Consider the following 85,337-nt stretch of genomic DNA (forward strand, 5'->3'; position numbering starts at 1 on the left):
GTTTTAAATTACTTAAGTTCATATTGTAATTTCGTTTTATTATTCAACAAATAATTACTTAACAATGGCAACCAAGTGTTTTACTTTATCTACCATCCCAAGAATTGAAGGAGTGCTTTCGTGTTCAACCACACGGTTCAGTTTACGAAGTCCCAGTGCATCAAGAGTTCTTTTCTGATCAGCTGGAGCACCAATTCTACTTTTAACTTGTTTAATCTTTATAGTTGACATATCTCCTCCTTATCCTCTAAATACTTTTTCAACACTAATACCTCTGTTCTGAGCAACCATTCTTGCATCACGCATTTCACTCAAAGCTTCGATTGTAGCTTTAACAAGGTTGTGCGGATTGGAAGAACCTTTAGATTTAGCCAAAACATCAGTAACACCAACACTTTCCAAAACAGCACGCATAGCACCACCAGCTACAACACCAGTTCCGTGAGATGCAGGTTTGATGAATACTTCAGCACCACCAAATCTAGCTGATTGTTCATGAGGAACAGTACCTTTCAAAATAGGCACTTTCACCAAGTTCTTTTTAGCTGATTCAACACCTTTAGCGATAGCAGCTGTTACTTCACCTGCTTTACCAAGTCCCCAACCAATGATACCTTCTTCGTTACCTACAACAACGATTGCAGAGAAACTAAAAGTTCTACCACCTTTGGTAACTTTAGTAACACGATTAATAGCAACCAATCTATCTTTCAGTTCTATATCGTTAGTAATCTTAACTCTATTATTAACTCCTGCCATAATGATTAAAATTTAAGTCCACCGTTACGAGCAGCATCAGCTACTTCTTTTACTCTCCCATGATACAAGTAACCATTACGGTCGAAAACAACAGTAGTTATACCTGCTTCCTGAGCCTTTTTAGCAATCATTTCACCCACTTTAGCAGCTTGTTCTTTTTTAGCAACTTTATCAGTCAAACCTAAAGAAGAAGCGGCAGCCAGTGTCTTACCAGAAAGATCATCGATAATCTGGACATAAATTTGCTTGTTACTTCTAAATACACTCATACGCGGACATTCAGTAGTACCTGAAATTTTGTTGCGTACTCTATATTTGATCTTAACTCGTCTTTCTATTTTTGTTGTCATAATAATCTAATTTTATATGAATTACTTAGCGCCGGCTGATTTACCAGACTTTCTACGAATTACTTCGCCAACAAACTTAATACCTTTACCCTTGTATGGTTCAGGCTTACGGAAAGAACGTATTTTAGAGCAAACTTGACCAAGCAATTGTTTGTCACACGATTCCAATATAATAAGAGGATTCTTATTTCTTTCAGACTTAGTTTCAACTTTTACCTCAGCAGGTAATTGAATGAAAATATTGTGTGTATAACCTAAAGCAAGCTCAATGATGTTACCTTGGTTAGAAGCACGATAACCTACACCTACAAGTTCCAGTTCCTTCTTGTATCCTTCAGATACGCCCACAACCATGTTGTGAACCAAAGAGCGATACAAACCGTGGAAAGCATGTTTTTGCTTCGGGTTATCAAGCATTTCTTTATCGTTTTCTGTTAAAGTTACGTGTCCGTCTTCAATGGCAACATTGATAGCAGGATTCACATATTGGCTCATTTCGCCTTTGGGTCCCTTTACGGTAACCACATTATCCTTCAGAGTGACTGTCACTCCAGCAGGGATACTAATGGGTAATTTTCCTATTCTTGACATTCTAATTCCTCCTAATTAATATACATAACACAAGACTTCACCACCGATCTTCAGTTCTGCAGCCTCTTTGTTAGTCATTACACCTTTGGAAGTAGATATTATAGCAATACCCAGCCCATTAATAACACGCGGCATATCTTTGTAACCAGTATACTTACGCATACCCGGAGAAGATATTCTTTCTAACTTTTTGATTGCGTTAACTTTGTTAACAGAATCATACTTCAAGGCAACCTTAATAGTTCCTTGAGGACCATCTTCTACAAACTTATAATTAAGAATGTAGCCTTTTTCAAAAAGAATCTTAGTGATTTCTTTTTTCAAGTTCGAAGCGGGAACTTCAACAACTCTGTGCTTTGCACCAATCGCGTTCCGCAACCTCGTTAAATAATCTGCTATTGGATCAGTCATATAAAAATAAATTAAATTAATCAGGACTACCCTGACAATATTTAAACAATAATTACCAGCTTGCTTTTTTTACGCCTGGGATCAGTCCGTTAGATGCCATCTCACGGAACTGAATTCTCGAAATTCCGAATTGACGAATATAACCTTTAGGACGTCCAGTCAGTTTGCAACGGTTGTGCATACGAATCGGATTAGAATTCTTTGGCAACTCTTGCAACTTCTGTGCAGCTTCAAAAGCATCAGCAGGATCACCTGTTCTTACGATTTGCTTCAAAGCAGCTCTTCTTTCGGCGTATTTGGCTACTAATTTAGCACGTTTTACTTCACGTGCTTTCATTGATTCCTTTGCCATATCTATTAGTCTTTTTTAGCGTTTTTAAAAGGTAAACCGAATTCCTTCAGCAAAGCATAACCTTCTTCATCTGTTTCCGCAGAGGTTACAAAGGTAATATTCATTCCGAGAATTCTTGTAATACTATCGATATTTATTTCAGGGAAAATGATTTGTTCCTGAATACCAAGGGTATAGTTACCTTTACCATCAAACTTACTTTCGATACCTTTAAAGTCACGAATACGAGGAAGAGCTACACGAACCAATTTTTCAAGGAATTCGTACATTCTTTCACGACGCAAAGTTACCATAACACCAATCGGCATTTTTTTACGCAACTTAAAGTTTGCAATATCTTTACGAGAAATGGTAGCTACAGCTTTCTGACCTGTGATAGCTGTCATTTCATTGATTGCAACTTCGATAATCTTCTTATCAGCAACAGCCATACCTAACCCTTGATTGATAACAATCTTCTTAAGTACGGGTACCTGCATTGTAGAAGAATACTGGAACTGTGATTTCAATGCAGGTGCTATACGCTCTGCATATTCTTTCTTAAGACTAGCAGTATTACTCATTACTTAATCTCCTCTCCTGATTTTTTAGAATAACGCACTAAAGTTCCTTCCGAACTCTTTTTTCTCCCAATACGCGTTGCTTTACCAGTTTTTGGATCAACCGGATTCAAGTTTGAAATGTGGATAGAAGCTTCCTGCTTCACGATACCACCTTGCGGATTCTTAGCATTCGGTTTTGTGCTTTTAGATACCATATTGATACCTTCTACAAATGCACGTCCTTCTTTAACAAGAACCTTCAATACACGACCAGTTTTGCCCTTATCTTCGCCAGCATTTACGTAAACTGTATCGCCTTTTTTAATATGTAATTTACTCATTACTTAAATCTTTTACAAATTAAAGTACCTCAGGCGCAAGTGACACAACTTTCATGTTTGTAGCACGAAGCTCTCTTGCTACAGGACCGAAAATACGACTACCTCTAATTTCACCTGCATTATTCAACAACACGCAAGCATTATCATCAAAACGTATATAAGAACCATCAGGACGACGGATTTCTTTCTTTGTACGTACAATCAAAGCCTTTGATACTGCACCTTTTTTAACATCACTAGAAGGGATAACACTCTTCACTGAAACTACAATGACATCCCCCACTGAAGCATAACGACGGCCTGTACCACCCAAAACGCGGATACACAACGCCTCTTTCGCTCCACTGTTATCACATACTGTAAGTCTGGATTCTACTTGTATCATAATTACTTAGCTCTTTCAATTATTTCTACTAATCTCCATCTTTTAGTCTTGCTCAAAGGACGAGTTTCCATGATGCTTACAGTATCACCGATATTGCATTCATTCTTTTCATCGTGAGCATGGTACTTCTTCGTTTTACTAACGAACTTACCATATATAGGGTGTTTTTCCTTAAATTTGGCAGCAACTGTGATGGTCTTATCCATCTTATTGCTCAACACAACCCCTGTTCTTTCTTTTCTTAAATTTCTTGCTTCCATCAAGCTGATCATTTATTGTTAAGTTCTCTTTCGCGCAATTCTGTTTTCATACGCGCAATAGTCCTGCGTAATTGTTTGATTTGAGCAGGATTTTCCAAAGGAGAAATAGAATGATTGATAACCATTTGGTTATAATTAGCTGTTTCCGCCTCTACTCTTTCTACTAAATCATTAGTAGTCATTTCTTTTATTTCTGCAATTTTCATAACACTTACGCATTTTGATTTTGAATATCATAATCACGTCTTACGACAAACTTCGTTGTAATAGGAAGCTTTTGAGCAGCTAAGCGCAATGCTTCTTTCGCGATTTCGTAAGATACTCCTTCAGCTTCAATAATGATTCTACCTGGAGTCACAGGAGCCACAAATCCCTCTGGAGCACCTTTACCTTTACCCATACGTACATCGGCAGGTTTTCTAGTGATCGGTTTATCCGGGAATATACGGATCCAGATCTGTCCTTGACGTTGCATATATCTTGTTACTGCAATACGAGCAGCTTCGATCTGACGGCCTGTAATCCACTTAGTCTCCAAAGCCTTTATGCCAAAAGAACCAAAGGCCAGCTGGTTGCCTCTCTGGGCATTACCTTTCTGACGGCCTTTTTGTTGTCTTCTGAATTTTGTCTTTTTCGGTTGTAACATAGTTTCCTAAAATTCAAATTCGTTTAGCGATTATTTTTCTTTCTTTTGAAGTTCTTTCCGCCGTTGTTTCCACTATTGTTTCCACGACCACTTTCTTTGCTTTGTGTAAAGTTCGGAGCCAATTCTTTCTTACCAAACACTTCACCTCTACAAATCCAAACTTTGATACCTAAAAGACCTACTTTAGTCAATGCTTCTGCATGACAGTAGTCGATATCAGCTCTGAAAGTGTGCAACGGAGTTCTTCCTTCTTTATACATTTCAGAACGTGCCATTTCAGCTCCATTCAAACGTCCTGAAATCTGAATTTTGATACCTTCAGCACCCATACGCATTGTGTTTGCGATAGCCATTTTGATGGCACGGCGATAGGCAATTTTACCTTCAACCTGGCGAGCGATGTTGTTAGCAACAATCACGGCATCCAGTTCCGGTCTCTTCACTTCAAAGATATTGATTTGAATATCTTTGTCGGTAACCTTCTTCAACTCCTCTTTTAACTTATCAACTTCTTGGCCACCTTTACCGATAATAATACCCGGGCGAGCAGTGCAAACAGTAATAGTAACGAGCTTCAGCGTACGTTCAATTACGATTCTTGATACACTTGCTTTTGCAAGTCTTGCATTAAGATATTTACGGATTTTGCTATCTTCCAGCAAAGAATCACCGTAATCATTTCCACCATACCAGTTAGAATCCCATCCTCTGATAATTCCTAAACGGTTGCTTATTGGATTAACTTTTTGTCCCATCTACCTTAATTTTGATCTTCGTTATTACTTTTAGCACCAACGAACAATGTTACGTGATTTGAACGTTTGCGAATTCTATAACCTCTACCCTGTGGTGCCGGTCTCATTCTTTTGAGTGTAGCTCCACCATCAACAAAAATCTGTGTTACGAACAACTCGCCACTTTCCGCTTTACGTTCGTTTTTCTGTTCCCAGTTAGCAATTGCAGAGCGAAGCAATTTTTCCACTCTTGCAGCAGCTTCTTTTGAAGAAAATTTCAAAACACCAAGTGCTCTGTTCACTTCCATACCACGGATCATATCTGCAACCAGACGCATCTTACGCGGAGAAGTAGGAACATTTTGCAATTTTGCAAAATACATGGTCTTAAGGGCTTCTTTTCTCTTTTCAGCCGATATTTTTTTTCTTGCTCCCATTATTATTTATTACTTTATTATTTCAAATAAATCCTGTTATCTTTTCTTGTTACCAGCATGTCCTCTGAATGTACGAGTTGGAGCAAATTCGCCCAACTTGTGTCCTACCATATTCTCGGTAACATAAACAGGAATAAATTTATTTCCATTGTGAACTGCAACTGTATGGCCTACAAAATCAGGCGAAATCATTGAAGCTCTGGCCCAAGTCTTTACTACGACTTTCTTACCAGATTCATTCATGGCAAGAATTCTCTTTTCAAGCTTAACGTTAATATATGGACCTTTTTTTAATGAACGACTCATAGTTTACTCAATTAATCAGATTACTTTTTTCTTCTCTCAATAATGTACTTAGACGACTGTTTCTTAGGAGCTCTAGTCTTAAGTCCCTTAGCGTACAATCCCTTACGTGATCTTGGATGACCTCCGGAAGCGCGTCCTTCACCACCACCCATCGGGTGATCAACCGGGTTCATTACAACACCACGGTTACGAGGACGACGTCCTTGCCAACGAGAACGTCCGGCTTTACCTGAACTTTCCAATCCATGATCAGAGTTACCTACACTACCGACAGTAGCTTTACAAGTGCTAAGAATCTGTCTAACTTCACCTGAAGGCAACTTAATTACACAATACTTACCCTCGCGAGAAGTCAACTGAGCAAAGTTACCAGCTGAACGAACCAGAGCAGCACCCTGTCCCGGACGTAATTCGATATTGTGAATCACAGTACCCACCGGAATGTTTTGAAGAGGAAGAGCATTACCAATCTCTGGCGCTGCTGTTTCACCTGACATTAGAGTCGCACCAACTTGCAATCCATTGGGAGCAATAATATATCTTTTTTCTCCATCAGCATAAAATAACAGAGCGATACGAGCCGAACGATTCGGATCGTATTCAATTGTTTTAACTACTGCTGGAACACCGTCCTTATTTCTCTTGAAATCAACAATTCTAATCACCTTTCTATGACCGCCACCAATGTAGCGCATAGTCATCTTACCTTCGCTGTTACGACCACCAGATGATTTCTTACCATATACAAGAGACTTTTCTGGTACTGATGCAGTAATTTCTTCGAAAGTACCAATAATTTTATGTCTTTGCCCCGGCGTTGTGGGCTTAAATTTACGTACTGCCATTTTTATTAAATATTGCTATAAAAATCAATAGTATCTCCTTCTTTCAATGTCACGATTGCTTTTTTGAAAGCATTCGTACGACCATTGATGATACCTGCTTTGGTATAACGGCTCTTATTTTTGCCAGCATACTTCACAGTATTCACATCAACTACTGTAACATTATAAAGAGCTTCAATTTCCTTCTTAATTTCCAGTTTGTTAGCTTCAGGACGTACAACAAAGCCGAAACGATTCAGCTTATCTGTGATTGCAGTCATTTTCTCTGTTACCAACGGTTTAATAATAATTCCCATTATTTAAGCCTCCTTTTTAAATTAAGATATTGTCAATAGCCTTCAGAGAGTTTTCTGTAAGCACAACAACCCCAGCATTCAATACTCTGTAAGTATTTAATCCCGAGATAGTCTGCACATTAGCACCCTCAATGTTACGAGCTGACAAATATACGTTTTTATTTGCTTCCGGTAAAATTACAAGTAGCTTTTTATCGGAAACTTTAAGATTTTTTGTCATTGCAACGAAATCTTTTGTCTTAGGAGCTTCAAATGTGAAATCCTCAACGACAACGATTGCATCGTTTTGAGCTTTATAAGACAAAGCTGACTTACGAGCCAATGTCTTAACTTTTTTATTCAACTTAAAGAAGTAGTCTCTTGGCTTCGGACCGAAAACGCGGGCACCACCTACAAGAACCGGTGAGTTCATATCACCACGACGAGCTCCGCCACCACCTTTCTGGCGACCGATCTTACGAGTTGAACCACTGATTTCACTTCTTTCTTTTGACTTATGAGTACCCTGACGCTGATTGGCCATAAATTGTTTTACATCCAAATAGATAGCGTGGTCGTTGGGCTCAATTCCGAAGATAGATTCGTTTAACGTAACCTTTCTCCCAGTGTCTTCACCTTTAATGTTATATACGTTAACTTCCATTATTTCTCAATTAATACGATTGAACCTTTGCAACCCGGGATAGAACCTTTGATCAAAAGAAGGTTATGATCCGCGATTACTTTTAATACCTGCAAGTTTTGTACAGTGACTCTGTCACCACCAAGTTGTCCACCCATGCGCATTCCCTTGAATACTTTTGCAGGGTAAGAACAAGCACCAATAGAACCCGGTTTACGAGCGCGGTTGTGCTGTCCGTGAGTAGCCTGACCCACACCACCAAAACCATGTCTTTTTACTACACCCTGGAAACCCTTACCTTTAGAAGTTCCAACAACGTCAACAAAGTTAGCATCGTTAAACATCTCTACGGTAACAGTATCACCCAGATTCAATTCTGTCTCAAATTCTTTGAACTCAGCCAAGTGTCTCTTCGGTGTTACTCCTGCTCTTTTAAAATGTCCCATCAACGGTTTAGTTGTATGTTTTTCCTTTTTGTCTTGGAAACCCAACTGAACAGCTGCATAGCCATCTTTTTCTACAGTTTTAACTTGAGTAACAACACAAGGACCTGCTTCGATAACAGTGCATGGTACATTTTTACCATCGGCACTGAAAACGGATGTCATTCCGATTTTTTTTCCTAATAATCCTGGCATTTCACTAATTTTTAATTATCAAACTTTAATTTCTACTTCCACACCACTTGGCAATTCCAACTTCATCAGAGCATCTACTGTCTTAGCTGTTGAGCTATAGATGTCGATCAATCTCTTATAAGAAGAGAGTTCAAATTGCTCACGAGACTTTTTGTTTACGAAAGTCGAACGGTTCACAGTAAAGATACGCTTGTGCGTAGGCAGAGGTATCGGACCGCTAACAATAGCACCTGTAGCTTTTACAGTTCTTACAATTTTCTCAGCTGACTTGTCAACCAAGTTGTGGTCGTAAGATTTCAATTTAATTCTAATTTTCTGACTCATTATTTTTTTTAATTAATACATTTATAATAAGATAAAGCGGCAGGCTAAGAGTCATTCGCTAGCCTGCTGCTTTAGATATTTTAGAGTAAATCAGCACGTCCTTTTACTTCTTCCAATACAGCTTTGGCAATAGAAGAAGAAAGTTGAGCGTGATGAGAGTAAGTCATTGATGAAGTTGCACGTCCAGAAGTGATAGTACGTAAAGCTGTTACATAACCAAACATTTCTGCCAGCGGAACCATTGCCTTCACGATACGAGCACCAGAACGACTAGATTCCATTCCTTCAACCTGTCCACGACGTTTATTCAAGTCACCGATAACATCACCCATGTTTTCTTCCGGAGTTACAACTTCCAGTTTCATGATAGGTTCCATCAAAACAGGACCTGCCTTAGCGCATGCATTCTTATAGGCTTGCATTGCACAGATTTCGAATGACAACTGGTCAGAGTCAACTGGGTGGAATGAACCATCAACCAAAGTTACTTTCAATGAATCCAGCGGATAACCTGCCAAAACGCCACTCTTCATGGCATTCGTAAAGCCTTTCTGAACTGCAGGGATGAATTCCTTAGGAATATTACCACCCTTTACTTCATCGATAAACTGCAGACCTCCTTCTTTGAAGTCTTCATCAACCGGACCAATCTTAACGATGATATCAGCAAATTTACCACGACCACCAGACTGTTTCTTATACACTTCACGAAGATCAACTGTCTTAGTGATAGCTTCTTTATAATTAACCTGTGGTTTACCTTGATTACACTCTACTTTAAACTCACGCTTCAGACGATCGATGATAATATCCAAGTGCAACTCACCCATACCAGAAATAACAGTCTGCCCTGTTTGTTCATCAGTTTTCACTGTAAACGTCGGATCTTCTTCAGCCAATTTAGCCAAACCGTTAGACAGTTTATCCATATCTTTCTGAGTCTTAGGTTCTACAGCGATACCAATAACCGGTTCCGGGAAGTCCATAGATTCAAGTACTATCGGAGCAGTTTCATCACACAAAGTATCCCCTGTACGAATATCTTTGAATCCTACACCTGCACCAATATCACCAGCACCGATTACTTCAACCGGATTCTGTTTGTTAGAGTGCATCTGGAACAGACGAGAAACGCGTTCTTTCTTACCAGAGCGAGAGTTGTAAATATAAGAACCTGCTTCAATTTTACCTGAATAAACACGGAAGAAAGTCAAACGACCCACATATGGGTCAGTTGCAATCTTAAATGCCAAAGCCGATGTTTTTTCATCATCACTTGGCTTACGATCTTCTTCAGCTCCTGTATTAGGATTTGTACCGATAACATTCTCTGTATCCAGCGGAGAAGGCAAGAAAGCACAAACGTAGTCAAGCAAAGTCTGAACACCTTTATTCTTGAAAGAAGATCCACATAACATAGGAACTACAGCCATTTGAACTGTTGCATTGCGAAGAGCTCTCAACACTTCCTCTTCAGTAATAGTAGAAGGATCATCGAAATATTTCTCCATCAAAGCATCATCAAATTCAGCTACTTTTTCAAGCATCTTATCTCTCCATTCATTCGCTTCGTCAACAAGATTTGCCGGGATTTCTTCTACAGTATAATCCGCTCCCATTGTTTCATCATGCCAATAAATAGCTTTCATTTTGATAAGATCAACAAGACCTCTGAAAGATTCTTCAGCACCGATAGGAACAACAATAGGACATGGATTAGCTCCAAGAACATCCTTCATCTGACGAACTACTTCAAAGAAGTCAGCACCAGAGCGGTCCATCTTATTTACATAAGCAATACGAGGAACGTTATATTTATCAGCTTGACGCCATACTGTTTCCGATTGAGGCTCAACACCACCAACAGCACAGTAAGCAGCCACAGCTCCATCAAGAATACGCAATGAACGTTCTACCTCTGCGGTAAAGTCAACGTGCCCCGGAGTGTCAATCAAGTTAATTTTATAAGTATCACCGGCATACTTCCATCTAGTTGTTGTAGCAGCAGATGTAATAGTGATACCACGTTCTTGCTCCTGTTCCATCCAGTCCATAGTAGCAGCACCGTCATGAACTTCACCAATTTTGTGAGTCAATCCAGTGTAGAACAAGATACGTTCAGAAGTAGTTGTTTTTCCGGCATCAATGTGAGCCATGATACCGATATTACGAGTTAAATGTAAATCATGTTTAGCCATCTTCAATTCCTTTACTTTAAGTTTATATTTGGTTTCTTACAGTATTAGAATCTAAAATGAGCAAATGCACGGTTAGCTTCTGCCATTCTATGCATATCTTCTTTACGTTTGTATGCACCGCCTTGTTCATTGAAGGCATCCATAATTTCAGCAGCCAACTTGTCAGCCATTGATTTACCACCTCTTTTACGAGCATACAGAATCAGGTTCTTCATTGAAATTGATTCTTTACGGTCCGGACGGATTTCGGTAGGAACTTGGAAAGTAGCACCACCTACACGGCGAGACTTTACTTCCACTTGCGGAGTTACATTATCCAAAGCCTTTTTCCAGATTTCGAGAGCAGATTTTTCTTCGTTAGGAAGTTTTACTTTCACTGTTTCCAGAGCGGCATAAAAGATTTCATAAGATGTATTTTTCTTTCCGTCATACATCAAGTGGTTCACGAACTTAGAAACCTTTTGATCATTAAACACGGGATCCGGAAGGATTACGCGTTTTTTTGGTTTTGCTTTTCTCATTTGTTTGAAAAATAATGTTTTTGTTCTTGGTTGTCTACTTCTTGACTTCTTCAACTCTCCCTCCGGAGAATTTACTCAACCTTTAGCATTTCCAACAAACTAAAACGTAAGTTATTACTTTAATTTTAATTAGGTCTTAATCCTTATTTTTTCTTACCTTTAGCTGGAGCGGCAGCTTGTCCCGGTTTCGGACGCTTAGCACCATACTTAGAACGTCTCTGAGTACGACCAGCAACACCTGCTGTATCAAGTGTACCACGAACGATGTGATAACGTACACCCGGAAGGTCTTTTACACGACCGCCACGTACCAAAACGATTGAGTGTTCCTGCAAGTTGTGACCTTCTCCCGGAATGTATGAGTTCACCTCTTTTTGGTTAGTCAAACGTACACGAGCTACTTTACGCATTGCAGAGTTCGGCTTCTTCGGAGTAGTAGTATATACTCTCACGCAAACGCCACGTCTTTGAGGACATGAATCCAAGGCTGGAGATTTACTTTTCTCCACCAGCACTTCGCGTCCTTTTCTTACTAATTGCTGAATTGTAGGCATTTTAATTGTTTTTTGATTTATATTATTGTTATATTAATTTCGTAACTATACATTTTGGGCTGCAAAAATACGAATAATATTTGAATATTCAATGCGCTACAACTTTTTTTTCTTTTTTAATGTTTTTATATCATCCTCACGCTTCGCCTTTTACACCTGTCAAGGGAGGAAGAGAAGGTTCATCTGAAGTACGAATCGGCCCGAATACCCGTTCATACTTTGCTATATTGTCTTCCAGTGCCCGCAGCAGACGTTTTGCGTGTTCTGGAGCCACAATAATGCGAGATTGCACCCCAGCCTTCGGTATACCCGGCATTACGCGCACGAAGTCAAGAATGAATTCAGAACTAGAATGAGTAATAATAGCTAGATTTGCATAAGTGCCCTGCGCTACCTCTTCTCTCAATTCAATCTGTAATTGTCCGTTGTTATTTTGTTCTTCCATATTTTATATGATTAAAAAGTTATCCTGCAAAATAACACATTTTTCCTGAGACTAATAGCAATACACACAAGTAAAAAAGAAATAAAAAAAGGAGCAATTGCCCAATCTGGCAATCGCTCCTTCTCATATAGTCAATTGAATTGTATTTATTCTACTTCATTGTAGTCAAGTACTGTTTTCTTGTTAGCCAAGATACGGTCATACTCTTCCTTTGATCCAACGATGAGTTTTTCGAATTCGCGCTGACCGGTACCTGCAGGAATCAAGTGACCACAAATCACATTTTCCTTCATACCTTCCAACTTATCGACCTTACCGTTGATAGCAGCCTCATTCAAGACTTTCGTTGTTTCCTGGAAGGAAGCCGCTGACATGAAGCTTGAAGTCTGTAAAGCAGCACGTGTAATACCCTGAAGGATCTGAGTAGAGGTAGCAGCAACAGCGTCACGAACCTCAACCGGTTTCAAGTCACGACGTTTCAACATACTGTTCTCATCACGCAACTTGCGGGCAGTTACAATCTGACCTGCTTGCATATTTTGAGAATCACCAGCATCCACTACGACTTTCTTACCCCAGATACGATCATTTTCTTCCATGAATTCCAGTTTATCTACAACTTGCTGTTCGAGGAAACGAGTATCTCCCGGTTCATCAATCTGCACCTTGCGCATCATCTGACGAACAATAATCTCGAAGTGCTTATCATTGATCTTCACACCCTGCAAACGGTATACATCCTGAACTTCATTCACGATATATTCTTGTACAGCTGTAGGACCTTTAATTGCCAAAATATCTGCTGGAGTAGTAGCACCGTCAGACAACGGAGTACCTGCACGTACATAGTCATTTTCCTGTACCAGAATCTGCTTAGACAATGCAACCAGATATTTCTTAACCTCACCAGTCTTAGAAGTTACAATGATCTCACGGTTACCACGCTTGATCTTACCCATTGTTACCTCACCGTCGATTTCAGAAACGACAGCCGGATTTGACGGGTTACGAGCTTCAAACAATTCAGTAACACGAGGAAGACCACCCGTGATATCACCCGCTTTACCTACGGCACGCGGAATCTTCACGATTACTTCACCAGCTTTTACCTTCTGACCGTTCTCGATGATTACGTGACCACCTACCGGTAAGTTATAAGTACGGATCAAATCACCGTCCTCTGTCAAGATATGAGCTGTAGGAACTTTGGTTTTATCCTTGGATTCAATAATAATAATTTCACGAAGACCTGTTGCTTCATCCGATTCAACCTTATAAGTAACGTTTTCAATTACGCCCTCAAATTCGATCTTACCAGTTGCTTCTGTGATAATTACAGCGTTGAACGGGTCCCACTTAGCAATCAGCTTGCCTTTTTCTACCAAATCACCGTCACCTACATACAGTGTTGAACCATAAGGAACGTTATGAGTAGAAAGAACGATACCAGTGTTCACATCCACAAAGCGTACTTCGGCCAAACGACCCACTACCACTTTAGCAGATTCACCCATCTCATCAACGATATCTACCGTACGCAACTCTTCAAATTCAAGACGTGCATTGTTTTTAGCAACGATACTTGCATTAGCAGCAATATTCGCAGCAGTACCACCGGCGTGGAATGTACGCAATGTCAACTGTGTACCCGGCTCACCAATAGACTGAGCTGCAATTACACCGACAGCTTCTCCTCTCTGAACCATACGGCTCGTTGCCAGATTACGTCCGTAACATTTAGCACAAACACCTTTCTTCGCTTCACAAGTTAATACCGAGCGGATTTCAACACTCTCAATCGGAGAATCCTGAATCTTCTTACCAACTTCTTCAGTGATTTCTTCACCACCGGCAACAAGCAATTCACCTGTTGTAGGATGGATTATATCATGTACGGAAACACGTCCTAAGATACGTTCATACAGAGTAGCAATAACTTCATCGTTATTCTTAAGGTCTGTACAAACCAATCCACGAAGTGTACCGCAGTCTTCTTCTGTAATAATCACATCGTGTGATACGTCCACCAGACGACGAGTCAGATAACCGGCATCGGCAGTCTTCAAAGCGGTATCCGCCAAACCTTTACGAGCACCGTGGGTAGAGATAAAGTACTCCAACACGGAAAGTCCCTCTTTAAAGTTTGACAAAATCGGGTTCTCAATGATCTGACCACCTTCAGCACCTGCTTTCTGCGGTTTTGCCATCAAACCACGCATACCTGATAACTGACGAATCTGTTCTTTAGAACCACGGGCACCAGAGTCAAGCATCATATATACAGAGTTGAATCCCTGATCATCCGAAGAAATTGTCTTCATCAGGATATTAGACAACTCCGAGTTTACATGTGTCCAGATATCGATCACCTGGTTGTAACGTTCGTTGTTGGTAATGAAACCCATGTTATAGTTGTTTACGACTTGTTCTACTTCGTCGTAACCTTTCTGTACCAACGTTTCTTTCTCCTTCGGAATGATAATATCACCCAAGTTGAATGACAAACCACCCTTGAACGCCATCTGATAACCTAAGTTCTTGATTCCATCCAGGAAGTCGGCAGCCTTAGCCACACCACATACCTTAATTACATCACTAATAATATCACGAAGAGATTTCTTAGAGATAATTGTATTGATATAACCAGCTTCAGGCGGAACGATTTCATTAACAATCACACGTCCTACCGAAGTTTCGCGCATTACGTCTACAATGTTACCATTTTCATCAACGTCTTTCACGATAACTTTCACCGGAGCATGAATATCTACCTTACCTTCATTGTAGGCGATCAACGCCTCTTCCGGTCCGTAGAACGTCAAACCTTCACCTTTCGCACCAGCACGCAACTTAGTAATATAGTACAAACCAAGAACCATATCCTGTGCAGGCACAGTAATAGGCGCACCGTTTGCCGGGTTCAAGATATTATGTGATTGAAGCATCAACATTTGTGCTTCCAGAATTGCTTCATTACTCAAAGGCAAGTGAACAGCCATCTGGTCACCGTCAAAGTCGGCGTTGAATGCCGTACATGCCAACGGGTGCAACTGGATAGCTTTACCTTCGATCATCTTAGGCTGGAAAGCCTGAATACCCAAACGGTGCAATGTCGGAGCACGGTTCAACAGTACCGGATGTCCTTTCATTACATGTTCCAGAATATCCCAGATCACCGGTTCCTTGCGGTCAACGATCTTCTTGGCAGACTTTACAGTCTTAACGATACCACGTTCGATAAGCTTACGAATAATAAACGGCTTGTACAATTCGGCAGCCATCAATTTAGGAATACCGCATTCACCCATCTTCAATTCCGGCCCCACGACGATTACCGAACGAGCAGAGTAGTCAACACGTTTACCCAGCAAGTTCTGACGGAAACGTCCTTGCTTACCTTTCAAGCTATCAGACAATGACTTCAACGGGCGGTTGGCGTCTGTCTTCACAGCACTTGACTTACGTGAGTTATCAAACAAAGAATCGACAGATTCCTGAAGCATACGTTTTTCATTACGCAAGATCACTTCCGGAGCCTTGATTTCAATCAGTCGTTTCAGACGGTTATTACGGATAATTACACGACGATAAAGGTCGTTCAAGTCAGATGTAGCAAAACGGCCACCATCCAACGGAACCAACGGACGAAGTTCAGGCGGGATAACCGGTACGATACGTACAATCATCCATTCCGGTTTGTTGCGTCCACGTGATGCACGGAACGACTCTACTACCTGAAGACGTTTCAAAGCTTCATTCTTACGTTGCTGTGAAGCATCGTTACCTGCACGGTGACGCAATTCGTAAGACAAAGCATCCAGATCCAGACGAGCCAGCAAATCATAGATAGCTTCAGCCCCCATCTTTGCAACAAATTTGTTCGGATCATTATCTTCAAGATATTGATTGTCTTTTGGAAGTGTATCCAAAATATCCAGATATTCTTCTTCAGAGAGCAAATCATATTCAGCTACACCGTCTTCAGCTTTTACACCCGGCTGAATAACAACGTAACGTTCGTAGTATATAATCGAATCCAGTTTCTTCGTCGGCAGTCCGAGCAAATAACCGATTTTATTAGGGAGCGAACGGAAATACCAGATGTGAGCCACCGGCACAACCAACTGGATATGTCCCATACGTTCACGGCGTACTTTCTTTTCAGTAACTTCCACACCACAACGGTCGCAGACGATACCTTTATAACGGATACGCTTGTATTTACCGCAATGACATTCATAATCCTTGATAGGACCAAAAATGCGCTCGCAGAACAAACCATCACGTTCGGGTTTGTACGTACGGTAATTAATGGTTTCAGGCTTCAAAACTTCACCACTCGAATTCTCAAGGATTTCTTCCGGAGAAGCCAGACCAATTGAGATCTTCGAGAAATTACTTTTCGTCTTATTTTCTTTTCTAAAAGCCATACTCTATATAATTGAGATTTGATAATTGAATCATTGGAAATTGAAAAGACACGGATGTCAACAGACCGTCATCGGCTTGTTGACACCACATATTCTTTATTATTTTATTCTAGGTTGATACTCAAACCTAATCCTCTCAACTCGTGCAACAATACGTTCAAGGATTCCGGAATACCAGGTTGCGGCATCGGTTCACCTTTCACAATTGCTTCATAAGCTTTCGAACGTCCTACCACGTCATCAGACTTGATAGTAAGGATTTCCTGCAGGATATGAGCAGCACCAAAACCTTCGAGTGCCCAAACCTCCATTTCTCCGAAACGCTGACCACCGAACTGTGCTTTACCACCAAGAGGTTGCTGAGTAATCAATGAGTACGGACCGATAGAACGAGCATGCATCTTGTCTTCAACCATGTGGCCCAACTTCAACATGTAAGTCACACCCACAGTAGCTGCCTGGTCAAATTGCTCACCTGTACCACCATCACAAAGATAAGTTTTACAGTAACGAGGCAATCCTGCCTTGTCTGTCCACTGATCCAGATCTTCCATTGTAGCACCGTCAAAAATAGGAGTTGCAAATTTCACACCCAATGTTTTTCCGGCACGCCCTAATACAGCTTCGAAAATCTGACCAATGTTCATACGAGAAGGCACACCCAACGGATTCAATACGATGTCAACCGGAGTACCATCGGACAAGAACGGCATATCTTCCTGACGAACAACACGGGATACAATACCCTTGTTACCGTGGCGACCTGCCATCTTATCACCCACACCAATCTTACGCTTCTTAGCAATATATACTTTTGCCATCTGGATAATACCAGCTGGAAGTTCATCACCAATTGTAATAGCAAACTTCTTACGTTTCAATTCTGCATCCAGCTCTTTGTATTTCTTAATGAAATTCATTACCAGATCACGAATCATACCGTTAATATGATCATCACTAGTCCAGTTGCTCAATTGAATAGAAGTAAAGTCGAGTGAATCAAAATCAGAAACACTGAACTTAGAACCTTTCGCAATTACTTCCGCACCCAGATAATCCTTCACACCTTGAGAAACCTTGCCTTCAGTCAAAGTCATCAGTTTCTTAACCAGAATACGTTTCAGGTCAGCTACCTTAGCTTCAAATTCATCATCAATCTTAGGCAATAATGCTTTATCGGCCAGTTTAGAGCTACGATTCTTAATCACACGTGAGAAAAGTTTCTTATCGATCACAACACCTTTCAAAGAAGGAGAAGCTTTCAAGGAAGCATCTTTCACGTCACCTGCCTTATCACCAAAGATGGCACGAAGCAATTTTTCTTCTGGAGAAGGATCAGATTCACCCTTCGGTGTAATCTTACCAATCATTATATCACCCGGCTCGATACGAGCACCGATTCTAACGATACCATTTTCGTCGAGGTCTTTTGTAGCTTCTTCACTTACATTCGGGATATCAGAAGTCAACTCTTCCATACCACGTTTTGTTTCACGAACTTCCAGAGAATATTCTTCTACGTGAACCGAAGTCAACAAGTCTTCGCGCACCACACGTTCGTTCAATACGATAGCATCCTCATAGTTGTAACCTTTCCAAGGCATGTAAGCAACCAACAAGTTCTTACCCAATGCCAATTCACCCTTTTCTGTAGAATAACCTTCGGTCAAGATGTCACCTTTCTTCACACGCTGGCCTCTGTCACAAATCGGACGCAGGTCAATCGTCATGTTCTGGTTAGTCTTACGGAACTTAGGTATTCTATATTCTTTCAAAGCAGGTTCGAAACTTACGAACTCTTCGTCTTCTGTACGGTCATACAAAATACGGATAGTAGTAGCATCAACGTAGTCAACAACACCATCTCCTTCTGCAGTAATCTGCGTACGAGAGTCTCTTACCAACTGACGTTCGATACCTGTACCTACGATCGGCGCTTCACTTCTCAACAAAGGAACCGCCTGACGCATCATGTTTGATCCCATCAATGCACGGTTAGCATCATCATGTTCCAGGAACGGAATCAATGAAGCAGCAATTGATGCAATCTGCTGAGGAGAAACGTCCATCAAATCAACCTCTGTCGGTTCAACAACCGGGAAATCAGCATCCTGACGAGATTTAACTTTGTTACGCACAAATGTACCGTCATCATTCAACGGAGCATTTCCCTGTGCAATAACCTTTTCTTCCTCTTCTTCAGCAGTCAGATAAATCAGACCGTTATCAGAAAGATCCACTTTCCCGTTTTCGACCTTACGATACGGAGTTTCAATGAATCCCAGATCATTAATCTTAGCAAATACACACAATGAAGAAATCAAACCGATGTTCGGACCTTCAGGAGTTTCAATCGGACAAAGACGACCATAGTGTGTGTAGTGAACGTCACGAACCTCAAATCCGGCACGTTCACGGGAAAGACCACCAGGACCAAGGGCAGACATACGACGCTTGTGCGTAATTTCAGCCAAGGGATTTGTCTGGTCCATGAATTGAGACAATGCATTCGTTCCGAAGAATGAGTTGATTACAGAAGAGATTGTCTTCGCATTAATCAAATCAATCGGAGTAAACACTTCATTGTCACGAACGTTCATACGTTCGCGAATCGTACGAGACATACGAGCCAGACCAACAGCAAACTGATTAGAAAGCTGCTCACCTACCGTACGTACACGACGGTTACTCAAGTGGTCAATATCATCCACATCTGCTTTTGAGTTGATCAACTCAATCAGATATTTGATGATTTCAATGATATCTTCCTTCGTGAGGACACGCACGTCCATATCAGTCGTCAGATTCAACTTTTTGTTGATTCTGTAACGACCTACATCACCAAGGTCATATCGTTTTTCAGAGAAGAACAAGTTGTTGATAACCTCCCTTGCACTTGCGTCATCAGCCGGATCGGCATTACGCAACTGACGGTAGATATACAACACAGCTTCTTTTTCCGAGTTACTCGGGTCCTTCTGCAGCGTATTATATATGATAGAGAAATCGGACTGGTTCGGTTCATCTTTATGTAAAAGGATGTTCTGAACTCCCGACTCCAAAATTTCATCAATATGCACCTCTTCCAGTACGGTTTCACGGTCGATAATAACTTCGTTACGCTCAATAGAAACCACTTCACCGGTATCTTCATCAACGAAATCTTCAATCCATGTTTTCAAGACACGTGCAGCCAATTTACGACCTAGCACTTTCTTCAGATTTGTCTTGTTCACCTTTACATCTTCTGCAAGGTTGAAAATCTCAAGAATATCTTTGTCATTCTCGAAGCCAATTGCACGCAACAAAGTCGTTACCGGCAATTTCTTCTTACGGTCGATGTATGCGTACATCACATTATTGATGTCAGTAGCAAACTCAATCCACGAACCTTTAAACGGAATAATACGAGCCGAATAAAGTTTCGTACCATTGGCATGTACACTCTGACCGAAGAACACACCCGGAGAACGGTGAAGCTGTGACACAACTACGCGTTCGGCACCATTAATGACGAAAGTAGCCTTATCAGTCATATAAGGAATCGGGCCGAGGAATACGTCCTGAATCACTGTATCAAAATCCTCATGATCGGGGTCCGTACAGTAAAGCTTAAGTTTCGCTTTTAAGGGAACACTATAAGTAAGCCCACGCTCTATACAATCATCGATGGTATAACGCGGCGGATCAATATAATAGTCCAGAAACTCAAGAACAAAATTGTTTCTTGTATCGGCAATAGGGAAGTTTTCAGCAAATACTTTATACAATCCCTCATTCTTGCGCTTTTCAGGTGGGGTATCTAATTGTAGAAAGTCTTGGAATGACTTCAATTGTACTTCCAGGAAATCCGGGTATTCGAGCGGATTCTTAGTCGAAGCAAAATTAACTCTTTGATTTACAGTATTTGAAGACATCTATTAATGAATTTGGAGAACTTAATTTGAAATATATACACAAAAAGGTTAAGAACCCTCTTGTGAAGGATTCTTAACCGAATTACCTGATTACCAGGCCAATGTTATTTAAGTTCAACTTCAGCTCCAGCTTCTTCCAATGTTTTCTTCAATGATTCTGCTTCGTCTTTAGCCAAACCTTCTTTAACTGTGCTAGGAGCACCGTCTACCAAGTCTTTAGCTTCTTTCAAACCTAGACCACAAGCTTCCTTAACGGCCTTAACTACCTGAAGTTTAGCTGCACCAGCGCTCTTCAATACTACGTCGAAAGAAGTTTTTTCTTCTGCGGCAGCAGCACCAGCTGCAGGACCAGCAGCAACAGCTACAGCTGCAGCAGCAGGTTCAATACCATATTCTTCTTTAAGGATAGTTGCAAGTTCATTAACTTCTTTTACTGTCAAGTTAACTAATTGTTCTGCAAAAGCTTTCAAATCTGCCATTTTTTGTATGATTTTAATTGTTTAAATACTTTGTTGATTTTTGAAAATTATTCGGGATGTTATTCCCAAGGCTATAACACCTTTTTCCATTTTTACGCTTCGGTACGTTCACCAAGAGTCTTGAGAACTCCGTGTAGGGTGTTACCACCTGATTGAAGAGCAGAAATAACATTCTTGGCCGGAGATTGCAGCAAGGCAACGATATCGGCGATAACTTCATTCTTACTCTTGATTGAAACGAGAGCATCCAATTGGTCAGCACCAATGTAGAAGCTTTCCTCTGCATATGCAGCTTTCAGTCCGGGAATACCGTCTTTTGCTTTGTCTTTGATCAGCTTAGCAGGAACGTTTGCAGTATTGCTAAACATAACAGCAGTAGTACCTTTCAAAGAACCGTAAAGAGGTGAAAAGTCTTCTTCCAAACTTTCGAGTGCCTTGTGAAGCAGAGTGTTTTTAACCACCATCAATTTGATGTCTGATTTAAAGCAATCTCTTCTCAATGCGCTGGTAGCGGCAGCATCCATAGCTGTAACGTCCACCAAGTAGAAGTGAGCATATTCCTTTACTGTAGCAGCAATTTGCTCTATAATCGTACTTTTATCTTCCTTTCTCATTATTTCTCTGTTTTATTAGATTTCATCCACTGATTTCGGGTCAATCTTAATACCCGCACTCATTGTACTAGAAAGATAAATACTCTTAATATATGTACCCTTTGCTGCGGTCGGTTTCAGTTTGTTCAGAGTAGAGATGAACTCTTTCGCATTGTCGCGAATCTGATCAGGACTGAATGATACCTTACCGATAGAAGTGTGAACAATACCGCTCTTATCAACCTTAAAGTCAATTTTACCTTGTTTTACTTCTTTTACAGCCTTAGCAACATCCATAGTTACAGTACCACTCTTAGGGTTCGGCATCAATCCACGAGGACCGAGTACACGACCGAGTGCACCAATTTTACCCATGATAGATGGCATAGTGATGATTACATCAATATCAGTCCATCCACCTTTGATCTTTTCAATATATTCGTCAAGACCAACATAGTCAGCACCTGCTTCTTTTGCAGCAGCTTCAGCATCCGGTGTACAAAGTACCAACACACGCACTTCTTTACCAGTACCATGAGGAAGTGAAACAACACCTCTCACCATCTGGTTAGCTTTACGCGGGTCAACCCCTAAACGTACATCAATATCCAGTGAAGCATCGAATTTGGAAAAAGTGATTTCTTTTACCAAAGATGCAGCTTCTTTCAGTGAGTATGCTTTCCCTGCTTCAATCTTTTCTGCAGCTAACTTTTGATTTTTTGTCAGTTTACCCATTACAATTGAAGTTTATTAGTTATTAACCGGGAACTCCCCTTTTACAGCGATACCCATACTTCTAGCTGTACCTGCAACCATTCTCATGGCAGCTTCCACAGTAAAACAGTTCAAGTCAACCATTTTGTCCTGAGCAATCGTACGAATCTGTTCCCAAGTAAGCTCGGCAACTTTCTTACGGTTAGGCTCAGCAGAACCACTCTTTACCTTAGCTACTTCAAGTAATTGAATAGCAACGGGAGGAGTCTTGATTACAAAATCGAAAGACTTATCTGCGTAGTAAGTAATGATAACAGGTAAAATTTTACCTGCTTTGTCTTGGGTTCTGGCATTGAATTGCTTGCAAAATTCCATGATATTGATACCCTTAGAACCCAAAGCAGGTCCAACGGGAGGTGATGGATTTGCAGCGCCTCCTTTAATCTGTAATTTGATTAGTCCAGCAACTTCTTTAGCCATTTTTTTATTGATTTATATATAAACATTAAACGAAGAACAACAACAGCGTAACAATTCCGTGTTATTCCTTTTCCACTTGCATAAAGCCCAATTCAAGCGGTGTTTTGCGCCCGAATATCTTTACCATGACCTTTAGTTTCTTTTTTTCACTATTCACTTCTTCAATGATGCCACTGAATCCGCTAAAAGGTCCAAAAGTAACTTTTACAGTTTCACCCACTACGTACGGAATATTGAGTTCTTCACCCGTTTCCTGCAGTTCGTCCACTGTACCAAGTATACGATTCACTTCTGATTGTCTGAGAGGCACCGGTTTTTCGGAGCCACCTAAAAAGCCTATCACATTCGGAGTGTTGCGCAAGTGATGAGCGACCTCACCAACCAAAGCAGCCTCCACCAAAACGTAACCAGGAAGATAACTTCTTTCCTTCACAATTTTTTTGCCATTGCGAACCTGGTAAACTTTTTCAGTAGGAATCAATACCTGAGATACATATTCACCAAGGTCGCTGTTCTTAAGATCAGCTTCAAGATATTCCTTTACCTTAGCTTCTTTTCCACTAATAGCACGCAGAACGTACCATTTCTTTTCAATCTCAGCCATTTTCAATTCCTATTTTTTTAATGTGGATAAACGATTTTTTCCATGAAGTTCTGGAAACAGACATCCATACCCCATACTACCAATGCAATAAGCAGGGAAGCATATAAAACAACTACTGCACTGTTAGCAAGTTCAGAATACGTAGGCCACGATACTTTATGTACAAGTTCGTCGTAAGATTCTTTAATATAAGCTATTACCTTTTTCATTTCAATAATATTAGCACGGGAGGAGAGGCTCGAACTCCCGACACCCGGTTTTGGAGACCGGTGCTCTACCAACTGAGCTACTCCCGTGTGTACATAATCAGTTCCCGATGAAAAACCGGGAACTGATTAATTATTGTGTATTAGTCGATAATTTCAGTAATCTGACCAGCACCTACCGTACGTCCACCTTCGCGGATAGCGAAACGAAGACCCGGGTTCAATGCTACTGGGTAGATCAACTCAACTGTAATAGTTACGTTATCACCCGGCATTACCATTTCTGTTCCTTCCGGCAAAGTGATTTCACCTGTACAGTCCATAGTACGCAAGTAGAACTGAGGACGATATTTGTTGTGGAACGGAGTGTGACGACCACCTTCTTCTTTCTTCAGGATATAAACCTCAGCTTTGAATTTAGAGTGCGGTTTAATCTGACCCGGTTTACAAAGAACCATACCACGTTTGATTTCGTTCTTGTCAACACCACGAAGCAAAAGACCCACGTTATCACCAGCTTCACCTTGATCCAACAGTTTACGGAACATTTCAACACCAGTTACAACTGATTTCTTATCTTCGCCTAAACCAAGGATTTCAATTTCATCACCAACGTGAATAATACCTGTTTCGATACGTCCTGTTGCTACAGTACCACGACCTGTGATAGAGAATACGTCTTCAACCGGCATCAAGAATGGTTTATCAACATCGCGCGGAGGCAGTGGAATCCAAGTATCAACAGCATCCATCAGCTCCATAACTTTGTCTTCCCATTTTTCAACACCGTTCAATGCGCCAAGAGCAGAACCACGGATGATAGGAGTATTGTCACCGTCGAAATCATAGAATGAAAGAAGTTCTCTCATTTCCATTTCAACGAGTTCCAACATTTCTTCGTCGTCTACCATATCGCATTTGTTCAAGAATACAACCAGACGAGGTACGTTTACCTGACGAGCCAACAGAATGTGTTCGCGAGTTTGAGGCATCGGACCATCAGTTGCAGCACAAACGATGATAGCACCGTCCATCTGAGCAGCACCAGTTACCATGTTCTTTACGTAGTCGGCGTGACCCGGGCAGTCTACGTGTGCATAGTGACGGTTAGCTGTTTGATATTCAACGTGAGAAGTATTGATAGTAATACCTCTTTCTTTTTCTTCAGGAGCGTTGTCGATAGAATCGAAAGAACGCAATTCTGAAAGACCTTTTTTTGCCAACACTGTAGTGATAGCAGCTGTCAACGTTGTCTTACCGTGGTCTACGTGACCGATTGTACCAATGTTCACATGCGGTTTGGTACGTTCAAATTTCTCTTTAGCCATAGCTTTACTTGTTATTTATTTGATTAATAATCAGCATTTACATCCTTTATGAGCTGTTACCGGGATTTGAACCCGGGACCTCTTCCTTACCAAGGAAGTGCTCTACCACTGAGCTATAACAGCAAGAAAAGAGAGCGGAAGACGGGGCTCAAACCCGCGACCCTCAGCTTGGAAGGCTAATGCTCTATCAACTGAGCTACTTCCGCATTCTTGCCAAAGTTGTCACTCTGATTGTGGGCAAAGATGGATTCGAACCACCGAAGGCGTAAGCCAGCAGATTTACAGTCTGCCCCATTTGGCCACTCTGGTATTTGCCCTTTTCAAAATCAAGAAATAAAAGAACTCTTTTCAAACAATATGATAAAGACAGATGTTCTTTCTTTGTTCTTCAGTTTCTTTTTGAGCCTCTTGTCGGATTCGAACCAACGACCCCGAGATTACAAATCACGTGCTCTGGCCAACTGAGCTAAAGAGGCAAACTTACTAAAAAATGCAACCGTCACGTTCTAACGCGAGCGAAACGGCTGCAAATTTAGTTATTTATTTCTTTCCCGCAAAATATTTGGGATTTTTTTATTTGCTACGTTGCTTTTCCTTGTATTTAACCAGCTGTTTCCCGAGCGCTTCCACATCTAAATCAATTGCCTCTTCAAATGTATCACACACTTTGCTTGCATAAAACTCTCCATTAGGGATTAATATTTTAATGCCTGCTTCTTTATTTTCAGCAACTTCTGGTTTTACTACCTTTAATGACACCTCTACTTTCTTTATATCTTCGTAATATTTTTCCAACTTAGACACTTTCTTCTGAATAAATGCCTGCAATTGCTCTGACGCATCAAAGTGAATTGATTGAATTCTAACATCCATACTTACCTCCTTTTTTTAAGCTCTTGGATGAGCTTGTTTATACACTTTTTTAAGTTCTTCAAATGTGGCATGCGTATAGATCTCGGTAGTCGTAATGCTCTCGTGACCTAAAAGTTCTTTTACCGCGCCCAACTCCGCCTCATTATTCAGCATTGTGGTAGCGAAAGTATGCCTCAACACGTGAGGACTCCTTTTCTTCAGCGTTGCCACCTTTGACAGGTTCCGTTTCACTAAATTATAGACCAGATTCTTATAAAGCCGTTCGCCATTCTCTCTAATAAAGAAAGCCTCCGACCTTTCCGGAATCGTTTCGTTTCTTACATTAATATATTCAAGCATCAACTCCCGCAGTTCATCACCGAACGGTATCAGTCGTTGCTTATTTCTTTTCCCGGTCACTTTCAGAAGAGAAGCCGAAAAATCCACATCCTTATCATCCAAACCTATTAATTCCGAAAGTCTCATGCCAGTAGCATAAAACACTTCAATCACCAACCGGTCCCGACAACCTTTAAATCCTTCGCCAAAATCCGTATCATCCAACAACCGATTCATTTCGTTCTCTTTTAAGAACACAGGCAACGGCTTTTTGTTTTTAGGTCCTTTTATTTTACGCAAAGGATCTATAGTCGTTTCTCCCTGCCTTATGAGATACTTGTAAAACGTTCGGAGCGAACTTAGCTTACGATTTACAGAAGTTGAGGTATACCCTTTATCCATCAATGAAACAATCCATTCACGAATCAGTTCCGCCTCGACCTCTAACGGATTAAACTTTCCATACTCTTCCTGAGCAAACTCCTGCAGTTGCTTTATATCTTCACCGTACGCAAGAACGGTTTTTTCAGAATAGTTCCGCTCATACTGGAGATAATCAAGAAAAGATTCTATCAACATAATATCGCTACATCTAAAATCGTGCAACGAATGTATGAAAAGAATTCAATAATTCAAAGGAAATTACGAATTATTAATCTTCTACTTGCTGAAGTTGTTGTACGTAAACTGCGCGTTCTTTCTTAAGTCTTTTAGTTACAGACGGTTTATCAAACTGCTGTCTGCTTCTCAATTCTTTTACGATGCCAGTTTTCTCAAATTTTCTTTTGAACTTCTTCAGCGCTTTTTCAATGTTTTCGCCTTCTTTTACAGGTACTACAATCATTTTGTTACTATTAATATGTTATGATTAAAAAAATTCCGCAGTCAAATTGCGCCGCAAAATTACACATACTTTCTTTATTCACAAAACTTTCGGCAAATATTTCTCAAAAACTATTCATAAACAAGTCATTAAATGCAGAAAGTTAGTACCTTTGAAACACTTACATGTCTATAATAATATAATAAGGTATGAAACAGAACATAAAAGAACGAGTGCATGCTTTGCGCATGACCTTCCATCCCAATTACATCAAAGCATTCATTATCCCCAGCACCGACCCTCATCTTAGTGAGTATGTGGCTCCCCACTGGATGTCACGCGAATGGATTTCCGGTTTCACAGGTTCCGCAGGAACAGCGGTCATCCTGATGGACAAAGCGGGATTATGGACCGACTCACGTTACTTCCTTCAGGCAGAGAAAGAGCTGGAAGGCAGCGGCATCACACTCTACAAAGAGATGTTGCCGGAAACTCCAAGCATAACAGAGTTTCTCTGCCAGCACTTAAAACCCGGAGAATCTGTAAGCATTGACGGGAAAATGTTCTCCGTGCAACAGGTAGAACAAATGAAAGAAGAACTAGCGGTACATCAGTTACAGGTAGATATATTTGGAGATCCATTAAAAAACATCTGGAAAGACCGTCCCTCCATCCCTGACTCTCCAGCTTTTATTTATGATATCAAATATGCAGGAAAAAGCTGCGAAGAAAAAATATCCGCCATCCGTTCGGAGTTGAAGAAGAAAGGCGTCTATGCTTTATTCATATCTGCACTGGACGAAATAGCATGGACTCTCAATCTACGAGGAAACGATGTACATTGCAATCCAGTCATAGTGAGCTACCTGTTAATTACACAGGATGAGGTGACTTACTTTATTTCTCCGGAAAAAGTGACGCCGGAGGTCGAGACTTATCTAAAAAAACAACAAATAGGAATACAGAAATATGATGAGGTAGAGACATTCCTGAATTCTTTCTCCGGAGAAAATATTCTTATTGATCCACGGAAAACGAATTATGCGATTTACTCGGCCATCCATCCGAAATGTTCCATTATTCGCGGCGAGTCTCCCGTCACATTATTGAAAGCCATTCGTAATGAGCAGGAAATAGCCGGCATCCATGCTGCCATGCAACGGGATGGAGTGGCACTTGTCAGATTTCTCAAGTGGCTGGAAGAATCTGTATCCACCGGAAAAGAAACTGAATTAAGTATAGATAAAAAGCTGCATGAGTTCAGAGCAGCACAGCCTCTCTACATGGGAGAAAGCTTCGACACCATTGCAGGATATAAAGAGCATGGAGCAATCGTGCATTATTCGGCAACGCCGGAAAGCGATGTACCCCTTCAGCCTAAAGGGTTCCTACTCTTAGATTCAGGGGCACAATACTTGGACGGAACCACTGACATCACTCGTACCATCGCATTAGGCGAACTGACGGAAGAGGAAAAGACGGATTATACCTTAATATTAAAGGGACACATAGCATTGGCTATGGCCAAATTCCCAGCCGGAACCCGTGGTGCGCAACTCGATGTACTGGCACGTATGCCTATCTGGAACCACAGAATGAACTTTCTCCATGGCACAGGGCACGGCGTCGGGCATTTCTTGAGTGTACACGAAGGTCCACAAAGCATTCGTATGAATGAGAACCCTGTAATTCTCCAACCCGGTATGATTACATCCAACGAACCTGGTGTTTATAAGGCAGGCAGTCACGGGATACGTACGGAGAATCTGACGTTAGTCTGCAAAGATGGAGAAGGAATGTTTGGAGAATATCTTAAATTTGAGACTATCACTTTATGTCCTATCTGCAAAAAGGGGATCATCAAGGAGATGTTGACAAAGGAGGAAATCGAATGGCTGAATAATTACCATCAGACTGTTTACGAAAAGCTATCTCCAGATCTTAACGAGGAAGAAAAAGTCTGGTTACAGGAAGCTACCACTTCTATTTAAGAAATAAGATGTCTGACACCCGGGTGTCAGGACGACCGACACCCGGGTGTCGGACAACATAACATAGTATCAACTAAAAAACATTATTAAATCAAACAAATCTCATGGCTTTAATAAAATCAGTACGCGGATTCACCCCCGAAATCGGAGAAAACTGTTTTCTCGCAGATAACGCAACTATTATAGGAGATGTAAAAATAGGAAATGATTGTAGCATCTGGTTTAGTACCGTATTAAGAGGAGATGTCAACTCTATACGAATCGGCAATGGCGTTAACATCCAAGACGGAAGTGTCTTGCATACATTATACCAGAAATCGACTATTGAAATAGGCGACCATGTATCTGTAGGACACAATGTCACGATCCATGGGGCAACCATCAAAGACTATGCTCTAGTTGGAATGGGATCAACCATCCTGGACCATGCCGTAGTAGGAGAAGGCGCAATTGTTGCTGCCGGTTCGTTGGTATTAAGCAATACCATTATTGAACCCGGAAGCATCTGGGGAGGAGTACCTGCCAAGTTTATCAAAAACGTAGACCCTGAGCAAGCCAAAGAGCTTAATCAGAAGATCGCTCACAACTATCTGATGTATTCTCAATGGTATAAGTAGAAGATAAACATCAGATAACTAAACAGATATAAGATGAGAGATACATTTCAAAACAAGTATCTCTCATCTTTTTATCCACCTAATAACATTCATATAATTATTTCTCATTCTATTTTTAGCTACCTCCCATCATTCTCCCACCATATTAAATCAAGAAATAGCAGTCTGATAACAAAACGCCGTAAAAAGTATGAAATAACGGTAGTGTGTAAAAACGCCCTTTCTAATTTATTTCAGGCACGGATTACATGGTCACTTTATGCTGTTATATTTCTAAAAACCGCATAGCCCGTGTTATCCGTGCCTAAATTATATCAGTTAGTAAGCTATTAGAAATTAATCATGTGCATAATCTTCTCCGTCGCACCGGCATTGCTAGTCACATAATAACCGGCATTCGTTCCGGTTTCGCGCAAAAAGACCTCATCTGTCAGGAAACGATCCAACAAAGTTTTCAGCTCATCGTAATCTTTGATAGAATAAGCACCTTTTGCTTCCAGCAATTGAACAGCCTCCATGAATTTCTGATACTTCGGTCCGAAAATCACCGGAATACCATATACAGCCGCTTCCAATGTGTTGTGGATTCCTACTCCGAAACCACCGCCGATATAAGCTATTTCACCATAACGGTAAATAGAGGACAATAGGCCGAAGCAATCTATTATAAGGCAATCCGCTTTCAATACATTTCTTTCGTCAGCACGGGTATAGCGCACATACGGACGTTTCAGTTTACCGATGATCTCAACCAGGTGATTCTCATCGATCACATGCGGAGCAATAATCAACTTCATTTCCGGATGATTATTGAAATATTCGAGGAATAAATCCTCATCAGGTCCCCATGAGCTTCCGGCAACAAAAGTAAAAGAATTGTTTCCTTTAAATTTCTCCACCAACGGAAGTTCTTTCGCTTCTTCGCGGATTTGCAGTACCCGGTCAAAACGGGTATCCCCCACCACTGTCACACGACTGATGCCGATTTTCGACAAATAACGTTTGGATGCCTCATTCTGAACAAACAGATGATCGAAATCTTTCAAGACATTTCGATAAGTGCCACCGTACCATTTAAAGAATATCTGTTCGCGACGGAAGATGGACGACACACTATATACCGGAATACGGCGCTTGTGAAGCTCATCCAGATAATTCTTCCAAAACTCATATTTGATAAAGAACGCCATGCAAGGATTTGCAATATCCAGGAACTTCTTCACATTCCTCGGCTTATCAAACGGCAGATAGCAAACAATATCCGCCCCCCGGTAATGCTTACGCACTTCATAACCGGAAGGAGAGAAAAATGTCAGCAATATCTTATAGTTAGGATATTTCTCACGAATCATTTCTATCAGAGGGCGTCCTTGTTCAAACTCCCCCAGTGAAGCAGCGTGAAACCAAATATACTGTTCCCCTTTTTCCACTTGTTGGCGTAAAAGTTCATACACCACCCAATGCCCTTTCATCATCTTCCGGGGCTTGCGGCTAAACGGAGCAGCCAAATGGACGATAAAGTCATAAATGACTATTGCCAGGTCGTAAAGCATAGTACTGTGTCGATTACTTCAAAACCTCTACCGCCCGTTTCATACGAGCTATCGTCTCCTCTTTGCCCAATACCCAGGAAATATCGAACATGTGCGGGCCTTTTCCTTCACCCACCAATGTCAGACGGAAAGCATTCATGATATTACCGGTATGGTAACCTTTCTCTGCAATCCAGTCCATAACGACTTTTTCCTGTCCTTCAATGCTAAAATCTTCAATACCGGCAATCACTTCCGCCAATTCGGTCATACATTTGGCAGAATCTTCTTTCCAACGTTTCTTCACCGTCTTTTCGTCATATTCGGTAGGAGCCACAAAGAAGAAGCTACATACATCCCACAGTTCTTTAATGAAACTTACCCGGTCTTTCATCATGCCAACCACAGTCACTACCTTTTCGAAAGGAGCCTCTACGCCTTGTTCTTTCAAGAAAGGCAAGAACAGTTCCGCAATTTCTTCGTTAGGTTTCTGCTGTATATATTGATGATTGAACCATATTCCTTTTTTATAGTCGAACTTAGCTCCCGACTTGCTGCAACGGTGAAGATCAAACAATTTAATCAATTCGTCCATCGACATCACTTCCTGATCATTACCCGGATTCCATCCCAATAAAGCCAGGAAATTAATCACAGCTTCGGGCAAATAACCGGATTCACGATAACCAGAAGAGATTTCTCCGGATTTCGGATCGTGCCATTCCAATGGGAATACAGGGAATCCGAGACGGTCACCGTCACGCTTGCTTAATTTTCCATTACCTTCCGGTTTCAACAACAAAGGCAGGTGAGCAAACTCCGGCATCGTATCTTCCCAGCCGAAAGCACGGTACAACAACACATGCAAAGGAGCGGAAGGCAACCATTCCTCACCACGAATCACGTGGGAAACTTCCATCAAATGGTCATCCACGATATTTGCCAAATGGTAAGTAGGCAGTTCGTCAGCCGATTTATAAAGCACTTTATCATCCAGAATAGATGAGTTTATTACTACTTCACCACGAATCAGGTCATTTACATGAATATCTTCATTCGGTTCGATTTTGAAACGAACAACATATTGTTTGCCTTCAGCAATCAGTGCATCCACTTCTTCCTTCGGCATAGTTAATGAGTTGCGCATCATACCACGGGTAGATGCATCATATTGGAAGTTAGCAATTTCAGCACGCTTAGCGTCCAGTTCCTCCGGAGTATCAAAAGCGATGTATGCTTTTCCATTTTCCAGCAAAATCTGCACATATTTCTTGTAGATTTCGCGGCGTTCCGACTGACGGTACGGACCGTGTTCACCACCGAAGCTCACCCCCTCGTCAAAGTGGATACCCAACCACTTAAAAGATTCGAGTATATACTCTTCCGCTCCCGGAACGAACCGGTTAGAGTCAGTGTCTTCAATACGAAATATCAAGTCTCCGCCGTGTTGACGCGCAAATAGATAATTATACAAAGCTGTACGCACACCACCGATGTGCAATGCTCCCGTAGGACTTGGAGCAAAACGAACTCTTACTTTTCTTTCTGCCATAATTTGGGTTAGTATAGGTAAATCGTGGCAAAATTAAACCTTTTTTTCCACACTATTGTTTTTTTTTGTACTTTTCGCAAAAATTTCAGTGGATATGGAACATTTGAAGAAGAAAAAAAGATTTTCATGGAGAGATTTACTATATAAATCACTGCTATTTGTGGGCACTGTAACACTGATTGTCTATTTCCTGCCACGTGACGGAAAATTCAATTACCAGTTCGACATCAACAAGCCCTGGAAGTACGGACAGTTGATCGCTACTTTCGACTTTCCTATTTATAAAGAGGATGCAGTAGTAAAAAGGGAACAAGATAGCCTGATGGCTTTCTTCCAACCTTATTATCAACTGGATAAGAATATAGAGAAAGACGCAATCGCCAAACTGAAGGAGAATTACCACACGAATCTGAAAGGTATTCTCCCTTCCATTGATTATTTACGGTACATCGAACGCACTTTAAAAGAAATCTATCAGGCAGGTATCGTTTCGACAGAGAATATACAGCAGCTTCACAAAGACAGCACTTCATCCGTCATGGTGATTGATGATAAACTGGCTAATCCACAGGCTACCGAGAATCTTTACACAGTAAAAAAAGCCTATGAGCACTTGCTGTCGGCAGATTCCACTCATTTCAACCGGGAAATTTTAAGGCAATGCTCACTGAACGAATACATCACTCCCAACCTTACCTTTGACGAGGAACGTACCCAGGCTGCCAAAGAAGAGATTCTGAACAACTATTCCTGGGCAAACGGATTGGTAGTCAGCGGGCAAAAGATTATTGACCGGGGGGAAATCATCAGCCCGCATACCTATAATATCCTGGAGTCATTACGCAAAGAATCCATCAAACGGAATGAGTCCATGGGACAGAACCGTCTGATTCTCGGCGGACAGATTCTGTTTGTAGGAATGCTGATGCTTTGTTTTATGCTTTATCTCGACCTGTTCCGGAAAGACTACTATCAACGGAAAGGCAGTCTGTCATTGCTATTCACGTTGATTGTATTTTACAGTGTCATAACCGCTTTCATGGTAACACATAATCTATTTAATGTGTATATCATCCCGTACGCGATGCTGCCCATTATCATCCGCGTCTTCCTTGATTCGAGGACTGCTTTCCTGACGCATGTCATTACCATACTGATATGCTCCATATCCCTACGCTTTCCGCATGAATTCATTCTGACACAGTTGGCAGCAGGATTGGTGGCAATATTCAGTCTAAGAGAGCTATCGCAAAGGTCCCAACTTTTCCGGACAGCTTTATTGGTCATACTGACTTATGCAGCCATTTATTTCGCCTTCGAATTGATGACAGAGAACGGCCTTTCCACCGACTTTTCGAAGTTAAACATACGAATGTACACCTACTTCATCATCAATGGAATCTTGTTATTATTCACCTATCCTTTACTCTTTTTATTGGAAAAGACTTTCGGATTTACTTCCAATGTAACGTTGGTAGAACTTTCGAATATCAATAATGACCTTTTACGGCAAATGTCCGAAACGGTTCCGGGCACATTCCAACATTCCATGCAGGTGGCCAATCTTGCTGCGGAAGCAGCCATCCGTATTGGAGCCAAAAGCCAGTTAGTACGTACAGGAGCTTTGTATCATGACATTGGCAAGATGGAAAACCCTGCTTTCTTCACAGAAAATCAGTCAGGAGGAATAAACCCGCATAAGAACCTGAATTACGAACAAAGTGCACAGGTCGTCATCAGTCATGTGACGGATGGATTGAAATTAGCTGATAAACACAATCTGCCTAAAGCTGTCAAGGACTTTATCAGCACGCATCACGGACGGGGAAAAACAAAATATTTCTATATTTCCTGGAAGAACGAGCATCCGGACGAAGAACCGAATGAAGAACAGTTCACCTATCCCGGTCCGAATCCGTTCACCAAAGAGCAGGCTATCCTGATGATGGCGGATGCCGTGGAAGCCGCATCACGCAGTCTCCCGGAATATACGGAAGAAACAATCAGCAACCTGGTCGACAAGATTATCGATTCCCAAGTCACTGAAGGTTACTTTAAGGAATGTCCTATCACTTTCAAGGACATAGCGACTGTGAAAACTGTGTTCAAAGAAAAACTAAAGATTGCTTATCACACCCGGATCAGTTATCCTGAGTTAAAGAAGTAAGCAAACCTGCGCAAGCGTCTTCAAGAACATCGAGTACATATTCAAAACCCTCGGCCCCTCCATAATAGGGGTCAGGGACATGATCTGCAGGAATACGGGTGCAATACTCCGTCATGCGATGAATCTTCTTCCATTCTTCAGGAGAAGGGGCTTTGTCTTTCAAATCATCTATGTTCCGGTCGTCCATACCGATGATCAGATCAAAATGATAGAAATCTTCCGTACGGACGGGGCGAGAACGATGCACTAATTGATAACCGCGACGAGCAGCATGAGCACGCATCCGGCTATCCGGCAATTCGCCCTGATGATAAGACAGGATTCCGGCAGAATCTATCACAAATTCTTTTTCCAGTCCCGCCTCTTCAATTAAATGAAGCATTACGCCTTCAGCCGTAGAGCTACGGCAGATATTTCCTAAACAGACAAATAATATTTTCTTCATAATTTACTTTTAACGATACAGAAATGATATAGAATACTTATATATTTTTAGGCACGGATTACACGGATAACACGGTTTTTAATTGGTTAATCTTTTAAAACCGCGAAATCCGTGTAATCCGTGCCTAAATATGATAGTTCACCACAGTACTAGAACGAATTTAATATCTGATTAGCCCGGTTCACGGTTACTGCGGCCGGGATTTCCGGCATACTACCCAAATGGAACGGAGCAAGCATTTTCTCAATTTTCTTTAATCCGGCCTTATTTCCTTTTTTCTCAAATTCCTGACGAAGAATATGGATCTTCTCATGCGCCTGTATTCCTTCAATCAAACGTTCGAAACGGATACAACTGCGAGCTCCCGGATATACAAGATAAGTATCTCCACCTGCCCAGCTACGGAAACGGGAATCGAGCAACGGTTCCAACGGCCAGCTGTTATATGCCCAACGCAGATAGCCATCCAGCTGTTTCTTAGATGAATAATAACTCATCCAAGCTGCTTCTGCAGGCTCAGAGAAAGTAAACGTGTTAGGATGGGCTTCCGTACAGCAAGTATAGTAATTAGTACGTTTGTTCTCGGCAACACGACGAAGACGCACCTCTTCTGGAAAATCCTGTCCGATGACAATACAGTAATCATACAGTTCCGGCTCAATCTCCGCATGATAGTTTCCAGCCAATGAAACTTTAAAATCCGGATCAGCTTTACGAATCACTTTCAACGTCTTCTGCATCACTTCCATCGGACGTTCGTCCATCGCAATGGCACAAATATCAAACCATCCTTTTTCTTTCAGATGTTTGGAGAAAGAGGCAAGCATCGCTCCCCACATTTCTTCATAAGCCGCTTCACCCGGTGCAGTTTTCACGAATTGCAAAGAGTTGGTTGCCTGATCGTAATATTGGAATGACAACTCCCAGGGAACCATTGAGTAACAATTAATCTGTTTATCAATGCCTACACTCATCATAAATTCCACCCAACGGTCGAAGATGGTATAATCAAAAGCCCATGTTCCATCTGCCCGTTTCATCCAGGTGACCATTGTATCAAAATAATCTTCTGTCTGACCATTCCAGGGTTTGTACGTCAAAGTCGCCGTGATAATCTTCTGTCCGGCATCTGCCAACATTTTCATTAAAGGACGCATGGCGTCGAAATGCTCCTGACTCCATAAAGGAACCTGATAATAACGTGCCACTGCATAAGGACTTTGCCATAAATCCAAGTGGTAAGCCCATTCCGAAGGTTGAGGAAGCTCACGGGGAGAAACGGTAATTTCCAGATTCAGGCGTTGCAATAAACGCGAGCCGTCATTGATTAATAACTCCCCTCGGTAAGTTCCGGGAGTAGCCGATTGCGGAATCCAGCACTGTACCCAAACCGGTTGAACAGTACGAACAGGCAAAGCCATCGTTTTCAGGTTGGTATCAATAGGGTCGGCCACCAATAATGAATCATAATCCACAGATTTCCGGTGTCCGCACGCCCCTCTCCCATCTTTGTTCAATTCATCCGTCATCACATAACGGACAAAACCACCTGTAAATGCATCTTTGGGAAGAACATTTCCCTTTTTATCCTTGAAATCACCAAAGCAGAAATTCAGGTCTTTCAGTTCTACGCCTGTCCACACAACAGCTTGCGCGTTCACCCGTTCGCCACGCCAGCCTTTCAGGGAAACAGTCTGTTGTTTCTTCAACTGCGGGAGTTGATGTTTTGCATACCGGATATCTGTTGTACCCCAAGAGACTTGAGTGGAAGTCACCGCTGCCCACTCTTTATCAGAAGGTGCAGTAGGATCAGGCAACTCCTGATAAGTCAGTAAAGGGAACTTCGGTTGTCCTGTCGGAACACCGCATTGAGTTACTCCTTGCTGGGCAAAAACTGCACCCATGCTAAAAAGACAAGTCAGAGAAAAAATAGTAAGTCGTTTCATGGTTAGTTAATTAAATTAATAAAGGTTATTATATGGGGGAAAATATTAAATCACATAGGGTCTACATCATAATAAACAATCAAAGATTTATAGCGTTCGTCCGCCAACATCTCGCGCTGGATGCGTAACAGCAATTCCCGCGCACGTCCCATCGGGGCATTCTGCTCAATCTTAACGACGATCTTTTTGATAAACAAAGTCTGGATACGGGCAACAGGAGGTTTGTCCGGACCTAATACCCGATTGCCAAATACTGACCGCAACTTATCCGCCATCACTGCCGCCATCTGATCCAGTAACGCTTCATTATGATTTTTCAGATAAACATATACCAGCCGATAATAGGGAGGATAATGGAACATCTGGCGTTCCGCCAATTGTCCGCCTACCATATCTTCATAATCATTGGCAATGACCTGATGAATGATAGGATGATCGATGCTCTTGGTTTGCAATACCACCCGTCCGCGTTTGTTCTTACGTCCGGCACGTCCCGCTACTTGCGCCATCAACTGAAACGCACGTTCATAGGAACGGAAATCGGGATAATTCAACATGGTATCGGCATTCAATATGCCTACTATACTGACATGATCGAAGTCCAATCCTTTTGAAACCATTTGCGTACCGATCAATATGTCCGTCTTTCCCTGCTCGAAATCTGCAATAATCTTCTCATAGGCAGAGCGGGTACGTGTAGTATCCAAATCCATCCGGGCTACGGCAGCTTCCGGGAAAAGAATTTTGATGTCATCTTCAATCTTTTCCGTACCGAAACCACGGTTCACCAGTTCTGTCCCCTCGCAGGCAGGGCAGGATTTCGGCAGTTGATAGGTATAACCGCAATAGTGACAAGTTAACTGATTGATTCCTTTATGATAAGTAAGACTTACGTCACAATTCTTACACTTGGGCACCCAGCCGCAGGTACGACACTCCACCATCGGGGCAAACCCACGACGGTTCTGAAAGAGAATCACCTGTTCTTTCTGTTCCAAAGCCTCTTTCATATATTGTATCAGGAGCGGTGAAAATTGTCCGACCATCCGTTTTTTGCGATGCAATTCCTTAATATCCACCGGAATAATCTCCGGCAACTGGATTTCTTTATATCGTTCTTTCAGTTGTACGAAACCATATTTTCCCTCTCTTGCATTCTGCCACGACTCGATAGAAGGAGTAGCCGTACCCAACAGAGTCTTAGCTCCGTACATGGCAGCCAGTACAATAGCTGCGCTACGCGCATGATAGCGGGGAGCGGGATCTTGTTGTTTATATGTATTTTCGTGCTCTTCGTCCACAATCACCAATCCCAGATTCCGAAAAGGCAGGAAAATAGAAGAACGAACGCCCAGAATAATATCATATCCCTTCTCTCCCAGTTGCTTCCTCCATATTTCAACCCGTTCGGCATCGGGGAATTTAGAATGATAGATACCCAGACGAGCACCGAAAACCCGTTGCAAACGCTCCGTAATTTGAGTGGTCAATGCAATTTCCGGCAACAAATATAACACCTGCTTTCCCCGGCGAATCGCTTCTTCTATCAGATGGATATAAATTTCAGTCTTACCGCTGGACGTTACCCCATGAAGCAAACAAACGTTTTTCTCCTGAAAAGACTGTACGACTTCATCAAATGCACGTTGTTGAAACTCATTTAAAGGATTTAATTCGACAATCTCCTTCTCCTGCTTGTCCAACCGGCCGATTTCATGGTAGTAGATTTCAAAAATCTTCTTATCCACCAATCCATTCAATACAGAAGGAGCCACATTAGCCCGCTGCAACAGTTCTTTCTTAGAGACTTCTTTCGGAGTTCCCGCTCCTAAAACACCAGAATACTCCACATATTTCATAAGCAACGCCAACTGCTTCGGAGCACGAGACAGGATATCAAACAGGATATGAAGCCGTTTCTCATCCGCTGCACCCGCAAGCCGGACCCGTGCCTCTGTTTTCGGTTTATAAGTACGTCTCAATTCCTCCTTGACGAAAATCGCTTCTTTATCGAGCAGAGACTTGATGACAGCAAGGATATTTTTGATGCCGCTGTCTTTCTCCAGTTTAGTGACGCACTGCTGCGAATCTATGGCAAGTAAGTCCAAAATACGTTGTTCACGTTCCGGCAATGGCGCATCCGCTTCAAAATCAGGATTATATTCAACAATCGTTTCACTCTCCAGTTTCAGTCCGGAGGGAAGTGCCGCTTTATAAACATCGCCTTGTGTACAGAGATAATAGTCGGCTATCCACTCCCAAAATTTGAATTGAGCGGGTAACAAGATGGGAGAAGCATCCAGTAATGCAGATATATCTTTCACTTCGTATTCCGTTGGAGCACAATAATGAACGTTGAGGACGATAGCCGTATAAAACTTCTTCCGCCCGAAAGGAACTACCACACGGCAGCCTATCTTCACATCTTCCGCACATTCATCCGGCAAAGAGTAAGTAAAACTCTTCGGAAGCGGAAGCGGTAATATAACATCTACATACTTTTTCATTGCAGCCACAAAAATACAATAAAAAAACGGGGATTTAAAAGAAGGAAGGGAGAACACTTAAAAAGAAAACTCTACTTCATACGAGAATAGAAGAAAATATATTCGAGAGTGTAACAAGATTATCTCAAACAAAAAAAGAGTTTCCGGTTATCGGAAACTCTTTTTCATATACTATGTAAAGCGACAGACTACTTAAAAAATATAGGCTACAGATACTTGCCAAGTCTTAGTCTTATAAGAAGCATTTGTACCTTCAATATCAGCAGTATCGCCCAATGGGATATTGTAATTAGCCCCCACCTGCAAATGGTTCAGCAATTTCACACCCGCACCCACATTGATACCTACTTCTGCTTTCTTCTTATCAATTCCCGATTTCTTTTCAAAATCGAAATAAAAATCAGGACCTGCAGCCAGATAAATGCCTGCCAGACTTCCCAAGCCAATGGTATATTTCAGGTTCACAGGAATATCAATACCGTTTTGCTTAACAGTAAAATCTTCATTTCCTTCTGAAACTTTGATACCCCGTTGAGCAAAAAGCAAAGATGCATCTACTCCCAACCCTACGATTGGAATATTAAACTCGGCCATCGGACCGATAAAGAAGCCTGTGAAATTATCCTTTTTAAAGTTTTCGCTCACATTAGAGAAACTCGCCTTTGACAAGTTCAAACCTCCCTTTACACCAAAGTGTATCTGCGCCTGAGCAGGCATTGCCATAGCTATACACATAGCAATCATTAAAGCACCAAAAATCTTTTTCATAAATTTACGTGTTTATAATTCGGGACAAAGATATATATTTAGATTAAATAAACACAAATTCTTGGTTGTTTGTTCATTTAAAGACGTCGTTGCCCCTCCTGACGAACTAATAAGAATTTCTTATAAGTTCGATTTTATCCAATTGGTACGGTTATGAAGCAATTGATATTTTAGCAAATAAGTATTAAATTAATCCGATTTTACTTCCTGATTTTCATACAGATTCTTTTCAGCCAACAGGTACAGCAAGTAGTCTGCCCCAAGACGAGTTCTTTTTCTAGTTTTTGTAGCCGGTCGCATTGTTTCAGCCATTTGACTTGTAAGGTATCATAGAGGATTCCGGCTGCTTTATATCTTGTGATTTCTTTATCTTGTTTGCCTAAGAGTGATAGGTATATTGAACAAAGTTTTGACTTATCTATGCAATATCGTTCCAGTTTTTCGATATACATCAAGGTAGCTCCTTTTTCATTTCGACTCATAAACTCCTGAACACTGTCATCACTGATGATGTCGATGCCCGGCCTTTCGTAGTCCACAGTGATTTCTCGCATTTCTACCAAGACCCAGAGATATTCTGTCTCGAATCCGTACTTTGCAGCTGCCTCTTCTATACTAATCCATTGTGCCATAGCGTTTGTTTTTTCATGTGTGATACAAATAAGGGATGAATAATATTTTATTCATATATATTAGTACAACGAGCATCCACGCTTTTTTGCAGTCCGCCGGGTGGGGATTGGCTAGGTTAAATTGGGGCAATTTATAACCGGCCGAATACAAGAAAGACGCAGATGCTGCTGTACCATTATCTGCTTCCAAGGCTAGCAATACCCGCGCAAAAGATAATGATGACAGCAGACACCCACGTCAATCGTTTATATATAACACATCTCTTACGAATATGTTGATATACATCCGTTCACGTGGAGTATCTGCCGTATCATCTCTCTTTGCTTAGATTTGCTATTCTGGAAGCGAGAGATAATACGCTTTTACTCCAATAAGGAAATAAAAACCGCTTTCTGCCTATTCCATCACGCTGATGGGCTGAAAGCGTACGGCAAAGATATATGTTTTTTTTGAAATGCAGTCGAAATATGGAAATAAATACTGGAAGTTATGTATTAAAATGAATCTGACAAAAGACGACTCTACTTCTCGTTCTTGATTATGGAACTTTCTCACAAATAAAAGTTGTAGTGGTTTTTACTCTCACACCCTCACCCATTGGTTCAATCCCTTTATTCATCAGCATTACAGGTGTGAGAGTAAAGGTGAGGGTAGAAGTTACCCTCACACTACCCTCACGTTGCAAATGGCTTATCCATTAGGAAAGTTCCAGTTTCCAATAGTACGAATAAAAGTTTCATGTAATGATACTAATAGTTTCCCGGTGAGAGACTATAGTTTCCCCGTAAGGAAACTACATTTTCCCCGTAGGGAAACCATTGTTCCCCCATAGGGGAAACTTTAGTTTCAAGCCTGCGAACAGATTGTTTCACACCTCTAAACAAATTGTTTCAAGCCTCTAAACAAATTCAAGCTACCACTGACGGAAATTAGCCAACCAGTAATCACGGGAAAAACACAACTTACCCGACAACTGAAATCAGGATGAGCCCCACACAGCGTATGCGACTAGAAAGACGTATTCTTACTACTCTATGAGAACAAATCATTCAACGCTTCGCTCATGCTGGGATGAGTAAAGATGAAATCACGCAGGAAAGTATAATCCTGAGCTGTTTTCATTGCCATGGCAACTATATTAATGACCTCGCTGGCATCAGGCGCAAACAGCATACAACCTACTATTTTTCCCGTATTCTTATCAATGACAGCTTTCAGCAGACCGTCCGTCTCTCCCAATGTCTTTGCTCTCGGTATCGCCATAACAGGCAATTTCTTGATAATCACATCCAAATTCTGCTTACGAGCCTCATCCTCATTCAATCCGATACGTGCCAATGGAGGATCAATAAATACGGAATAAGCAACCGGATTACGGTCACTTGTTTTCCGCTCCTTATCTCCAAACAAATCTTCGCGGATAATCCGATAATCATCCAATGAAATATAAGTGAACTGCAAACCACCTTTCACATCACCCACGGCACGTATATTCGGATTAGTTGTCTTCAGATATTCATCCACAATGATCGCTCCACGTGCGTCCGTCTCCACTCCGGCAACTTTCAGATTCAGATCTTTCGTGTTCGGCCTGCGTCCTGTAGCCAACAATACGGCATCAGCTTCAAGTTCGAACACCTCATCAGTTTGTGAATCAGAGAAAACAACGACAGCCCTATTTTCAACATGCTTCACAGATTGTACCTTCGCGTTCATCCGAAAAACAATGCCTTTTTTCTCCAATGTTTCTTTTACACTTGCAGCAATATCCCGATCCTCACGGGCAATCAGCTCCGGATAACTTTCGAGTACCGTCACTTGTGAACCGAACGAAGCATACATAGACGCAAACTCCAAACCAATATAACCGCCGCCAACAATAACCAGCCGACGGGGAAGATCGGTCAATTCCATGATTGAAGTACTGGTATAAACCAAAGAATTGTCCGCAACTCCTTCAATAGGCGGAATTATTGTTTCCGCTCCGGTGTTGATAATTATTTGCTTTGATGTCAACCATATTTCTTCAGTAGATGTACGGACAGAAACCACATCGGCAGATACAAAAGAACCTACACCTGTATAAACTGTTACATTAGGATGATCCGCCAGATTATGGTAATTCTTGCCTCTCAACGCACTTGTCACAGACTCCTTCACAGCAATAGCATTGCGATAAAACGCACTTCTTTCTTCAAATGTGGAGTCTTCCATACCGGAAGCAATTTTAGCCTGATGAACCAACGTCTTTGTCGGAATACAGCCGATATTGATACACGTTCCTCCATACATTTTATCAGAACGTTCAACAATGGCGACTTTCCGCCCACGTTTTGCAAACTCTGCCGCAAGGGTCTTTCCTCCCTTACCGAAACCGATAATAATAACATCAAATGCATTCATATCTATATAACTTTTAATGGGTTCAAGACTTGCTTATCAGGTTAACAACGAATGATATTGCAAAGTTCGTCGCTTTCGAAGTAATAAACAATAACCATTTCGCCGGATAAATTAGCAATTATTCCCATATAAGGTCAAAGTAATAAATAATCAAAAATCGCCGGAACAGATCAATGATCTGCCCGGCGATTTCTCATCTTAAACCAATCTCCACTTACTATATATCAATCAACGATTCGGGTGAATGTCCAACTTCACCGGTTTAATCATATTCTCCGGTTTTAAGATAGTATCCAAGTCTTCTTTGGAAAGAATGTTATGCTCCAAAACAAGTTCATAAACTCCCTTCCCGGTTTCCAATGCTTCTTTGGCTATTTTGGTAGAGTTCTTATATCCGATCACCGGATTCAGGGCTGTCACTACTCCGATACTGTTATGCACATCTCTCCTGCATTTTTCTTCATTAGCCGTAATGCCGTCGATGCATAACGTGCGCAAAGTGTCGAAACCATTCATCAACAGATCGGCAGACTCGAAACAGCATTGTGCCATTACCGGCTCCATTGCATTCAGTTCCATTTGAGCCGCTTCACCGCTCATGGCTACGCAGAGGTCGTTTCCTATTACTTTATAGGCTATCTGATTCATGACTTCGGGAATAACCGGATTCACTTTTCCCGGCATGATGGAAGAGCCCGGCTGCATTGCCGGCAGATTGATTTCCCCCAATCCGCAACGCGGACCGGAAGCCAGCAACCGCAAGTCATTACATATCTTATTCATTTTAACAGCAACACGCCTCATCGCTCCCGAATAGCCTACCATGCAGGAAGTATCCGAAGTGGCTCCTACCAAATCGTCTGCAAGTTTGATATCCAATCCCGTAATCTTGCGCAAAGCGGCAATGCACTTCTCCGCATATTCCGGTTCGGCGGTGATTCCTGTTCCGATGGCCGTTGCTCCCATATTGACTGCCAGAAAATCCTGTGCGGCGAAATCGAGATTCTTCACTTCATGTAAATCCGGAAAAACCAGACGTGCCGCTTAACAAAAACGATGCGTTTCAAAAAGTACAAAAACGACGCGTACAAGAAAACGGTGAGCGCGGTCCTATTCAGCATGATCAAAGCCCACCGTTTTTCTTTCACTTGAACCCTCTTTAAATGGCTTTAAAATATCATTTAAAAGCCATTGCAGATTCAAAATAATTTCCTATCTTTATGCAATTGTTAGGCTGCTATACCTGACACCTCATCCGGCTTCGTGTACAGCATCATGTCTGTATATTTAGCTTGATAGTTTACGCTTGCACTAAACTCCACTTTCCTGCATTCCTTGAATGGGCTGCCGACAAATGGGTTTCGGTCCATCCAGTCGCACAGTTCTAAAATGGAGGACTTGTTCGAGGTGAAGTACACGAACGAATGCCCTTTCAGAACGGTTAGTACATCCAGATAGTCAGCCAGACGCCAGAACATCTTGTAAGTACCCACCTCGGTGGAGAGGTACGGCGGATCAACCAGGAACACCACACCCGGAACATCTTTGTAACGTTTGAATACTTCCTTGTAGTCTTCGCTGGTTATAGTCAGTCCTTCCAGATAATCCTTTGCTTCGGGATAGTCTGTCTGCCGAATCCTATTGTAGATGGCTTCTTTCTTCATTCCTTCCAAACTGGTCACATATTTCATGGCGAACAACAAGGATGCGGAAACCGTGATATAATCCACGTAACCGTGCTCTTTTTCTTCCCTCTTAATACGAGCAAACATTTTATCGCGAACCTCCCCGGTTATACGTTTGTTTCTGGGTTCCCCTTCAGCTATCCGACGCAAATCGGATAACAGCACATTGGTGGCCGGGATATTTACAAGTCGGCAGCGGTAGTTGTCGAAGTCATTATACACAACGGTGGCATCAGGCCTGACACATTTGGTAATATGTGACAGCAGGCCCGAGCCGCCAAACAAGTCCACAAACACGGTGCTGTCCGGGAACTGTCCCAGCACCTTGATAAATTCCCTCGCAAACATGCGTTTCTGCCCCACGAAAGGAAGCGGGGCGGACAAATACATCTTTCTCATTTCATTCTGCTTTAAAACGGCCGCAAAGGTCCACAGAATAAACGAAAAACAGCGGGAAACATGAACTGTTCCCGCTGCAAGACATATACAGCAAACTACACGTTCAACCCGAAGCGGACCGTCTCGTCACCGGCGATCAGCGCACGGGTGCCCGGGATATTATTCTCGTAGATATGTACATTGCCCAGATAGAGAGTGATCGACTTCAAGGGAAGTTCTATCTGCCGCGCCATCAGGTACAGGTGGTAAATATCGGAAGGTAGCCCGAGGTTTGCGTCACTGCTGCGCTGGTAGGCGGACAGAACCAGTTCACCGCCATCTAACTGGAACTGTACCAGACTCAAACAGGGTGCCTGGTTGCTCTCGGCACCGGTTTCGCCCAGAAAAAGCACGTAGTTCTTGCTGTTGCGCCTCTCCCGGTTAATTTTCGCTATCAACGGAGGCAGCTTCTCGAAATAGGTCGGGTAACTGTTCACCAGGATGGAGCCGCAATAGTCCCACCAGTTGATGCCGGCCTCCCGGTACTTCTCCACGTTGCGCTCACCCTGCATAAATAACTGCAACTCGCTGCGGAGCTTCTTGCGGGCGATATTATGCCCCTCGAATATGTCAAGCAGGTCCGCCGGTGTCAGTGACAGCTGCTCGTTCAGAAGGTATTGTATATTTCCCTTCTTGTTGGTCTGTGTTTTTCCCGTGGCAAGAATCTTGTCCAGGATACGGTAATACTTGTTCATAGCCATTTCCTCCTTCTAAATTTGAAACACCCTAAAGATAAGGGGAAACGGCACTCCCTACGACATAAAACAACCCGTTCACACTGCAAGCGTCTTGCAGTCGCTCTGGAATCGTTTCACCAAGGCATAAACCTTGCGTTCGCTCACCGAATACTTTTCGGACAATACGGCCACAGCATACGAGACTTTTTCACCTTGATCGAGTAGGCGGGTATAGTCCGCGTACAGGTCGATATACCGGGCATCTTCCAGACGGATGCCGGCCGCCTGAAGCCTTTTCAACAGCTCCCGGTTAAAGTTTAATATCTCAATCACTTTCATACAACAAAAAAATTATATCTTTGCATCGCCAATCATTTTTTAGACAACAAAAAAAACGTCAAACCGTGACAGAGGGTATTTGCCCCCGGTCGCGCGGTTTGGCGTTTCATGTTTATAAAAGTGATTGGCGTTACTTTTTAACAGGCCGGGGGCTTTTTTCTTATCCTCCCCCGAAGGATTTATTCCACCCGGTACTTCTCCGGATCAAAAGCGTCTTTCTTCCTCCAGCCGTCAGACAGCGTGTCCTGAACATGCTTCATGGCTTTCGTGTAGAAATCGGTCAGTTCCTCCAGTGTGACGAACTCCCGATATTGGGGAACCTCATCCGTACCGAACTTGAATGTCACGGGAAGCGTAGCACCACCAGTCTGTACGGCCAGATCATACGCTGCCTTATAATTGAACTGGTTTTCACTTGACAGCCATACCGGCATACCTTCATAGAGAAAACCGGAAAGTATCTCACGGTCAATTTGCTCATTACACCAGTCTGTAATGACGGACTTTATAGTATCCATGTGAGGTCTGCCGACAAAGCCTTCCTCCATGTAGGAGGCGGATCCGTCCTCACGTTCCTGTACATCCCAGCGGATGCGCCATCTGTTGCGTGCCGGGCTCACGCACTCGATCAGTTTTATCCCGGATGTTCCTTCTACCCGTTTCATGTAAATATGTATTTAGTTCGACCCTTGCCGAAGGTTTCCGTCTTGATGGTGGTCTCGAACGGGAAGCCGTCGGGCATATCCTTCACTTGCAAGAGGATGTTCTTCATCTCCTCGCTGTTGGTAAAGAACTTTTTCGGTTCACCGTTCATCTCAATGGCCACGATACAGCGGTCCTCGCCCTGTTCGGTCTTGATGCCCGTCTCGAAGTCCTTCACCACAATCGGTAAGTTCACCAGCTCCCGGATGCTTACCACCACCCCGGGAAAACGTTTCTTGCCGTCCTCCGGCTTGTAGGAAACGTTCAAGTCTTTAAATGATCTCATGTCTTTGCCTGTTAATTTTTTAAACAACGTATGACAGTCGGCGTGCTTGGCCATCCCGTAGAACGACGCTATCAGCTCACGCCTCCTCCTTCTCGATTTTACCTCGTGCATTTTTCGAGCGAACTTCTGCTTGATGCGCTTGCGAAGGCGGACATGGTCCGCACCGAAAGTCACATACCCCAGAAAGTCGATGCCCTCGCCCGGCGGGAACACGCGCTCGTTCCCCTTCACCAGGAGACCGGCACACTCCATGCGCCCGTGGACGGCATCACGAATCTTCCACAGTTCCGCTTTCGTTTTACCCAGTACGACGCCGTCATCACAATAGCGGTAGAAATGACGCACGGCATACCTGTCCTTCAGATAATGGTCCAGATACACAGACAAAAGCAAATTGCCCAGCCCCTGCGAGCTGCGCAGGCCGATACTCAGACCTTCAGGCATCAGGCGGATAAAGCTCTCCAGCATGGTCACGAGCTTTGCGTCCTTGAACACCCGGCTGACGCAATACATCACAAAATCCTGCTTCACGCTCTCGTAGAATTTGGTGATGTCAAACTTGTAACAGTAACGTGTACCATCAGGGTCTTCGGCCATGTCACGGCGGACATACGCCAGGAGGTCGTGCATCCCCCGTCTCTTGATACTGGCGGAGGTGGTACGGATGAAACGTTTCCGCAGATGGCGGTCCACCACCGCCATGATGGCATGCACGGCGATGCGGTCCTTCATCGGGATCACCTGAATGCGGCGTAGCTTGCCGCCCTCGATGATCTCGCGTTCACGGTAGTCCTTCACGCGGAAAGTACCGGATGCGATCTGCGCGACCAGCTCCTCCAACACCTCGGGCTTATGCGCGAGCAGATAGCACCCCTGGCGGCTGCGTTTACGCTTGCTGCCGCGAAGGACCTGCCGGAAGGAAGCCTCCATGTTGGAAGGCTCCACGATCTCCTCGATGATATACCCAACCCTGCGCATAAATTACTGTTTATTGCTTTTAATACGGGGCCTTCAATCCCCCGGGCCCGGCTTCTTCGAACCGTTTCCGGCCTACCAAACCCTACCCGACACTTTATTTTTCAGTTTTCCGGCCCTTACGGACCGCTGTTACTGCGGCTTGCCCCCCTCGGCACCACGGTGGGGACAAGTCCCCGGTGTTGTACGCCGATTAAAATTTCCTTTCGATTGTTGTTCAGACGAGAACCGATGTTCGTGTTCGTATTCGAGGAATCGTTGTTCGCATTCGACATCGAAACACCGCCATTCGGGTTCGCGTTGTTGTTGCCACGATAGACCACACGGCCTATGGGGAGGCGCCACCTTTCAAATGCAAAAGTACTATTTTCAAATTATTATTTAACAAACAGATACAAAACCTGACGTCAAAAAAATATTTTTCGACGGGCTGACGCCCGTAATGAACGGCGTTCCCCTGCTCGGGGAACACCGGATGTTTTGTCGCTTCGCTCCCGCTTTGACGCTTTACGCGGCCGATCATGCAACCTCGCTTATCGCTTTAAACGCCACGGCGCTCGACGCCTTAACGAGCCGGCCGCGGAAGGCCAGACGAGAACCGATGCTCGTGCTCGTATTCGAGGAATCGTTGTTCGCATTCGACATCGAAACACCGCCATACGGGCTCGCGTAGCTGCCGCCACGATAGACCACACGGCTGGAGGCAGTGGATATGTAGTAGATGTCGCAGTAATTTGTCGAGGAGGAACCCGAAACGGAACCCACCGGAATCACGTCCATATATTTGCCATGCGCCACGGCGGTAATCCAGATACCGGAGCTCACGGAACCCTTAACCAGGCGGGTACTGCCGTCAGGCATCCAGATGCGCCACTTCCCGGAATTGCCCGTGTCATTAGGAAGATCCACGCCGTCCATCATGTCATATTTATGACCATAGATGTCCTCGTAGCCAAGGCAGCAAATATTATTCACCTGCGTAACCGTGGCCCCGCCGTAGTCATCCTTCTCACGGTACCACGCATACTGGTGGACGGAGTTTTCTATCAGGCTGTTCGTCACATTAGGGTTGATTGAGGAGGCTTCCTCGTAGCCGATCGTGTCCGTCATACCGCGGCTGGCAGTACCACCCGTAGTACGGTTGTTCGTGTGAGAGCCCGCGCCGCATTGTTCCTGGCTGTCACGACGACCGTACTTCGCGTAGAAAAGATTCGCGATGCGCGAGTGCATAAGGGCATCAATCTGCTGCATACCGCGCTGGACACTGTAATAGTGGAAATCAGCCCAGGTCATGCTCGCCGTAGTGCTCCCGCCGGTAATGCAGGCGCGAAGTTTGGAACCGACAACACTGCTGCCCACAACGGCACACAAGTGCTCGTCATTAGGCACCCATTCGGGTTCCATATCCTCGATCCTGTCACTGTTAGAAAGGACAACCTTATCGAACTCTGCCGTGTTCAGAATGGAGAAGTGAAGAGCAGTGGCACCCTCCGGAACATCGGCAATCAGGTACATACCGGCCTCGAACTTGTTGCTCAAGGTAGGGACGACGATTGAACTGATGACCGTGCCGGAATCGTCTGTGAAAATGCTTCCGACAAGGCTTGTACCGGGAACGCTCGGGAAACGCACACGCTTGTAACCGTCCACGTTCACCTTGCATACCGAATACGTACTGTCAGTACTGTAGCTGTTCGAAAGCGTATCCTTTCCGCTCATGATCTTACGACCGGAAAGATAACCGCCACTCGTGCCCTTAATGTCGTCAAGCGTAAGGACGTCAGCATCCGGAACGGAAGGCATGTTATCCGAACCGTTACTGCTGTAACAGGAGTAATGCTTGCCGTTCAGGTAATCATTGATACCCTTGCTCCAGAAGAAGGGCTCGTACATCATCCAGTCACCTTCAGTGCCGTCCAGTCTGGCAGCCGTGCCGTCGGCGTACTTGTTGCTGTCCGTGTCGTCCAGCGGGTAGTAGGTCATCTCACCGTCCAGGTTGTTCACCGTGGTATCAACGTTCGCCATGTTCACACCCCGCGTCGTCGCTTTTTTAGTCACTTTAGCAAGTACACGGTGACGCTGCTTCAGGATGGCGGAAATATGACCGCTCACCTCATACGCGTTGTCATACTTGTAGCCGGTACCGTTGTCAAGGTTGCTCACGTTCGCGTCATCCGATACCTCGTCGTCGAACTCGATCATCGTGTATTCCGGCTGCCGGATATTCAGTTCCGGGAAGTGCGCCTTCAGAGCGCTGTACGTATCGTCATCAATGTAGCGCGTGAGCTGTACCGTACCCACCAAGGCGCACGTGTCCGTAGTGTTGCCATCGGAATCCACACCGCCCATCCCGACAAACTTATCCAGCCACGTACCGTCATCCTCGCGGTCAATACCGGTTACTCTGATACGTTCCACACCCGTGCAACGGCCCAGCAGGGTTTCCCAGTCAATACCTGGACAACTGTCAAAGATGAAGGTCTTCACCTTGCTGTAGCTTTCCAATGTCAGCCCGCCGGTGGTCAGTCTGCCCAGATATTCCAGACGGAGGCTGGTCAGTGTACCGGGAAGGTGGAGCAGCGTCACGGGAGAACCCTTGGCTAGCACCACGCTCTGCACCTGCGTACCGCGGGCCTCAAGTTCTTCCAGCTTGGTCTGCGCACTCAAATCCAGCTCGGTACTGGTACTTCCCCCGGTTTTCGCCTGTGCCTGGTTACGAAGGTTGAGTTTACGTAGCTGCTTGCAGTTGCCGATGTTCAACCACCAGCCGGTACTGCCGTTGCCGGAACTTTGAAGGTTCAGTTCGCGCAGCACGGTACATTTGCCCAGGTCGAAAGCGTTTTTCAGGTGGTCGGCGGCCCCGCTCATATCCAGCACCTTCATACGGCTCGCGCCATAAACCCTCAAGGGATCGTTCACCGTATAGGCACCGGTGATGGAAAGGCTCGCAGCCGCATCTTTCTTGATGATGCCGGTATTCCCTATATTCGGGCTGTTGTTCGTACCGTAGCCGAAAGCATAAACCTCGTTGGCCGTAATCTTCAGCACGTCGGGGGTGTCAGCAGCCGTACGTGCCAGATAGAGGTCGATGTTGTCACTGGTGAAATTGCTCGTGCCGTACTTAGCATCCAGAAGGGCGAAACGATTACGCACGAAATATTCACGGTGCGCACGGTTACTGCCCTGAAGGGCGTAGATGAACGGCCACACCTTGCCGTACATCTCCTGCGTGGCGGGCAGGATGTACTTCAGCTCGCCGCTCTTGTTATAGGCACGGTCGCACCAGTTGCCCGCCTGCTCCACGTTCAGCATGTCCAGGACACGGCTGGTGGTAAGTACACCGCGAAGAGCCTGCGCCTGTGTCTTCAGGTCAGCGTCCAGGTTGGCCAGAACGAGGTTCCAAAGCCAGCTGTCACGGCCTTCAAAGGCATATTTCCCGGCCTCGGCGTCATAAGTGTCGCGGTCGGTGGTGTAGTCATACACCAGGAAACAGTCGTTACGTTTTCCCATCTGGGTATCACCGTCGTAGTAGGTGATGTACCATATCAGGCCGTCCCACGTGCGCAGCATCATGTTCTTCGCACGCTGGTCAACGGCAAGGAAATAGTCCGTCCAGAGGTAATACGTCAGCAGGAAAGCCTTGTCGAAATAGTCACTTATCTCGTCCCTGAACTTCTCGCTCTTAAAAGTGGAGAGGTCGGCGCTCGTCGCACCGTCCGGAACACACGAGCGTATCCATGCGTACAGCCGTTTCACGGCCGTACGCTGCGACTCGTCAAGGCCCGCCCATTTCACATCATCCGGAACGTTGGTCTCGGCACCGGCATCAAACACCTCCTCCAGATGAGCGTCACTTGTGGTCTTGAAAAGGCACATGGCCTCGGTATTGTTCAGCATTTCCAGAGTGAGGGGACAGGCAGGATCGTAACCCTCCACGCCACTAAGGCCGAACAGGTCGCCGCTCTTGCTTTTCTCGTTGTTGAAGTTGTATTGCCCCACATAGTTGTTCTCGCCGTCCTCCGCAGCCGCCACAAACATGTCGATAGGCACACCGTCGATAGCGGTACGCACGGTGACCGCGTTCAAATCGCTGCCGCCCGTCTCGTACTGGTAACGCTGCGGAGGGGTGAGAAGCCCCATCTCCTTCAGCACGTCGTTGAACAGTTTGGCACCGCCTGTGTTCAGCGACATGGACGAGTCGGAATAATCACTCTTCAGACAGATCAGGTTCATGGCGATGCCACCGGGACGGACGGGATATTTCTTTTCCGCCTGCTCCTTGCCGCCAACGGTGAAGCTAAGGTTCGTGCCGCCCTTGCTGATATAGATACGGATGTTCTTGCTCGGATATTTCGTGGAACTGGTACCCTGAATACGGATATAACAGTCACGAAGCACGAAGTCGTATTCGGATCCGAAAGGGGAGTAATAGAAGATATCCGCCGAAAAGTCCGTCTTCTTGTTGTTCTCGGCATACACGTCATCGAGCTTGTTCTGGCGCACGATACGCAGCACCCCCTTGCCCTTGGCACGCAGCTTGTCCATATCCACAGTGTCGGTATCACCCAGGATATCGTTCTCCTCATACAGCGCGATCATCTCCTCACCGTCCGCACTGTCCACCATCCGGTTCTCCAGTTCCTCGTCGTCACTCAACCGGCGGGTATAGATACGCACGCTCTTTACCTCCACGTCCGCCCCGGCGCTGTCAATGGTGATATATTTCGGATTGTCCTGGCGGAAGCTGAAGGCGTTGTCGTAGATGTCGGCACCGGTACGGTTGCCGTCCACATAAAGCTCCATCAGACGGCTCTCATTGCGGGTACCCACCATGAGGGCCACCTTGATCCACCGGTCTTCCACATAATTCGTGCCCAGCTTGATCTCACGCTCCACCAGCTCGTCGTCCTCGTTGGTATAGGACACTTTCTCACCGGTCTTGAAACTCGCTTCCGAAGGGGTGATATAAAGCCCCTTGCCACTGTCGAGACAGTCCACAACTGCGGTATCGCTGTCAGTGGGATTGCTTACCCGGAGGGTCAGTTCAATGGTCAGCCCCGTACTTTTCACATCGGTGGCAAAGGGCCGGTAGCCGATGACGGCTTTCGCACCGTTGGTCAGCTTCAGCGCCTCACCCGTCCAGCCGTTGCTGCTCCAGTCAAAACCCTCGAACGTGGTCTCCACGCCGTTCGACTCCCATGTTCCGGGGTTACTCTCCCCGTTGCTGCGGCCCGCCGCGTCAAGCTTGACCGCCAGGCCGTAGGTGGCCTCGCTGATATCGATACCGCTCTCACCCACGTCGATGCGCAAAGTGTACCCGGTCGGACCGGCTTTCAGGACAAGCGTCTGCGTGCCTTCCTCGGTAAACCGGTTACTGTAGGTCATCATGCTGCGGGGAGCGCTCACGGTACTGCTCTTGACGCCGTTTTTCCAGAACTCCACTTCAGCGGGCACACGGTCGGGATCATAGGCCACCCAGTCGAAAGTGAGCTTCTCGTAGCGGCCGGCTTCAAGGACCGGCTCCAGATGCTCGTCCCGTCCGAGGACATGCCCGTCGGCATGAATGAGCTTCAAACCGATGAAGGGCGCGCCGGTTCCGGCCTTCAGCAGGTCGATATGGATGCTCTCGCTTTTCAGCGTGAGGTCGTCAGTTTCCATCTCGGCCACCAGCTGGGCGGTATGCCGCCCCACGGACAGGCCGGTCATGGAAACCTCGAAACTGCCGTTCGTCGTGCCGCTGCGGGTGACCGTATGCGCGTTCTGCTGTACACCGTCCACGTACAGGCTGACGGTTTTCGTGCCGGTACCGCTCACGGCGTAGGGTATACTCGCGGAATCATAGGTACCGTAACCGCCGTTCTGGATGGTGGCCGCCAGGTTGTAACCGCAGGAAAGGGACAGGGTGACGCTCTTCACGCTCACGTACGCCTGCTTCTTCTGCGCCTTGCCCGTGGTGGGATCGGTAGTCTCGGCAATGACGTAGATATCGCTCGTGCCCACCAGCAGGTATTTGGTCAGGTCAAGGGTATAGGTACCCTTGCTCACTTCCTTCAGCGAGGAGGAATAAGTGGTGGTCGTCCCGCGCTTCACCTGGATGGTGACGGTCGCTTTCTGTCCGGTACTGCTACCCTTGTCATCACCGCCGGCAACCTGGTGGTCATAGGTATAGGTAAGTTTCACCGCTCCGCCTTCCTTCACGGTTTTCTTGTCGGTCTCGGCAAGCAGCACGATCTTGGTGGTGGAGGACTCACCGCCGCCACCGCTGCCGGCCGGGATGTCAACGCTCGCAATCTCCGCCCCGCTCTTGTTGGTCAGCGCAAGGCGGACACTGCTCTCGTCGTCGCTCACTTCCGCGCTCATGCCGAACACGGTACCGGCTTCCACCTCCTGGAATTTGGCGGCGACGGTCTTGTTCTGGACGGGATTGGTACTGTCGGCATCCAGGCTCTCGTCCACTTCCAGCTTGTCGATGGTCAGATCCACGTTGCCCTCGCTGTCGGGAACTTTCTTCTCGCCGTTCACCGTCAGGCTCTTCATCGTTCCGGCACCGCCGAAGTCCTCCCAGCTCGCCTCCTGCTCCCAGCTCGACAGACTTGTCCCCACGAACTGTTTGGTCTCCCATTTGCCCTGCGAGACTTCATAGGTGATGCAACGGCCCTTGTAACGGTATTTCTCATCCACGGCACCGATCGCGGAGGAAAGGACATAATAACCGCTCTCCAAAGGGACTTCCGCCGTCACATTATACGTGTTACCGCCACCGCCCGTACCACCGGGAATATCAACGGAGGCAATCTCCGTCCCGGTCTTCCCCAGCAGGGTGAGTTTCACCGTGTCGTTCTCCTCATCAGGGACGGCCGTCATGCCACCGACCAAACCGTCGTTCACACCGGCGGCGGCATCCTCCGCCTGTTTCGCAGCCGCGGATGCCGCTGCCGCGGCGGAATTTGCAGTTTCAGCAGCCTGATTGGCGGTACCGGCCGCATCAGACGCCATACCCGCAGCTTTATTCGCCAAAGCCGCAGCATTATCCGCTTTCGTGGCAGACGCATTCGCCGTGGCAGCGGCATCATCGGCCGGTTTACGCAAAAGGGTGAGCGGAGCACTCACCAGCTCACTGCCGCGAAGGGCGGGGAGACTTTTGATATTGTCAAGGGAGCTGACCTCCACAAGTTCATCAACGCTCTGGCTCTCGGCCTTGATAGCGTTCAGGATGTCGTTCTTAAGTTCCGTTTTCTCCGATTCTGTAAGTGCCATAAGTTATTCCTCCTTTTTTATTGTTGTCAGTCATTGTAATAATGGTATGAAAGCGCGCTGAAGCCAAGGATGCACCAGCCGCACTTGTTCAGGCTGTTAATGATGGCGGGCTCCTCCCAATCCTCGCCCGTGTAGAGCAGGAGGAAGCGGTTCACGGAGGTGACGTACAGCCAGTTCCTCTCCGGGTTCTCCGGAGCGGAAGAAAGCTCTCCCTTCCACGTGATGCGGAGATCATCGGAAGCGCCGCCGTAAACGGGGAACTCCACCCACGCGCCGTACCAGTAAAGGTAGTTGCGGTTCCTTTTCGTGTCGTAGTAAAGCCATCCGCTCGAGGGGGAAGCGGGGGGACCGGCCGACGCTCCCCGCCACGAAACCAGGTCCGCAAGGATTCTCCCGTTCAGCTCGGGGGTACCGACCAGCTCGATGATCCCGCTGATCCAGTCGATCCTGTAGGGGTCGGAATAGGAAAGCAGCGAATCACTGCTAAGGTTCACGTTGGAACCGCGGAGCAGCGTGCCGTCGTCCACACGGACGGAGCTGTAGCGGATAGAGCCCACCGTACGCGTATAGGGAGGGTGGCAGCCGTTGTAAAGGGTTACGCGCGAGCCGATATAACGCACGTCGTTCGGAAGGATGATGTCCGCACCGTTCGACGAACCGGCCATGTCCACCTTCAGGCTCAGCTCGCGGCCGATCAGGTAGCCGGCCTCGCCGCGGCCCGAGCAGGAGGTCAGGACGGCGTCGCTCGACTCCACAAGGTGGAAGTTCGTGCGGATATGCCCGGAGAACGTGCCCGCGTTCGCCTCGATGCTCCCGTCCTCCAGGATCTTGAAATTATCGTTGGCCGTCACGAGGCCCTCCAGCTTGACGCGGTCACCGGTCAGCTTCACCACGCTGATCTTGTTGCCGTCAGCGTCCGTCCCGTCCACACTCACGCCGATAAGCGCCAGTTTCCCGTCCGCGTCCTGGGCGTAGATGCCCGCGCCTTCAGGCTTCACCACAAGCCCCGTCTCTTCCAGCATATTCTCGTCACGGTCAAAGACGGCGGCCGTTATCTTCACCAGACGCTCCGACTGCTCGAAAAGCGTCCGGTAGCGGTGTGCAAGGCTCTCCACCTTGTCAGTGGACAGCACGAGCATATACAGGTAGATGTCACCGGTAAAGGACAGTTTGAAATCACCGGTACCGTTCCAGAGGCCGCTACAGGTGTACTGCACGTAACCATCAGTTGCAGACAGTTCCTCCTCCACCTCCAGGCTGTTGAAGTTCGCGAAACCCGTCTTGTCAACGTCCAGGAACTGGACTCTTAGAGTCCCTTTGGTTGCGCAGCGGTAGAAGAAGGAAAGGTACACCGGCACGGCCTCCTTCTCCCCGTCACCGTTCACAGGCATGGAGGGGATGCTTTTCAAATTCGCCCGTTTCTGGAGGATGTACTTGTTACGGATGTGCACCACCGTCCGCCCGTCATCCACCGTCACGCTCGCCCCGTCGCCCTTTCTGGTCAGTACGTTGTTGTTCGCCCAGATCCATTTGTTACCTGCCAGGAAGAACACCGTCTCGTTCTCCGTGTTCCATTTCTCCAGCCCGTCATCGAAGGCGGGGTTGTTCAGGTAGCCCTTCTCCGTGGCGAAGTCGTTCCTTAGGGCGGTCACCGCGCTGGTGATGCGCCCCTCCACGATCTCGAACTTGGTCTTGATGTCCTCACCGGTCACCAGAAGGAAAGTCCCGCGCAGGTAGGCGTTGTCGCTGTAAAGGCCGTTGCCGTGCGGCTGGTTGTCAGCCGGGAACCAGTCATCGCTGATGCCGTCCAGGTTGCCCAGGCGCGCACGAAGGCAGCCGGTGAAGTTCTTCGCCTTCACCCCGTCCATCACGTCCACGCGGGGCTGACCGTCCTCGGTGGCGGAGATCAGGATCAGGTTCTGACGCAGCGGGTTCTCCGTGTTGCCCATCAGCACGCACTCGTCACCGGCCTCCGGAAGGGAACCTGAAAATTCATCCTCACTTACGAGAATGGAGTCACCCTCCACGCCGGCCACCTCCACCCAGTACCCTTTCAGGTTCCCGCCGCTGAACGTGGCGCAGCGCATCAGGTCATGGGCCTGGAAACTGTTGTCCTGCTCGAAAGTGATCCTCCAGTAACCGTCCTCAAGTACGGCGGTCTTTATTTTCCCGTTGGCGGCGCTGACGCACAGCTGGCCGCCAACGCTGCGTACCTTCTCGATAAGCAGCTCCAATACTACCATGACCTGACGTACCGTCAGCTTGTCGATGGTAAGATGGGACAAAGCGTCCTCCATCCACAGCCGCCACCCCTCACCGAAAAGACCGTCCACGAATTTCGGGCTGCGAAGGAACTCACGCACGACAAGGGTCAGCAACTCGGCATTGCCCTTGTCATCAATACCCGCATTATCCTCCTGTCCGAAAGAGGCTCCCGCTTCGAAGGTGATCTTCCCCTTTGCACGGTCATTCTTTTTTTTGCTGATGTGTTCCGCCTGACTTCTCCGCGCGGAAAAAAGATTGTTGTCCGTAGGCAGTGTCTTGTCCCAGCTACGGATAATGTCAGGAAGCGCGGCACCCTCCGCCTTTGACTTCGTATAGTTTTTCAGTTCCCCGATACTGTCATTCACCCGTTCAAACGCACCACTATGCAGGGCATCGCTGATCTCGATGTCCATCTCCCCGGGTTGGTTCACCTTCCGGGTAATTTTCGTGATGCGGCTGCTGCGATAACCGGTTTCGGGGAAATACTCCTCGCTTTCAAGTCTCACACGGCGGCCTACGGACAGGGAAACACCGTTCTCCTCAATCCACACATGGTCGGTCGGGGCCTTGTAAACGGCAAGATCCTGCCAGCATTCGGTATTGAACTGTTCCACCGCCGTAAGAAACTCCTCCTCGGCAAGCGGGTAATATTCGTCCGGCATACGGATATTCCAGAGAATATAACGGTCACCGGATTTCGGAATAAGTTTGCCGCCGGGGAGTTGCGTGTCATCATCATAGGGCCATATCGTAATAATCTCGAACTCACGGGTGGCACTGTTGAAATTCACCTCGAAATAGTGGTCCTCACCCTGCCCCAGTCCGGAAAGGTCACCGTCCTGGAACGATACACGTTTGGTCTCGTCGGGCAGCTCGTAATCGTTCGGATCGAAATTCAGGCTGTCGTCCCTGAAATAATAGACCGTGAAAGGGTTGCCGTCGTCATCTTTCACATCTTCGCTGCGCACACTGCTGACAGCCCCGATCCTGCGGGGATAAATGCCGCTGAAGGCGTCTTGCTCGTAACGGTCATAGATGCCGTACTCCTCCGTATGTATCTCGACATATTGCCTGCCCCCCGGAAGCATCAGGCGGCTATGCCCGTATTTTGACGGATCTATGTTCCGCGTGCTGCCTACCGGGAACAACCGGGTATAAAAATTGTCGGTACCCGTCGTGTCGCGTTCGATTCCGGTCAGTCCCTTCCCGTAGCCCAGCGTTATTTCCTCGCCATGCTCACACCGGCACACGTTCACGGTCTGGCCTTCCACCCACCATTCAGCCTGCCCGCCGACCGCTTCGGCTATCTCTTTCAGGGCTTCGTTGCAGTACTTCCCCTCGTAATCGATGACGATAAGGTCCGTACCGTCCACCCGCCCCACTTTCCAGTCGGTGGTGTGGTTCATTCCGTCATTGATACACTTCACGATCATGGCCACGTGTTCACGCGGAGTCGCTGTCAGCGTGAACACAGGCTCGGTGTTCCCGTCGGTGGTCTCCAGCACAAGAAAACGTCTCACCAGGCTCTCGATACCGTAAAACTTCAAATCATATACCCACTCCTGGCCGCTCTTCTGCTTCGGGATGTACCGTTCGGTCAGCCAGTAGCGCTCACCCTCAAAGTCCACCCGGTCATTCACGTCCAGGGCGATATATTCGTAATGCGTGAAAGAGAGTGTCAGGACATTGTCACCCTGCACCTCCTTCACCTGGGTGGAGCTGTCGCCCGCCTCGATATCGGTCCGTCTGTTGCCGTTGCTGTCATAGATGGTCAGCATGTCTGTATCTTGTTTAAACGTCGTTTGAATAGGGTTTGAATCACATTTATATGACCGGGACAGGTTCCCGGAACTTCACCTTGAACTTGCCGGCGTGCACGCCTTCCTTCCAGAGATAGGTCAGAGGCTGGAACTTGCTGCAATCCGTATATTTCACACGGAGAGTCAGGGCAAGTTGGGGAAAGGAAATCTCAAGCCACCCGTCACGGCCTTTCTTCAGGAAATTGATGAACTCGAAATACTTCTTCAGCCAGCCGGCCTGCGTTTTGCCAAACAGGGCGAAATGAAGCGTCACGTCACGGGCCTCGTTCCTGGGCGTCAGCACGGAGGAATATTTCTCCCCGTCCTCCTCCCGGATATTCACAGCCGTGTCCGTTTTCGTCTTGCTCGGGGTCAGGATGGCGGTCAGGTTATCCATCCCGCCGCGCTTGTCCTCAACGAGGAACACCCCGTATGTACTCCAGATGTCGGTACCGTTGACAAGTACCAGACCGCCTAATATCTTTTCCATATCATTTGCATTTTACTCCGTCACGATTGATTTTACGAATCTCTTCCTCTATTTTGCCAAGGTGCGACGCGCTCGTGCCGGTGTTCTCCTCGATACGGGCAAGATGCCCCTCGGCGGTGTTCATCTTGTCGATGACGCTCTCCATCTTCTCATCGATGCTCGACCAGTGTTGCAACCCGCTGGTGAACATGCCGTCCAGTTTTGTACCCTGGTCCTGTGTCATGGCTGAAAAACCGCCGGTTTTGGCGCTCTGGCTCGTACCGCCCGAGTTATCGTACCCGGTGGCCGCGGCAAGATTGTCACGAAGAGCGATGGCTTCCTCGACATACTTCATGTACTCGTCCTGGAGGGCCTTACGCTCGGCTTCTGTAAGGTCATTGTCTTCCATCGCCTTGCCGAATTTCTCCCACCAGCCTTTCAGCTTGTCGGAATACAGCTCACCGATCTTGTTTGACAGCATCGCACGCATGAAATACTCGGATATGTCCTCCGCCGCGGCTGCGGCATCATACTTCATATCCATCAGGTTATCCACGAAACTGCTGTACATGCTGTCGAAGGAAATACCGGTGAGACCTTCATACAGCTGGTCGGTAAGTTCCTCCAGCTTGCCCGCCTGGTCGATATAGTCATCCAGCTTCTCGGTCAGACGACCTCCATATCCGCCCTTGCCGGTATCCTGGATCTGCGTCCACATGTCCACGTTACTGCGCAACTTCTTCATCTCCTCCGGACTTAGGTTCCAGATGTCACCGTTCCAGCTACGCCCGATCTGACCGCTCAAACGGTCAATCTGTTCCTGTGAGAAACCGCCCCAGTAATAATTCCAGCTGTGATGCGAACCGTGATAGCCGGCCTGCGACATGGCCATGTCCAGATAGTTCGAGTTCGTCTCCTGCTGGAGCCTGTAGGCATCCCGGTAGGCGGCCACGGACTTTGTACCCTTGCTCGCCTTGATCTCCTCCGTCAGGTCCTCGATAGCCGTCTGCAAGGTCTCGTTGCGCTCGGTCAGCCGGTCGATGGTTTCCTGGACCTCTTTGGCATTGCTTGAAGTCGTCCAGGAGGAAAATCCGCCCCAGGTCAATGCGTCGAATATCTTGCCCACACCGGAAAGCAGCGATTTTCCGATAGTCACAAAAAGATCACCGGAAAGCACATCGTCAAGAATACCGCTCACGGCATTGAACACCGCGTCGAGCAGGCCACCGATGACCACACTCAAACCATCTTTGAAAAGGTCTATAATACTTACAATCCAGCCGACAACAGGCACATCCTCAAGTGTTTCGGAAACCTTTCCGAAAGCCTCGCCCAGTTTGCCGTCCACTTCCTTGGCACCTTTGCCGAGTGTGATCAGGCCATTATACGCCCCGCTGATACTGCCGGAGGCAATCTGCTGCAATCCGTCCCTCACATTCTCCATACTGGTCTTCAGACCGGAGGCAGTATTCGAGAGGGACTGCCGGGCACTGTCAGCCGTTTCCTGCAAGGCGTTTATATTCTCACTCGCGGCATCGGCATTAGCCTGCGCCGTTTCCAGGGCTTGCCGGGCGGACTCCTTCTCCTGTTCGGTTCCGGACTGTTGCGCCTCAATGTATGATTTCTGGGCGGCAATGAGTGCCGTATAGGTGTCCACATACACCGCCTGTGCCTCCTTCAGGTCTGAAAGGGCTTTCTGGTAGGCAGTAACCTCGGCACCCAGTTTCTTGAAACTGACCTTGCCGGAACCGCCCAAAGCCCTCTCCATCTGTTGGACGGCAGAGACAAGCGCGTCCTGGCTGGCATGGTCGGCATTTCGGAACTCGTCAGTGAGCATGTATTTTCTGGCATCCGCCAATACAGGCTTTATCATATCGGAAAACATCCCGCCGAATTCACCGAAGACAGTACCCCAGTCAATACGGGCTTTCAGTTCCTGCACTTCGATGCCGGCAAGTTTGCTGTCACGTTCAACACCGAGAGAGAGCTTCTCGCTGCCGGACGTCGTCTTTTGTATCTTTTCCGCATATTCGGTCGCGATGGCGAGTTTCTGCTGCTGGAAGGTGCCGTAGGCCTGCAAATATTCCTGCATCACTCCGAACTCTTCCCGATAAGCTTCCGCTATTTTCTTCTGTCGGCCGGACTCGTTCAGCTCACGGGCCTTGTCTATTTCGGACTGCTGATCTTCCGACAGCGAACCGGACTGCCCCGCTTTCGCGTTGTCACGTTTCCAACCGGCTTCCTGCCTGGCTATTTCATCCTTGCGTGCCTGGTATTCATTGTCTATCTGGCGCAGCTTCTTCTCCAGCCCCTCGGTCATCATCTCAATCTCCGCCTCGTCATTCTTCCTTTGCAGCCCGGCGAGTTCCTGGCCCAGCTTTTCAGAAACCTGTTTGCGGCGTTGGGCTTCTTTCTCCGCCTTGTCCGCCTTCTTCCGTTCGGCCTCGGAATCCTTATCCTCACCGGGCTTGACCTTGTCGTACTCCTTTTTGGCGGTATCGACGGCATCCTTCAGTTCTTTCGCCTTCTTCTCAAACTCCTCACGGGAAAGGCTGTTGGACGTTTCCTGAAGAAAGGCGTTATAAGCCTTGAGCGCATCCTGGTATTTCTCTTTTGCCGCAGCCACCCAGTCAGTGCTTGAATCCGTGGGCAGGTTACGCCGGTTTTGTTCCGAAACCAGTTTGTTCAGCTGATACTTCAGTTCGTCACGGGAATAAGTTCCGGTAAGATTTTCGTCACCCTGCGTAATCTTTCCGTATTCCTTCTCCTGGACAGACATCCGGGCAAGCAGGGTTCTACGCTGCTTTATCTGCTGTGCAAGGGTCTCGTTACTCACACCGGTCAGGTTTTCGAAATAGGCATTTACCTCGTCCTTGCGGATTTGTCCGTTCAGGCTCTTGCGTTTTCCGTACAGATTCTGAAGCTCTGCCTCCTCATCCCTTGAACGTGCGGATTTCCGGACATATCGGGCTCTTTGCCGCCCGTAGCTGTCCTGGTAATATTCGGTTGCCAACCGGGTCTTGCCTTCAAGTTCTTTTATCCTGTCATCCACACGTTTCAATTCATTGGCGGGATTGGATATGGACTCACCGGCTTCCAATCGGGCTATCTCTTCCTTGATTTTCTTGATATTCTTCAGTTTCTCATACTCGGTGTCGTATTTGGAGAATATATCCGGATATTTCTGTTCCAGCTTGTTTAGCGCCTCACGCCGGGCATCCGTGGACACGGCTTCATCCCCGGCAATGGAACACAGTTCCTCTATTTTGCGCCTGTGCTCTTCCTCGGCCTCTATGGTTTTCTGCTTCTGCTGCTGATACCTTTCCTCGGATTCCTGCAAACGTTCGGTTTCCGTCTTCATGGAGATCAGTGCCACGGCAACACCGGCAAGCAGGGTCGCAACCAGCACATAGGGATTGGAAAGCATGGTCCGGTTGAGCATTTTCTGCGCTTTCTCAACCAGCAGGAGCCAGTTGTAATGCAACGCCTCCGCAGCCACCGCCCAGCCTTTCACGGCCGTGACTGTCATGACGGCGGTCCGGTACACACCATACGTACCGACAAGCCCGAGCAGGATACGGCCGAAACGTTCGTAATGCTCCACCATGTAGGAAACACCGGAAAGCGTGGTGTTGATGACACCTTCCGACTGTTGCCCGATTTCATTGAACATCATTGAAACGGCATCCTCTATATTGGAGATCTGTCCGGTTATCGTTTTGGATTGTGCCTCCATCAGACCACTGAATTTTCCGCCCTCGTCCGTCAGGCTCTCTATGACCTTCTGCACTTCGGGAAAACCGACCTTGCCTTCCTCCACAAGCTCCTTCACCTTGCTTTCAGCCACGCCGAACTGCTTGGCCAGTTCGGCGATCATAGGGATGCCCCGGCCGGTGAACTGGTTCAGGTCCTGTGTATAAAGCCGTCCCTGGGACATGGTGGTGCCGTAAAGATAGACCAGATCGTTCAAAGGGATGGAAAGTCCGGCAGCGATGTCACCCAAGCGGATCAGCGTCTCGTTCACTTTCTCCGCTCCAAACCCGTAGGCAAGAAGCTGCTTGGCACCCTGCGCGACATCCTCCAGGCCGAAAGGAGTGGTCGCGGCCGTATGTACCAACTGCTGCATCAGGGTGTCGGCCTTCTCCGCACTGCCGAGCATGGTCTGAAACGACACCTCCAGCTGCTGGAACTCGCCGCGTACCTTGGTGATGTTCGACACCAGCTCCTTGATAGTAAAGGCGGCCGCCAGCTTGCCGACGGTGTTGTTCAACAGGGAACCGCTCCTGTCAAGTTCCCGGATCTGTCTGTTGGCGGACGATGCCTGCTGGGACATCCGCTCGATCTTGCCCACGGCCTTGTCAAGACGGGCGCTCAAATGGTCCACCATAAGGAATTCTATTTGTACCGGTTTCATCTATTTTAGCTTGCTTTGAAAAAATCCTACTATTCCATCCGCTTCATCCTCGGCGCTCCGCTCATCCGCAGGACCGGAAGATCCGGACTTGTCACGGACATACCGGGGAGCGTCACTAAGCATCATGATCAGGGTCTGGTAATTCACCTTGTTCAGTATATAGTCCACGCTCCAGCCGGTGGCACTGGCAATCTGCCACACAAAACCGAAAGGGCTATGGGAGCCTTCATAACGGCTCTTTAACTCCCCTTCTTTCTTTGGCTCAGTCTCAAGCTCATCGGATTCGTCCGCTCGGCTGATCTGATAATAGGTATAAAAGGGTCGGTACCCATCAGGCTGACAAAACGCTTGATCGCACCCACCAGATAACGCTGTTCCATGAAGTTCCTTATGAGCCATGCCACCGGGCGCAAAAGCACGCGGCGGCTGAAAGGGCCACGACAAAGGGTATAGGCCACCATACGGCTCACCGCCTTGCCGTGAGAGGCCAGAAACTGCATTTCCTCCTCCTTGCTGAACCCCCACATCTCCTCACTGGTGATCCCCATCGACAAATATGTCCGGGCAAAAAGAATCTGACCGGACATATAAGGCCGCCTCATGGTCACGCGCAGCTCCAGCGGGGATTTCCTGAAAGGGATATGAAACGCTTTCAGCGGGACGCTCACACCGATATCCAGCAGCGCGTCCGCACCCTCACGCTGGATCTGCTTGATGACAGCTTCGTCCATACGCTACTCCTCGGCCAGGTTAGTGGAAGCAGCAGCGGCAGATTCAGCAGGAGGCAGTTTATACTGTTTCCACTCTTCCGGGATAGAATCCGTATTGAATACGCCATGGGGCTGGGAGCCGTCTTCCGGCATGGCCACTTCCAGCGTGCATTCGATTTTCGCCGTTTCTGTCAGGGTCAGCTTGCCGCCGAGATTGGAAAGTAGCGTGCCATTGGGAATCAGGATGCTCTGCCCCGAAACAAGGGCTATTTCCCACGGACCGGTCAGCAACACGGCTGCCGTCGGGGCCGTCCAACCAATCGGGGTTTTCTTTTCCGAGTCCTCTTCCTTGTAGTGCATGGTACCACCCAGCAAGCTATGCAGGTTTTCGTAGTTCAGCTGGATAACGTTGAACGTGGGGGCGATGCTGCCATTCGACTGGGGAATGATAAGCACCGGGGTTCCCGGCACCTGCTCCGCCTCGATTTTGGCGGATTCGGGTTTCTGCCCGCCCATGTCAAACGAATTCTTCTCTATGTAACCCACCACAAAGTCCTTGTATTTCACGGCACCGACGCCGTACATGAAATTCTTATTCATTGTTTCTTGATTTTGAAAGTTAATACTATGCCGGCAACACATCCGGTTATAAAAGCGGCCAGCGCTATTTTAACGGGACTAAAGCGACGTTCAAATTCCGTTTCAACTGTGAATGAGTCCTCATGTGTCTCATTACGGATACGGGTCAGTTCCTCCTCATAACACAGTACCAGCCGCTGGAGGCTGTCGCAGGATGCCTCCGCTATGATATTGCCGGCCGCATCGCTCTTCACCGTCAGGCCCGCCTGCCCGTTCCTGGAATGGTAGGACGAACCGGAGGGAAGTTTACGGAGGCTGTCCGGAGGGATCGTCAGGCTCACCGCCGATTTCGGAATCCCCGCCATCAACAACCCCCGCCTCACGTTTGACACGTTGTCGGCGCTTGACGACAGGCTGCTGTTCCGGTTCACCTCCGTCCTGCTCTTTCGAGTACTCGCGCATCCCGTAAAGAACAGGACAATCATCATGATGCCTGCAACTGTTGGCAGTATCAATGGCTTTCCGGAGGCGTGCCATTTCACGCCGGGTCGCCTGCAAAGCTTTCCTGTTTTCATTCAGTTCCTCTTTTAAGGGTTCTACAATATTCTCGATCAGGATACGGGTGGCATGTTCGGTATTGTCAATCCGTACCGTCTCGGCTTCGGCGGTAGCCTTCTCCGCTTTCGCCCTCGCTTCCCTGACCGTTGATTTCAGGGTGATGATGGCTATTATCGTGGCTACCAGACCACCGCCCAGCACCAGATTCATGACAGCACTGAAGTCCATACGCACACTGGTCTTTCAGGTCAAAGCCTATTTACCGGCATCCTTACCCGCAAACAGTCCGATGAGCCACTGGACAAATCCCGTATCGGCAACACCATTGGACACAAGGGACGCACCGAACCCGTAACACAACGCGATATACCACGTGGCATCAGCGACAAAGCCCGCATCCAGCCACCATAAAAGCATGGCGGCCACAATGCCCACACACCAGCTGACAATCTGTGTCGCCAAGCCCTGCATTTTTGGAAACAGAGCCTTGATCCCTTCCGTGAGCAACACCACGCCACCGACAAAACCGGCAAAGGTGGTGATCATCGCGCTATAATCGACTTCCGGTACTGTACCGGTCTGGGCAAAAGTTGCTGACACGAATCCGAGTATCAGCACAAAGAATAAAAGAAATCTTTTCATGTTGTTGTTGATTTATTGAGTTATACCTATTTGTTTAAGCCATCTCTGTACATCAAAACTGGGGCAGGCTTTGGCCGCCAGTTCATTGTGACCGACGATTCTCACATCGGGAAAACGACGATGGAAATCCTTCACGTACTTCTCAAGCGCCTTTTTCTGCCAGGAGGTACGGGTGTCCGCAGGCGTTTTACCATCCTTTGCACACCCGCCGGCATAGACGATATGGCGGCTCACGGAATTGTAACCGGCCACGCCGTTGGTCACTTCCCACGGGTCCACATTCGCGTCCTCGTTATTGTTCACCAGGCGTTCCACTCCGCCGTTCAGATGGAACAGGTCGGTATATCCGACCTGCTTCCAGCCGCGGCCGCCCTTTGAGACGGGGTTCGTATGCCAGGCGCGAATCTCCGCACCGCTTACCTCACGCCCTTCAGGAGTGGCCGTGCAATGGATGACAAGATACTTCAGCTTTCCCATCACTCACCGCCTTCCTCTTCATCAACGGCCGCCTGGGACAGTGCTATCTCCACCTTCTTCTCCGGATCGGCGTCCAGGCCCAGTACAAGTGTGCCGGATACCGCCTTGCCGCTACTGTTCACACCGGCGGTGACCGTCAGAGAGCCATCGGTACCGACTGCCGTGAAACCGGCAGGAATGGAAACCACGCTGTAATCACCGGAGGCAGTGACCTTCACCTCCTTGCTCTCACCGGCGGCCTTGAAAGAAAGAGCGGCCGGATCGGCAGAAATGCTGCGTTCCACTACCTTGAACACCGGAGTCTCACGGGTGTCAAGCACCACGAACTCCTCGCCGAAGGCGATTTCCGTGTCGGCCTTCATAAGCAGCTTGAAGAAGTACAGCTCGCTGGAGTTCATCCACTTGTCAATCTGGATCACCTCCTCATCGTCCTGGAGGTTCACACCGGCAAAAAGGTTGCCGTCAGCGCTCATCGAGCAGAGCGTGGCTACGATAAGGCCATCAGGCCAGGAATTCAGCGTCTCGATGGTGATACCCTTGTAACGCTTCTTGTTGATGTCCGTCTCGCTCGTGTTCTTGTACTCGCGTTCGGTCAGCTCGTCATCGTACTTGTCGAAGTCGTCAATACTCATCAGGATACGCAGGTTCGGATTCTCACGCAGGGCTTTTGGAATAGCCTTGCGGACAGCCTTCAACTTGCCGATCATGGAAGTATCGGAAGGAGCCGGAACCACGATCACATCCGGATCTTTAGCCGCCTGGGTCAGGATACCGTTGAAAAGGTGGTCGTCGTCCGAACCGAACTCGCCGTTCAGGTAATGCCAGCCCAGCTCGAACTTCACACTCTTGCTAAGTTCATCCAGAAGCGTGTTCTGCGCTTCGGGGGGAAGTTCGGCAAACACGAGGTTGCCCTTCGGCTGCCACTTGCGCCAAACATGCTCGAAGGCACGGGGATTGAAAGTCGTGAACGCCATGAAGTCCTCCGGATCCAGTGATTTCTCCGAGTAATTGAAATTGCCTTTCGAGTCTTCCAAAGTCGGGTTCTCCTTACGCTTCTGGAGCATCTTGCCCGTCTTGATACGCGGCAGGCTGATTTTTTTCTCCACACCGGGGATCACCATGATCAGACCTTTTTCTACAAGGTCATTCCCGGTGGTGGCCAGGACCAGTATTTTCTCCAGTACCTCGCCGTTGTAATTCGTGTTTCTTACTACTATTGCCATGGCAAATGTTTTTATTTATGGTTCAACTTGTCCTTAATCTCGCTCATGCGCTTGTTCCAGGGGCTTTCACCCGTCGGATTCACACGAAGGTCGGTCATGACACTACGTTTGGGGGAAAGCTTCTCCAATGCCTTTTCCCCGTTCTCCCGGTCTTTTGCCAGAAGGTTCTCATAGATGGGGCGGGTGGCGGCATCGATACGGCCGTCCTGTTCCGCATCATCAAGCAGTTTCTTACGCGCGGCAGCGTCATCCGCATCCGCCTTGTCCTGGAACACCTTCAGTTCGCCCTTCAGGCGGGTGACCTCGGCATCAAGGGCCGGGACTTTGCCAGCCTCCGTTTCCAGCAGTCCGATTTCACGCAGGAAATCGTCATCCGTCGCACAGTTCTTGAACCGCGGACGTCTCTTGAGTTCGTCTAAATTCATGCTATTCTCGTTTTGTGGCTTGTGCAGCCGGTTATTGAATATTTGAAATACTTGTTCGGGGGTACTGTCCTCCGGTACCGGGTCAGCGTCATAAATACCGTCGATAAGCCCCAGCGCCAGCGCCTCGTCGGCACGCAGCCAGTGATCCTTGCCGTCAAAATACATCGCGCGGATTTCCTCCTTGTCCTTGCCCATACGGGTGGCATACATCTCGCAAAGGGTATCCTCAAGCGCCTCGATCTCACGGATGCAGTCCTTCATCTCATCCTTGTTGCCGTAACAGCCGCCCTGGACACTGTGAAGCATCAGACGGGCATAACGGCTCATCTGCACGGGCTTGCCGCAAAGGGCGATGACGGAGGCCATGCTGGCGGCGATGCCGTCCACGTAGATGGTAATGTCGGCCTTGCTGTTCTTCAAGGCATTGAAAATGGCGATGCCCGAATAAACCTCGCCGCCGTTGCTGTTGATACGCACGTCCACCTTCCCGGTCAGGGCTTCCGCTTCCAGAAGTTCACGGGCAATATCACCGCTGCGCACGTTATCATCGTACTCACCGATGTCACCGTAAAGAAGGATGCAACAGGCATCGGTTCCGGGTATCATATTGAAAAATCTACTCATGTCACTATCGTTTTGGCAGGTCCTTCCCTGCAAAGTTTACGGTGCGAAATTAGGGGGATTAAAAGCCTTTTTCAAACCGCGTTTTCATCATGGAGACTTTAAAGGATTGCCATGACGCTTTAAAATGTCATCATGCGGAGCGCGTTTTTTTTCGCTCCTTTTCCTTATCAATTTTGCACGTAAAAAAGGAGGTAATATGGCCGAACTTACAAACGAGCAGAAAAAGGCATGGGCGAAAACGCTCTACACCCGCGAAACGCTCACGCAGGCGGAAATAGCCGAGCGTGTGGGGGTTTCACGGGTGACTGTGAACAACTGGATAGGCAAAGGAAACTGGGAGCAGCTGAAGGCTTCCATAACCATCACACGGGAGGAGCAGCTGAAGAACCTGTACCGGCAGCTGGCGGAACTCAACAACGCCATCATGGGAAAGCCGGAAGGGGAACGGTTCCCGAACGCCGCGGAAGCGGACACCATTTCCAAACTGTCGAACGCCATCAAGAAACTGGAAACAGAAGTGGGGCTGGCGGACATCATCTCCGTGTTCTCCGACCTGCTCAAATGGGTGCGGACCTACGATTCCACGCAGGCGAAGGAGATCACCCCGCTTCTGGACGCGTTTGTCAAATCAAAATTATCCTGACATGGCAAAGAAAAGACTCACACCCCAGGACAGGATCGCACTGGACAACTGGAACGAGCTGGTGGCATCCGTGCGCGAACATTCGGACATCAACCCCACGGACACGGAAACGGAAATCAGGCAGAGGCGGGAAAGACTGGAGAAGAACGACGAGGAGTGGTTCAAATACTACTTCGCCATGTATTGCACCTGCGAGTCCGCCGCCTTCCACAAAAAAGCCACCGGGCGGCTGATGAGGAACAACCGCTGGTACGAGGTAAGGGCCTGGTCACGCGAGCTGGCGAAATCCGCACGCTCCATGATGGAGATATCCAAACTGGCACTGACAAAAAAGATACGCAACGTGCTGCTGATCTCCAACTCGGCAGACAATGCGGAAAGGCTACTGCTGCCGTTCATGGCGAACTTCGAGGAGAACCAGCGGATCATACAGGACTACGGACAGCAGAAAAAACCGGGAGCGTGGGAAACCGGGGAGTTCACCTGCATGTCCGGATGCTCCTTCCGCGCCATCGGAGCCGGGCAGTCACCGCGCGGTACGCGTAACAAGAACTTCCGGCCGGACTTCATTCTGGTGGACGATATAGACACCGACGAGGAGTGCCGGAATCCGGAACGGATCAAAACCAAATGGAAATGGCTGGAGGAGGCGCTGATACCGACCATGTCCGTATCGGGAAACTACCGCATCCTGTTCAACGGGAACATCATCGCGCCGGACTGCTGCATCAAAAGGGCCATCGAAAAGGCAACCGAACTGAAGGCGAAAGGAATCGGGCACGTGGATATCATCAACATCCGGGGAAAGGACGGGCTGTCCGTATGGCCCGAAAAGAACTCCGAGGAGGATATAGACCTCTTCCTCTCACTGGTCAGCGCGGCGGCGGCACAGAAAGAGTTCTTCAACAACCCGGTGGTGGACGGCGGCGTGTTCGCGGAAATCACCTACGGGAAAGTGCCGGCACTTTCCAAGTTCAAGTTCCTGGTGATATACGGGGACCCCGCACCGGGAGAGAACAAGACGAAAAAAAGTTCCACCAAAACGGTGTGCCTGCTCGGGAAACTCGCGGGAAGGCTTTATCTGATAAAAACGTTCCTGGACAGGGGGCTGAACGCGGAATTTGTAGAGTGGTACATCAAGCTGCTGGAGTTCGTGGGCGGGAAAACCACCGTATACTGTTACATGGAGAACAACAAATTACAGGATCCTTTTTTCCAGCAGGTATTCCAGCCCATCGTGCGGCGGATACGCAGGGAAAGGAAAATATCACTGTACATCACCGGGGACGAGGAGAAGAAGACCGACAAGGCCACACGTATCGAGGCGAACCTGGAACCGCTCAACCGGGAGGGGAACCTGGTACTCAACGAGGCCGAAAAGGACAACCCGCACATGAAACGGATGGCGGAACAGTTCAAGCTGTTCAACCTGCAACTGACCTATCCGGCAGACGGACCCGACTGCGTGGAGGGGGGAAACAGAATTATAGACCGCAAGGCCAGACAGTCGGAAAAGCCCGTCATTGTCACAAGGAAAAGCACGCGGTCACAAAACAAGTACAGAGTGTAAACTTCAATACCTATCATTATGAGCAAATTTATCGAACTTTCAGACTACGACGCGAGCATACACCGCGAGATTCTGGACGCACTGACAAGGGAGGACGACGCCGTCGTGGAGATATGCGAGGACCGCGCCGTCGCCGAGATGCGCTGCTACCTTTCCAGACGTTACGACTGTGACAAAATATTCACGGCAACCGGTGACAAACGCAACCAGCTTGTCCTGATGATGGCCATCGACATAGCCGTGTACCACATCTTCTGCATACATAACCCGAGGAACCTGTCACCGCTGCGGAAGGAACGCCACGAAAGGGCGGTCGAATGGCTGAAAGCCGTGGCGGCCGAGGAGATATCGGTGGACGGCCTGCCCCTGCTGTCCGAAGAGACGAGGGCGGCAAAATCAAATTTCCTTATCAAAAGCAACCGTAAACGTGTAAACCATTGGTAATATGAACAAAAGAAAGAAAGGGGCCGGAAAGATAACCCAAAGCGGGAACCTGCCGAGGCCCGGGCAGAAAGGACCCGCAACCATCATACTGACACAGCCCAGAAGGTTCGGTATAGACATAGCGGACTACATGCTCGCGGTAAGGGCTTTCGAGAATGTGGACTACTCCAGACGCTTCAGGCTGTACGACCTGTTCAGCGACATACTCATGGACACGCACCTGACAAGTGTCATAGAGAAACGGAAGAATGCCGCACTGGCATCTTCCATAGAATTCCGCAGGAACGGGAAGCCGGACGAGAAGGTGAACAAGCAGATCAGGTCCCCATGGTTCCGGAAGTTCATAGGGGACATCCTGGACGCCAAATTCTGGGGGTTCTCACTCGTGCAGTTCTACCGCAAGGGGGAATGGGTGAACTACGACCTGATACCGCGCAAACACGTCGATCCCGTGCGCAGGCTCATACTGCGGCACCAGACGGACACCACCGGGACGTCCTGGGACGAGTACCCCGACCTGTTGTTCATCGGTTCACCCGACGATCCCGGACTGCTGGTGAAAGCAGCCATCTGGGTGATATACAAACGTAACGACGTGGCGGACTGGGCACAGTTCGCGGAAGTGTTCGGAGCGCCCATCAGGGAGTACACGTATCCCACGGATGACGACGAGGCACGGCAGAGGGCGCTGGACGACGCGGACAGCACCGGAAGCCTGTCGGTTTTCGTGCACGCGGAGGATACGGTGCTCAAGCTCGTGGAAGCCGCGAACAAGACAGGGAGCGCGGACCTCTACGACAAGCTCTGCGAGCGCTGCAACAACGAAATCTCAAAGCTGTTCCTCGGAAACACGCTCACCACCGAAGCCTCCGACAAGGGCACACAGGCACTGGGAACCGTACACAAGGACGTGGAGGAGAAAGTGACGCTCTCCGACAGGCAGGACATCCTCGACGTGCTCAACTATGACATGGCCGACATATTCGCAATGCTCGGAATAGACACCACAGGCGGGGAGTTCTGCTATCCGGAAAAGAAGCTTATCGAACCGGAGAAAAAGATGTCCATCCTCACACAGCTGCGTACGAACTTCAACCTGCCGGTAGGTGACGACTACCTCTACGAGGAATTCGGGATCGAGAAACCGGCAAACTATGACGAGCTGAAGAAACGCCAGGAGGAGAAAGCGGCGGAAATCGAGGCAGCGAAGGCCCGAGAGACCGAAAAGGCGGAAGAGGATGAACCGGATCCGGAAGAAGAACCGGAACTGGAAAAGCACGGTAAAGGAACACCCAAAGAAAAGAAAAATGCCCTTAAAAACGCATACAACTGGCTGAAACGTTTTTTCGGGAAAGCCCCGGGGAGAGACGGGGCAGCTTTAGAATGGTGATAAACGACCTCTACAGAATGGAGGACAAACAGGTGGAAACTTTATTCTCGTTCGATGAAGAGGTACTGAAGAAAGCCCTGAAGAACATATACAGCAAAGATTTCCATCCCATGACCGACATCGAGGAGAACCTGTTCGAGGCCACGTGGAAAACGATGAACAAAGCCACCGACAAGGGGTTTGGGACACGGAAAACCGATGATCCGGATTATGACTTCTACCGTGAAATCCGAATGAACAACGCCGTGTTCGCAGCTTTCAAGGTACACAGGGCACAGAACGACATGGCAGCGCTGCTGCTGGACAAAAACGGAAGTTTAAAGCCGTTTGAACAGTGGGTGAAGGAAGCCATGCCCATAGCCGACCACCAGATGATCCATTGGCTGCGTACAGAATACGACACGGCCGTCATACGGGCACACCAGGCCGCGGACTGGAGACAGTTCGAAAGGGAAAAGGATGTATTGCCGAACCTCAAATGGATGCCGTCCACAAGTGTGACGCCGGGAGCCGACCACCAGATTTTCTGGGGGACCATACGTCCGATAGATGATCCGTTCTGGAACGAGCACAGGCCCGGAGACAGATGGAACTGCAAGTGCACGCTCTCATCAACGGATGAAGCGCCGACAGCGGTACCGGACGAAAACGGGCAGAACAAGGCACATGACGGTCTGGAAAACAATCCGGGAAAAGACGGCAAACTGTTTTCAGACAAACACCCCTACATTACTGAAGCGCATCCGGGAGCAAAAAAAGCCGTGGACGCACTGACCAGGCGCATCAACGAAATGATAGCCGAAATGCCGGACAACCTGACGCTGGAGGAAAAAACCGACATCGCCCGCAACAATCTCAAGATAGAAAAGGCACTCGGCGTTACCAAAGGCAAGCCGATGACATACGAACAGGCGAACAAGGGAAAGGAGAACCCGAAATTCGGAAAAGAGGAAGGATACCGCGTGAATTGCCAGACCTGCACCGTGACACACATGCTCAGAAGGTTGGGGTTTGACATCGAGGCAAAACCCAACATCAGACAAAGCGCATACAATGAAATGGCAAAACAAGGTATCACATGGGAAGAACGTTTCCTGAACCGGGACGGAACAAAGCCGGATTATGACTATACCTATAAATGGCAGGTCAGAAAGGGATATCAAGTAATGAATGCAAACCGGCTGAAGGAATACTTCAGGGAAAAATTCAGAGAGGATGGAATATACGAGATATATTGTGCCTGGAAAGGCGGCTCCGCACACGTGTTCTGCGCAGAGGTGACTGAAGGAAAGACAAGGTTCTTCGACCCGCAAACCGGAAAGGATGATGCAAGCAATTACATACAGAGCATGAAAGCGGGCCGTGTGGGAGTGATAAGAATAGACAACAAACTGGTAAATCCCAAAATCATGGGACTATTCATCACCAAATAAACGGGAAGAAAGTGCCAGCCCCTCCTCACCGTCCACCAGACGGCAGGACTGGCCGTCGAACAGAATAAAGGCGGGAAGACCGACAGGCAACTCAAAACCATCCCCGTCAACACAGCCCACGGAATAGATGCTTCCTTCAGGGGAACTGGCTGATAAGACAACGGAGTTGTAACCGCTACTGTTTGCTAATTCCGACACTTGTTTAGGTATTTCCATAACGCAAAAAGGCACATAAAAAACGCCTTGCTGCAAAAGTATAAAATTATTTTTTAATTCAGTCATTCATGGACATAAAAGAATATTCAAAACTGATAAAAGCCAAACGGAAAGAACTGGATGGGCTAATGAAACGGAAAATGCCGGTTATCGCTGGACGAATGGCAAAAGACCATTTCCAGGACAACTTCCGCCGGGAAGGTTTCGTAAACGGAGGATTACACCCGTGGCCGAAAGCGAAAAGGCTGTCCTCGGGACGGACCGATGCGGCAGGGAGCTACGGGACGCTGCTCTCCGGAAGGAACCATCTCTTCAGCTCCGTCAAATACATGCCGGGAGAATACCGAGTGAGGGTGGCAAACGAACTCGTCTATGCGCCGGTCAATAACTGGGGAGGAGAAGTTCATCCGACTGTTACGCCCCAAATGCGGCGTTTTGCATGGGCGAAGTATTACCAGGCTTCAGGCAAGGCTAAAAAAGCCGCCACGGGCAAAAGAAAAGGCAAAAAGAAGGGTTCTGCCGCAAACAATGAACCGCAGGAAAATCAGGAAGCGCTGAAATGGAAAAGGCTGGCGCTGACCAAAAAGAAAAAGCTCCGGATAAAAATACCGCAACGCCAGTTTATCGGGGAAAGCCGGGAACTGTCCGAAAAGATAGACCGTAAAATGGAGAATGAAATCAGAAATATTTTAAACTTATAACAACATGGAAGAAATTTTTATCGCGATCATGGAACGCATCGCCGAAAAGATGCCTGAACTGTCATACATTGACGAGGACTACGGACAGCTTGAAGCCGGGGCGGAGGAGGACCACTATCCGGTAACCTTCCCCTGCGTGCTTGTCGGGAACGCCGAATCGGACTGGAATGACCTCGGTTACGGGGTACAGAAAAGCGAGTCACTCATCACCATACGACTGGCCATTGACTGCTACGATGACACCCACTACACCTCCGGAACCTATGACAAGGTAAGGGAACGGCAGCTGAAGGCCAAAGAGCTGTACAAAGCCTTGCAGGAGTTCCAGTGCACGGAAGAGACCAGCCCGCTGGTCAGGGTAAAGAGCCGGGACTATTCGCTGCCGGGAAACATCAAGGTGTACGAGACGGTTTATTCTTTCACGCTGCATGACGAGTCGGCCATGCAGTAAGGGGAAGGTTCATTCCCCCGTGAACAGGGAAAGCTGGACGGCTGTCAGGCGGGGTTTCTTAACCTTTGGGACGGGCTTCACCTCCAAGTCCTTCAGCTCCCGGCACTTGCACCGGATAATGGACATGATCCGCTCCTCGGAAATGAAAAACTCCTGGCGGGACAACACTTTCAGGGCATCATCAAAACGCAGGCGCTGCACCTCCGTCCAGTAATAGTAACGGCGGCACAGGGCTTCATCACGGAGTTCTATCAGTTTTTTGTCTCGTCCTTTAGCCATAAGTTCAGGTATATGCTGCAAAATTAGGCATTTAACCGGGGATGTTAATAAAAAAACGCCGCATCGTGTATGAATGCGGCATTTTTCTGTTTAGAGTGTGAACAAAATCACATGGTCATCAGTTCGGTGTCATCCTCACCCGGAACAAACGGCTCGATGCGGGTGATCACCTTGCTCTGTACCTTCACCCGCCCGCTGCCATTACAGACCGGACATTTTGCGGATAAAGGAGCTCCTCCCTGGTCCAGGTAAAAGATACGTCCCTTGCCTTCACAACGCTTGCAGGCCATGACGTGCGGCGCGATGTTCTTCGTCTTCTCCATGACTACAACCGGCAGAATGAGGGTTCGATACGGTGCCAGACACCGTTTTCGTCACGTTTGTGGAAATAGTAGTTCACCGCGGTCTTGTACACCACGTTGCTCTCACGGAAGAGGTCCATGATCTCCGTGTACTCGCTGTCGAAACGGTCCTCGAGCTCGTACAGCTTACTCACGGACTTGTAGTCCAGATCGCCCTGGCGGTTGCGCTCGATCATGGTCATGCCGAGCTGGTACATCGGGTCGTCGGTACCCAGCTCGCGCCCCATGGCGTAGCGCTTCAGGTAATCCACCAGGCGTTCGGCGGCAAGGTCGGCACGCTCGTCGAAACTCTTCACCTTGTTGCTCCTCACCTCCAGCTTCATGTCACCGTCCACGATGGTGAAGCTCGCCTGCTCGTCCTTACGCAGCTGGCCGTATTCACGCATCACCGCACGGAAGGCGGCGGCCTCTTTCTCCACCCAGTCGCGGAACGCCTTCACGTCATCCACAACCGGGAGCAGCCGGTTCTTCACTTCAAGCATGAACTGCGCACGGAGGCCCTCATAGGCATCGCGCCGGTTACGCTTGCTTTCCTTCTCTTCCTGCTGGAGCTGTTTCAAAAGCTCCTTCCTGTCCTGGGCGGACAGGCTTTTTAATTGTTCTTTCAAATCCATAGCTAAAAAATTAAATGGTTGCTATTGTTGTTTATTCTCACGTTTACGGCGGATGGCACGCAGCTTCACCTGCAACGTGTCCAACGCCTCACAGTCAAGTTCACGGAACTCCTTGCCGGCGATACGGCTGTCCCGGCAGAAGGCGTTCACCCGGTCCCAGTCGGCCGTATCGATACCCAGCAGCTGCATCTGGTGCAGTACCGCGGAACGCTTCTGACGGAGAATCTTCCGGAGCTGTTCCTGATAAGTGGGCGGTACCAGCTTCTGCATGGCGGACACGGCGGCACTGTATTCCTTCAGTGTCATGTCACGCAGACTCGTGGTACGTCCCTCCGTGTACTGGGAAACGATGCTTTCCTTCAGTGCGTCACGATCCGATGTCGGAAGGCGGTTCAAAAGGCTGTAAAACGCCGCATAATTCTCGGGTTTATTTAACTGCTTGCGGCTGTTGATGTCTATCTGCATGGCTATACTGTTTTTTTGTTTATTTTAAGGTCATTGATTTCCTTAATCACTCTCTTTACTCTGATAGTACACAAATAATCAAGAAGATGCTCTTTTTCATTTTTTGTACACTTATACTGGTCGAAAAATTCAAGTATGCCCATTCTATTCAGATTTTCATTAACTCAAACTATTCATACCACATCAGCACAACTCTATGATTTCACCCACGGCAGAGCGTAGAAGAGTACGCAAAACCGAAGGGTTTCCGCTATCATAGATGACTTCCACACAACACTCATGGCGTGCGTTACGTGACACAACCAGCTCGCAAGTCATATTCTCACAGAGCCATTTTTCCACTACTTTACGGACACCAACTGCGGTGACCACAATTACCATTTTTTTACTCATAATATTGACCGTGCTGTATGTTATTCAACTCTTATCCTCCCGGTGTACTGGTTTCCCCGAAACTTCATCCCCTTGGTGAAGCCGCCCGGATATCCCAGTTCCTTGCTTCTCGCGTTTGCCAGCAACAAATGTTCCCGGCTAAGGGAGGCTACAAAACCTTTGTCCTTTTCCAGTCCCATCTCTCGGGCCTTCCGGGTGACGCTGCGTTCGGAAACACCGAGCATTTCAGCCAGCTCCCGGTTGAGGGTATTGTGATAGTGGCGACGCATGATGGAAAGCATATTACCGTTCCAAAAGATACGGGTGGAATATCCCTTATGCTCGACGAGCCGTCCCAGTGTCCGGTGCATGAAAGTACCGTCAGCAACCTTCCGGTGCTTGCGGTACTGTTCACGCTTGTACACCAGCACACATTCATGACACCAGGAACTCCGTCCCCCATTCTTCAACGGATAGAACTCACGCATCCACAACTTTCGGCCGCAATGCGGACAGACACGTTTACGTTTCTGCTTGTTGTTATTTTCACTCATAGCTGTTTATGCTGCATTCATCAGTTCATATTCAAATTTTCACCGAACGGAATAGTATTAATGTCAGCCTTTCTCGTGTAGGCCTGCATAAGTCCCACGGAAAGCAGCATATAGACATTCTTATTCGCTTTGACAACCCCGGAAATAGAGCCGACAATATGTTCAGTCTTGCCGGTAATGATTGAGCCGGCTATCTGCTCAAGCCCGTCTGGATGGTCCTCACTGGCCGCAACGCTCATAAAGGCACTAAGATCGTTTTCCTTACAAAAGTTATCCACGTATTGGCAGAGTTCCTTACTGCCTCTTTCTGTTTTTCTGTAATCATTTCTGTTAAATTTTAATGGTTAATAATTATATGTTGAAATCGCGAAATCTCTTTTTTGATACTGGCTGTACATAGTTTCCTCCCAATCCGTCTCTTCCTCCTCCGGAAGGTCATCCTCATCAAGTTCTACCTCCTTACGGTAAATCAGATACCGTGCCTCCAGAAAGAAGAGGACCACGCGGCGCAGGAACTCACGGGCGGAGGCGATGCCGTGCTTTTCCATGAAGGAGGCGATACGGTCCGGACCGATAGTGTTCGTGCGGATGCTCACCAGACACTGCCGGCGGAAGTCCTTCAGCGTGCTGCCCCTCACCTCGAACACGCGGTCAGCGATACGGCCGAGACTCTCCGGAATATGGTATCCGGAACCTTCGTCATCCGTTCCCACCAGCAGTTCAGCAGCAGCCGTCAGCATACCCTCCACGCTCATGCGCTGGGCAGCGGCCGTCTCCTTCAGGAACACGTACTGGTAATTGCTCACGTAGGTATGTATGAGGTAGCCTTCAGGACGACGGAACACCTCTTCGGAGGCAAGCTCCATCGAAAGGTTGTTCAATGTCACACCGGCACCGCAGCAGAAGGCGCACACCAGGCGGACGACAAGACGCTGGCGGTTGCCCCAGCCGCCAGCGATGATGGCACGCTGCAGGCTGCCGGCAACGGCCGGATCCATCTCGAAGAACAGCACCGACTTCTCCTGACGGCGGAAGAAGAACGACATGTCCGGAATACGATCCATGCAGAGGAGGATGCGCCGGGTGGCCGTGGAGACCCTGCCACCATCCGTCATGCGGATGTAGGACTTCACCAGGTGGTTCATCACTACCGTCATGTCGGAAAAATGATAGTCGGCAACCTTCCCGCGGAACAGTTCATGAAGCAGAACGGGCAGCTTCACAACGTAGTTGTAATACTCCTTTCTCATGGCTCACTTGCTTGAAGGTTTCCAGTCCACTGTTATAATCGCATCCAGCTCACCGCTGCCGCCACACACCGGGCAGGATACATGCACGTCCTCGCGGCTGCCCTCTTCCGTTCCCCAGAACCAGCCGTTGCCCTTGCAGTAACCACACTTGTGGCCGGTACTGACGAAGTTCTCACGGTTAGGCCCCTTACACATATAGGCGGGAGGACAAATCTCCAGCTGTTTCTTTATCCTGCTCATGCCTGGCCTCCTTTCTGTTTCGGTCCCGCCACATTCCAATAGTCATAGGCGCCCTTCTCCCAGATTGTGTATTCACCAGTGGCCCCCTGATAACGTCCCTTACTGAAGGCGACGTAGCCCTCTACCCATATCTTCAGGTCGGCATCATACATCACGCTCGTGGCCGCATCACCTTTAGGATTCTTGCCACGGGCATGGCTGATGAAAACAAACAGCTTGTCCGGAAACTCCTCCTTCAGCTGGATATAGTCACGATACGTCATCTGTGTGTATTGGAAGCTGTCAATGATCACGATGTTGAAACTCTTATGACGCCGGAGCCTGATCTTCAAGGTGGGGATGTCCTCCTTGATGAACGCCAAATGGCGGCTTACCTCGGCCATACCAAAGCGCCGCAGGTTATTCTGGACTGTCAGAGAAGTTCCTTCCTCCAGGGAGTTGAACGCCACACGGTCATACTTGCAAAGTTCCTTGCAGAGCTGCATCACGAAAGAGGTCTTACCGTTACCGCTGTTGCCCCACACGAACCAGCAGCCCCGGACTTCCGGAGTGTCGAAGGCATCCTTCCATTTCCCTTCGAAAGGGAATACGTCATACTTCTTGTTCAGGATGTCCCTGACATTCAAGGCACGTCTCATGCCCGCTTTTTTATTATCCTTTTTCTCTTCTTCCATGGTCAGAACAGTGTTAGTTGTCGGATATTGTCAATTCGGTCAAGTACGGCCTGCCGTGCGGCACCCCGCAGTTTCTCGTGGCAGAGCATCCTGCCGAGTGCCCACAAAAGGGCATTCTCACGGGTGGCAAACTGTCCCCATTTACGTCCCGGGTTGAAACCACCGCCGGAACCGCCCACCTCCATGTGAACGCCGGCAACCCACCAGCCGTCCTGCTGTCCCACAAGGGCGTCCAGGTAGTCGCGACCATTCCGGTAAACGGTCACCGTCTCGTATTCCCTCAAGACTGGGTAATCGCTCCAGGGAGCGGGAAGCTGCTCGCGACCGTCGATCTTTAAGTATTCAAATTTGTTTTCCATATCCTTAAAATTACGTTTGAACGGTATTTGAACGGGGGTCATTCCCCCGTCATGCGTTTCACCTTGTGAATGGACTTCCTCACACGCCGCAAATCAAAGTCACATGTCGAAGCCTCCTTTATCACCTTATCGATGTCTTTCCTGTCAGTCACACCGTTGGCGGAACAGATCGCAAACACGTCGTTCACGTCCGTAGGCTCCAACTCATAAAATTTCCGTCCGATACGGCTGTAGAACTCCTTGTAGCCGGGCTTCTGGTACCGCAAGCCGTTGCTGATGCGCTTGGCAATATAATCGGTACTCAAGAACACGACACCGCATTTCTCCTCCAGCTTGTTGTACAGGCTGATGAAATAGTGGAACACCGGTTCGGTCAGCTTGTCCGCCTCGTCGAACACCAGCAGGGGCGCGTCCATCTGGATGATGTCATCCAATATAAGCCCCCACACCTCACGGATATTATACCCTTCGGTCCGGATTCCGACCGTACGGGCGATCTCGCGGACAAAGTCACCTTTCTTCATGTCCTCAGAGCAGAGGATATAGAAAACCTCCTTATGCTCCTGGAGGTAAACACGGGCGGTGGTACTCTTGCCACAACCGGCCTCGCCGGTCACCCAGGTAACATTGCGCCAGCGCTGCGCATCGGAGAGTACAGCCGTGATCTCCTGGTAAGCACCGGTCTCCACGATCTGCCAGCCGGTAGCGCTTACACCACCGACCTGCGAGGCGACATTACGGAACATCTCGTCGCTGATATTCTCATAACGGCCATTCAGGATATTGCTAACAGTACCTACACTAACCCCCTTCAGGCTGCCAGCAGCCTTCGTCTGGCTCGGGTATTTCGCCACGTAAGCCCGGAGGCTTTCACTGATGGCGTCCTTTTCTTTCATTGTAATTTCCATAATCAATATTTTTTATCTTGTTATAAATCTGTTCCTTATAATTTCCCGACCACCTTGCGGATGCTCACTTCCTTCTTCTCAAAGCTGTCCCATGTCACGTTGCTGATGACTTTCATGTCTCGGCCGATGGAAGGACGGGCCGGCTGGCTGTATTTTCTTGTGCGACGGTCAATCTGGCGTTGCGCCTCCTTTCCGAGACCTTTCAGGTCAGGGGTACGCAGACCGTTCTGTTCCGGTGCGACACCATGTTCGTACTCGATGTCCTTGGCAACGACCTGGCGGTTTATACGCTCGTTGATGACGGCCTCCTGCTGGGCGCGGATGAAACGTTTCTCGGCTTCCGTCTGCTCCTGCTGGGCACGGTGGATCATCAGCGGGAACGAAGCCACACACTCAAAGCGCATCGCTCCGCCCTTATCCTTGTACAGCAGACGTACGCTGCTCATGTCATAAGGATCGTACTGGACATAGAACTTCTTGTAGGTGTTACGTCGGCGCCATTCCAGATCAGGCTCACCGGGGGCGGAGAAAACCTCGTAAGGGTATTTCTTTCCCTGTACCGTGATCTCGATACCGTTGGCGGTGAACAGCGACGGTTTCTCGGTCGTGTACCAGAACATCTCCACCATATCCGACACACTTACCGCATCGGTAGCCTCGTTCACGCTGGTATTGTACATCTCAATCCGGGAGATGCCGGTGGCAGGGTGTTTCATTGAATTCCACTGCTCACGGGCGGCGGCATACTGTTCCTTCAGTTCCTCCAATGTGGGGAGGGAGTCGATGTTCGCGTTGATGAATTCCAAATTCGGACGGCTTGTATCTCTCTTTGCCGTAATATTCTGCCCGGTGAAACCGAAACGTTTCTTCAATACCTGGCTCTGGAAGCGGTAGAAAATGTTCTCAATCGTCTTAGATTCGCCATTATACGGAGCTGTCGGGCGGTGGATACGGCTGATCTTCGAGAAAAGGCCCAGCGCCGCGTTCTTCTTATGACCGCCCTGGTTGTCGCACACGATCTCGTAGGGTTTGTGCCGGCTCGTCTGGATAGCCATGCGGAAAGCATGGTACTGGGCGATATAGTCCTCGTTGTCGCTGATGTAATAACCGAGCAGGACTTCACTATAGGCATCCACCACCTCGTACACGCTTGTAGTGCACTTGTTTCCGTTCTCGTCACGATAGTAGAGGTTCAGCTTCGTGCCGTCGCCATACCAGAGGCTGTCACGACGGCCCGGAAGGATGGTCCGGTGCTTGCGGTCATAACGCTGGTGTGCCTTCATTTCCCCATAAACGGCATCGTACCACAGAGGTTCGACACGCGGGCTGTTGAACCATTCGCGGAGGCTGCGGGGACTCTTCAGGGGCTTCCAGCCACGTTCCGGAGCGACACGGTTGTACTCCTCGAAGATCTCCATGTCAGTATAAACCGGAACGCGGCTGCGTTTCAATGCTACAAGGTAACGCCCGCCGTCCTCCTCGATCTTCAGCGTGTTGCTGTTGCCGTATTTACCGCTCACAAGCACACCGTAGTTGTCGGGACGGAACTTGTTTATCAGGGCTTTCAAACGCCCCACACTGCCCGGAAGACTGTGCCCGTACACCGGACGCCATTCCTCACTCGTGACAAGCAGAAGTTCCCAAAGGTTACGGCGGAAACCGGTCAGCTTGTTATTGGATGAACTCAAGCGTTTGAACTCTTCCATCAACGCGTTCAGCACCGAAGCGTTCCAGGTGTATTCCTTCTTCACATCCTCGGGAAGAGCGACCATCTCACCGTTCTTGTCGTAACGGTAATCCTCGAAAAAGTTCTCGGCCTTCTCGTCTTTCTTCACTATGTTACGGATCATTTCCTGTCTCATTTGTTTCTCGGGTTCGCCATGACGCTCAACCCAACGTTTCTTGTATTTCTCGGGAAGGGAGGAATAGGCATACAGAGCCGGATTATTTTCACCACCGCCACGGGAAACGACATCCAGTTTTTC

At 47.4% G+C, this 85,337-nt stretch carries 86 protein-coding genes, 5 tRNA genes and 2 pseudogenes (1 of these 93 only partly in view); 10 read left to right on the top strand and 83 right to left on the bottom strand.

The annotated features are described in order from the left end of the window. The 42 genes from rplO to rpsU form a co-directional block, all read right to left on the bottom strand. Positions 1-22: the beginning of a 50S ribosomal protein L15 gene (gene rplO, locus I2I13_RS12465; RefSeq protein WP_044655423.1), read on the bottom strand. It extends 425 nt beyond the left edge of the window; only the first 22 of its 447 coding nucleotides appear in the window; the start codon lies at positions 20-22; the stop codon falls past the left edge of the window. A 32-nt stretch (positions 23-54) separates the two neighbouring features. Continuing rightward, positions 55-231, bottom strand: a complete 177-nt coding sequence (gene rpmD, locus I2I13_RS12470; protein ID WP_004296332.1) for a 50S ribosomal protein L30 — start codon at positions 229-231, stop codon at positions 55-57. A 9-nt stretch (positions 232-240) separates the two neighbouring features. Beyond that, entirely contained in the window at positions 241-759 is a 519-nt protein-coding gene (rpsE, locus tag I2I13_RS12475) for a 30S ribosomal protein S5 (protein ID WP_004296333.1), read from the bottom strand. Positions 760-764: 5 nt separating this feature from the next. Continuing rightward, positions 765-1,109 (bottom strand): 50S ribosomal protein L18, encoded by a 345-nt coding sequence (rplR, locus tag I2I13_RS12480; protein ID WP_004296334.1) that lies wholly within the window; start codon positions 1,107-1,109, stop codon positions 765-767. 21 nt (positions 1,110-1,130) lie between these two features. After that, positions 1,131-1,700, bottom strand: coding sequence for a 50S ribosomal protein L6 (rplF, locus tag I2I13_RS12485; RefSeq protein WP_004296335.1), 570 nt, complete (start codon positions 1,698-1,700; stop codon positions 1,131-1,133). A gap of 15 nt (positions 1,701-1,715) precedes the next feature. Next, complete coding sequence (gene rpsH, locus I2I13_RS12490) at positions 1,716-2,111, bottom strand: 30S ribosomal protein S8 (RefSeq protein ID WP_004296336.1); 396 nt, start codon at positions 2,109-2,111, stop codon at positions 1,716-1,718. Positions 2,112-2,163: 52 nt separating this feature from the next. Beyond that, positions 2,164-2,463, bottom strand: a complete 300-nt coding sequence (gene rpsN, locus I2I13_RS12495; protein ID WP_004296337.1) for a 30S ribosomal protein S14 — start codon at positions 2,461-2,463, stop codon at positions 2,164-2,166. A gap of 5 nt (positions 2,464-2,468) precedes the next feature. Beyond that, positions 2,469-3,026: a 50S ribosomal protein L5 gene (gene rplE, locus I2I13_RS12500; protein WP_004296338.1), complete on the bottom strand. Its 558-nt coding sequence runs from the start codon at positions 3,024-3,026 to the stop codon at positions 2,469-2,471. After that, positions 3,026-3,346 (bottom strand): 50S ribosomal protein L24, encoded by a 321-nt coding sequence (gene rplX / locus I2I13_RS12505; protein ID WP_004296339.1) that lies wholly within the window; start codon positions 3,344-3,346, stop codon positions 3,026-3,028. Before rplX ends, rplE begins: the two co-directional genes overlap by 1 nt. A 19-nt stretch (positions 3,347-3,365) precedes the next feature. Next, positions 3,366-3,731 (bottom strand): 50S ribosomal protein L14, encoded by a 366-nt coding sequence (rplN, locus tag I2I13_RS12510; RefSeq protein WP_004296340.1) that lies wholly within the window; start codon positions 3,729-3,731, stop codon positions 3,366-3,368. 2 nt (positions 3,732-3,733) lie between these two features. Next, complete coding sequence (gene rpsQ / locus I2I13_RS12515; RefSeq protein ID WP_004296341.1) at positions 3,734-4,003, bottom strand: 30S ribosomal protein S17; 270 nt, start codon at positions 4,001-4,003, stop codon at positions 3,734-3,736. Beyond that, a complete protein-coding gene (rpmC, locus tag I2I13_RS12520; protein WP_004296342.1) occupies positions 4,000-4,197 on the bottom strand; it encodes a 50S ribosomal protein L29 in 198 nt (65 codons plus the stop codon). Before rpmC ends, rpsQ begins: the two co-directional genes overlap by 4 nt. 5 nt (positions 4,198-4,202) lie before the next feature. Then, the gene (rplP, locus tag I2I13_RS12525) at positions 4,203-4,637 is read right to left on the bottom strand and encodes a 50S ribosomal protein L16 (protein ID WP_004291234.1); all 435 of its coding nucleotides are present in this window, start codon (positions 4,635-4,637) and stop codon (positions 4,203-4,205) included. A 23-nt stretch (positions 4,638-4,660) separates the two neighbouring features. Next, complete coding sequence (gene rpsC / locus I2I13_RS12530; RefSeq protein ID WP_004296343.1) at positions 4,661-5,392, bottom strand: 30S ribosomal protein S3; 732 nt, start codon at positions 5,390-5,392, stop codon at positions 4,661-4,663. A gap of 5 nt (positions 5,393-5,397) precedes the next feature. After that, a complete protein-coding gene (rplV, locus tag I2I13_RS12535; RefSeq protein ID WP_004296344.1) occupies positions 5,398-5,808 on the bottom strand; it encodes a 50S ribosomal protein L22 in 411 nt (136 codons plus the stop codon). A gap of 36 nt (positions 5,809-5,844) precedes the next feature. Continuing rightward, a complete protein-coding gene (gene rpsS, locus I2I13_RS12540; protein ID WP_004296345.1) occupies positions 5,845-6,114 on the bottom strand; it encodes a 30S ribosomal protein S19 in 270 nt (89 codons plus the stop codon). 20 nt (positions 6,115-6,134) lie between these two features. Next, a complete protein-coding gene (rplB, locus tag I2I13_RS12545; protein ID WP_148365520.1) occupies positions 6,135-6,959 on the bottom strand; it encodes a 50S ribosomal protein L2 in 825 nt (274 codons plus the stop codon). Positions 6,960-6,964: 5 nt separating this feature from the next. After that, positions 6,965-7,255: a 50S ribosomal protein L23 gene (rplW, locus tag I2I13_RS12550; protein WP_004296347.1), complete on the bottom strand. Its 291-nt coding sequence runs from the start codon at positions 7,253-7,255 to the stop codon at positions 6,965-6,967. 16 nt (positions 7,256-7,271) lie between these two features. After that, positions 7,272-7,898: a 50S ribosomal protein L4 gene (gene rplD, locus I2I13_RS12555; protein WP_004296348.1), complete on the bottom strand. Its 627-nt coding sequence runs from the start codon at positions 7,896-7,898 to the stop codon at positions 7,272-7,274. Beyond that, positions 7,898-8,515: a 50S ribosomal protein L3 gene (rplC, locus tag I2I13_RS12560; protein ID WP_148365521.1), complete on the bottom strand. Its 618-nt coding sequence runs from the start codon at positions 8,513-8,515 to the stop codon at positions 7,898-7,900. Before rplC ends, rplD begins: the two co-directional genes overlap by 1 nt. Before the next feature lie 18 nt (positions 8,516-8,533). Continuing rightward, positions 8,534-8,839 (bottom strand): 30S ribosomal protein S10, encoded by a 306-nt coding sequence (gene rpsJ, locus I2I13_RS12565; protein WP_002558075.1) that lies wholly within the window; start codon positions 8,837-8,839, stop codon positions 8,534-8,536. 80 nt (positions 8,840-8,919) lie between these two features. Further along, complete coding sequence (gene fusA / locus I2I13_RS12570; protein ID WP_148365522.1) at positions 8,920-11,037, bottom strand: elongation factor G; 2,118 nt, start codon at positions 11,035-11,037, stop codon at positions 8,920-8,922. A 44-nt stretch (positions 11,038-11,081) separates the two neighbouring features. Beyond that, complete coding sequence (gene rpsG, locus I2I13_RS12575) at positions 11,082-11,558, bottom strand: 30S ribosomal protein S7 (RefSeq protein ID WP_148365523.1); 477 nt, start codon at positions 11,556-11,558, stop codon at positions 11,082-11,084. A gap of 143 nt (positions 11,559-11,701) precedes the next feature. Beyond that, positions 11,702-12,112 (bottom strand): 30S ribosomal protein S12, encoded by a 411-nt coding sequence (rpsL, locus tag I2I13_RS12580; RefSeq protein WP_002558078.1) that lies wholly within the window; start codon positions 12,110-12,112, stop codon positions 11,702-11,704. Between the two features lie 136 nt (positions 12,113-12,248). Further along, positions 12,249-12,557: a DUF3467 domain-containing protein gene (locus I2I13_RS12585; protein WP_148365524.1), complete on the bottom strand. Its 309-nt coding sequence runs from the start codon at positions 12,555-12,557 to the stop codon at positions 12,249-12,251. A gap of 146 nt (positions 12,558-12,703) precedes the next feature. After that, the gene (gene rpoC, locus I2I13_RS12590; RefSeq protein ID WP_148365525.1) at positions 12,704-16,987 is read right to left on the bottom strand and encodes a DNA-directed RNA polymerase subunit beta'; all 4,284 of its coding nucleotides are present in this window, start codon (positions 16,985-16,987) and stop codon (positions 12,704-12,706) included. A 104-nt stretch (positions 16,988-17,091) separates the two neighbouring features. After that, positions 17,092-20,904 carry a DNA-directed RNA polymerase subunit beta gene (gene rpoB / locus I2I13_RS12595; protein WP_099145749.1) on the bottom strand — a complete coding sequence of 1,271 codons (3,813 nt, stop codon included), beginning with the start codon at positions 20,902-20,904 and terminating at the stop codon, positions 17,092-17,094. A 104-nt stretch (positions 20,905-21,008) separates the two neighbouring features. Then, positions 21,009-21,383, bottom strand: coding sequence for a 50S ribosomal protein L7/L12 (gene rplL, locus I2I13_RS12600; RefSeq protein WP_004296358.1), 375 nt, complete (start codon positions 21,381-21,383; stop codon positions 21,009-21,011). A gap of 92 nt (positions 21,384-21,475) precedes the next feature. Further along, entirely contained in the window at positions 21,476-21,997 is a 522-nt protein-coding gene (rplJ, locus tag I2I13_RS12605) for a 50S ribosomal protein L10 (RefSeq protein ID WP_195649637.1), read from the bottom strand. 15 nt (positions 21,998-22,012) lie between these two features. Further along, positions 22,013-22,711 carry a 50S ribosomal protein L1 gene (rplA, locus tag I2I13_RS12610; RefSeq protein ID WP_004296360.1) on the bottom strand — a complete coding sequence of 233 codons (699 nt, stop codon included), beginning with the start codon at positions 22,709-22,711 and terminating at the stop codon, positions 22,013-22,015. A 15-nt stretch (positions 22,712-22,726) separates the two neighbouring features. After that, positions 22,727-23,170 carry a 50S ribosomal protein L11 gene (gene rplK / locus I2I13_RS12615; RefSeq protein ID WP_004307548.1) on the bottom strand — a complete coding sequence of 148 codons (444 nt, stop codon included), beginning with the start codon at positions 23,168-23,170 and terminating at the stop codon, positions 22,727-22,729. A 61-nt stretch (positions 23,171-23,231) separates the two neighbouring features. Further along, positions 23,232-23,774 carry a transcription termination/antitermination protein NusG gene (gene nusG / locus I2I13_RS12620; RefSeq protein ID WP_004296362.1) on the bottom strand — a complete coding sequence of 181 codons (543 nt, stop codon included), beginning with the start codon at positions 23,772-23,774 and terminating at the stop codon, positions 23,232-23,234. A gap of 17 nt (positions 23,775-23,791) precedes the next feature. Further along, positions 23,792-23,983: a preprotein translocase subunit SecE gene (gene secE / locus I2I13_RS12625; protein WP_004296363.1), complete on the bottom strand. Its 192-nt coding sequence runs from the start codon at positions 23,981-23,983 to the stop codon at positions 23,792-23,794. 14 nt (positions 23,984-23,997) lie between these two features. Further along, a tRNA-Trp gene (locus tag I2I13_RS12630) sits at positions 23,998-24,070 on the bottom strand. Positions 24,071-24,123: 53 nt separating this feature from the next. Then, positions 24,124-25,308 carry an elongation factor Tu gene (gene tuf / locus I2I13_RS12635; RefSeq protein ID WP_008997824.1) on the bottom strand — a complete coding sequence of 395 codons (1,185 nt, stop codon included), beginning with the start codon at positions 25,306-25,308 and terminating at the stop codon, positions 24,124-24,126. Between the two features lie 51 nt (positions 25,309-25,359). Beyond that, positions 25,360-25,431 (bottom strand) — tRNA-Thr (locus tag I2I13_RS12640). 10 nt (positions 25,432-25,441) lie between these two features. After that, positions 25,442-25,514, bottom strand: a tRNA-Gly gene (locus I2I13_RS12645). A gap of 28 nt (positions 25,515-25,542) precedes the next feature. Beyond that, a tRNA-Tyr gene (locus I2I13_RS12650) sits at positions 25,543-25,625 on the bottom strand. An 85-nt stretch (positions 25,626-25,710) separates the two neighbouring features. After that, a tRNA-Thr gene (locus I2I13_RS12655) sits at positions 25,711-25,784 on the bottom strand. 97 nt (positions 25,785-25,881) lie between these two features. After that, positions 25,882-26,181: a ribosome hibernation-promoting factor, HPF/YfiA family gene (hpf, locus tag I2I13_RS12660; RefSeq protein ID WP_004310895.1), complete on the bottom strand. Its 300-nt coding sequence runs from the start codon at positions 26,179-26,181 to the stop codon at positions 25,882-25,884. Positions 26,182-26,196: 15 nt separating this feature from the next. After that, on the bottom strand, positions 26,197-27,078 hold the full coding sequence (gene xerC, locus I2I13_RS12665) for a tyrosine recombinase XerC (RefSeq protein WP_117936362.1): 882 nt from the start codon (positions 27,076-27,078) through the stop codon (positions 26,197-26,199). A 73-nt stretch (positions 27,079-27,151) separates the two neighbouring features. Next, positions 27,152-27,343, bottom strand: a complete 192-nt coding sequence (rpsU, locus tag I2I13_RS12670) for a 30S ribosomal protein S21 (protein WP_002558090.1) — start codon at positions 27,341-27,343, stop codon at positions 27,152-27,154. Between the two features lie 188 nt (positions 27,344-27,531). Here rpsU and I2I13_RS12675 point away from each other — a divergent pair, with 188 nt between their 5' ends. Both I2I13_RS12675 and I2I13_RS12680 read left to right on the top strand, forming a co-directional pair. After that, positions 27,532-29,313 (top strand): aminopeptidase P family protein, encoded by a 1,782-nt coding sequence (locus I2I13_RS12675; RefSeq protein ID WP_148365527.1) that lies wholly within the window; start codon positions 27,532-27,534, stop codon positions 29,311-29,313. Between the two features lie 104 nt (positions 29,314-29,417). Beyond that, positions 29,418-29,930, top strand: a complete 513-nt coding sequence (locus I2I13_RS12680) for a gamma carbonic anhydrase family protein (protein WP_008997822.1) — start codon at positions 29,418-29,420, stop codon at positions 29,928-29,930. A gap of 329 nt (positions 29,931-30,259) precedes the next feature. Here the strand turns inward: I2I13_RS12680 and I2I13_RS12685 are convergent, their stop codons facing one another. Both I2I13_RS12685 and gltX read right to left on the bottom strand, forming a co-directional pair. Further along, positions 30,260-31,483, bottom strand: a complete 1,224-nt coding sequence (locus tag I2I13_RS12685; RefSeq protein ID WP_004296372.1) for a 3-deoxy-D-manno-octulosonic acid transferase — start codon at positions 31,481-31,483, stop codon at positions 30,260-30,262. A gap of 13 nt (positions 31,484-31,496) precedes the next feature. Continuing rightward, a complete protein-coding gene (gltX, locus tag I2I13_RS12690; protein WP_122137475.1) occupies positions 31,497-33,014 on the bottom strand; it encodes a glutamate--tRNA ligase in 1,518 nt (505 codons plus the stop codon). Positions 33,015-33,108: 94 nt separating this feature from the next. On the opposite strand from gltX, the gene I2I13_RS12695 reads away from it, so the two are divergent. Next, complete coding sequence (locus I2I13_RS12695) at positions 33,109-35,181, top strand: HD family phosphohydrolase (RefSeq protein WP_148365528.1); 2,073 nt, start codon at positions 33,109-33,111, stop codon at positions 35,179-35,181. Here I2I13_RS12695 and I2I13_RS12700 read toward each other — a convergent pair. The 25 genes and pseudogenes from I2I13_RS12700 to I2I13_RS12820 all read right to left on the bottom strand — a co-directional run bounded on the left by I2I13_RS12700 (position 35,156) and on the right by I2I13_RS12820 (position 70,427). Next, on the bottom strand, positions 35,156-35,626 hold the full coding sequence (locus I2I13_RS12700; RefSeq protein WP_148365529.1) for a low molecular weight protein-tyrosine-phosphatase: 471 nt from the start codon (positions 35,624-35,626) through the stop codon (positions 35,156-35,158). The two genes, I2I13_RS12695 and I2I13_RS12700, sit on opposite strands and share 26 nt — an antisense overlap. Positions 35,627-35,775: 149 nt before the next feature. Beyond that, positions 35,776-37,572 (bottom strand): DUF4091 domain-containing protein, encoded by a 1,797-nt coding sequence (locus I2I13_RS12705; RefSeq protein WP_195649638.1) that lies wholly within the window; start codon positions 37,570-37,572, stop codon positions 35,776-35,778. Between the two features lie 50 nt (positions 37,573-37,622). Further along, a complete protein-coding gene (gene priA, locus I2I13_RS12710) occupies positions 37,623-40,079 on the bottom strand; it encodes a primosomal protein N' (RefSeq protein WP_195649639.1) in 2,457 nt (818 codons plus the stop codon). A 192-nt stretch (positions 40,080-40,271) separates the two neighbouring features. Further along, positions 40,272-40,847, bottom strand: coding sequence for a porin family protein (locus tag I2I13_RS12715; RefSeq protein WP_148365532.1), 576 nt, complete (start codon positions 40,845-40,847; stop codon positions 40,272-40,274). A 200-nt stretch (positions 40,848-41,047) separates the two neighbouring features. Continuing rightward, positions 41,048-41,479: a hypothetical protein gene (locus tag I2I13_RS12720; protein ID WP_195649640.1), complete on the bottom strand. Its 432-nt coding sequence runs from the start codon at positions 41,477-41,479 to the stop codon at positions 41,048-41,050. A 1,033-nt stretch (positions 41,480-42,512) separates the two neighbouring features. Then, positions 42,513-43,883 carry an FAD-dependent oxidoreductase gene (locus tag I2I13_RS12725; protein WP_195649641.1) on the bottom strand — a complete coding sequence of 457 codons (1,371 nt, stop codon included), beginning with the start codon at positions 43,881-43,883 and terminating at the stop codon, positions 42,513-42,515. Between the two features lie 228 nt (positions 43,884-44,111). Further along, positions 44,112-44,900: pseudogene (locus tag I2I13_RS12730) on the bottom strand (lyase family protein); the annotation flags it as partial. 212 nt (positions 44,901-45,112) lie between these two features. After that, a complete protein-coding gene (locus I2I13_RS12735; protein WP_195649642.1) occupies positions 45,113-45,967 on the bottom strand; it encodes a DNA adenine methylase in 855 nt (284 codons plus the stop codon). Between the two features lie 95 nt (positions 45,968-46,062). Then, complete coding sequence (locus tag I2I13_RS12740; protein WP_004326020.1) at positions 46,063-46,707, bottom strand: thymidylate synthase; 645 nt, start codon at positions 46,705-46,707, stop codon at positions 46,063-46,065. Positions 46,708-46,779: 72 nt separating this feature from the next. Beyond that, a complete protein-coding gene (locus I2I13_RS12745; protein ID WP_004326021.1) occupies positions 46,780-47,022 on the bottom strand; it encodes a hypothetical protein in 243 nt (80 codons plus the stop codon). Between the two features lie 179 nt (positions 47,023-47,201). Beyond that, positions 47,202-47,687 (bottom strand): hypothetical protein, encoded by a 486-nt coding sequence (locus tag I2I13_RS12750; RefSeq protein WP_004326022.1) that lies wholly within the window; start codon positions 47,685-47,687, stop codon positions 47,202-47,204. Continuing rightward, on the bottom strand, positions 47,684-48,988 hold the full coding sequence (locus I2I13_RS12755) for a reverse transcriptase domain-containing protein (RefSeq protein ID WP_004326023.1): 1,305 nt from the start codon (positions 48,986-48,988) through the stop codon (positions 47,684-47,686). Before I2I13_RS12755 ends, I2I13_RS12750 begins: the two co-directional genes overlap by 4 nt. A 516-nt stretch (positions 48,989-49,504) precedes the next feature. Then, positions 49,505-56,242 (bottom strand): hypothetical protein, encoded by a 6,738-nt coding sequence (locus I2I13_RS12760; protein WP_195649643.1) that lies wholly within the window; start codon positions 56,240-56,242, stop codon positions 49,505-49,507. Between the two features lie 26 nt (positions 56,243-56,268). Further along, the gene (locus I2I13_RS12765) at positions 56,269-60,285 is read right to left on the bottom strand and encodes a hypothetical protein (RefSeq protein ID WP_005932379.1); all 4,017 of its coding nucleotides are present in this window, start codon (positions 60,283-60,285) and stop codon (positions 56,269-56,271) included. 46 nt (positions 60,286-60,331) lie between these two features. After that, the gene (locus tag I2I13_RS12770) at positions 60,332-60,796 is read right to left on the bottom strand and encodes a hypothetical protein (RefSeq protein WP_004326780.1); all 465 of its coding nucleotides are present in this window, start codon (positions 60,794-60,796) and stop codon (positions 60,332-60,334) included. A 1-nt stretch (position 60,797) separates the two neighbouring features. Then, positions 60,798-65,189 (bottom strand): tape measure protein, encoded by a 4,392-nt coding sequence (locus tag I2I13_RS12775; RefSeq protein ID WP_151881644.1) that lies wholly within the window; start codon positions 65,187-65,189, stop codon positions 60,798-60,800. Further along, positions 65,190-65,390 carry a hypothetical protein gene (locus tag I2I13_RS12780; protein ID WP_005846360.1) on the bottom strand — a complete coding sequence of 67 codons (201 nt, stop codon included), beginning with the start codon at positions 65,388-65,390 and terminating at the stop codon, positions 65,190-65,192. It abuts the gene before it with no gap. 38 nt (positions 65,391-65,428) lie between these two features. Then, positions 65,429-65,920 carry a hypothetical protein gene (locus I2I13_RS12785; RefSeq protein ID WP_004327425.1) on the bottom strand — a complete coding sequence of 164 codons (492 nt, stop codon included), beginning with the start codon at positions 65,918-65,920 and terminating at the stop codon, positions 65,429-65,431. A 3-nt stretch (positions 65,921-65,923) separates the two neighbouring features. Continuing rightward, positions 65,924-66,484, bottom strand: a complete 561-nt coding sequence (locus I2I13_RS12790; RefSeq protein WP_004327424.1) for a hypothetical protein — start codon at positions 66,482-66,484, stop codon at positions 65,924-65,926. Between the two features lie 11 nt (positions 66,485-66,495). Further along, entirely contained in the window at positions 66,496-66,819 is a 324-nt protein-coding gene (locus I2I13_RS12795) for a hypothetical protein (RefSeq protein ID WP_025066778.1), read from the bottom strand. Further along, positions 66,785-67,264: a hypothetical protein gene (locus tag I2I13_RS12800; RefSeq protein WP_004327423.1), complete on the bottom strand. Its 480-nt coding sequence runs from the start codon at positions 67,262-67,264 to the stop codon at positions 66,785-66,787. Before I2I13_RS12800 ends, I2I13_RS12795 begins: the two co-directional genes overlap by 35 nt. Positions 67,265-67,291: 27 nt before the next feature. Continuing rightward, positions 67,292-67,678, bottom strand: a complete 387-nt coding sequence (locus I2I13_RS12805) for a hypothetical protein (RefSeq protein ID WP_004327422.1) — start codon at positions 67,676-67,678, stop codon at positions 67,292-67,294. Between the two features lie 12 nt (positions 67,679-67,690). Continuing rightward, positions 67,691-68,155, bottom strand: a complete 465-nt coding sequence (locus I2I13_RS12810) for an N-acetylmuramoyl-L-alanine amidase (RefSeq protein WP_004327421.1) — start codon at positions 68,153-68,155, stop codon at positions 67,691-67,693. Next, a complete protein-coding gene (locus I2I13_RS12815; RefSeq protein WP_004327420.1) occupies positions 68,155-69,378 on the bottom strand; it encodes a BACON domain-containing protein in 1,224 nt (407 codons plus the stop codon). The genes I2I13_RS12810 and I2I13_RS12815 overlap by 1 nt, the downstream gene beginning before the upstream one ends. A gap of 11 nt (positions 69,379-69,389) precedes the next feature. Continuing rightward, the gene (locus I2I13_RS12820) at positions 69,390-70,427 is read right to left on the bottom strand and encodes a head maturation protease, ClpP-related (protein ID WP_005846345.1); all 1,038 of its coding nucleotides are present in this window, start codon (positions 70,425-70,427) and stop codon (positions 69,390-69,392) included. A 196-nt stretch (positions 70,428-70,623) separates the two neighbouring features. Between I2I13_RS12820 and I2I13_RS12825 the strand changes: the two genes are divergently transcribed. Genes I2I13_RS12825 through I2I13_RS12845 form a run of 5 tightly spaced genes read left to right on the top strand, consistent with a single transcriptional unit; the run spans position 70,624 to position 75,907 of the window. Next, the gene (locus I2I13_RS12825; RefSeq protein ID WP_004327418.1) at positions 70,624-71,070 is read left to right on the top strand and encodes a hypothetical protein; all 447 of its coding nucleotides are present in this window, start codon (positions 70,624-70,626) and stop codon (positions 71,068-71,070) included. A 1-nt stretch (position 71,071) separates the two neighbouring features. Next, positions 71,072-72,640, top strand: coding sequence for a hypothetical protein (locus tag I2I13_RS12830; protein ID WP_005932391.1), 1,569 nt, complete (start codon positions 71,072-71,074; stop codon positions 72,638-72,640). A gap of 18 nt (positions 72,641-72,658) precedes the next feature. Further along, positions 72,659-73,084, top strand: coding sequence for a phage protein Gp36 family protein (locus I2I13_RS12835; RefSeq protein ID WP_004327405.1), 426 nt, complete (start codon positions 72,659-72,661; stop codon positions 73,082-73,084). Position 73,085: 1 nt separating this feature from the next. Then, on the top strand, positions 73,086-74,474 hold the full coding sequence (locus tag I2I13_RS12840) for a DUF935 family protein (RefSeq protein WP_004327406.1): 1,389 nt from the start codon (positions 73,086-73,088) through the stop codon (positions 74,472-74,474). A gap of 17 nt (positions 74,475-74,491) precedes the next feature. After that, positions 74,492-75,907 carry a toxin glutamine deamidase domain-containing protein gene (locus tag I2I13_RS12845; protein WP_004327407.1) on the top strand — a complete coding sequence of 472 codons (1,416 nt, stop codon included), beginning with the start codon at positions 74,492-74,494 and terminating at the stop codon, positions 75,905-75,907. On the opposite strand, the gene I2I13_RS12850 is transcribed toward I2I13_RS12845, so the two are convergent. Then, positions 75,890-76,123, bottom strand: a complete 234-nt coding sequence (locus I2I13_RS12850; protein WP_005846335.1) for a hypothetical protein — start codon at positions 76,121-76,123, stop codon at positions 75,890-75,892. The genes I2I13_RS12845 and I2I13_RS12850 overlap by 18 nt on opposite strands. A gap of 68 nt (positions 76,124-76,191) precedes the next feature. Here I2I13_RS12850 and I2I13_RS12855 point away from each other — a divergent pair, with 68 nt between their 5' ends. Continuing rightward, entirely contained in the window at positions 76,192-76,824 is a 633-nt protein-coding gene (locus I2I13_RS12855; protein ID WP_004327409.1) for a hypothetical protein, read from the top strand. Between the two features lie 4 nt (positions 76,825-76,828). Beyond that, positions 76,829-77,275, top strand: a complete 447-nt coding sequence (locus I2I13_RS12860; RefSeq protein WP_004327410.1) for a hypothetical protein — start codon at positions 76,829-76,831, stop codon at positions 77,273-77,275. 9 nt (positions 77,276-77,284) lie between these two features. Here I2I13_RS12860 and I2I13_RS12865 read toward each other — a convergent pair whose 3' ends face one another. The 13 genes and pseudogenes from I2I13_RS12865 to I2I13_RS12925 all read right to left on the bottom strand — a co-directional run. After that, positions 77,285-77,554, bottom strand: a complete 270-nt coding sequence (locus I2I13_RS12865; RefSeq protein WP_008652653.1) for a hypothetical protein — start codon at positions 77,552-77,554, stop codon at positions 77,285-77,287. A 107-nt stretch (positions 77,555-77,661) separates the two neighbouring features. Next, on the bottom strand, positions 77,662-77,877 hold the full coding sequence (locus I2I13_RS12870) for a hypothetical protein (protein ID WP_008652655.1): 216 nt from the start codon (positions 77,875-77,877) through the stop codon (positions 77,662-77,664). Positions 77,878-77,879: 2 nt separating this feature from the next. Next, a complete protein-coding gene (locus I2I13_RS12875; RefSeq protein ID WP_004327411.1) occupies positions 77,880-78,530 on the bottom strand; it encodes a DUF3164 family protein in 651 nt (216 codons plus the stop codon). A 21-nt stretch (positions 78,531-78,551) separates the two neighbouring features. Beyond that, positions 78,552-78,995: a hypothetical protein gene (locus I2I13_RS12880; protein ID WP_004327412.1), complete on the bottom strand. Its 444-nt coding sequence runs from the start codon at positions 78,993-78,995 to the stop codon at positions 78,552-78,554. Between the two features lie 183 nt (positions 78,996-79,178). Further along, a complete protein-coding gene (locus tag I2I13_RS12885) occupies positions 79,179-79,388 on the bottom strand; it encodes a hypothetical protein (RefSeq protein WP_008652657.1) in 210 nt (69 codons plus the stop codon). A 20-nt stretch (positions 79,389-79,408) separates the two neighbouring features. Next, positions 79,409-79,921 (bottom strand): hypothetical protein, encoded by a 513-nt coding sequence (locus I2I13_RS12890; RefSeq protein ID WP_004327414.1) that lies wholly within the window; start codon positions 79,919-79,921, stop codon positions 79,409-79,411. Between the two features lie 20 nt (positions 79,922-79,941). Then, positions 79,942-80,246 (bottom strand): annotated as a pseudogene (locus I2I13_RS12895) (hypothetical protein). 19 nt (positions 80,247-80,265) lie between these two features. Beyond that, positions 80,266-81,171, bottom strand: a complete 906-nt coding sequence (locus I2I13_RS12900) for a hypothetical protein (protein ID WP_004326986.1) — start codon at positions 81,169-81,171, stop codon at positions 80,266-80,268. 3 nt (positions 81,172-81,174) lie between these two features. After that, entirely contained in the window at positions 81,175-81,411 is a 237-nt protein-coding gene (locus tag I2I13_RS12905) for a hypothetical protein (RefSeq protein ID WP_004326987.1), read from the bottom strand. After that, complete coding sequence (locus I2I13_RS12910; protein ID WP_004325648.1) at positions 81,408-82,085, bottom strand: hypothetical protein; 678 nt, start codon at positions 82,083-82,085, stop codon at positions 81,408-81,410. The genes I2I13_RS12905 and I2I13_RS12910 overlap by 4 nt, the downstream gene beginning before the upstream one ends. Positions 82,086-82,087: 2 nt before the next feature. Beyond that, a complete protein-coding gene (locus I2I13_RS12915; RefSeq protein ID WP_005932412.1) occupies positions 82,088-82,486 on the bottom strand; it encodes a hypothetical protein in 399 nt (132 codons plus the stop codon). Continuing rightward, positions 82,483-83,352: an ATP-binding protein gene (locus tag I2I13_RS12920; protein WP_004326989.1), complete on the bottom strand. Its 870-nt coding sequence runs from the start codon at positions 83,350-83,352 to the stop codon at positions 82,483-82,485. The genes I2I13_RS12915 and I2I13_RS12920 overlap by 4 nt, the downstream gene beginning before the upstream one ends. 35 nt (positions 83,353-83,387) lie before the next feature. Further along, positions 83,388-85,337: kinase (locus tag I2I13_RS12925; protein ID WP_195649644.1), on the bottom strand; the 1,950-nt coding region annotated here is incomplete at its 5' end.

Source organism: Bacteroides sp. D55t1_190419_B8 (assembly GCF_015558905.1).
GTDB classification, from domain to species: domain Bacteria; phylum Bacteroidota; class Bacteroidia; order Bacteroidales; family Bacteroidaceae; genus Bacteroides; species Bacteroides vicugnae.

Excerpts from the sequence above, each read along its gene's own strand:
- rpmD (WP_004296332.1), bottom strand. The coding sequence starts at position 231 with ATGTCAACTATAAAGATTAAACAAGTTAAAAGTAGAATTGGTGCTCCA.
- rpsE (WP_004296333.1), bottom strand. The coding sequence starts at position 759 with ATGGCAGGAGTTAATAATAGAGTTAAGATTACTAACGATATAGAACTG.
- rplR (WP_004296334.1), bottom strand. The coding sequence starts at position 1,109 with ATGACAACAAAAATAGAAAGACGAGTTAAGATCAAATATAGAGTACGC.
- rplF (WP_004296335.1), bottom strand. The coding sequence starts at position 1,700 with ATGTCAAGAATAGGAAAATTACCCATTAGTATCCCTGCTGGAGTGACA.
- rpsH (WP_004296336.1), bottom strand. The coding sequence starts at position 2,111 with ATGACTGATCCAATAGCAGATTATTTAACGAGGTTGCGGAACGCGATT.
- rpsN (WP_004296337.1), bottom strand. The coding sequence starts at position 2,463 with ATGGCAAAGGAATCAATGAAAGCACGTGAAGTAAAACGTGCTAAATTA.
- rplE (WP_004296338.1), bottom strand. The coding sequence starts at position 3,026 with ATGAGTAATACTGCTAGTCTTAAGAAAGAATATGCAGAGCGTATAGCA.
- rplX (WP_004296339.1), bottom strand. The coding sequence starts at position 3,346 with ATGAGTAAATTACATATTAAAAAAGGCGATACAGTTTACGTAAATGCT.
- rplN (WP_004296340.1), bottom strand. The coding sequence starts at position 3,731 with ATGATACAAGTAGAATCCAGACTTACAGTATGTGATAACAGTGGAGCG.
- rpsQ (WP_004296341.1), bottom strand. The coding sequence starts at position 4,003 with ATGATCAGCTTGATGGAAGCAAGAAATTTAAGAAAAGAAAGAACAGGG.
- rpmC (WP_004296342.1), bottom strand. The coding sequence starts at position 4,197 with ATGAAAATTGCAGAAATAAAAGAAATGACTACTAATGATTTAGTAGAA.
- rplP (WP_004291234.1), bottom strand. The coding sequence starts at position 4,637 with ATGTTACAACCGAAAAAGACAAAATTCAGAAGACAACAAAAAGGCCGT.
- rpsC (WP_004296343.1), bottom strand. The coding sequence starts at position 5,392 with ATGGGACAAAAAGTTAATCCAATAAGCAACCGTTTAGGAATTATCAGA.
- rplV (WP_004296344.1), bottom strand. The coding sequence starts at position 5,808 with ATGGGAGCAAGAAAAAAAATATCGGCTGAAAAGAGAAAAGAAGCCCTT.
- rpsS (WP_004296345.1), bottom strand. The coding sequence starts at position 6,114 with ATGAGTCGTTCATTAAAAAAAGGTCCATATATTAACGTTAAGCTTGAA.
- rplB (WP_148365520.1), bottom strand. The coding sequence starts at position 6,959 with ATGGCAGTACGTAAATTTAAGCCCACAACGCCGGGGCAAAGACATAAA.
- rplW (WP_004296347.1), bottom strand. The coding sequence starts at position 7,255 with ATGGGAATTATTATTAAACCGTTGGTAACAGAGAAAATGACTGCAATC.
- rplD (WP_004296348.1), bottom strand. The coding sequence starts at position 7,898 with ATGGAAGTTAACGTATATAACATTAAAGGTGAAGACACTGGGAGAAAG.
- rplC (WP_148365521.1), bottom strand. The coding sequence starts at position 8,515 with ATGCCAGGATTATTAGGAAAAAAAATCGGAATGACATCCGTTTTCAGT.
- rpsJ (WP_002558075.1), bottom strand. The coding sequence starts at position 8,839 with ATGAGTCAGAAAATTAGAATTAAATTGAAATCTTACGACCACAACTTG.
- fusA (WP_148365522.1), bottom strand. The coding sequence starts at position 11,037 with ATGGCTAAACATGATTTACATTTAACTCGTAATATCGGTATCATGGCT.
- rpsG (WP_148365523.1), bottom strand. The coding sequence starts at position 11,558 with ATGAGAAAAGCAAAACCAAAAAAACGCGTAATCCTTCCGGATCCCGTG.
- rpsL (WP_002558078.1), bottom strand. The coding sequence starts at position 12,112 with ATGCCTACAATTCAGCAATTAGTAAGAAAAGGACGCGAAGTGCTGGTG.
- I2I13_RS12585 (WP_148365524.1), bottom strand. The coding sequence starts at position 12,557 with ATGGAAGAACAAAATAACAACGGACAATTACAGATTGAATTGAGAGAA.
- rpoC (WP_148365525.1), bottom strand. The coding sequence starts at position 16,987 with ATGGCTTTTAGAAAAGAAAATAAGACGAAAAGTAATTTCTCGAAGATC.
- rpoB (WP_099145749.1), bottom strand. The coding sequence starts at position 20,904 with ATGTCTTCAAATACTGTAAATCAAAGAGTTAATTTTGCTTCGACTAAG.
- rplL (WP_004296358.1), bottom strand. The coding sequence starts at position 21,383 with ATGGCAGATTTGAAAGCTTTTGCAGAACAATTAGTTAACTTGACAGTA.
- rplJ (WP_195649637.1), bottom strand. The coding sequence starts at position 21,997 with ATGAGAAAGGAAGATAAAAGTACGATTATAGAGCAAATTGCTGCTACA.
- rplA (WP_004296360.1), bottom strand. The coding sequence starts at position 22,711 with ATGGGTAAACTGACAAAAAATCAAAAGTTAGCTGCAGAAAAGATTGAA.
- rplK (WP_004307548.1), bottom strand. The coding sequence starts at position 23,170 with ATGGCTAAAGAAGTTGCTGGACTAATCAAATTACAGATTAAAGGAGGC.
- nusG (WP_004296362.1), bottom strand. The coding sequence starts at position 23,774 with ATGGCTGAGATTGAAAAGAAATGGTACGTTCTGCGTGCTATTAGTGGA.
- secE (WP_004296363.1), bottom strand. The coding sequence starts at position 23,983 with ATGAAAAAGGTAATAGCTTATATTAAAGAATCTTACGACGAACTTGTA.
- tuf (WP_008997824.1), bottom strand. The coding sequence starts at position 25,308 with ATGGCTAAAGAGAAATTTGAACGTACCAAACCGCATGTGAACATTGGT.
- hpf (WP_004310895.1), bottom strand. The coding sequence starts at position 26,181 with ATGGATGTTAGAATTCAATCAATTCACTTTGATGCGTCAGAGCAATTG.
- xerC (WP_117936362.1), bottom strand. The coding sequence starts at position 27,078 with ATGTTGATAGAATCTTTTCTTGATTATCTCCAGTATGAGCGGAACTAT.
- rpsU (WP_002558090.1), bottom strand. The coding sequence starts at position 27,343 with ATGATTGTAGTACCTGTAAAAGAAGGCGAAAACATTGAAAAAGCGCTG.
- I2I13_RS12675 (WP_148365527.1), top strand. The coding sequence starts at position 27,532 with ATGAAACAGAACATAAAAGAACGAGTGCATGCTTTGCGCATGACCTTC.
- I2I13_RS12680 (WP_008997822.1), top strand. The coding sequence starts at position 29,418 with ATGGCTTTAATAAAATCAGTACGCGGATTCACCCCCGAAATCGGAGAA.
- I2I13_RS12685 (WP_004296372.1), bottom strand. The coding sequence starts at position 31,483 with ATGCTTTACGACCTGGCAATAGTCATTTATGACTTTATCGTCCATTTG.
- gltX (WP_122137475.1), bottom strand. The coding sequence starts at position 33,014 with ATGGCAGAAAGAAAAGTAAGAGTTCGTTTTGCTCCAAGTCCTACGGGA.
- I2I13_RS12695 (WP_148365528.1), top strand. The coding sequence starts at position 33,109 with ATGGAACATTTGAAGAAGAAAAAAAGATTTTCATGGAGAGATTTACTA.
- I2I13_RS12700 (WP_148365529.1), bottom strand. The coding sequence starts at position 35,626 with ATGAAGAAAATATTATTTGTCTGTTTAGGAAATATCTGCCGTAGCTCT.
- I2I13_RS12705 (WP_195649638.1), bottom strand. The coding sequence starts at position 37,572 with ATGAAACGACTTACTATTTTTTCTCTGACTTGTCTTTTTAGCATGGGT.
- priA (WP_195649639.1), bottom strand. The coding sequence starts at position 40,079 with ATGAAAAAGTATGTAGATGTTATATTACCGCTTCCGCTTCCGAAGAGT.
- I2I13_RS12715 (WP_148365532.1), bottom strand. The coding sequence starts at position 40,847 with ATGAAAAAGATTTTTGGTGCTTTAATGATTGCTATGTGTATAGCTATG.
- I2I13_RS12720 (WP_195649640.1), bottom strand. The coding sequence starts at position 41,479 with ATGGCACAATGGATTAGTATAGAAGAGGCAGCTGCAAAGTACGGATTC.
- I2I13_RS12725 (WP_195649641.1), bottom strand. The coding sequence starts at position 43,883 with ATGAATGCATTTGATGTTATTATTATCGGTTTCGGTAAGGGAGGAAAG.
- I2I13_RS12735 (WP_195649642.1), bottom strand. The coding sequence starts at position 45,967 with ATGAGAAAGATGTATTTGTCCGCCCCGCTTCCTTTCGTGGGGCAGAAA.
- I2I13_RS12740 (WP_004326020.1), bottom strand. The coding sequence starts at position 46,707 with ATGGCTATGAACAAGTATTACCGTATCCTGGACAAGATTCTTGCCACG.
- I2I13_RS12745 (WP_004326021.1), bottom strand. The coding sequence starts at position 47,022 with ATGAAAGTGATTGAGATATTAAACTTTAACCGGGAGCTGTTGAAAAGG.
- I2I13_RS12750 (WP_004326022.1), bottom strand. The coding sequence starts at position 47,687 with ATGAAACGGGTAGAAGGAACATCCGGGATAAAACTGATCGAGTGCGTG.
- I2I13_RS12755 (WP_004326023.1), bottom strand. The coding sequence starts at position 48,988 with ATGCGCAGGGTTGGGTATATCATCGAGGAGATCGTGGAGCCTTCCAAC.
- I2I13_RS12760 (WP_195649643.1), bottom strand. The coding sequence starts at position 56,242 with ATGGCACTTACAGAATCGGAGAAAACGGAACTTAAGAACGACATCCTG.
- I2I13_RS12765 (WP_005932379.1), bottom strand. The coding sequence starts at position 60,285 with ATGCTGACCATCTATGACAGCAACGGCAACAGACGGACCGATATCGAG.
- I2I13_RS12770 (WP_004326780.1), bottom strand. The coding sequence starts at position 60,796 with ATGGAAAAGATATTAGGCGGTCTGGTACTTGTCAACGGTACCGACATC.
- I2I13_RS12775 (WP_151881644.1), bottom strand. The coding sequence starts at position 65,189 with ATGAAACCGGTACAAATAGAATTCCTTATGGTGGACCATTTGAGCGCC.
- I2I13_RS12785 (WP_004327425.1), bottom strand. The coding sequence starts at position 65,920 with ATGGACGAAGCTGTCATCAAGCAGATCCAGCGTGAGGGTGCGGACGCG.
- I2I13_RS12790 (WP_004327424.1), bottom strand. The coding sequence starts at position 66,484 with ATGTACGGCGTCGGTGCCGTGAAATACAAGGACTTTGTGGTGGGTTAC.
- I2I13_RS12800 (WP_004327423.1), bottom strand. The coding sequence starts at position 67,264 with ATGGACTTCAGTGCTGTCATGAATCTGGTGCTGGGCGGTGGTCTGGTA.
- I2I13_RS12805 (WP_004327422.1), bottom strand. The coding sequence starts at position 67,678 with ATGAAAAGATTTCTTTTATTCTTTGTGCTGATACTCGGATTCGTGTCA.
- I2I13_RS12810 (WP_004327421.1), bottom strand. The coding sequence starts at position 68,155 with ATGGGAAAGCTGAAGTATCTTGTCATCCATTGCACGGCCACTCCTGAA.
- I2I13_RS12815 (WP_004327420.1), bottom strand. The coding sequence starts at position 69,378 with ATGGCAATAGTAGTAAGAAACACGAATTACAACGGCGAGGTACTGGAG.
- I2I13_RS12820 (WP_005846345.1), bottom strand. The coding sequence starts at position 70,427 with ATGAGTAGATTTTTCAATATGATACCCGGAACCGATGCCTGTTGCATC.
- I2I13_RS12825 (WP_004327418.1), top strand. The coding sequence starts at position 70,624 with ATGGCCGAACTTACAAACGAGCAGAAAAAGGCATGGGCGAAAACGCTC.
- I2I13_RS12830 (WP_005932391.1), top strand. The coding sequence starts at position 71,072 with ATGGCAAAGAAAAGACTCACACCCCAGGACAGGATCGCACTGGACAAC.
- I2I13_RS12835 (WP_004327405.1), top strand. The coding sequence starts at position 72,659 with ATGAGCAAATTTATCGAACTTTCAGACTACGACGCGAGCATACACCGC.
- I2I13_RS12840 (WP_004327406.1), top strand. The coding sequence starts at position 73,086 with ATGAACAAAAGAAAGAAAGGGGCCGGAAAGATAACCCAAAGCGGGAAC.
- I2I13_RS12845 (WP_004327407.1), top strand. The coding sequence starts at position 74,492 with ATGGAGGACAAACAGGTGGAAACTTTATTCTCGTTCGATGAAGAGGTA.
- I2I13_RS12850 (WP_005846335.1), bottom strand. The coding sequence starts at position 76,123 with ATGGAAATACCTAAACAAGTGTCGGAATTAGCAAACAGTAGCGGTTAC.
- I2I13_RS12855 (WP_004327409.1), top strand. The coding sequence starts at position 76,192 with ATGGACATAAAAGAATATTCAAAACTGATAAAAGCCAAACGGAAAGAA.
- I2I13_RS12860 (WP_004327410.1), top strand. The coding sequence starts at position 76,829 with ATGGAAGAAATTTTTATCGCGATCATGGAACGCATCGCCGAAAAGATG.
- I2I13_RS12865 (WP_008652653.1), bottom strand. The coding sequence starts at position 77,554 with ATGGCTAAAGGACGAGACAAAAAACTGATAGAACTCCGTGATGAAGCC.
- I2I13_RS12870 (WP_008652655.1), bottom strand. The coding sequence starts at position 77,877 with ATGGAGAAGACGAAGAACATCGCGCCGCACGTCATGGCCTGCAAGCGT.
- I2I13_RS12875 (WP_004327411.1), bottom strand. The coding sequence starts at position 78,530 with ATGGATTTGAAAGAACAATTAAAAAGCCTGTCCGCCCAGGACAGGAAG.
- I2I13_RS12880 (WP_004327412.1), bottom strand. The coding sequence starts at position 78,995 with ATGCAGATAGACATCAACAGCCGCAAGCAGTTAAATAAACCCGAGAAT.
- I2I13_RS12885 (WP_008652657.1), bottom strand. The coding sequence starts at position 79,388 with ATGAGTAAAAAAATGGTAATTGTGGTCACCGCAGTTGGTGTCCGTAAA.
- I2I13_RS12890 (WP_004327414.1), bottom strand. The coding sequence starts at position 79,921 with ATGAGTGAAAATAACAACAAGCAGAAACGTAAACGTGTCTGTCCGCAT.
- I2I13_RS12900 (WP_004326986.1), bottom strand. The coding sequence starts at position 81,171 with ATGAGAAAGGAGTATTACAACTACGTTGTGAAGCTGCCCGTTCTGCTT.
- I2I13_RS12905 (WP_004326987.1), bottom strand. The coding sequence starts at position 81,411 with ATGAGCAGGATAAAGAAACAGCTGGAGATTTGTCCTCCCGCCTATATG.
- I2I13_RS12910 (WP_004325648.1), bottom strand. The coding sequence starts at position 82,085 with ATGGAAGAAGAGAAAAAGGATAATAAAAAAGCGGGCATGAGACGTGCC.
- I2I13_RS12915 (WP_005932412.1), bottom strand. The coding sequence starts at position 82,486 with ATGACCCCCGTTCAAATACCGTTCAAACGTAATTTTAAGGATATGGAA.
- I2I13_RS12920 (WP_004326989.1), bottom strand. The coding sequence starts at position 83,352 with ATGGAAATTACAATGAAAGAAAAGGACGCCATCAGTGAAAGCCTCCGG.